The organism is Roseinatronobacter thiooxidans (assembly GCF_001870675.1).
Lineage (GTDB): Bacteria > Pseudomonadota > Alphaproteobacteria > Rhodobacterales > Rhodobacteraceae > Roseinatronobacter > Roseinatronobacter thiooxidans.
The window spans coordinates 1-113,974 of the sequence record NZ_MEHT01000012.1 but is presented as its reverse complement, the minus strand read 5'-3'; the positions used below and the strand labels follow the sequence as shown (position 1 = coordinate 113,974).

The 113,974-nt window shown below is 60.4% G+C and carries 109 protein-coding genes and 1 tRNA gene (1 of these 110 cut by a window edge); 66 read left to right on the top strand and 44 right to left on the bottom strand.

Features of this window, described 5'->3' with window-relative positions; translation table 11 throughout:
• Positions 1-217 carry the 3' end of a beta-ketoacyl-[acyl-carrier-protein] synthase family protein gene (locus BG455_RS07815; protein WP_071469426.1) on the top strand. Its footprint begins 995 nt before the window's first position, so only the last 217 of its 1,212 coding nucleotides appear in the window; the start codon falls outside the window, past its left edge; the stop codon is at positions 215-217.
• 54 nt (positions 218-271) lie between these two features.
• Here the strand turns inward: BG455_RS07815 and hpaR are convergent, their stop codons facing one another.
• Complete coding sequence (hpaR, locus tag BG455_RS07810) at positions 272-793, bottom strand: homoprotocatechuate degradation operon regulator HpaR (protein WP_084386194.1); 522 nt, start codon at positions 791-793, stop codon at positions 272-274.
• A 193-nt stretch (positions 794-986) separates the two neighbouring features.
• Here hpaR and BG455_RS07805 point away from each other — a divergent pair, with 193 nt between their 5' ends.
• On the top strand, positions 987-1,244 hold the full coding sequence (locus BG455_RS07805) for a DUF2312 domain-containing protein (protein ID WP_071469440.1): 258 nt from the start codon (positions 987-989) through the stop codon (positions 1,242-1,244).
• Between the two features lie 8 nt (positions 1,245-1,252).
• On the opposite strand, the gene BG455_RS07800 is transcribed toward BG455_RS07805, so the two are convergent.
• The 4 genes from BG455_RS07800 to BG455_RS07785 form a co-directional block, all read right to left on the bottom strand.
• The gene (locus tag BG455_RS07800) at positions 1,253-2,128 is read right to left on the bottom strand and encodes a hypothetical protein (protein ID WP_071469424.1); all 876 of its coding nucleotides are present in this window, start codon (positions 2,126-2,128) and stop codon (positions 1,253-1,255) included.
• A 144-nt stretch (positions 2,129-2,272) separates the two neighbouring features.
• Positions 2,273-3,211: an adenosylcobinamide-phosphate synthase CbiB gene (cbiB, locus tag BG455_RS07795; RefSeq protein ID WP_071469423.1), complete on the bottom strand. Its 939-nt coding sequence runs from the start codon at positions 3,209-3,211 to the stop codon at positions 2,273-2,275.
• Entirely contained in the window at positions 3,208-4,008 is an 801-nt protein-coding gene (locus BG455_RS07790) for a hypothetical protein (RefSeq protein ID WP_071469422.1), read from the bottom strand. The genes cbiB and BG455_RS07790 overlap by 4 nt, the downstream gene beginning before the upstream one ends.
• Positions 4,005-4,586 (bottom strand): histidine phosphatase family protein, encoded by a 582-nt coding sequence (locus BG455_RS07785; protein ID WP_071469421.1) that lies wholly within the window; start codon positions 4,584-4,586, stop codon positions 4,005-4,007. Before BG455_RS07785 ends, BG455_RS07790 begins: the two co-directional genes overlap by 4 nt.
• A gap of 68 nt (positions 4,587-4,654) precedes the next feature.
• On the opposite strand from BG455_RS07785, the gene cobU reads away from it, so the two are divergent.
• From cobU to BG455_RS07770, 3 genes are read left to right on the top strand one after another with little or no spacing between them, the layout of a single operon-like run.
• Positions 4,655-5,161 (top strand): bifunctional adenosylcobinamide kinase/adenosylcobinamide-phosphate guanylyltransferase, encoded by a 507-nt coding sequence (cobU, locus tag BG455_RS07780; protein ID WP_071469420.1) that lies wholly within the window; start codon positions 4,655-4,657, stop codon positions 5,159-5,161.
• Complete coding sequence (gene cobT, locus BG455_RS07775; RefSeq protein WP_071469419.1) at positions 5,158-6,165, top strand: nicotinate-nucleotide--dimethylbenzimidazole phosphoribosyltransferase; 1,008 nt, start codon at positions 5,158-5,160, stop codon at positions 6,163-6,165. The genes cobU and cobT overlap by 4 nt, the downstream gene beginning before the upstream one ends.
• Positions 6,162-6,932, top strand: a complete 771-nt coding sequence (locus BG455_RS07770) for an adenosylcobinamide-GDP ribazoletransferase (protein WP_071469418.1) — start codon at positions 6,162-6,164, stop codon at positions 6,930-6,932. The genes cobT and BG455_RS07770 overlap by 4 nt, the downstream gene beginning before the upstream one ends.
• 107 nt (positions 6,933-7,039) lie before the next feature.
• Here BG455_RS07770 and BG455_RS07765 read toward each other — a convergent pair.
• Positions 7,040-7,126 (bottom strand) — tRNA-Leu (locus BG455_RS07765).
• A gap of 154 nt (positions 7,127-7,280) precedes the next feature.
• Here BG455_RS07765 and BG455_RS07760 point away from each other — a divergent pair.
• Complete coding sequence (locus BG455_RS07760; protein ID WP_071469417.1) at positions 7,281-8,267, top strand: complex I NDUFA9 subunit family protein; 987 nt, start codon at positions 7,281-7,283, stop codon at positions 8,265-8,267.
• Between the two features lie 16 nt (positions 8,268-8,283).
• Here the strand turns inward: BG455_RS07760 and BG455_RS07755 are convergent, their stop codons facing one another.
• The 4 genes from BG455_RS07755 to BG455_RS07740 are packed head-to-tail and all read right to left on the bottom strand — an operon-like array spanning position 8,284 to position 10,633.
• On the bottom strand, positions 8,284-8,733 hold the full coding sequence (locus BG455_RS07755; protein WP_071469416.1) for a MarR family winged helix-turn-helix transcriptional regulator: 450 nt from the start codon (positions 8,731-8,733) through the stop codon (positions 8,284-8,286).
• Entirely contained in the window at positions 8,730-9,575 is an 846-nt protein-coding gene (locus tag BG455_RS07750) for a carbon-nitrogen hydrolase family protein (RefSeq protein ID WP_111361305.1), read from the bottom strand. The genes BG455_RS07755 and BG455_RS07750 overlap by 4 nt, the downstream gene beginning before the upstream one ends.
• 10 nt (positions 9,576-9,585) lie before the next feature.
• Positions 9,586-9,843, bottom strand: a complete 258-nt coding sequence (gene grxC, locus BG455_RS07745; protein WP_071469414.1) for a glutaredoxin 3 — start codon at positions 9,841-9,843, stop codon at positions 9,586-9,588.
• A gap of 40 nt (positions 9,844-9,883) precedes the next feature.
• Positions 9,884-10,633, bottom strand: a complete 750-nt coding sequence (locus BG455_RS07740; RefSeq protein WP_071469413.1) for a double zinc ribbon domain-containing protein — start codon at positions 10,631-10,633, stop codon at positions 9,884-9,886.
• 33 nt (positions 10,634-10,666) lie between these two features.
• On the opposite strand from BG455_RS07740, the gene BG455_RS07735 reads away from it, so the two are divergent.
• The gene (locus tag BG455_RS07735) at positions 10,667-11,509 is read left to right on the top strand and encodes a methyltransferase domain-containing protein (protein ID WP_071469412.1); all 843 of its coding nucleotides are present in this window, start codon (positions 10,667-10,669) and stop codon (positions 11,507-11,509) included.
• A 74-nt stretch (positions 11,510-11,583) separates the two neighbouring features.
• Positions 11,584-12,687: a ferrochelatase gene (hemH, locus tag BG455_RS07730; protein WP_084386195.1), complete on the top strand. Its 1,104-nt coding sequence runs from the start codon at positions 11,584-11,586 to the stop codon at positions 12,685-12,687.
• Positions 12,688-12,810: 123 nt separating this feature from the next.
• Here hemH and BG455_RS07725 read toward each other — a convergent pair whose 3' ends face one another.
• Complete coding sequence (locus BG455_RS07725) at positions 12,811-13,011, bottom strand: hypothetical protein (protein WP_071469411.1); 201 nt, start codon at positions 13,009-13,011, stop codon at positions 12,811-12,813.
• Between the two features lie 26 nt (positions 13,012-13,037).
• Here BG455_RS07725 and BG455_RS17080 point away from each other — a divergent pair, with 26 nt between their 5' ends.
• On the top strand, positions 13,038-13,265 hold the full coding sequence (locus BG455_RS17080; protein ID WP_143079893.1) for a hypothetical protein: 228 nt from the start codon (positions 13,038-13,040) through the stop codon (positions 13,263-13,265).
• Between the two features lie 81 nt (positions 13,266-13,346).
• The gene (dalA, locus tag BG455_RS07720; protein WP_071469410.1) at positions 13,347-13,895 is read left to right on the top strand and encodes a divisome-associated lipoprotein DalA; all 549 of its coding nucleotides are present in this window, start codon (positions 13,347-13,349) and stop codon (positions 13,893-13,895) included.
• Positions 13,896-13,971: 76 nt separating this feature from the next.
• On the opposite strand, the gene trpA is transcribed toward dalA, so the two are convergent.
• Positions 13,972-14,763: a tryptophan synthase subunit alpha gene (gene trpA / locus BG455_RS07715; protein WP_071469409.1), complete on the bottom strand. Its 792-nt coding sequence runs from the start codon at positions 14,761-14,763 to the stop codon at positions 13,972-13,974.
• Positions 14,764-14,936: 173 nt separating this feature from the next.
• Between trpA and ychF the strand changes: the two genes are divergently transcribed.
• The 6 genes from ychF (at position 14,937) to BG455_RS16845 (ending at position 23,059) form a co-directional block, all read left to right on the top strand.
• The gene (gene ychF, locus BG455_RS07710; protein ID WP_071469408.1) at positions 14,937-16,034 is read left to right on the top strand and encodes a redox-regulated ATPase YchF; all 1,098 of its coding nucleotides are present in this window, start codon (positions 14,937-14,939) and stop codon (positions 16,032-16,034) included.
• 136 nt (positions 16,035-16,170) lie between these two features.
• Complete coding sequence (locus tag BG455_RS07705) at positions 16,171-18,015, top strand: sensor histidine kinase (protein WP_211307060.1); 1,845 nt, start codon at positions 16,171-16,173, stop codon at positions 18,013-18,015.
• Positions 18,012-19,382, top strand: a complete 1,371-nt coding sequence (locus BG455_RS07700) for a sigma-54-dependent transcriptional regulator (RefSeq protein WP_071469407.1) — start codon at positions 18,012-18,014, stop codon at positions 19,380-19,382. The genes BG455_RS07705 and BG455_RS07700 overlap by 4 nt, the downstream gene beginning before the upstream one ends.
• 200 nt (positions 19,383-19,582) lie before the next feature.
• On the top strand, positions 19,583-20,557 hold the full coding sequence (locus BG455_RS07695; RefSeq protein ID WP_071469406.1) for a TAXI family TRAP transporter solute-binding subunit: 975 nt from the start codon (positions 19,583-19,585) through the stop codon (positions 20,555-20,557).
• 101 nt (positions 20,558-20,658) lie between these two features.
• Positions 20,659-21,153, top strand: coding sequence for a hypothetical protein (locus BG455_RS17435; RefSeq protein WP_071469405.1), 495 nt, complete (start codon positions 20,659-20,661; stop codon positions 21,151-21,153).
• On the top strand, positions 21,053-23,059 hold the full coding sequence (locus BG455_RS16845) for a TRAP transporter permease (protein WP_245735496.1): 2,007 nt from the start codon (positions 21,053-21,055) through the stop codon (positions 23,057-23,059). Before BG455_RS17435 ends, BG455_RS16845 begins: the two co-directional genes overlap by 101 nt.
• 139 nt (positions 23,060-23,198) lie before the next feature.
• On the opposite strand, the gene BG455_RS07680 is transcribed toward BG455_RS16845, so the two are convergent.
• Complete coding sequence (locus BG455_RS07680; protein ID WP_071469437.1) at positions 23,199-24,749, bottom strand: trimethylamine methyltransferase family protein; 1,551 nt, start codon at positions 24,747-24,749, stop codon at positions 23,199-23,201.
• Positions 24,750-25,080: 331 nt separating this feature from the next.
• On the opposite strand from BG455_RS07680, the gene nadA reads away from it, so the two are divergent.
• The 7 genes from nadA (at position 25,081) to BG455_RS07645 (ending at position 32,522) form a co-directional block, all read left to right on the top strand.
• Positions 25,081-26,130, top strand: a complete 1,050-nt coding sequence (gene nadA, locus BG455_RS07675; protein ID WP_071469404.1) for a quinolinate synthase NadA — start codon at positions 25,081-25,083, stop codon at positions 26,128-26,130.
• A gap of 3 nt (positions 26,131-26,133) precedes the next feature.
• Complete coding sequence (locus BG455_RS07670; protein WP_071469403.1) at positions 26,134-27,702, top strand: L-aspartate oxidase; 1,569 nt, start codon at positions 26,134-26,136, stop codon at positions 27,700-27,702.
• Positions 27,699-28,547 (top strand): carboxylating nicotinate-nucleotide diphosphorylase, encoded by an 849-nt coding sequence (nadC, locus tag BG455_RS07665; RefSeq protein ID WP_071469402.1) that lies wholly within the window; start codon positions 27,699-27,701, stop codon positions 28,545-28,547. Before BG455_RS07670 ends, nadC begins: the two co-directional genes overlap by 4 nt.
• A 144-nt stretch (positions 28,548-28,691) precedes the next feature.
• Positions 28,692-29,351 carry a DUF1007 family protein gene (locus BG455_RS07660; RefSeq protein ID WP_071469401.1) on the top strand — a complete coding sequence of 220 codons (660 nt, stop codon included), beginning with the start codon at positions 28,692-28,694 and terminating at the stop codon, positions 29,349-29,351.
• A complete protein-coding gene (locus tag BG455_RS07655; RefSeq protein ID WP_071469400.1) occupies positions 29,336-30,226 on the top strand; it encodes a nickel/cobalt transporter in 891 nt (296 codons plus the stop codon). The genes BG455_RS07660 and BG455_RS07655 overlap by 16 nt, the downstream gene beginning before the upstream one ends.
• 41 nt (positions 30,227-30,267) lie before the next feature.
• Positions 30,268-31,644 carry an MATE family efflux transporter gene (locus BG455_RS07650; RefSeq protein ID WP_071469399.1) on the top strand — a complete coding sequence of 459 codons (1,377 nt, stop codon included), beginning with the start codon at positions 30,268-30,270 and terminating at the stop codon, positions 31,642-31,644.
• 11 nt (positions 31,645-31,655) lie between these two features.
• Entirely contained in the window at positions 31,656-32,522 is an 867-nt protein-coding gene (locus tag BG455_RS07645; RefSeq protein ID WP_071469398.1) for a DMT family transporter, read from the top strand.
• Between the two features lie 41 nt (positions 32,523-32,563).
• Here the strand turns inward: BG455_RS07645 and BG455_RS07640 are convergent, their stop codons facing one another.
• From BG455_RS07640 to BG455_RS07605, 8 genes are all read right to left on the bottom strand, one after another.
• A complete protein-coding gene (locus BG455_RS07640) occupies positions 32,564-33,253 on the bottom strand; it encodes an ABC transporter ATP-binding protein (RefSeq protein WP_071469397.1) in 690 nt (229 codons plus the stop codon).
• Positions 33,250-34,002 carry an ABC transporter ATP-binding protein gene (locus BG455_RS07635; protein ID WP_071469396.1) on the bottom strand — a complete coding sequence of 251 codons (753 nt, stop codon included), beginning with the start codon at positions 34,000-34,002 and terminating at the stop codon, positions 33,250-33,252. Before BG455_RS07635 ends, BG455_RS07640 begins: the two co-directional genes overlap by 4 nt.
• Positions 33,995-34,963 carry a branched-chain amino acid ABC transporter permease gene (locus BG455_RS07630; RefSeq protein ID WP_071469436.1) on the bottom strand — a complete coding sequence of 323 codons (969 nt, stop codon included), beginning with the start codon at positions 34,961-34,963 and terminating at the stop codon, positions 33,995-33,997. The genes BG455_RS07635 and BG455_RS07630 overlap by 8 nt, the downstream gene beginning before the upstream one ends.
• 1 nt (position 34,964) lies before the next feature.
• Positions 34,965-35,882: a branched-chain amino acid ABC transporter permease gene (locus tag BG455_RS07625; RefSeq protein WP_071469395.1), complete on the bottom strand. Its 918-nt coding sequence runs from the start codon at positions 35,880-35,882 to the stop codon at positions 34,965-34,967.
• 65 nt (positions 35,883-35,947) lie between these two features.
• On the bottom strand, positions 35,948-37,090 hold the full coding sequence (locus BG455_RS07620; protein WP_071469394.1) for an ABC transporter substrate-binding protein: 1,143 nt from the start codon (positions 37,088-37,090) through the stop codon (positions 35,948-35,950).
• Positions 37,091-37,197: 107 nt separating this feature from the next.
• Entirely contained in the window at positions 37,198-38,025 is an 828-nt protein-coding gene (locus tag BG455_RS07615) for an alpha/beta hydrolase (protein WP_071469393.1), read from the bottom strand.
• A gap of 13 nt (positions 38,026-38,038) precedes the next feature.
• Positions 38,039-38,497, bottom strand: coding sequence for a GAF domain-containing protein (locus BG455_RS07610; protein ID WP_071469392.1), 459 nt, complete (start codon positions 38,495-38,497; stop codon positions 38,039-38,041).
• Between the two features lie 95 nt (positions 38,498-38,592).
• The gene (locus BG455_RS07605) at positions 38,593-39,771 is read right to left on the bottom strand and encodes a thiolase family protein (RefSeq protein ID WP_071469391.1); all 1,179 of its coding nucleotides are present in this window, start codon (positions 39,769-39,771) and stop codon (positions 38,593-38,595) included.
• A 90-nt stretch (positions 39,772-39,861) separates the two neighbouring features.
• Here BG455_RS07605 and BG455_RS07600 point away from each other — a divergent pair, with 90 nt between their 5' ends.
• Together BG455_RS07600 and BG455_RS07595 are read left to right on the top strand one after the other, a co-directional pair.
• Positions 39,862-40,218 carry an STAS domain-containing protein gene (locus BG455_RS07600; protein ID WP_071469390.1) on the top strand — a complete coding sequence of 119 codons (357 nt, stop codon included), beginning with the start codon at positions 39,862-39,864 and terminating at the stop codon, positions 40,216-40,218.
• An 81-nt stretch (positions 40,219-40,299) separates the two neighbouring features.
• Positions 40,300-40,743, top strand: a complete 444-nt coding sequence (locus BG455_RS07595; protein WP_071469389.1) for an ATP-binding protein — start codon at positions 40,300-40,302, stop codon at positions 40,741-40,743.
• A 255-nt stretch (positions 40,744-40,998) separates the two neighbouring features.
• On the opposite strand, the gene acuI is transcribed toward BG455_RS07595, so the two are convergent.
• Positions 40,999-41,991 carry an acryloyl-CoA reductase gene (gene acuI / locus BG455_RS07590; RefSeq protein ID WP_071469435.1) on the bottom strand — a complete coding sequence of 331 codons (993 nt, stop codon included), beginning with the start codon at positions 41,989-41,991 and terminating at the stop codon, positions 40,999-41,001.
• 67 nt (positions 41,992-42,058) lie between these two features.
• Here acuI and BG455_RS17430 point away from each other — a divergent pair, with 67 nt between their 5' ends.
• Positions 42,059-42,313 carry a hypothetical protein gene (locus BG455_RS17430; protein WP_143079892.1) on the top strand — a complete coding sequence of 85 codons (255 nt, stop codon included), beginning with the start codon at positions 42,059-42,061 and terminating at the stop codon, positions 42,311-42,313.
• Positions 42,314-42,368: 55 nt separating this feature from the next.
• On the top strand, positions 42,369-44,375 hold the full coding sequence (locus BG455_RS07580; RefSeq protein WP_071469387.1) for a M3 family metallopeptidase: 2,007 nt from the start codon (positions 42,369-42,371) through the stop codon (positions 44,373-44,375).
• A gap of 88 nt (positions 44,376-44,463) precedes the next feature.
• Here BG455_RS07580 and BG455_RS07575 read toward each other — a convergent pair whose 3' ends face one another.
• Positions 44,464-45,585: a baeRF11 domain-containing protein gene (locus BG455_RS07575; RefSeq protein WP_071469434.1), complete on the bottom strand. Its 1,122-nt coding sequence runs from the start codon at positions 45,583-45,585 to the stop codon at positions 44,464-44,466.
• 264 nt (positions 45,586-45,849) lie between these two features.
• Between BG455_RS07575 and dnaK the strand changes: the two genes are divergently transcribed.
• Entirely contained in the window at positions 45,850-47,763 is a 1,914-nt protein-coding gene (gene dnaK, locus BG455_RS07570) for a molecular chaperone DnaK (RefSeq protein WP_071469386.1), read from the top strand.
• Positions 47,764-47,834: 71 nt separating this feature from the next.
• Entirely contained in the window at positions 47,835-48,995 is a 1,161-nt protein-coding gene (dnaJ, locus tag BG455_RS07565) for a molecular chaperone DnaJ (protein ID WP_071469385.1), read from the top strand.
• Here the strand turns inward: dnaJ and BG455_RS17075 are convergent, their stop codons facing one another.
• Both BG455_RS17075 and BG455_RS07555 read right to left on the bottom strand, forming a co-directional pair.
• Positions 48,996-49,337 carry a hypothetical protein gene (locus BG455_RS17075; protein WP_143079891.1) on the bottom strand — a complete coding sequence of 114 codons (342 nt, stop codon included), beginning with the start codon at positions 49,335-49,337 and terminating at the stop codon, positions 48,996-48,998.
• Positions 49,338-49,570: 233 nt separating this feature from the next.
• Positions 49,571-49,867 (bottom strand): hypothetical protein, encoded by a 297-nt coding sequence (locus BG455_RS07555; RefSeq protein WP_071469383.1) that lies wholly within the window; start codon positions 49,865-49,867, stop codon positions 49,571-49,573.
• Positions 49,868-50,069: 202 nt separating this feature from the next.
• Here BG455_RS07555 and radC point away from each other — a divergent pair, with 202 nt between their 5' ends.
• Complete coding sequence (gene radC, locus BG455_RS07550) at positions 50,070-50,843, top strand: RadC family protein (protein ID WP_071469382.1); 774 nt, start codon at positions 50,070-50,072, stop codon at positions 50,841-50,843.
• 4 nt (positions 50,844-50,847) lie between these two features.
• Here radC and BG455_RS07545 read toward each other — a convergent pair whose 3' ends face one another.
• Together BG455_RS07545 and secA are read right to left on the bottom strand one after the other, a co-directional pair.
• On the bottom strand, positions 50,848-51,687 hold the full coding sequence (locus BG455_RS07545; protein WP_143079890.1) for a hypothetical protein: 840 nt from the start codon (positions 51,685-51,687) through the stop codon (positions 50,848-50,850).
• A 319-nt stretch (positions 51,688-52,006) separates the two neighbouring features.
• Positions 52,007-54,697 (bottom strand): preprotein translocase subunit SecA, encoded by a 2,691-nt coding sequence (gene secA / locus BG455_RS07540; protein WP_071469380.1) that lies wholly within the window; start codon positions 54,695-54,697, stop codon positions 52,007-52,009.
• A gap of 225 nt (positions 54,698-54,922) precedes the next feature.
• Here secA and BG455_RS07535 point away from each other — a divergent pair, with 225 nt between their 5' ends.
• From BG455_RS07535 to mutT, 3 genes are all read left to right on the top strand, one after another.
• Entirely contained in the window at positions 54,923-55,780 is an 858-nt protein-coding gene (locus BG455_RS07535; RefSeq protein ID WP_071469433.1) for a peptidylprolyl isomerase, read from the top strand.
• A 69-nt stretch (positions 55,781-55,849) separates the two neighbouring features.
• Positions 55,850-57,166 (top strand): bifunctional glutamate N-acetyltransferase/amino-acid acetyltransferase ArgJ, encoded by a 1,317-nt coding sequence (gene argJ / locus BG455_RS07530; protein WP_084386192.1) that lies wholly within the window; start codon positions 55,850-55,852, stop codon positions 57,164-57,166.
• A complete protein-coding gene (gene mutT / locus BG455_RS07525; protein ID WP_071469379.1) occupies positions 57,163-57,561 on the top strand; it encodes an 8-oxo-dGTP diphosphatase MutT in 399 nt (132 codons plus the stop codon). Before argJ ends, mutT begins: the two co-directional genes overlap by 4 nt.
• 413 nt (positions 57,562-57,974) lie before the next feature.
• Here the strand turns inward: mutT and BG455_RS07520 are convergent, their stop codons facing one another.
• The 5 genes from BG455_RS07520 to BG455_RS07500 form a co-directional block, all read right to left on the bottom strand.
• Positions 57,975-58,169 carry a Trm112 family protein gene (locus tag BG455_RS07520; RefSeq protein ID WP_071469378.1) on the bottom strand — a complete coding sequence of 65 codons (195 nt, stop codon included), beginning with the start codon at positions 58,167-58,169 and terminating at the stop codon, positions 57,975-57,977.
• Complete coding sequence (locus BG455_RS07515; RefSeq protein ID WP_071469377.1) at positions 58,166-58,807, bottom strand: LON peptidase substrate-binding domain-containing protein; 642 nt, start codon at positions 58,805-58,807, stop codon at positions 58,166-58,168. The genes BG455_RS07520 and BG455_RS07515 overlap by 4 nt, the downstream gene beginning before the upstream one ends.
• 27 nt (positions 58,808-58,834) lie before the next feature.
• Positions 58,835-59,743: a thioredoxin gene (trxA, locus tag BG455_RS07510; protein WP_071469376.1), complete on the bottom strand. Its 909-nt coding sequence runs from the start codon at positions 59,741-59,743 to the stop codon at positions 58,835-58,837.
• A gap of 64 nt (positions 59,744-59,807) precedes the next feature.
• Entirely contained in the window at positions 59,808-60,596 is a 789-nt protein-coding gene (locus BG455_RS07505) for an exodeoxyribonuclease III (RefSeq protein WP_071469375.1), read from the bottom strand.
• Positions 60,597-60,817: 221 nt separating this feature from the next.
• Positions 60,818-61,504 (bottom strand): response regulator transcription factor, encoded by a 687-nt coding sequence (locus tag BG455_RS07500; protein ID WP_071469374.1) that lies wholly within the window; start codon positions 61,502-61,504, stop codon positions 60,818-60,820.
• 169 nt (positions 61,505-61,673) lie between these two features.
• Here BG455_RS07500 and ribA point away from each other — a divergent pair, with 169 nt between their 5' ends.
• Complete coding sequence (gene ribA / locus BG455_RS07495; protein ID WP_071469431.1) at positions 61,674-62,762, top strand: GTP cyclohydrolase II; 1,089 nt, start codon at positions 61,674-61,676, stop codon at positions 62,760-62,762.
• On the top strand, positions 62,759-63,268 hold the full coding sequence (locus BG455_RS07490; protein ID WP_071469373.1) for a L,D-transpeptidase family protein: 510 nt from the start codon (positions 62,759-62,761) through the stop codon (positions 63,266-63,268). The genes ribA and BG455_RS07490 overlap by 4 nt, the downstream gene beginning before the upstream one ends.
• Here BG455_RS07490 and BG455_RS07485 read toward each other — a convergent pair.
• The 4 genes from BG455_RS07485 to BG455_RS07475 all read right to left on the bottom strand — a co-directional run bounded on the left by BG455_RS07485 (position 63,265) and on the right by BG455_RS07475 (position 65,467).
• Positions 63,265-63,912 (bottom strand): YggS family pyridoxal phosphate-dependent enzyme, encoded by a 648-nt coding sequence (locus tag BG455_RS07485; RefSeq protein ID WP_071469372.1) that lies wholly within the window; start codon positions 63,910-63,912, stop codon positions 63,265-63,267. The genes BG455_RS07490 and BG455_RS07485 overlap by 4 nt on opposite strands.
• Before the next feature lie 6 nt (positions 63,913-63,918).
• Positions 63,919-64,197, bottom strand: coding sequence for a porin (locus tag BG455_RS07480; RefSeq protein WP_071469371.1), 279 nt, complete (start codon positions 64,195-64,197; stop codon positions 63,919-63,921).
• Between the two features lie 67 nt (positions 64,198-64,264).
• Complete coding sequence (locus BG455_RS17295) at positions 64,265-64,411, bottom strand: hypothetical protein (RefSeq protein WP_170124752.1); 147 nt, start codon at positions 64,409-64,411, stop codon at positions 64,265-64,267.
• A 132-nt stretch (positions 64,412-64,543) separates the two neighbouring features.
• Positions 64,544-65,467, bottom strand: a complete 924-nt coding sequence (locus tag BG455_RS07475; RefSeq protein WP_071469370.1) for a porin — start codon at positions 65,465-65,467, stop codon at positions 64,544-64,546.
• A 293-nt stretch (positions 65,468-65,760) separates the two neighbouring features.
• On the opposite strand from BG455_RS07475, the gene BG455_RS07470 reads away from it, so the two are divergent.
• The 5 genes from BG455_RS07470 (at position 65,761) to BG455_RS07450 (ending at position 71,036) form a co-directional block, all read left to right on the top strand.
• Complete coding sequence (locus tag BG455_RS07470; protein WP_071469430.1) at positions 65,761-66,270, top strand: DUF3576 domain-containing protein; 510 nt, start codon at positions 65,761-65,763, stop codon at positions 66,268-66,270.
• An 83-nt stretch (positions 66,271-66,353) separates the two neighbouring features.
• Entirely contained in the window at positions 66,354-68,933 is a 2,580-nt protein-coding gene (gene leuS, locus BG455_RS07465) for a leucine--tRNA ligase (RefSeq protein ID WP_071469369.1), read from the top strand.
• Entirely contained in the window at positions 68,920-69,408 is a 489-nt protein-coding gene (gene lptE, locus BG455_RS07460) for an LPS assembly lipoprotein LptE (RefSeq protein ID WP_071469368.1), read from the top strand. The genes leuS and lptE overlap by 14 nt, the downstream gene beginning before the upstream one ends.
• On the top strand, positions 69,405-70,427 hold the full coding sequence (gene holA / locus BG455_RS07455; protein ID WP_071469367.1) for a DNA polymerase III subunit delta: 1,023 nt from the start codon (positions 69,405-69,407) through the stop codon (positions 70,425-70,427). The genes lptE and holA overlap by 4 nt, the downstream gene beginning before the upstream one ends.
• Before the next feature lie 15 nt (positions 70,428-70,442).
• The gene (locus BG455_RS07450; protein WP_071469366.1) at positions 70,443-71,036 is read left to right on the top strand and encodes a glutathione S-transferase family protein; all 594 of its coding nucleotides are present in this window, start codon (positions 70,443-70,445) and stop codon (positions 71,034-71,036) included.
• A 111-nt stretch (positions 71,037-71,147) separates the two neighbouring features.
• Here the strand turns inward: BG455_RS07450 and BG455_RS07445 are convergent, their stop codons facing one another.
• Positions 71,148-71,981, bottom strand: coding sequence for a prephenate dehydratase (locus BG455_RS07445; RefSeq protein WP_071469365.1), 834 nt, complete (start codon positions 71,979-71,981; stop codon positions 71,148-71,150).
• A 122-nt stretch (positions 71,982-72,103) separates the two neighbouring features.
• Here BG455_RS07445 and BG455_RS07440 point away from each other — a divergent pair, with 122 nt between their 5' ends.
• From BG455_RS07440 to BG455_RS07415, 6 genes are all read left to right on the top strand, one after another.
• Positions 72,104-72,610 carry a c-type cytochrome gene (locus BG455_RS07440; RefSeq protein ID WP_071469364.1) on the top strand — a complete coding sequence of 169 codons (507 nt, stop codon included), beginning with the start codon at positions 72,104-72,106 and terminating at the stop codon, positions 72,608-72,610.
• A 184-nt stretch (positions 72,611-72,794) separates the two neighbouring features.
• Positions 72,795-74,732, top strand: coding sequence for an extracellular solute-binding protein (locus BG455_RS07435; RefSeq protein ID WP_071469363.1), 1,938 nt, complete (start codon positions 72,795-72,797; stop codon positions 74,730-74,732).
• A 2-nt stretch (positions 74,733-74,734) separates the two neighbouring features.
• The gene (locus BG455_RS07430; RefSeq protein WP_071469362.1) at positions 74,735-75,823 is read left to right on the top strand and encodes a microcin C ABC transporter permease YejB; all 1,089 of its coding nucleotides are present in this window, start codon (positions 74,735-74,737) and stop codon (positions 75,821-75,823) included.
• A 99-nt stretch (positions 75,824-75,922) separates the two neighbouring features.
• Positions 75,923-77,029, top strand: a complete 1,107-nt coding sequence (locus BG455_RS07425) for an ABC transporter permease subunit (RefSeq protein WP_071469429.1) — start codon at positions 75,923-75,925, stop codon at positions 77,027-77,029.
• Complete coding sequence (locus BG455_RS07420) at positions 77,026-78,630, top strand: ABC transporter ATP-binding protein (RefSeq protein WP_071469361.1); 1,605 nt, start codon at positions 77,026-77,028, stop codon at positions 78,628-78,630. The genes BG455_RS07425 and BG455_RS07420 overlap by 4 nt, the downstream gene beginning before the upstream one ends.
• An 18-nt stretch (positions 78,631-78,648) precedes the next feature.
• On the top strand, positions 78,649-79,878 hold the full coding sequence (locus BG455_RS07415) for a glycosyltransferase (RefSeq protein WP_071469360.1): 1,230 nt from the start codon (positions 78,649-78,651) through the stop codon (positions 79,876-79,878).
• Here BG455_RS07415 and hemN read toward each other — a convergent pair.
• Positions 79,875-81,230: an oxygen-independent coproporphyrinogen III oxidase gene (gene hemN, locus BG455_RS07410; protein WP_071469359.1), complete on the bottom strand. Its 1,356-nt coding sequence runs from the start codon at positions 81,228-81,230 to the stop codon at positions 79,875-79,877. The two genes, BG455_RS07415 and hemN, sit on opposite strands and share 4 nt — an antisense overlap.
• Before the next feature lie 54 nt (positions 81,231-81,284).
• On the opposite strand from hemN, the gene fnrL reads away from it, so the two are divergent.
• A complete protein-coding gene (gene fnrL / locus BG455_RS07405) occupies positions 81,285-82,037 on the top strand; it encodes a transcriptional regulator FnrL (RefSeq protein ID WP_071469358.1) in 753 nt (250 codons plus the stop codon).
• Positions 82,038-82,322: 285 nt separating this feature from the next.
• Here fnrL and BG455_RS07400 read toward each other — a convergent pair whose 3' ends face one another.
• Positions 82,323-83,162 carry a universal stress protein gene (locus BG455_RS07400; protein WP_071469357.1) on the bottom strand — a complete coding sequence of 280 codons (840 nt, stop codon included), beginning with the start codon at positions 83,160-83,162 and terminating at the stop codon, positions 82,323-82,325.
• Between the two features lie 200 nt (positions 83,163-83,362).
• Between BG455_RS07400 and ccoN the strand changes: the two genes are divergently transcribed.
• From ccoN to ccoS, 8 genes are all read left to right on the top strand, one after another.
• Positions 83,363-84,970, top strand: a complete 1,608-nt coding sequence (ccoN, locus tag BG455_RS07395; protein ID WP_071469356.1) for a cytochrome-c oxidase, cbb3-type subunit I — start codon at positions 83,363-83,365, stop codon at positions 84,968-84,970.
• Positions 84,971-84,984: 14 nt separating this feature from the next.
• Positions 84,985-85,713: a cytochrome-c oxidase, cbb3-type subunit II gene (ccoO, locus tag BG455_RS07390; protein ID WP_071469355.1), complete on the top strand. Its 729-nt coding sequence runs from the start codon at positions 84,985-84,987 to the stop codon at positions 85,711-85,713.
• Between the two features lie 12 nt (positions 85,714-85,725).
• A complete protein-coding gene (locus BG455_RS07385) occupies positions 85,726-85,944 on the top strand; it encodes a cbb3-type cytochrome c oxidase subunit 3 (RefSeq protein ID WP_071469354.1) in 219 nt (72 codons plus the stop codon).
• Positions 85,944-86,876 (top strand): cytochrome-c oxidase, cbb3-type subunit III, encoded by a 933-nt coding sequence (gene ccoP / locus BG455_RS07380; protein ID WP_084386190.1) that lies wholly within the window; start codon positions 85,944-85,946, stop codon positions 86,874-86,876. The genes BG455_RS07385 and ccoP overlap by 1 nt, the downstream gene beginning before the upstream one ends.
• A gap of 357 nt (positions 86,877-87,233) precedes the next feature.
• Positions 87,234-88,664, top strand: a complete 1,431-nt coding sequence (ccoG, locus tag BG455_RS07375) for a cytochrome c oxidase accessory protein CcoG (RefSeq protein ID WP_071469353.1) — start codon at positions 87,234-87,236, stop codon at positions 88,662-88,664.
• On the top strand, positions 88,661-89,128 hold the full coding sequence (locus BG455_RS07370; RefSeq protein ID WP_071469352.1) for a FixH family protein: 468 nt from the start codon (positions 88,661-88,663) through the stop codon (positions 89,126-89,128). The genes ccoG and BG455_RS07370 overlap by 4 nt, the downstream gene beginning before the upstream one ends.
• 9 nt (positions 89,129-89,137) lie before the next feature.
• Positions 89,138-91,321 (top strand): heavy metal translocating P-type ATPase, encoded by a 2,184-nt coding sequence (locus BG455_RS07365; RefSeq protein ID WP_071469351.1) that lies wholly within the window; start codon positions 89,138-89,140, stop codon positions 91,319-91,321.
• An 8-nt stretch (positions 91,322-91,329) separates the two neighbouring features.
• Entirely contained in the window at positions 91,330-91,506 is a 177-nt protein-coding gene (gene ccoS, locus BG455_RS07360; protein ID WP_071469350.1) for a cbb3-type cytochrome oxidase assembly protein CcoS, read from the top strand.
• A gap of 1 nt (position 91,507) precedes the next feature.
• On the opposite strand, the gene BG455_RS07355 is transcribed toward ccoS, so the two are convergent.
• The 5 genes from BG455_RS07355 to BG455_RS07335 form a co-directional block, all read right to left on the bottom strand.
• Positions 91,508-92,431 carry a lysophospholipid acyltransferase family protein gene (locus BG455_RS07355; RefSeq protein WP_071469349.1) on the bottom strand — a complete coding sequence of 308 codons (924 nt, stop codon included), beginning with the start codon at positions 92,429-92,431 and terminating at the stop codon, positions 91,508-91,510.
• 53 nt (positions 92,432-92,484) lie between these two features.
• Positions 92,485-93,855, bottom strand: coding sequence for a glutamate--cysteine ligase (locus tag BG455_RS07350; RefSeq protein ID WP_071469348.1), 1,371 nt, complete (start codon positions 93,853-93,855; stop codon positions 92,485-92,487).
• Between the two features lie 67 nt (positions 93,856-93,922).
• A complete protein-coding gene (locus BG455_RS07345; protein WP_071469347.1) occupies positions 93,923-94,447 on the bottom strand; it encodes a hypothetical protein in 525 nt (174 codons plus the stop codon).
• Positions 94,438-95,400 (bottom strand): phosphotransferase, encoded by a 963-nt coding sequence (locus BG455_RS07340; RefSeq protein ID WP_170124750.1) that lies wholly within the window; start codon positions 95,398-95,400, stop codon positions 94,438-94,440. The genes BG455_RS07345 and BG455_RS07340 overlap by 10 nt, the downstream gene beginning before the upstream one ends.
• A complete protein-coding gene (locus BG455_RS07335) occupies positions 95,397-96,131 on the bottom strand; it encodes a 16S rRNA (uracil(1498)-N(3))-methyltransferase (RefSeq protein WP_071469345.1) in 735 nt (244 codons plus the stop codon). The genes BG455_RS07340 and BG455_RS07335 overlap by 4 nt, the downstream gene beginning before the upstream one ends.
• Before the next feature lie 12 nt (positions 96,132-96,143).
• Between BG455_RS07335 and ubiA the strand changes: the two genes are divergently transcribed.
• From ubiA to fusA, 11 genes are all read left to right on the top strand, one after another.
• Positions 96,144-97,124: a 4-hydroxybenzoate octaprenyltransferase gene (ubiA, locus tag BG455_RS07330; RefSeq protein WP_071469344.1), complete on the top strand. Its 981-nt coding sequence runs from the start codon at positions 96,144-96,146 to the stop codon at positions 97,122-97,124.
• 35 nt (positions 97,125-97,159) lie between these two features.
• On the top strand, positions 97,160-99,187 hold the full coding sequence (locus tag BG455_RS07325) for an OmpA family protein (protein WP_084386187.1): 2,028 nt from the start codon (positions 97,160-97,162) through the stop codon (positions 99,185-99,187).
• Between the two features lie 69 nt (positions 99,188-99,256).
• Positions 99,257-99,580 (top strand): hypothetical protein, encoded by a 324-nt coding sequence (locus BG455_RS07320; protein WP_071469342.1) that lies wholly within the window; start codon positions 99,257-99,259, stop codon positions 99,578-99,580.
• 309 nt (positions 99,581-99,889) lie between these two features.
• Entirely contained in the window at positions 99,890-100,405 is a 516-nt protein-coding gene (gene rplJ / locus BG455_RS07315) for a 50S ribosomal protein L10 (RefSeq protein WP_071469341.1), read from the top strand.
• Between the two features lie 72 nt (positions 100,406-100,477).
• Positions 100,478-100,855 (top strand): 50S ribosomal protein L7/L12, encoded by a 378-nt coding sequence (gene rplL / locus BG455_RS07310; protein WP_071469340.1) that lies wholly within the window; start codon positions 100,478-100,480, stop codon positions 100,853-100,855.
• Between the two features lie 258 nt (positions 100,856-101,113).
• On the top strand, positions 101,114-105,250 hold the full coding sequence (rpoB, locus tag BG455_RS07305; protein WP_071469339.1) for a DNA-directed RNA polymerase subunit beta: 4,137 nt from the start codon (positions 101,114-101,116) through the stop codon (positions 105,248-105,250).
• A gap of 99 nt (positions 105,251-105,349) precedes the next feature.
• A complete protein-coding gene (rpoC, locus tag BG455_RS07300) occupies positions 105,350-109,579 on the top strand; it encodes a DNA-directed RNA polymerase subunit beta' (RefSeq protein WP_071469338.1) in 4,230 nt (1,409 codons plus the stop codon).
• 127 nt (positions 109,580-109,706) lie between these two features.
• Complete coding sequence (locus BG455_RS07295; RefSeq protein WP_170124749.1) at positions 109,707-110,513, top strand: glycosyltransferase; 807 nt, start codon at positions 109,707-109,709, stop codon at positions 110,511-110,513.
• 350 nt (positions 110,514-110,863) lie between these two features.
• The gene (rpsL, locus tag BG455_RS07290) at positions 110,864-111,235 is read left to right on the top strand and encodes a 30S ribosomal protein S12 (protein WP_071469336.1); all 372 of its coding nucleotides are present in this window, start codon (positions 110,864-110,866) and stop codon (positions 111,233-111,235) included.
• 12 nt (positions 111,236-111,247) lie between these two features.
• Complete coding sequence (gene rpsG / locus BG455_RS07285) at positions 111,248-111,718, top strand: 30S ribosomal protein S7 (RefSeq protein ID WP_071469335.1); 471 nt, start codon at positions 111,248-111,250, stop codon at positions 111,716-111,718.
• Between the two features lie 33 nt (positions 111,719-111,751).
• Positions 111,752-113,869: an elongation factor G gene (gene fusA, locus BG455_RS07280; protein WP_071469334.1), complete on the top strand. Its 2,118-nt coding sequence runs from the start codon at positions 111,752-111,754 to the stop codon at positions 113,867-113,869.
• Positions 113,870-113,974: the final 105 nt, after the last annotated feature.

Below are 113,974 nucleotides of genomic sequence, written 5' to 3'. Positions count from 1 at the left end.
GATTGGCGGCACCAGCGCGGTTGAATTGCTGGCCTGCCTGATGGCGCTGCGCGACGGGGTGATCGCGCCGACAGTCAATTTCAGCGAACCCGACCCCGAGATTGGATTGGATGTGGTGCCCAATTGTGCGCGTCAGGCGCGCGTGGATGTGGTGATGTCGAACGCCTTTGCCTTTGGCGGGTTGAATGCCGTTCTGGTGCTGAAGCGCGCGCCGTAAACGGCACAGCGGGCAAGTGAAAACTTGGGCCTTTGGGCGGCAGCGTGCCGCCGCTTAACGCGCGCCTGCCGCCTTGCGCAGAGGGGGCGACTGTTCTTCGGCGGGCGTGTCCATTGTCTGGACCGTGTCGCGCAACTCGTTCAGCAGGTCCAGCAAACTGTCCAGACGTTCCGGGCCAAAGGCATCTGCCAGCCTGATATAGCTTGGCTCGGATTCCTGTACCACATCCTCGAACAGGGTGCGCCCTGCATCGGTCAGCCGCACCATATGGCGCCGCGCGTCATTACACTCCACCTGTGCAATCAGGCCGCGCTGTGTCAGGCAGCGGAAAATCCGCGTGAGAGAGGGCGGCAGGATCACGCAGCGTTCCGCCAGTGTCTTGGCGTCCAGCGCATCTGCTTCTGCCAGCGCACGCAACACACGCCATTGCGGCATTGTCAGGTCGTGGCTTTCAATAAAGGGTTTGAACAAACGTGTCGTGGCCTCTCTCGCACGCAATAGGGCGATGGGCAGCGATTTTTCGAATTTGCGCAGTTCTTTGTTCCGGTTGTTGGGCATCCGCTCCCCTTTTCGCATTTTTCCGATAATACCAAGATTGGCCGTATTTTCAAATGAAAATTATTTCGCGCCTGCGGCATTCTGGCGCGCTCCGTGTTGGCCGGGGGACGGGTGTGCAATGCGGACCAACCCGCCCAGCGAAGGCTTGCATGCGCCCAAAGGATTGGGCAAGAGCAACGCCACAGTCATGGAATCGAGCAGGGGCGAGAAGATGAGCGATATTACAAACGATGCCTATAACGTAACGGCAGAAGAGTTGCGGCAATTCATTGAGCGGTTTGAACATCTGGAAGCCGAGAAAAAAGACATTGCAGACCAGCAAAAAGAAGTCATGGCCGAAGCCAAGGGGCGGGGCTATGACACCAAGGTTCTGCGCAAGATCATCGCGTTGCGCAAGCGCACCCCCGACGATATTGCCGAGGAAGAGGCCGTTCTGGACCTGTACAAGGCTGCCTTGGGCATGGAATAACCGGCCCGTCAGGGCAGGATCAGGCGCACCCCGTCCATTGTGCGGATATGGTCGATGTCATCTTCGTAAAGTTGCGAAATCACATCGACCTGCGTTTCATCCCACCCTGTCAGGCTAAAATCTATGTCCAGCTTGTCGGTGTCGCAGAATTTCTCCAGAAATGCAGAGATGACCTGCTGGCGGTGCCCGTCATCCACGGGCGGCATTGCGTTCAGATATGCGGCCAGTTTGTCTGGGCCGCCATCGACCATGACAGTCTCGAACCAAGCGAAGCTGTCTTCAAACTCGGTTTCCGGTTCATACCCCGAAATCAGCCGCAGCAGGCGGTGCCAGATAAAGGGCGTGTCTTCATCACACCATATCGTGATCGGGGCTTCGGGCCATGTTTCGCGGATTTCTGCAATCAGGTGCGACCAGCGCAATTCAGCCCCGACAAGCGTTTGCAGCAACTCTGCGCGTTCGGTGGCATGCATCTCTTGCAACAGGGCGGGCACGAAAGACGCCGGATTGCGCAGCGCCATGAATATTTCGACCTCATGCCCGCCAAGCAAGTGCCGGAACGCCGAAACCCGCGCGCGCGCTGACGGGTAAAACAGGCTTCCTTCCAGCGCTTGGTGCTGTTTTGCCAGCAGCCCGGGTGCCGAGAAGACAATACGCTGAGTCGCCTCTGTCACCTCGACCGAGGAGAAGAGTTTGCTGTCGAATTCGGGCACCTCTTCGCCTGTGACGATCTGGTTGGCCGCCCCGCGCATGAGGTTAAGGTAACTGCGTGCCCGAGGGACAAGAATGCCTGCCGCCTCTAGCGGGCGCTTGTTCGCGCGCAGACAGGTTCTGACCTTCGTGTCATCAGTCAGATGAACGCCCAGATGCAATGCTATTTTCATGGTGTTCTTGCCTTTTGACTTTGGCGGTTAATGACATGGTAATATGACCTGAATCAGACGTAATTCCGGCCAGAATTAGGCGATTGTTTATTTTACTTATAGTAATGCTGTTTTTGAACGGATCGCGCCTGCAAAAGATGGTGCTTACAGCGTCCAAAGGGCAACACCGCCCAACGCCAGCGCCAGCAGCCCCATACTGCGGGCATATAGCCGCAAGCCAAGGTGCAGGTCGGTTTGGTGCGGGTCTGGCGCGCCTGAATTGACCCACGGCTCTGGCGTCACCTCTGCCCCATAGGCGCGCGGGCCTGACAAGCGAACGGCCAGCGCGCCTGCCATCGCCGCTTCGGGCCAGCCCGCATTGGGCGAGCGGTGATGGCGCGCGTCGCGCCACATGCAATGCAAGCTGGCGCGTGCCCGCCCAGAGACCAGCGCAAAAACCAGCCCTGTCAGCCGCGCAGGAATCAGGTTGGCAACGTCGTCAATGCGCGCCGAAGCCCAGCCGAATTCCAGATAACGCGCGGTTTTATGGCCGATCATCGAATCCAGCGTATTGATGGCCTTATAGGCCGCAATTCCCGGCAACCCCAAAATTGCCCCCCAGAACAGGGGCGCAACAATGCCGTCAGATGTGTTTTCGGCCAGACTCTCCAATGCGGCGCGTGTCACGCCCGCTGTGTCCAGCTTCGACGGGTCGCGGCCCACGATCATCGACACGGCATGGCGCGCGGCAGGCAGATCGCCGCTTTGCAGCGGGTGCAGCACTGCCGCAACATGGTCATGCATAGACCGCATCGCAACCAGCGGCCATGCCAGCACCCCGCCCAAGGCAATGCCCCACCCGTTTGCAGGCAGCGCCAGTTGCAGCGCCAGCCCGATGAATGCCGCCACCCCGATGACCAGCGCCGCCGCCCCCGTGCCGCGTGCGCGGCGTAAGGGGCGGTTGGTGTTCCAGCGCCGCTCCAACAAAGTGATCAGCGCGCCCAGCCATGTCACCGGATGGCCGATTCTGTCATAAATCGCCTTGGGCCAGCCAAGGGCCAGATCCAGCGCAAGGGCCACCAGCATCATTGCGGCAAAGCTCATTCTGTGCCTCCCTTGAACTGGACAATCCCGCGCAATCCGGCGGCGCGCAGCGTGGCGCGTGCCTGTGCGGGCACTTGGCCCGGCGCAAAGATCAGCCCGCGCATGGCACCCGTATGCGCCATGACCCAGCCCAATGCGCCCATGTCTTGCGCCAGTGCCTCGGTCGGGTCACCCGACGGGCCGCGCAGGCGGATGCAGCGGCGCGCGCTTTCACGGCCAAGGGCGGCAAAACTGGCCAAGCTGTCGGCTTGTGCCCAATCTGCCACCAGATCGCTGATATCGGGAAACGCATCGTCGCGCGCATCGGTGCGTTGTGGCGCACCCCAATGCCCGCCAATCACCTCATGGCGGGGCAGGGCGGGCATGGTCCGCAGGGCCCGCCCTTGGCGAGAGGCCCAGAGCAAGCGTTCGGGCGCGGCAAACATCAGCGGGTCTGACGCGCCTTCAACCGCGATACAGGCCCGCGCCAGCACTTCTGGCGGGCCATCCCAGCCCGAGAGGCGCGCCAAGGCCACCAGCCGCGCGGTGGACACCCCCGTTCCCAAGCCCGCAGCCATGCGCGCGCGCAGCCGGACATGCCCTGTCAACCTGCCCCGCAGCGATGCGATGAACCGCTGCACCTGTGGCACCGACAGCCCTGCCCCTGCCAGCTTCAAGCCGTGGCGCGCGGGGTGGTGAGTGCCGATAACCCCTGTAAGCGGGCAGGGCAGCGTGACCAGCACAACCGGCCCATCTGGCCCAAGCCTGCCTTGCAGATATTCGCCGAAATGCCCGTCAACCCGAACTGCCTGTATCATCCGGCCCCCCGATTAACCCCTGCGACTGACCAGCCATGCCCCGGAATATTAACGATTTCAGTGACCGACAGTGGCGCAACCTCAAAGCGCAAGGCAGGGGCCTGTGCCTCTAGGGCCAAGGCAAGCCCCGCGCGAATGACGCCCGCATGGGCAATGACAGCCACGCAACCCGCCCCCGTTGCAAGCGCGTGCAAGGCCGGTGTGACACGCGCGCACAGGTCCGAGAAACTCTCGCCCTCGGGCGGGCGGTGCTGTGCCAGTTGTTCCGAACTCAGCGCCCCCAGATCGGGCAGCTCTGCAAAAGGCACCCCCTCCCATGCGCCGAAATCCTGTTCCCACAGCCGCGCATCTTGCGGAAAGTCGCCCCGTTCGGGCCAAAGGGCGCGCGCCGTCTGCACACAGCGCAGCGCAGGGCTGACAACCACTTGCGTCACGCCGCGCGCGTCCAGCCCTGCGCGCAAGGCCGCGATCTGGCCTGTCTGCGACACATCCGCCGCCACATCGCGCCGCCCCGCCATCGCGCCGCCATGCAGCGCGGGCGCGTGGCGGATCATCAACAGCCTTGTGCCCAATTGCATGTGCGCATTTCTCCTTGCCGATCTGTTGCCTTATCTGCTTTACGCAGGCCAAAGGGGCAAGGGGCAGCATGAGCAAGAGCATTCTGTTTACGGGTGGCGCACGGTCGGGCAAAAGCCGTCTGGCCGAAGCACGCACGCTGCAATTCGGCCAGCCTGCGACCTATATCGCCACCGCCGAAGCCTGGGATGACGAGATGAAAGCCCGCATCGCCGCCCATCAGGCACAGCGCGCGGGCCATGCGTGGCGCACCCATGCCGAACCCCGCGATCTGGTGGGGGCTTTGCACGCCACCGATGGCACCCCGCGCCTTGTCGATTGCCTGACACTCTGGTTGACCAACATCATGCTGGCAGAACAGGACTGGCAGGCCGAGGGGCGCGCGCTGATCGACGCACTGGCCGCGCAGACCGCGCCTGTGGTGCTGGTCAGCAACGAAGTGGGCATGGGTATTGTGCCTGATAATCGCCTTGCGCGCGATTTCCGCGATGCGGCAGGGATTTTGAACCAATGGGTGGCCACAGCGGCGGATGAAGTGCATTTCGTCGCAGCCGGCCTGTCAATGAGGATGAAATGATCACATTTACACAGCTTTCCGAAATTCCCGCGCTGGCCGAGACATTGCCAGTTGCCGATCAGGCCGCGCGCGATGCAGCGCTTGCGCGCCAGAACAGCCTGACAAAACCCCCCGGCGCATTGGGGCGGCTGGAAGAGCTGGCAATTTTCATGGCAGGCTGGCAGGCAACCGACCGCCCCCGCATCGGGCAGGCGCAGGCGCTGATCTTTGCAGGCAATCACGGTATTTGCGCGCAGGGCGTCAACCCGTTCCCGCAAGAAGTGACCGCGCAGATGGTGGGCAATTTTCAGGCAGGTGGGGCCGCGATTAACCAGCTGTGCCAGATCAATGGCGCCGCACTTCAGGTTATTGCACTGGATCTTGACACCCCCACACAAGATTTCACCACCGCCCCTGCCATGAGTGAGGGCGAGACGCTGGACGCCATGACCCGTGGTGCCGCGGCGGTTGATCCGGATGCCGATATTCTGGTGCTGGGCGAGATGGGCATCGGCAATTCGACAGTGGCCGCAGCCCTTGCCGCCGCCCTGTTCGGGGGCGGTGCCGCAGAATGGGTCGGCCCCGGCACTGGGTCGGACCCCGCAGGGATCGGGCGCAAGATTGCCGCCATCGAGACAGGCTTGCGCCGCCATGGCGGGCTGGGTGCCATGGCCACGCTGGCCGCATTGGGCGGGCGCGAACAGGCGGCGATTTGCGGCGCGGTGCTGGCGGCCCGCGCGGCGCGCATTCCGGTAATTCTGGACGGGTTCATCTGCACTGCAGCAGCGGCGTGCCTGTACGCGGCCGACCCGCGCCTGCTGGCGCATTGTCTTGTCGGTCATGCCTCTGCCGAACCCGGCCACCGGCGGTTGCTGGCAGCGCTGGGGCAAAAGCCCGTGCTGGAATTCGACATGCGGCTGGGCGAGGGGTCTGGTGCGGCGCTTGCGCTGGGTATTTTGCGCAGCGCGCTGGCCTGTCATAACGGCATGGCCACCTTTGGCGAGGCCGGAGTGTCCGAGGCATGATCCGCACCGCGCTGGCACAGATACAGCTGGCGTTTATGGTGCTGACGCGGCTGCCCGCAGGGCAGTTGCCAGACCCCGCCCCGCGTATCGGTGCCGCGGCCTGGGCCTTTCCGCTGGCAGGGCTGGCTGTGGGGTTGGGCACGGCGCTGGTGTTCTGGGGGACAGTTGCGCTGGGGCTGCCTTTGGGGCTGGCCGCGCTGCTGGCGCTGGGCGCGCAAATCGCGCTATGCGGGGGGCTGCACGAAGACGGGCTGGCCGATCTGGCCGATGGGCTATGGGGCGGGCACACCCCAGCGCGGCGGCTGGAGATTATGCGCGATTCGCGTATTGGCAGCTACGGCGTTCTGGCGCTGATCCTCTCGCTGGCCTTGCGCTGGCAGGCGCTGGTGTATCTTGGCGCGCTGGACCTTACCTTGGCCCTGCTGGCGCTGGTAGGACTGGCGATGCTCAGCCGCGTGGCACCTGTTGCCATGCTGGCATATCTTCCGCCCGCGCGCGCCGATGGGCTGGGCCATTCGGCGCAATCGGTGGGCTGGCGCAGCGTCGCTGTTGCCGCGCTGGTCGCGCTTGTGCCGCTTGTGCTGGCGCAAATCGTCCCGCTTTGGGCAGTGGCGTTGGTCATCGCGGCGCAGGGTTTGGTGGTGCTGGCGCTTGCGCGCACAGCGCGTCGCAAAATAGGCGGCCAAACCGGCGATGTGCTGGGCGCGGGCCAGCAATTGGCCGAGATTGCGGGCTATCTGGCCCTATGTGCCTATCTGGGGGCGTGACGCGCTGCACAGCAGCCCAAAACGCGCAAGCCAGATGCATGTGAAAGTGGGAAACCCGCAACCTGCCCGATGTAATCGCCATATTTGCCAAAGTGTGGCAAGAAATATGGTGCCCAGGAGAGGACTCGAACCTCCACGCCCTTACGAGCACTAGCACCTGAAGCTAGCGCGTCTACCAGTTCCGCCACCTGGGCAGGTTGCGTGCAGGCTCTCTACGGCGCAGGCGCGATAGTGTCAACGGGGCTTATGCGGGAAAATTCCAATCGGATTGAAAAAGCCGTTCTACCTTGTGGAAACAGGCGCGCGCAGGTATTCAGGCAATGTTCACGAAGGCGGCGGAGTGCGCTTATGTCAAAGCTAGTTACCATCTTTGGTGGTTCAGGATTTGTCGGACGATATATCGCGCGACGAATGGCGCAGGCCGGTTGGCGTGTGCGTGTTGCGGTGCGCCGTCCGAATGAAGCGCTGCATGTCAAACCATATGGCGCTGTCGGGCAGGTTGAGCCCGTTTTTTGCAACATCCGCGATGATGCTTCGGTGCGCGCTGTCATGCAGGGCGCGGATGCGGTGGTCAATTGCGTGGGTATTCTGGTCGAATCAGGCCCGAACAAATTTGCCGATATTCAGGCCGAAGGTGCAGGCCGCGTTGCACGCATCGCCGCCGAGATGGGTGTTGCGAAGCTGGTGCAACTGTCGGCGATTGGCGCGGATGCGAAATCGGCCAGCCTGTATCAGCAAACCAAAGCCAAGGGCGAGGCTTTGGTCCAGCAGCATTTCCCCGATGCGGTGATTCTGCGGCCCTCGGTGATCTTTGGGCAGGAAGACCAGTTTTTTAACCGTTTCGCCGGCATGGCGCGGTTTTCGTTGTTCTTGCCAGTGGTTGGTCCGAAAACCCTGTTTCAGCCAGTCTATGTGGAAGATGTTGCCGCGGCGGCCTCTCATGCGCTGACCGATGCGGTTGCGCCGGGTATTTATGAACTGGGCGGGCCGGATGTGGCCAGCTTCAAGGCATTGATGGAGATGATGTTGGCCGAAATCCGGCGCAAGCGTGTTGTGCTGCCTGTGCCGTTTGCGGTGGCCAATATCATGGGCGGCACGCTGGATGTGGTGCAGGCGGTGACGCTGGGCCTGTTCACAAACTCGATCCTGACGCGCGATCAGGTGCGCAATCTGCGCCGCGACAATATTGTGTCCGAAGGCGCGCGCGGGCTGGAAGATTTGGGCGTTGTGCCAACCCCTATGAATACGGTGCTGCCATCTTATCTGTGGGTGCATCGCCCCGGCGGGCAATACAAGGCCATTCACGAATCAGCCGCGCGCCTGCGCAAGGACTAAGCGCGCCGCAGGCGCGTTACACCCCGTCATCTTCGCCCAGGCGCTGGCGCAGGCTGCGCAGAACGGGAATCGTCTGGCGCACCCGCTCTTCCCCCAAGGTCGAGACGGCATCATCTATCAGTGGTGCAATGGCCGCCAGCGCGGTATCGCGCGCTGTGCGCCCTGCGGGGCTGATGGACACCATCTTGCGCCGTGCATCATCCCAATCGGGGCGGATATGCACATATCCCGCCCAATTCAGCTTGTTCAGGGTGTTGGTCATGGCCCCGCGCGTGACATGAAAGGCGCGGGCCAGTTCGGCCGGGCTAAGTTCGGCCTGATGGCGCGTCAGCAGATTCAGCACCCCGAAATGTGACAGCTCCATGCCCTTGGGCAGCACTTTGGACAAGCGGTTGCGCGCAAGCTGGTCGGCCATCAGCAATTCGCTGAACAGCGCGTTGGCCATATCCTTGCGCGGGTTTTTCATAGGGGCGCATCCGGCATGGTATACGCGCGGTCATGGAATAGCGACGGCACGCGGTCGCGCGCGGCGACCACGCTGGCCAGATCCAGATTGACCAGCCCCACGCCGGGGTCGGTGCCCATATCCAGCAACACCTCGCCCCATGGTGCGACCACAAGCGAATGCCCGTAAGTGCTGCGTGCGCGCTGCCCGTCCGATACGGGGTGCCGCCCCGTCTGGGCAGGGGCCAGCACGAAACAGCCCGTCTCGATGGCGCGGGCGCGCAGCAGGGTTTCCCAATGCGCGGCCCCTGTAATGGGGCTGAAGGCTGCGGGCACTGTCAGCACGTCTGCACCGGCCTTGGCAAGGGTGCGGTAGAGATGCGCGAATCGCAGATCGTAACAGATGCTCATCCCGATTGTGGCGAAGGGGGTCTGTGCCACATGCGCTGACGTTCCGGGCCGGAACCCCGCAGATTCGCGGTATGTTTCAGAGGGGGAGACCTGAACATCGAACATATGGATCTTGTCATAGCGCGCACGAATCGTGCCTGCAGGGTCGATCAGGAAAGAGCGGTTGGCAAAGCGTCCGTCTGCATCTGTCGTTTTCAGCGCAAGCGAGCCTATCAGCACCCATAGCCCCAGCGCGCGGGCCTCTTCGCGCAGACCGGCAAGTGTTGCGTCGTCGCTTTCGGTTTGCAGCACGCGGTTCTGATGCGCGCTGCTGGTCGAGATGCAATTCGTCACCTCGGGTGTCAATGCAAGGGTTGCGCCTTGTGCTGCCGCCTGTCGCAGATACATGCGCGCCATTTCCAGATTCGACGCCGGATCATCGCTGGAGGTCATCTGGATCAGGGCCGCTGTCAGGGACATGTGCCTAGCCTTTTAGCAACGCATCAAGCTGGCCTGCGCGGTCCATGGCGTGTAATTCGTCACAGCCGCCAACATGCGTGTCACCAATGAAGATTTGCGGCACTGTCCGTGCCCCGCCAGAGCGTGACAGCATCTCGGCCCGCCGGTCTGGCTGGCGCGACAGGTCAATTTCGGTAAAACTCGCGTTTTTCGCGCTGAGCAGGCGTTTCGCGGCATGGCAAAAGCCACAGAGCGGAGACGTATATATTTCAACTGGTTGCATCGCATGCTCCTGCTTTGGATATGCGGCGCACTATAGTGTATCAATCCGATCTTGCAACGCGCGCAAGCGCTACCACCCGCACAGATGCGGCACCATGGGCAAGACAGCCCTCTGTTGCGGCAGAAAGCGTCGCGCCCACGGTCATCACGTCATCGACCAGCAGGATATGTCGCCCTTTCAGCCGGTGGCCCTGTCGCCTATGGGGCGCAAAGGCCCCTTCGACATTGCCAAACCGCCCCGCCCGCCCGCGCCCGTCTTGTGTGCCAGTATGGCGCGTGCGGATCAGCAGGTCGGGGCAATGTTCCAGCCTCAGGTGCTGCGCCAGCGACTGGCTGAGGATGGCGGATTGGTTATAGCGCCGTTTCAGCAGGCGCAGCCAATGCAGTGGAACGGGCGCAACCAGCGTGTCAGGCTGTAGCATGGGGGCTGCCGCCCGCGCCATCCAGCGCGCGGCGGGGCGGGCATAGTCCAGCCTGTCATGGTATTTCAGGCCCAGCAGAATCTGGCGCGCTTTGTCGCCATAAAGCATGGCCGCGCGCCCCTGATCCCACGGGCGCGCAAGCGTCAGGCATTCGTCGCAATGCACAGGCTCTGCCCCCGCCTCGCCGGGCAAAGGGCTGCCGCAACTGTCGCAGCACACCCCGAATATAAAGGGGGTCTGCGGCCAGCAGGTGCCGCATAGCGCGCCGTCTTCTTCAACCAATGTGTCGCAGGTCAGGCATTGCGGTGGATAGATCGCGCGCAAAAGGCTATGCGCTAGGCCAGTTGCATGACATCTGAGGTTTTGCATTCCACCCGCCCCCTGACTACATAGTTCGACATAATGACCCAATCGCCACCAGACCTGACGGACCGCACGGCCCTTGTCCGCAACCGCACCCGCGCGGGGGCGGAGAATTTCCTGCACACGCTTGCGCGCGATGAACTGGAATTAAGACTGGCCGAGGTTAACAGAACCTTTACGCAGCCTGCGATTGTGACAGGGCACCCCGAAATATGGGCCGATATGCTGCCCGCTGCGCATATTGTGGCCGATGACCCCGTGTTGGCGCTAAACGAAGGCGCGCATGATCTGGTGATTCACGCCATGGCGCTGCATTGGGCCGCAGATCCTGTGGGCCAGCTGGTGCAGGCGCGCCGCGCGCTGCGCCCGGATGGCCTGTTTCTTGCCGTGCTGCCCGGGGGCCAGACCCTTGCCGAATTGCGCGCCTGCCTTGCGCAGGCCGAAGCCGATATATGCGGCGGGCTAAGCCCGCGTGTGCTGCCCATGGCCGAAATCCGTGACCTTGGCGCGCTGTTGCAACGCGCAGGCTTTGCCATGCCTGTGGCGGATATGGTCACCCAGACTGTTGCCTATCGCCGCATCGACACCCTTTATGCAGACCTGCGCGCGATGGGCGAGCGTAATGCCCTTGCGGCAAGATGTCGCAGCTTTACCCCGCGCGGGGTTTTCGCGCGCGCGGCAAAGCTGTATGCCGCCCATTACGCCGACAAGGAGGGCAGATTGCGTGCAAGCTTTGATCTCATGTTCCTGACAGGCTGGGCACCCGACAGCAGCCAGCCCCGCCCGCTGCGCCCCGGTTCCGCGACAGCGCGTCTGGCCGATGCGCTGGGGGCGCAGGAAAACCCCTTGCCAGACCAGATCAAAATTCCCAGTAAAGATTGAATCCCAGTCAAAACCCGTTACATCACCCAAATCCAAAGATGCGCCGGGAGAGATATGGTATGAAGGACACAGCCATGCTTGATGCAAAGCCAGACACAGAGATTGCACGCTGCCCGATGCATATGGACCAACCCGGCGAAGGGCGTCTGGAATTTGCCGCGCCAGACCACCCCCCCGTGCCACGGGCGAAGATTGGCGTGTTGATCGCCAATCTGGGCACACCGGACAATTATGATTACTGGTCCATGCGGCGGTATCTGAATGAGTTTTTGTCAGACAAGCGCGTGGTCGATTATCCGGCCTATCTGTGGCAGCCCTTGTTGCAGCTGATCATTCTGACCAAGCGGCCCTTCACCTCGGGGGCGAATTACAAGTCGATCTGGAACCACGACAAAGGCGAAAGCCCCCTTCTGACCATCACCAAAGACCAGACCGCGCGTCTGGCCGAACAGATCGCAGAACGGATTGATGGCGACATCATGGTGGATTTCTGCATGCGCTATGGCAACCCCTCGACCAAGTCCAAGGTTGAAGAAATGGTCAAGGCGGGCTGCGACAGGATTTTGTTTTTCCCGCTGTATCCGCATTATGCGGGGGCGACATCGGCCACCGCTTGCGACCAGTTTTTCCGCGCGCTGATGGAACAGAAATGGCAACCCTCTGCGCGCACGGTGGCACCCTATTTTGACCATCCCGCCTATATCAAGGCGTTGGCCGATTCGGTGCGCACCACCTATGACGCGATGGAAGAGAAGCCAGAGGTTCTGGTGACATCCTATCACGGCATGCCAAAGCGCTATTTGCTGGAAGGTGACCCCTATCATTGCATGTGCCAGAAAACCACGCGCCTGCTGCGCGAGGAATTGGGGTGGGAGGAATCACAGGCTCAGACCACATTCCAGTCGGTTTTTGGCCGCGAAGAATGGCTGCGCCCCTATACGGTCGATCATGTCGCCGATCTGGCGCGTCAGGGTGTAAAGCGTCTGGCGGTGATTGCGCCCGCCTTTTCTGCCGATTGCATCGAGACATTGGAAGAAATCAACGAAGAGATTCGGGAGAGCTTCGAGGAAGCGGGTGGCGAGCATTTCACCTATATCCCGTGCCTGAATGACGATGCCGCGCATATTTCGGCCCTGACCGATGTGATCGAGGCCAATTTGCAGGGCTGGACTTCCTGACAAACGGGCTTGCTGATGCGGATTTGCCGCATCAGCCCCGCCAAGCTTTTGAAATCAGGCACAAAAAAAGGCGGCGAGATTTCTCTCACCACCTTCAAATCTGCTTGGCCGTGGCCGTGCTGATTAGCGTGCTGCAACAGCCGCAGCAACGATCAGAAGCAGCATGACGGGAACGATGATACCGCCCGAAGATGCTTTTGTCTCTTCGACAACAACAGCTGGCTCGATGACCGGCTCGGAATACTTGCCCATTTTGCTGTGGCCGCCAGCGAAAGCGGATGTTGCAGCGACGGACAGGGCAGCGGCGAGTGCGATTTTCTTCATGATAACCTCCAGAACATGTTAACGCCATGCGTTATGACGCCAACTCCCAAGACGATGAGTTGTCCTTCTTCTCAACCATGTTACGATGTCAAGTTCAATGCTATCTGGGCTGGTGGAAACGTGCTTTCTGCGGACGTCGTCAAATTCGCAACACTTTTGATGCCGACTCAGTCTATATGACCTGTGTTCAACGTGTTGACATTGTTTCACGCGCGCAAGCCGGTTGTGCCGAAAAGCAACGCCACCGGCAGTGATCCGCGTAATCACAGTCAGTTGTATTTGAAAAGCGGATGCTTAACAGATAAACGCGTGCCAACACATGAGGAATTAAAGAAATGTTTCGTTTGTTTGCACTGCTGATCGTCAGCACAATGGCATTGGCAGCCTGTGATGTCCCTGAACCAACACCAATGCGCATGGGCGCGGATGGCCGCCCCTTGTCTGTCGTCTACCGGATTTCTCCGACCGAGGCACCGCGGGTGCGCCAGCGCATGCAAGATGGGCTGAACACAATGCGTGCGCAAAACGGCCTGCCGCCGCTTCAGCCCAATGCCGAACTGGCAAGCGCGGCGGCCACGCACGCGCAGGACATGTCATTCCAAAGCCGCCCTTGGCATTGGGGGTCCGACGGGTCCAGCCCCATGTCCCGCGTCCAGCGCGCGGGCTATCGCGGCAATGTGGTGGGCGAGTTGATTTCCGAGACATTCGAGACAGAATTCGAGACTGTGAATGCCTGGATGGTCGAGCCGGAAACCCGTCAGGTTATTCTGGACCGCCGCGCCACCGAACTGGGCGTCGGCTGGCATCAGGATGACAATGGCAAATTGTGGTGGACAGTCGTTCTGGGCGACGGATCGGGCGGTCTGCTGATGGCGGCGCGTTAAGGCAGCCATCCATAGGCCGGGATCAGCGATAACCTTACACAGGCCGCGCCCGCAAGGGCGCGGCTGTTGCGTTGTTTCACCCGCGATGCGCGCCTTCGGCCAATGCGCGCACATAGGCCAGAACATCGGCAACGGGTTTGCCTGCGCTGATTTCCTTGACAATGGCAGACCCGACCACACAGCCATCGGCGACACTGGCGATCTGTTGCGCGGTGTCGGGGGTTGAAATGCCAAACCCCACGATCACCGGCAGATCTGTTGCAGCCTTGATACGCGCAACTTCTGGGGCAACTTCGCTGGCCTGTGCCGCAGCGGCCCCTGTGATTCCGGTGATCGAGACGTAATACACAAACCCGGATGTGTTTTGCAGCACTTTGGGCAAACGGTTGTCATCGGTTGTCGGTGTCGCAAGCCGGATGAAATTCAGCCCTGCTGCCTGCGCGGGAATGCACAATTCGCGGTCTTCCTCGGGGGGCAGGTCAACCACGATCAACCCGTCCACACCTGCGGTTTTCGCATCCGACAGGAACTGGTCCACACCCCTATTATAGATCGGGTTGTAATAGCCCATCAGCACGATCGGGGTTGTATCATCCCCTTCGCGGAACCGGCGCACCATATCCAGCGTCTTGGAAAGTGTTTGCCCGCCTTCCAGCGCGCGCTGGCCTGCAAGCTGGATTGTCGGGCCATCGGCCATAGGATCGGTGAAGGGAACGCCCAGCTCGATAATGTCGACGCCTGCACCGGGCAGGCCCTTCATCACGGCAAGTGACGTTTCCAGATCGGGGTCACCCCCCATGATGTACGAGACGAAGGCCTTGCGCCCCTCGGATTTCAGCTTGGCGAATGTGGTGTCGATTCTGGTCATCTTGCTCTGTCCCTTGGGCCGATAAGGGGGTGTGTGCGAAAATTGGCGCGGAATCAACCTTGCGCGTGCAGATGCGTGCGTTTCCCTATGCGCCCATCGCTTGGCTGCTCTTGTCTTGTGGGCGGTCTGACCCTACAAGCGCGGCGCTGGCACAATGCAAAGGGAATAGGGTCATGGGCTTTAAGATGGGGATTGTGGGTCTGCCGAATGTGGGCAAATCCACGCTGTTCAACGCACTGACCCGCACGGCTGCCGCGCAGGCCGCGAATTTTCCCTTTTGCACGATTGAACCCAATGTGGGCGATGTGGCCGTGCCCGATGCGCGGCTGCACACCTTGGCCGAGATCGGCAAATCGCGTGAGGTGATTCCAACCCGCATGACCTTTGTCGATATCGCGGGGCTGGTGCGCGGTGCCTCCAAGGGCGAGGGGTTGGGCAACCAGTTTCTGGCCAATATCCGCGAAGTGGACGCGATTGCCCATGTGCTGCGCTGCTTTGAAGATGATGATGTCACCCATGTCGAAGGCAAGATCGACCCTGTCGCCGATGCCGAGACGATCGAGACAGAGTTGATGATCGCGGATATGGATTCGATCGAGAAGCGCTTGACCAATCTGTCGCGCAAAATCCGTGGCGGCGAGAAAGACGCAGTCGAGCAGGACAGGCTGCTGCGCCGCGCGCTGGAAGCGCTGGAAGCAGGCAAACCCGCCCGCACTGTCGATGTCGCCGAAGACGAGATGAAACAGTGGCGCATGTTGCAGCTGCTGACCTCGAAGCCTGTGCTGTATGTCTGCAATGTCGAGGAAAGTGCCTCTGCCAAAGGCAATGCGCTATCCGCGCGCGTGGCAGAGATGGCCGCGTCCCAAGGGGCGGCGCATGTGGTGATTTCCGCGCAGATCGAGGAAGAGATCAGCCAGCTGGACGCGGAAGAGGCCGAGATGTTCCTGTCCGAGATGGGACTGGAAGAAGCGGGCCTGGACAGGCTGATTCGCGCAGGCTACGCGCTGCTGGGCTTGCAGACCTATTTCACCGTCGGCCCGAAAGAGGCCCGCGCCTGGACGATTCCCAAGGGCACTTTGGCCCCACAGGCGGCAGGCGTCATCCATGGCGATTTCGAGCGCGGCTTCATCCGCGCCGAAACGGTTGCCTATGCCGATTATGTCGCCTGTAATGGCGAGACGGGCGCGAAAGAGGCTGGCAAGTTCCGCGTCGAGGGCAAAACCTACGAGGTGAAGGACGGGGATGTGTTGCATTTCCTGTTCAATGCCTGACCCCACCCTCTGACACCTGTTCGTGTGTCTGGCCGAGAGGTCCCTGATCAAGTCAGGGACCGGCGTTGCGCTGGCCGCGCCGTTATACAATGATGGGGCAGCCGAGTCGGGACGGAAGGTGACACAGGTATAACGGATGCAGCGGCTTTCGACCATGAAGCTTGCGGCGGTTTTGCTGCTGTGCCTTGCTGTTCTGGCAGGGCTGAGCTGGCTTGGCCATACCCAGACCCGCGCAAAAGCGTTTCAGGATCTGCACGAGCGCGGACAGAACACCCTGAGTCTGGCCGAATCGAGTCTGCGCGGGCAGTTGGCGCGGTTTGAACGCCTGCCGGAACTTCTGGCCGACGAGCGTGTGATCCGCTCGCTTTTGCTGTCGCCCACCAATTCCGATCTGGTCATGGCCGCCAACCTGTATCTGCGCGATACGGCAAATTTGCTGGGCGCGTCGGATGTGTATGTCATGTACCGCGACGGGGTTACGCTGGCGGCCTCGAATTTCGACCAGCCGCATAGTTTTGTGGGCGGCAATTTCGCCTTTCGCCCCTATTTCTTCGATGCCATGCAGAAGGGAGAGGGGCGCTTTTTCGCCCTTGGCACTACCTCGAACAAGCGCGGGTATTACTTTGGTGCCCCGATAGACGTCGCAGGCCAGCGGCGCGGTGTGATGGTCATCAAGATCGATGTCGATGAGATCGAGCAGGCATGGGCCTCGGATGATTTGCGCATATTGGTGACGGACCCTGAAAACATTATCTTCCTGTCAAACCGCCCTGATTGGCTGTTCCATGCCTTTGGCGAGTTGACGCCGGAACGTCTGGCCCGCACTGAAGAAACCCGCCGCTATGCCAATGCCCCGCTTGGCGAGATTGCCTATCGTGCCCACACGGATTCGCACGGTTTCCGCCTGTTAACAGGGCCGGGCAGCGATGTGGATGCATCGGAATATCTGGTCGTCGCGCGCGAGATGCCGCAGGCGAATTGGGTGGTGCAGGTTTTGTTGCCAACCCGCGCGGCGCGGGCGCAGGCCGCGGCCAGTGTGGCCATCGGCTTGTCCCTTGCGGGGATCGTGGCCCTGTTGGGGCTGATCGTCTGGCAAAGGCGGCGTCAACTGGCCCTGCGGCTGGCGATGGAGCAGGCGGCAAAAGATGATCTGGAGCGCCGCGTTGTGCAGCGCACCTCTGAGTTGCGCGACGCCAATATCGCCCTGGAGGATGAGGTGGCCGAGCGGCGCGCAGCAGAAGCGCGGCTGCGCAAGACCCAGTCCGAACTGGTGCAGGCAGGCAAGCTGGCGGCCCTTGGGCAAATGTCGGCAGCGCTTAGCCATGAATTCAACCAGCCCTTGGGGGCCGCGCGCAACTATGCCGAGAATGCGCAACTGTTGCTGGACCGTGGACGCGGCGACGAGGCGCGCGCGAATATCGACCGCATCGTGGGCATGATCGACCGTATGACCCGCATCAGCCGCCATCTGCGCAACTTCGCGCGCAAGCCCAACCAGCAATTGCGCCCTGTGGCGCTGGCCGAGTCGGTTCTGGCAGCACAGGAATTGCTGGGCTGGCGTCTGGCGAAAACGGGTGTGACGCTAGAGGTGGATTTGGGCGATGTGCCGCTAACCGTAACCGGCGGCCCTGTGCGCTTGCAGCAGGTGCTGGTCAATTTGCTGAGCAATGCGATTGATGCAGTGGAAGGCGGTGCAGACAAGCGGTTGCATCTGCGGGCGCGGCGCACGGGACGTGGCGTGCAGATCACCCTGCGCGACCACGGACCGGGGGTGGCCGAGGGGGTGCAGGCGCGCATTTTCGATCCGTTCTTTTCAACCAAGGAAGTGGGCAAGGGTTTGGGGCTGGGCCTGTCGATTTCCTATAATATCGTGCGCGATTTCGGGGGGCAGTTGTTCATGCGCAACCACCCCGAGGGGGGGGCAGAATTCACGCTGAACCTGCAAGCCGCCGCTGCCGCAAGTATCGAGGCCGCACAATGAGCGCGCCGCATGTCCTGCTGGTGGATGATGACGCCGATCTGCGCGCCTCGACCGAACAGGCGCTGGATCTGGCAGGGCTGGTTGTGGAAGGCCTGCCAGAGGCAGAACCTGCGTTGGAACGGATCACCGCAGGGTTTGCGGGCATTGTGATCACTGATATTCGCATGCCGGATATGGACGGCCTGACGCTGATGACGCGCATCCACGAAATTGACGGCGACATTCCCGTTATCCTGATCACGGGCCACGGGGATGTGCCGCTTGCTGTGCGGGCCATGCGCGAAGGCGCGCATGATTTCATTGAAAAACCGTTTTCGGGGGCGCAGCTGGCCTCGATCGCTGCGCGCGCGCTCAGCTACCGGCAACTTGTGCTGGACAATCGCCGCCTGCGCGCTGTGGCAGGGCAGGCCGATGATCTGGAGGCCCGCTTGGTCGGGCGCTCGAATGCGATGGTTGCCTTGCGCCGTCAGGTGCGCACGGTTGGCCCGTCAGATGCCGATGTGCTGCTGATTGGTGACACGGGCACCGGCAAGGAAGTGGTCGCACGCGCGCTGCATGACCTGTCGGCCCGTGCGGCGCGCCCCTTTGTGGCGATCACCTGTTCCGCACTGCCCGATACGCTGATCGAATCGGAACTGTTCGGGCATGAGGCAGGCGCCTTTCCCGGTGCGATCCGCGCGCGGATGGGCAAGTTCGACCATGCGCGCGGCGGTACGATTTTGCTGGATGATATCGCGGCCATGCCGCTGGCGCTTCAGGGCAAGATGCTGCGCGTCTTGCAAGACAGGGTGATCACGCCCTTGGGGTCCAATGTGCAGCATGATCTGGATGTGCGCTTTATCGCCACCAGCCGCGTGGCCTTGGAACCCGAGGTTGCAGCGGGGCGCTTTCGGGCTGATCTGTTGTATCGGCTGAATGCGGTCAGCCTGCGCCTGCCCCCCTTGTCCGAGCGGGTAGAGGATATTCCGGCGCTGTTTGCCCGCCTGCTGGCCGAAGCCTGCGCGCGCCACAGATTGCCCGCGCGCAGTGTCTTGCCGGAATTTCTGGCCGAACTGGCGCGCGCAGAATGGCCCGGAAATGTCCGCGAGTTGCGCAATGTGGCGGAACGGCACGCATTGGGCCTAGAGCGCGCGCCGCAAGCAGATACCCCCCTCGATGATGCGCGCCCTTTGGCAGAACAGGTCGCCGCATATGAGCGCAAATTGCTGGTGGATGCGCTGATCCGCTACAAGGGTGCACTCAAGCCAGTGTATGAATCCATGGGCCTGTCGCGCAAGGCGCTGTATGACAAGCTGCTCAAGCACGGGATCGACAAGGCCCATTTCCACGGCCAGACGTTGGACATGCCGCCCGAAACTGGCGCATGATGTGTGTGTTTCCACACATTGGGCAGGGGTAATGTGTAGATTTCTACCCGCTTTGCGCCGCGATGGCGCTAACATCGCGCATTTGTTCCAGACTGCGCTTGCATTTATGCCCCCTGACACCTTTGCTGAATGCGTGTCGGCAGGCCCTTGGAGGGGGTCTTTCCGAACAATCACATACGCAAACCCAAGGGGAGGTTCCCATGCGTTATACCAATTTTGCGGCTTTGGCTGCTGCTGCCGTCATGTCCATGTCGATGGCGCAAGCTCAGGACCGGGACGGCTGGCCGTCTGACCTGACTGTTGGCACTGCCAGCCAGGGCGGTGTTTATTTTGTCTATGGCAATGGTCTGGCATCGTTCATTTCGGAAGAGCTGGGCATCAGCGCCAGTGGCGAAGTCACCGGCGGCCCTGTGCAGAACGTGACCCTGCTGCAAATGCAGGAACATGATATCGGCCTTGTCACCATGGGCCCGATGTTTGAAGCATGGAATGGCGAAAGCGATCTGGCCCCGGGGCTGGAGCACCGCGATGTGCGCGCCCTGTTCCCGATGTATGAAACGCCGTTTCAGGGGATCGCACTGGCCAGCCAGAATATCAGCTCGGTCGGCGATCTGGCAGGTAAGCGCGTCAGCGTTGGCCCCGCAGGTGGCACACCCGGCACCTATTGGCCACGTTTCCTTGAAGCGCTGGATGTCGAAGCAAATGTTTCCTTCGCAGGTGCCGCCGATGCGGCAAGCCAGCTTCAGGATGGTCTGATCGACGCATTCGTGTTTGCCGCAGGCGTTCCCATCTCGGCCTTCTCGCAGCTGGCTGCCGAAGCCAATGTGCGCACCTTCACCTTCTCGGATGAAGAGCATGCAGCCCTGCTCGAAGCTTTCCCCGAAGTATCGCCCTTCACCATTCCGGGCGGGTCTTACACCGTGCAGGACGAAGACCAGCAATCGGTTGCCATGTGGAACTTCGCAGTCGTGCATTCGGACATGCCCGAGAGCTTGGCCTATGAAATCACCAAGCTGGTGATGGAAAACAACGACCGGATGATGCAGATCCACGCCGCCGCCGTGGCGACACTGCCAGAGAACTACATCAATAACGGCTTCCTGCCTTATCATCCCGGTGCTGTGCGCTGGTTTGAAGAAAACGGCTTTGAAATCCCCGAAGAGCTGAAGGACTAAGCCTTTTGGCGATTGGATAAGATATGCAAAAGGCCGCTTATTGCGGCCTTTTGTGCAGGCAGTTGCACGCGCACCACCGCAACAGGGACGGAGCCAGGACCATGACACAGCCGCAGGACCAGATCGATCTATCCGACAGGCCCCCCGAAAAAATCGGTGAAGGGGTGGATCGTGAAATCATCATGTCAAACCAGCGCGTCCCGCCGGGCATGCTGGGCTGGGTGCTGGCTGTGGGCTGTATTCTGTACACGGCCTTCCATATCGGCGCGATGAATGTCTACCCGCTGGAAACATGGGTCTACCGCCTGAGCCATGTGACGGGCGGGCTGATTCTGGGCTTTCTGCTGTATTCGGCAACCGTCTTTCCCGAAACCTCGGATGACAGCGACGGGCGTTCGCTGCCCGAACTGGCGCTTGTCGGGCTGGCGCTGTTGGGTGTGGGCGTTGGCCTTTGTCCAGATCATCTGGGCGGTGGCAACAGGCAATCTGGTGGCTATGGGCGCGCCGCCCGATCAGATGAAATACACTTTTGGCTGGCCGCTTATGGTGGGAACCTCGCTTGCGCTGGTGGCGGGCTGGCTGTTTCCGGGCCGTGACCGCACGCGCATTGCGTTTGCAGATATTGTGCTTGCTTTTGCCGCGCTGACAGTTGGCATCTATATCATTGCCCATGCCGGTTTTCTGCGCAACCGCGCGGGCGTGTTTCCGCATGTCAACGATATGTATGCCGCGATTGCGGGCATCGTGCTGATTCTGGAACTGACGCGCCGTTTGGCGGGCCTTGCGCTGGTGGTGATTGTGGGCGTGTTCATCGCCTATGGTTTTCTGGGGCCGTGGTTGCCGGGCTTTCTGAACCATCGCGGCTACAGTCCCGAACGCTTTTTCGCGCGGATTTATACCGATATCGGGGTTTTGGGGCCGACAACGGCGGTGTCCTCGACCTATATCATTCTGTTCATCACCTTCGCGGCCTTTCTTCAGGCCAGCCGCGTGGGAGAATATTTCATCAACTTCGCCTTTGCCGCTGCCGGTGGCGCGCGGGGCGGGCCTGCGAAAGTGGCGATTTTCGGCTCTGGCCTGATGGGCATGATCAACGGCACTTCGGCGGGCAATGTGGTCTCGACCGGCTCTCTGACCATCCCGCTGATGAAAAAGGTGGGCTACAAGCCCCAGACTGCCGCCTCGGTCGAAGCGGCGGCCTCGTCGGGCGGGCAGATTTTGCCCCCCATCATGGGGGCAGGCGCCTTTATCATGGCCGAGATTACGGGCATCCAGTACCGCGAGATCGTGATTGCCGCGATCATTCCGGCAGTGCTGTATTTCCTGTCGGTCTATTTCATGGTCGATAAGGAAGCGTTGAAAAAAGGCATGCAGGGCCTGCCGCGCTCGCAATTGCCGAAATTCCGCGCAATGGCGAAACAGGCCTATCTGTTCATACCTATTCTGATGCTGATCGGCGCGCTCTATGTGGGTTATTCGGTCATTCGTGCAGGCACCTATTCGATGGTCGCCGCCTTCGCGGTCAGCTATATCCGCGTGCTGGTTGACGGGCGCGAGGATGGCATCTGGAACCATCTGATGGGGCTGATGCTGTGTATTCTGGCGCTGATGCCACTTGTCGTTGGCGGCCAGATCCTGTTGGATGGCTGGGGCGAGGGGGCAGTGCTGCAACTGGTCGTCTCGATCCTGATCAGCCTTGTGTCGGTGTTCGGCATTGTGATGACGCTGCGGCTGAATTCGCCGAAATCGGCGGGCATTGCCAAGGCGGTCGAGCATTTCCGCATGATCCCCTATGCGCTGGAAATCGCGGCCAAGATGTCGCTGCAACTGGTGGCAGTTTGTGCGGCAGCGGGGGTGATCGTGGGCATTATCGCAATCACCGGCATTGGCGTGCGCCTGTCGGGCGTGCTGATGGCGATTGCCGGGCAAAGCCAGTTGCTGGCGCTGTTCTTTGCGATGTGTGTGGCGATCATTCTTGGCATGGGCATGCCCACCACAGCAGCCTATGCGGTGGCGGCAAGTGTTATCGCGCCGGGGCTGATCCGCATGGGGATTGAGCCGCTGACGGCGCATTTCTTCATCTTCTACTATGCGGTCATGTCGGCCATCACGCCACCTGTGGCGCTGGCGGCCTATGCAGGTGCTGCGATTGCGCAATCTGACCCTATGAAAACATCCGTCGAGGCGTTCAAGATCGGCCTTGCGGCTTTTGTCGTGCCATTCATGTTCTTCTACAGCTCGTCCTTGCTGATGCAGGGTGAGGCGCTGGAGATTGCGCATGTCTTTGTCACCGCGTCCTTTGGCATCTATCTGCTGGCTTCTGCGGTGCAGGGGTGGTTGTTTGGTGTGATCAACTGGCCCTTGCGGGTGATCGTGGGTGCGGCCGCGCTGGCGATGATCGCAGGCGGCTGGACCTCCGATCTGATCGGGCTGGTCGTGGCAGGTGCGGTGTTCCTGTATCAGCGCATGATCGCGGCGAAGGCGAATATGACGGGGGCATGAGGTGCGACATAGCCCCGGACTTGATCCGGGGCCTCTGCCCGCCGCCCGCTTTCACCCCTCAAGGCGTATAAACCGAGAGGCCCCGGATCAAGTCCGGGGCCGCGTCGCAACGGTGGTCGCTGTGCCGCACAAGCGGGGGTCAGCCAAAAGCATCCGGCTCTGACGCCTTGCGCTGGTCGATATAGGTTTGCAGCGCCTCGGAAATGCCGGGGTCCAGCATGGGTTGCTGATAATCGCCCAGCATTTTGGCCACGCGCACACTGGCCAGCGCCTGTGTGTCGCGCGCGCCGTCTTCGTCCCATGTCTCGAAGGGTTTGTAATCCAGCAGGTCAGAGCGCCAGAAGGCATCTTTGAAATTGGCCTGTGTATGCGCACAGCCCAAAAAATGCCCCCCCGGCCCGACTTCGCGCAACGCGTCCATCGCCTGCCCGTTTTCCGACATGTCCACGCCCCGCGCCATATGGTGCAATGCGCCCAGCTGGTCGGCATCCATCACGAATTTCTCGTAGGAGGACACAAGCCCCCCTTCCAGCCAACCGCAGGCATGCAGCATGAAATTCACGCCCGAGAGTAGCGCCATATTCAGGCTGTTGGCGGTTTCATAGGCGGCCTGCGCGTCGGGCAGTTTGGACCCGCAGAACGCCCCGCCCGACCGATAAGGCAACGACAAGCGCCGCGCCAGTTGCCCCGCGCCATAGGTGATCAGCGCAGCTTCGGGCGTGCCAAAGGTGGGTGCGCCGCTGTTCATGTCGATCGAGGTCACAAAAGCCCCAAAGATGACCGGCGCACCGGGGCGCACCAACTGGCTATAGGCGACGCCTGCCAGCACTTCGGCCAGCACTTGCGTCAATGTGCCCGCAACTGTCGTGGGGGCCATAGCCCCCCCCACGATAAAGGGCGAGATGATGCAGGCTTGACCCGCTTTCGCGTAAATCTCCAGCGCGCCCATCATCACCGAATCGAAGGTCAGCGGCGAGTTGATGTTGATGAGAGAGGTCATGACGGTGTTCTGGTCAACAAAGTCAGCCCCGAACAGAATCTTAGCCATCTCGACCGAATCAGCCGCGCGCACGGGTTCGGTGACCGACCCCATGAAGGGCTTGTCAGAATACAGCATATGCGCCTGAATCATGTCCAGATGGCGCTTGTTCACGGCCACATCTGTCGGCTCGCACACTGTGCCGCCCGAATGGTGCAGCCATTTCGACATATAGCCCAGCTTCACGAAATTGCGGAAATCTTCCATCGTGGCATAGCGCCGCCCGCCGGATGCATCGCGCACAAAGGGTGGGCCATAAACAGGGGCCAGCACCAGACTGCGCCCGCCAATTTCGACATTGCGGGCGGGGTTGCGGGCATGCTGGGTGAAATTGGCGGGCGCTGTGGCGCACAGCTGGCGCGCAAGGCCGCGCGGAATGCGCACACGCTCGCCCGTCACCTCGGCGCCTGCATCACGCCAGCGGGCCAGCGCGTCGGGGTTGTCCACGAAACTCACGCCAATTTCGGCCAGCACGGTTTCGGCATTGGCCTCGATAATCGCCAGCGCCTCTTCGTTCAGTACATCCAGATTGGGGATGTTGCGCTCGATATACCGCGCGGTTTCAATGCTGACGGCTGTGCGCGCCGCGCGCCGCGCGGCACCCCCCCCCGATGCGCGCCCCCGACGCGCCCCGCTTGCCGCCTGCGTCATCTCGATTGCTGGTTCCGTCATGATCCGACACTCCTGCTTGCCCTGCGCGCTGGCAGGTTCGATGCTGCTTGTTACAACCGCAATTTGCCCCCGACTGGCCAGTTTGCGGCGCTCTGGGGTGCAAAGCGACATCTCGCGCGTCCTTGTGTTGCTGGACATAGGGTCTTGAAGGGGGTATCTGGCCGCAGATGTCAGTGTGTAAGTGAACGCGCGGTATGTGGGTCTTGCCTATCTTTGGCCTGCGCGCGGGTTTTCCTTGATCTGCTGTCAGTGACGCCCATATGCAGCTCTCGCCCTCATAAAGGGCGCTGAAAGTGATCGGAGCCTTGCCATGCTGGACATGCCCGCCATCCGCGAAGACCTGAAAACGGTCTATGATCTTGCGCCAAACCCCGATTTGGCCGCGCGCATGAGTGCCGAATATTCCCGTATGTCGCGCGTCGTCTCGCCTGCGGATTGGGCCATTCATGCGCCCTATGTCGCCGCGATCAACGCGCTGAAGCGTGAACGCAATGCAGCCATTCTGGCGCATAATTACATGACGCCGCAAATTTTCCACGGCATTGCCGATGTGGTGGGCGACAGCCTGCAACTGGCGGTCGAGGCGACGCGCACCAAGGCGGATGTGATCGTGCAATGCGGTGTGCATTTCATGGCCGAGACGTCGAAAATCCTGAACCCGTCCAAAATCGTGCTGATGCCGGATATGGAAGCGGGCTGTTCGCTGGCCGACAGCATTACCGCAGAAGGGGTGGCGCAGATGCGCGCGCAATATCCCGGCGCGCCTGTGGTGTCTTATGTCAACACCACCGCCGAGGTGAAGGCCGCGTCTGACATCTGCTGCACCTCTGCCAATGCGGTGCAGATCATCCGTGCGCTGGAGGCGGACACGATCATCATGACGCCAGACAAGTATCTGGCGCAGAATGTGGCCGCCCTTGTGCCTGAAAAACGCATTGTGTGGTGGGACGGGGCATGCATTGTGCATGAACAATACACCGCGCAGGATATCCGCGAGTTCCGCGAGTGGAACCCCGGCACCCGCATCATCGCGCATCCCGAATGCCCCCCCGAAGTGGTGGCCGAGGCTGATTTCTCCGGCTCGACCAAAGGTATTCTGGATTATGTCAGCGCTGAACGCCCCGCGCGTGCGATGCTGGTGACCGAATGCTCGATGGCGTCCAACATCTCTGACGCGCATCCCGATGTCGAATTTATCGGCCCGTGCAACATGTGCCCGTTCATGAAAAAGATCACGCTGGAAAAGGTGCTGTGGTCGCTGCACACAATGACAACCCAGATCGAGGTTGCACCCGAGGTGGCCGATAAGGCGCGACTGGCGGTTCAGCGCATGATCGACCTTTCGGCAGCAAAGGGCTGATCTGTGGTCACGACTGACCGCGTCGTAATTGTGGGGGCGGGTCTGGGTGGCTTATATGCCGCGCTGGCACTGGCCCCGCTGCCTGTGCTGATCATCTCGCCCGAGACATTGGGCGAAGGGGCCTCTTCCGCTTGGGCGCAGGGGGGTATTGCGGCGGCGATGGCGCAGGGCGACACGCCCGAAGCCCATGCGCGCGATACGGTGCTTGCAGGCGCGGGCACGGTGGACGCGGGAATCGCAGCGCTGGTCACTGCGGCGGCGCGTGACCATATTCTTGACCTGACGGATGCTGGCACCCCTTTTGACCGCGATGGCGCAGGCAATTACATCCTGAACCACGAGGCCGCGCATTCCACCGCCCGCGTGGTGCGGGTCAAGGGCGATCAGGCAGGCCGCAAGATTATGGAAACCCTGATAGCCACTGTCCGCGCCACCCCGTCGGTGCAGGTGATGGAACGGGTTGTGGCCCAAGGGCTGGTTGTGGATGCAGGCCGCGTCACCGGCGTGATGCTGGCCCGGCTAGAGGGAGAGGGCGTCTCGAAACCTGTGACGCTGCATGCGCCTGCGGTGTTGCTGGCGGGCGGTGGCTCTGGCGGGTTATACGCGCTGACAACCAACCCGCCGCGCATTCGCGGGCAGGTGATGGGGCTGGCCGCGCGGGCGGGTGCGGAAATGGCGGATATGGAATTCGTGCAGTTCCACCCCACCGCAATGGATCTGGGGCTGGACCCAGCCCCGCTGGCAACCGAAGCCTTGCGCGGCGAAGGCGCGCTGCTGGTCAATTCGGATGGCGATTATTTCATGGCGGCTGTGCACGATCTGGCCGAACTTGCGCCGCGTGATATCGTGGCCCGTGCGGTTTTCGCGCAGACACAGGCGGGCAAACGGCCCGCTTTGGATACGCGCGCAGCGATTGGCGCGGAAATATACGCGCGCTTTCCCGCAGTGACGGACGCCTGCCGCAAGGCGGGGCTGGACCCGGCACACGCCGTAATCCCTGTGGCCGCAGCGGCGCATTATCATATGGGCGGAGTTGCGACCGATGCGCGGGGGCGATCCTCGCTGCCCGGATTATGGGTCTGTGGCGAAGCGGCCTCGACCGGGTTGCACGGGGCGAACCGCCTTGCCTCTAACGGGGTGTTGGAGGCGCTGGTCTTTGCCCGACGCGCCGCGCAAGATATCCGTCAGGATTGGTCGGCACCTGCCGCCGACCCCGTGCCGCTTGAGCTGCCCTTCCTGTCTGGCGGTGTGCTGCCTGCACCAGATGCAGTGACAGCGCTACGCCATCTGATGACCGATCTGGTGGGCGTGCGCCGCACTGGCGCGGGGTTGCAACAGGCGCTGGCGCAGATCGCAGCGCTTGAACAAGCACAGCCCGACTCGCCCGATTTTCAGAATATGTGCGCGACGGCCACGCTGATTGCGGCCTGTGCTTTGGCCCGTTGCGAAAGCCGGGGCGCGCATTGGCGCGACGATTACCCCGACACGAACCCGGACAAGGCGCAGCGCTCTCGGCTGACATTGAATGACGCCTTGCGCCTGCGCCAAGCCGCCTGCACGGAGATGACATGACACATTCCCCCTTGCCCGACCTGCTGGTTGAACCTTTGGTGCGCGCGGCCCTGATCGAGGATCTGGGGCCTTCGGGCGATGTAACCTCGGCTGCGGTGATCCCGCAGGGCCTGCGCTACAGTGCAAGGCTGAATGCGCGGCAGGATGGTGTGATCTCGGGCATGCAACTGGCGCAAATCGCGCTCCGGCTTGTCGACCCGTCGCTAGTGGTGACTGTCCACCGCGCGGATGGCAGCGCAGTCGTAGCAGGCGAGACAGTCATGACGATTGAAGGGGCGGCCACATCCATTCTGGCGGGCGAGCGTGTGGCGCTGAATTTCGCAGGCCGCCTGTCAGGCATTGCCACGCTAACGGCGGCTTTCGTGGCGCGCACTGCAGGGACATCGGCGCGCATCACCTGCACCCGCAAGACGACGCCGGGTTTGCGGTTGGTGGAAAAGCAGGCGGTTCTGCATGGGGGCGGTGCGGCGCATCGCTTCGGGCTGTCGGATGCGCTGTTGATCAAGGACAACCACATCGCGGCGGCGGGCGGCATTGTGCCCGCGCTGCGCGCCGCGCGCACAAGCGCCAGCCACATGCGCCGCATCGAGATCGAGGTTGATACACTGGCCCAACTGGAAGATGTGCTGGCAACCGGCGGCGCGGATGTGGTGTTGCTGGACAATATGACGACAGCCGACCTGACAGCAGCGGTGCAGCGTGTGGCCGGGCAGGTGGTGACCGAGGCATCGGGCACCATGCGGCTGGAGCGGATCGCCGAAGTGGCGGCAACGGGGGTTGATTTCATTTCCGTAGGCGCGCTGACCCATTCGGCCCCTGTTCTGGATCTGGGGCTGGATTTCTGAACCAGAGGCGATCTGCACCGCGCCGCTGCAACGCGCCCCACCCACCCACCCTTGCGCGCCGCAGCGCCGCGGTGCAGATCGCCCAAGCGTGACTTGTGGGAGAAGCGCGCGGGTTGTAGGTTTTGCGCCAAACCGGAGGGGCAGATGAGACTTTTGCAGATTTTCGTCGCTGCGTGCTGCGCCTTTGGGCTGGGCAGCCCTGCCTTGGCGCATCCGCATATTTTTGTGGATGTGGAGTTGGAAATCGTCTTTGACAGCGATGGCGCCCCCGAGGGGGTTTGGATATCATGGGCCTATGATCCGATGTTTTCCATGCTGCTTGTGTCTGACTTGGGGTTGGACCCCGATTTTACCGGCGAGATTTCAGAGGAGGAGCGCGCCGCGCTGGACGGCTTCGACATGAACTGGATCGAGGATTACCACGGCGACACCCATGCCACGCAAAATGGCGCGCCGCTTGCGTTAAGCGGGCCGGTTGAATGGGCCTCGGATTACCGCGACGGGCAGCTGACCTCGCGGCATCTGCGCCTGCTGGAAGACCAGCCAGACCCCGCGCAGGAATGGGTACTGGCCGTCTATGACCCCACCTATTATACCAGTTACGGCATTGTCGGCACCCCAAAGGTGCGGGGGCGCAGCGATTGCACGGTCCGTGTGTTTGAACCCGACTGGAGCGTGGCAGGCGCACAGATGGAAGCGGCACTGGAAGAGGTGCTGGGCGCGGGCGGCGATATCGAGGCCGACTTTCCCGCTGTAGGCGCGCTGTTTGCAGAAGAGGTGCGGATTTCATGCACCGCACCCTGATCGTGATCGCACTGGCGGGGGGGCTTGCCGCGCTGGCCTATCTGGCGGGCGGCATGGACCAGATCGCGCATTGGGCGCAGGCCGCGCAGCGCGGGTTTCAGGACCAGATGGCGCTGGGCCTGCGCGCCCTGCGCAGGGGCGAGCCGGGCGCGCTTGCGGCCTTTTGGGGCCTGTGTTTCGCCTATGGGTTTGTCCATGCAGTCGGGCCGGGGCATGGCAAGTTTCTGCTGGGCGCATATGGCGCGGGCAGTCAGGTGCCGCTGGGGCGCATGGTGGGGATCGGGTTGATCTCGTCCTTGGCGCAAGGGGCGAGTGCCATTGCGCTGGTCTATGCGGGGGTGCTGATCTTTGACGCCTCGCGCGAGGCGATGCAGATGGCAGGCGATATCTGGCTGGAACGTGCCAGCCTGATCGCAATCGCGCTGATCGGCTTGTGGCTTTTGAGCCGCGCGGCGCGCAAGGTCATCCGCCAGACGATGGCCGCCCCTGTCATGGTGACAGAGCACGGCCATTGCGACAGCTGCGGCCATCGGCATGGCCCCGACATGCATGAGGTGGCGCAAGCAAAGGGGTGGCGCGATATGGCGCTGCTGGTCGGCGCAATTGCCATTCGGCCCTGTACCGGCGCGCTGTTTGTGCTGATTCTGACATGGCGTATGGGGTTGGTCTGGCAGGGCATCGTCGCGGTGATGGTGATGGCGCTGGGCACGGCTGCGGTGACCATCGCAGTTGCATCAACCGCAGTTCTGGCCCGCGACGGGGTGTTGGGCTGGGCGCAGACTCCGGGGCGCGCGCGCCTGTTTGGTGCGGCGCTGGAAGGGCTGGCGGGGCTGTTCATTCTGTTTGTGGCGCTGAACATGTTAAAAACTTTCTAAGCCGACTTGCCGCGCCTTGCGCTTGGCGCTAACCCTGCCACATGAACGCAAGCTTGCCCGTTTTCAGCACAAATCTGCGCCGTGTTCTGGCGCTGGGACTGCCCCTTGCGGGCAGTCATCTGGCGCAGTTCATGCTAGCTGTCACTGACACGATCATGCTGGGCTGGTATGGCGTGGTTGATCTGGCGGCGGGTGTGCTGGGGGCGGCGCTGTTTTTTGCGGTTTTCACCTTTGGCACAGGCTTTGCCAATGCGGTCATGCCAATGGTGGCCACGGCGGCATCCTCGGGGCAGGAAACCGAAGTGCGGCGCGCCACGCGCATGGGGCTGTGGCTGTCGATTGCCTTTGGACTGGGTGCACTGCCTGTGTTCTGGTTTTCGGGCGCGCTGCTGACTCTGCTGGGCCAGCCGGAAGATGTGATCCCGCTGGCCGAAGCCTATATGCGGCTTCTGGGCTTTTCGCTGGTGCCTGCGCTGATTGTCATGGTGCTGAAAAACTACCTTGCAGCACTGGGGCATACGCAGGTGGCGCTGTGGATCACGGTTGCGGCGGTGGTGCTGAACATCGGGCTGAACTGGGTCTTGATTTTCGGCAATTTGGGCATGCCCGAAATGGGCGTGCGCGGTGCGGCGATTGCCACAATTGCGGTCAATCTTGTGACAGCGGGCGCGCTGGCGCTGTATTGCGCGCTGCAACCCGCGCTGAAGCGCTACACGCTGTTCCAGCGGTTCTGGCGTGCCGACTGGCAGGCGATGGGGCAGGTCTGGCGGCTGGGCTGGCCGATTGGCGTGGCGCTGGTGGCTGAAACGGCGCTGTTTTCGGCGGCAACTGTGATGGTGGGCTGGATTGGCACGCATGAACTGGCCGCGCATGGCATTGCGCTGGAAATCTCGGCGATGCTGTTCATGGTGCATCTGGGCTTCTCCAATGCGGCCACTGTGCTGGTGGGCCGTGCGCGCGGAAAGCGCGATCAGGCGGGGTTGCGCGCGGGTGCGACTGTGGCAGTGGCGGTTTCGATGGCGTTTGCGACTGCGACGATGATCTTGTATTTCGCGGCAGGTCCGTTTCTGGTGGGGCTATTCCTGTCCCCGGATGAACCCGCGCGCGCAACGATCATCGTGATCGGCGCGTCCTTTCTGATAGTGGCGGCCGTGTTCCAGCTGGCAGATGGTGCGCAGGTTATGGCGATGGGCTTGCTGCGCGGGGTGCAGGATACGCGCGTGCCGATGCTGATTGCGGCCTTCAGCTATTGGGGCGTGGGCCTGCCGGCCAGCTATCTGTTCGGCATTGTGCTGGGCTGGGGGGGCGAAGGGGTCTGGGCCGGGCTGGTCGTGGGGCTGTCTGTTGCGGCTGTGTTGTTGATGCTGCGCTTCTGGCGCGGACCGGGGCGGGCAGATGCCCAACCTTGGGCAAAGTAAGGGGCAAGTCCATGGATATACGCGCAATTGCGATGGGGCTGGCCTTTGCGCTGATGTGGTCTTCGGCCTTTACCTCGGCACGGATGATCGTGGCGGATGCACCGCCGCTTTATGCCCTCAGCCTGCGGTTTCTGATTTCCGGCCTGATCGGCTTGGCGATTGCGCGCGCACTGGGGCAAAGCTGGCGGCTGACGCCTGCGCAATGGCGCGCAACCATCGTGTTCGGCATCTCGCAAAATGCGCTGTATCTGGGGCTGAATTTCGTGGCGATGCAGACAGTCGAGGCGTCGGTCGCGGCGATTATCGCGTCGACCATGCCGCTGCTGGTTGCCTTGTCGGGGTGGCTGATCTTGCGCGAATACCTGCGCCCCTTGGCGATTGCGGGGCTGTTTGCAGGGTTCGCAGGGGTGGCGCTGATCATGGGCGCGCGGATCACAGGCGGGCTGGACCTGTTTGGTGTGGCGCTTTGCGTGCTGGGGGTTGTGTCGCTGACAGTCGCAACCATGAGCATGCGCGGGGCATCGGGCACAGGCGGCAACCTGCTGACAATCGTGGGCATGCAAATGCTGGTGGGCGCGGCAATCCTGATTGTGCCCGCAACGCTGCTGGAGGTGCCAGAGGTCAACTGGACATGGCAGTTATTGGGGGCGTTCAGCTATACCGTGCTGGTGCCGGGGCTGGCGGCGACATGGGTGTGGTTCCTGCTGGTCGCGCGTATTGGCGCAGTGCAGGCGGCGACCTTTCATTTCCTCAACCCGTTTTTCGGAGTGGCGGTGGCGGCGGTCTTGCTGGGCGAGCGGTTGGGTGTGTTCGACGTGATCGGCGTGCTGGTGATCATGGGTGGCATTCTGGCCGTGCAGCGCGCGCGTATCCCCTGAGGGGGCACGCCCGCCTTGAGTATTTTTCGCAAGAAAATGGATCAGACGCCCAGATAAGTGGTGGCAATGTCGGCAGACAGGGCTTCGGGCTGGCCCTGCCACGCGACGGCGCCGCGTTCCAGTATCACGCAATGATCTGCGAAAGGCAGGATTTCCGACAGCGTCTTGTCCACCAGAAGAATGGACAGGCCATCAGCTTTCAGCTTGGTTATCGCGGCCCAGATTTCCTGACGGATGACAGGGGCCAGCCCCTCTGTCGCTTCATCCAGCACCAGAAGGCGCGGATTGGTCATAAGCGCGCGGCCAATGGCCAGCATTTGCTGCTCGCCCCCTGACAGGGTGGCGGCAAGCTGATGCGTGCGTTCGGCCAGCCGTGGAAAGAAACCCTGCACGCGCGCCAGATCCCAAGGGCCGGGGCGCGCGCTGGCGATCAGGTTTTCGGTGACGGTCAGGTTGGGAAAGCAGCGCCGCCCCTCGGGCACCAGCCCGATGCCAAGGCGCGCGGCGCGAAACGATGGCGCGGCGCTGATATCGCGCCCCGCAAAGCGCACTGCGCCTGTGCGCAAGGGCAGCATGCGGCAGGCGGTGGCGATGGTGGTGCTTTTGCCCATGCCATTGCGGCCCATCAGGGCCACGGCCTGCCCTTCGCGGACCTGCAAACTGACGCCGAACAGCGCTTGCGAGGCACCGTAGAATACATGCAGGTTTTCGAGGTCGAGAAGGGGGGTCATGCTGTTTCCTCGCCCAGATAGACGGCGCGGACCTGCGGGTTGGCGCGGATCTCTGCCGCGCTGCCGGTGGCGATGATGCGGCCATAGACCAGCACCGAGATACGGTCGGCCAGTTGAAAGACCGCGTCCATGTCATGCTCGATCAGCAGGATCGGGGCTTCTTGCTTCAAGGCGCGCAGGAAGGTGACAAGGCGGGCAGTTCCTTCCGCGCCCAGACCGGCCATAGGTTCGTCCAGCAAAAAGCATTTGGGGGCCAGCGCCAGTGCGACAGCAATTTCCAGCAGCCGCCTTTCGCCATGGCTGAGCATCGCCGCCTCGACCGAGGCGCGGGGGGCAAGACCCACACGCGCCAGCAGGGCGCGCGCGCCATCGCGCAGGGGTGCGTCATGATTGACAGGGCGCAGGAAGCGGTAGCTGTGCCCCTGGCGCGCCTGAAGTGCCAGCATGACATTGCGCAGCGCCGAGTAGTCGGGGATGAGCGAGGAGACCTGAAAGCTGCGCCCCAGCCCCGCGCGTGCGCGGCGCGCGACAGAGAGCGTGGTGATATCGGCACCATTCAGCATGACCTGCCCTGCATCCGGCGCGGTCTTGCCCGAGATCAGACCCATCAAGGTGGATTTGCCCGCACCATTGGGACCGATCAGCGCGTGGATTTCCCCTTTGTACAGTGTGAGGGACACATCATCTGTGGCCTTCAGCGCGCCGAAGCTTTTGGACAGGCCGCGCAGGTCCAGAACGGGGTCAGCCATTTTGCGCCCTTCCTGCGATCAGTCCGATCAGCCCGCCGCGCGCGAACAGCACAACTGCCAGCAGCACAAGGCCCAGCCAGAGTTTCCAATGTTCGGTCAGCCCGCCGAAGAACACCTCGAACCCCACAAGAATGGCCGCGCCCGCAACTGGCCCGAACAGGCGACCCACCCCGCCCAGAATGATGATGACGATCAATTCGCCCGACATGGTCCATGCCATCATTGCGGGGCTGACAAAGCGGGTGAGGTCGGCCATCATCGCGCCTGCCAGCCCTGTGATCATGCCTGACAGGACAAAGGCCACCAGTTTGATGCCAAAGGGCGAAATGCCGATAGCGGCGGCGCGGTCGGGGTTCTGGCGAATGGCCATCAGGGCCGCGCCAAAGCGGGCGGCGCGCAGCATCGCAAATAGGGCGAGGGTGACCAGCAGCACGCCATAAGCGACCAGAAACAATTCCCATGGCCGCGCCGTGTTCAGGCCGGGAAACTGGTTGCGCATAAAGATTGGCAAACCGTCTTCGCCGCCATAAGCGGGCCATGACAGGGTAAAGAAAAACCCCATCTGCGCAAAGGCCAGTGTAATCATGATGAAGAAAATGCCTGAAGTCCGCAGCGACAGCGCGCCCACGATGCCAGCGACCAGCCCGGACACCACCATCGCCACGCCCCAGATGGGCAGCATCTGGTTGGTGCCAGGCAGGCCCATGACCGTGGTGCCGTTGAAAGCGTGATAGGCGGCAATCCCTGCTACATAGCCGCCAACACCCAAATACAGCGCATGGCCAAAGCTGACCATACCCCCCAGCCCCAGCGCGATATTCAGGCCCACAGCGGCAATGGCCAGAATGGCGATACGGGTCGCGAGTGTGATGATGAACGGCTCATTCGCCATCCATGCCCAGAGGGGGACAGCAAAAAGCGCACCCGCCAGCAGGGCATTGAGCAGCCATTCCTTGCGCAGATTATCCATGGGCGGGGAACAGTCCTTTGGGGCGGAAGATCAGCACAAGCGCCATCAGCAGGTAGATCAACATGGAGGCAAGCGCCGCCCCCACCCCCATGGCCTGCGATGTGTCCATGAAGGTGGCGAAAATGCGGGGCAGCAGAAACCGGCCCATCGTGTCAATCACGCCCACCAGCAGCGCGCCCACCATCGCCCCCTTGATCGAGCCGATCCCGCCAATGACAATGACGACAAAGGCCACAATAAGCACAGGCTCGCCCATGCCCACCTGCACCGACTGGATAGCGCCCACCAGCGCGCCCGCAAGCCCTGCAAGCGCTGCGCCAAGGGCAAAGACGATTGTGTAGAGCGCGCGGATATTGACGCCAAGGGCTGCGATCATCTCGCGGTCGGTCGAGCCTGCGCGGATCTGGATGCCAAGGCGGGTTTTGGCAATCAGCGCCCACAGCCCCACGGCCACGGCCAGCCCGAAGCCGATCAGCGCCAGCCGGTAGAGCGAATAGTCCACCACCCCAAGGCTGACCGTGCCGCGCAAGCTGTCTGGCACGTTCAGGTAAAGCGGGAAGGGGCCAAAGACCATGCGCACACCTTCCGACAGGATGAGGATCAGCGCGAAAGTGGCCAGCACCTGATCCAGATGGTCGCGCGCATAAAGCCGGCGGATGACGATCATCTCGATCAATGCGCCTGCGGCAGCGGCGGCGGCAATGCCCGCCATCAGCCCCAGCCAGAAATTACCCGTCGCCCCCGCGACCGCCGCGCATAGAAACGCGCCGATCATATAAAGCGAGCCATGCGCCAGATTGATCAGCCCCATCACGCCAAAGACCAGCGTCAGGCCAGCTGACATCAGAAACAGCATCAGCCCGAATTGCACGCCGTTGAGAAGCTGCTCTAGCACCAGTGCAAGAGACATGGGACATTACCTTTGGGGGGACAAGGGGAGAGGCCCCGGCCTGCGCCGGGGCTAGGGCGCGCGGCTTACATGGTGCAATTTTCACCATGCACGTCGCGGTGTTCCTCAAAGGCGGTGCCGATGATGCGATTTGTCAAAACGCCCTCAACCTCGACCACTTCGCGGACATAGACAGTTTGCACCGGATGATGGTTGGGCGCAAAGCTGAAATCCCCCCGGACGGATGCGAAATCGGCGGCACGCAGGGCGTCGCGGAACCCGTCTTTATCCGCGACATCGGCGCTGGACAGGGCAGAGAGGATCAGGTTCGCGGTGTCAAAGCCCTGACTGGCGTAAAGCGAGGGCAGACGGCCATAGGCGTCCTGAAAGGCGGCGACAAAGGCTTCATTGGCCGCATTCTCCAGATCAGGCGACCATTGCGAGGTGTTGATCACACCCAGTGCCGCAGACCCCATGGCAGGCAACACATCCTGATCGAAGCTGAACCCGGCCGACACGATGGGCAGGTCAACGCCAGATTGTTCAAACTGGCGCATGAAGGAAATGCCCATGCCGCCGGGCAGGAAGATAAAGATCGAATCCGCCCCAGAAGCGCGGATTTGCGCGATTTCGGCGGCGTAATCGGTCTGGCCCACTTGGGTGAACAACTCGCCCGCCAGCTCCCCCTCGAAATAGCGTTTGAACCCTGTCAGCGCATCTGTGCCCGCGGGGTAGTTCGGGGCCATGATGAAGGTGTTTTCATAGCCCAGCACATTGGCATGCTGGCCTGCGGCTTCGTGCAGCATGTCATTTTGCCATGCCGCGTTGAAATAATTGGGGTGACAATTTGCCCCCGCCAGCGCGGATGGGCCAGCATTGGGCGAGATGTAGAAAATATCCTGCGCCACGGTTGAGGGCACAACCGCCATTGCAAGGTTCGACCAGATGATGCCGGTCAGAATATCCGCGCGCTCCGACTGTATCATGCGCTCTGCGATCTGCACCGCCAGTTCGGGGCGCTGGGCGTCATCCTCGACAACCAGATTGATGTCATGCGCATCCGCCATCTCCAGCGCCAGCAAAAAGCCGTCGCGCACATCGACACCCAAGCCCGCGCCACCGCCCGACAGGGTGGTGATCATGCCCACGGTAACTGTATCTGCCTGTGCCTGTCCCAGCATCGCACCAGCGGTCAGGGCCGCCAATGCGGTCGTCCTGAGGGTTTTCATATGTCACTCTCCCTGTTTGGTTTATTGGTTTGGGCCAGTGTTGCCCCGATCTGGTGAAAAAGTAAATGTCTTTGGGGTGCAGGCGTGCACCTGGCCTGTGTTGCGCGTTATTCGGGTGCGCCAAGGCCGGATAACAGTGCCTGCGTCAGCGCGCTATCGGCCTGTGCCAACCCGTCGATGACGTTGAAATGGTGCAGCCCTTCCGCGACATACAGGCGCGTGGCGCAGCCCTTTCGCGCCCATTCCTCGCGCAACAGGGCGGACTGGCGCAGGAATTCTGGCCGCTCATGCCCGCCCACCCATGCTGTAACCGGAATGCCCGGATGCGGGCGGTGCAGGGCAGGGCTTTCGCGACGCGCCACCGCGTCAGTCAGCCCAAGTTCCGCATTCATCTGTGTTTGCACCAAGGGCCGCAGGTCATGTAGGCCCGAGATGGACAGGACATGCGCGATCCGGTCAAGGATTTCGCGCGGCAGCGGTGTATCGGCGCAGATCATGCGGGTGGCCAGATGCCCGCCCGCAGAATGGCCGGTCAGGCAGATCGGGCCTGCAACCTCACCTGCCGCATGCTCAACGGCGCGCGCGATCTGGGCCGTGATCTGCGGTATCGTCGCCTCGGGTGCCAGCGTGTAGCTTGGCAGTGCCACGGCCCAGCCTTGCCCCACTGGCCCCTGTGCCAGATGCGACCAGATGGATTTGTCGAATTTCAGCCAGTAGCCGCCATGCACGAACACCACCAAACCGCGCGGGGGCGTGTCGGGCAGGAACAGGTCATACCGCTCTCTCGGGTGGGGGCCATATGCGATGTCAGGACGTAGGCGCGCATTTGCGCGAAAACCCTTGGCCGCCCCTTCCCAGCGCGGCGGAAATTCCGCCGCCCCGTCGATATACGCGCCATTGGCAAAGGCATCGTCCCAATCAATCTCAAAGCGCATGACTGCTATGCCCTTAAGATAGCGGTCTGGCAAAGACCTGCGACAGGATCGCGCCCAAAGCCCCGGCATCGGTCTGGCTGAAGGCGTCGGGCTGGTCGCTGTCAATGTCAAACACCGCAATCAACTGCCCCGCGCCGTCGCGCACCGGCAAGACCAGTTCCGATCGTGTGGAACTGGCGCAGGCGATATGCCCCTCGAACGCCTCGACATCGGGCACCAACTGCACTTCGCCGGTGCGCGCACAGGCCCCGCAAACCCCGCGCGAAAACGGGATGACAAGGCAGCCATGCCCGCCCTGATAGGGGCCGATTTTCAGCATATCAGGGGCGGTGACGCGGTAAAACCCTGTCCAGTCGAACCGGTCATCTGAATGATGCACCTCGCAGGCCAGCGTGGCCATCAGCGCAACTGCGTCTGTCTCGCCCTCGGTCAGGGCATATATGCGTGCTGCAAGCGATTCGTAGTCCAGCATCCGGTTCCCTTTCTGCGGTGATGGAGCAAGGGGCGCAGCCCTCTTGCGACGCGGCCGCGCCCCCTCGATGTGGGCAAGGGCGCATCTGGTTGGCCTTAGGGCCGTTCGATTGCAATGGCCGTGCCTTCGCCGCCGCCGATGCAAATGGCGGCAATGCCGCGCCTCAGCCCGCGCGCCTCCAATGCATTCAGAAGCGTGACCATGATCCGCGCACCAGATGCGCCGATCGGGTGGCCAAGCGCGCACGCCCCGCCATGCACATTGACCACATCGCGCGGCAAACCCATTTCACGCATGAACGCCATGGGCACCACGGCAAAGGCCTCGTTCACTTCCCACAGGTCCACATCCGACACGGCCCAGCCCAGCCTGTCCAGCAGCTTGCGCGCCGCAGGCACGGGTGCGGTGGTAAACCAGCCGGGCGCTTGCGCATGGCTGGCATGGCCGCGGAGAAAGGCGCGCGGCGCGATGCCATGCGCCTCGGCCATGCTGCACGCGCCCAGCACCAGCGCCGCCGCCCCGTCCGAGATGGAAGAGCTGTTGGCCGCTGTCACTGTGCCGCCCGTGCGAAAGGCGGGTTTCAGATGCGGTATCTTTTCGGGCCGCGCGGATTTCGGTTGCTCGTCTTCCGCCACCACAATGTCGCCGCTGCGGGTGCTTCGGCTGACAGGCGCGATTTCGCGCGCGAAATCGCCCTTGGCCTGCGCCTCCAGCGCGTTGGACAGCGATTGCAACGCGTAGTCATCCTGTGCCGCGCGCGTGAACTGGTAATGTTCGGCGCAATCCTCGGCGAATGTGCCCATCAGGCGGCCCTTGTCATAGGCATCTTCCAGACCATCCAGAAACATATGGTCAATCACCTGCCCATGGCCCAGCCGCGCGCCGCTGCGCATTTTTGGCAGCAGATAGGGCGCGTCGGACATGCTTTCCATGCCGCCCGCCACGATCACACCGGACTGCCCCAGCGCGATCTGGTCATGGGCGATCATCGCGGCTTTCATGCCGGACCCGCACATCTTGTTCAGCGTGGTGGCTGGCACCGACTCGCCCAGCCCTGCGGCGAAACCGGCCTGACGCGCAGGGGCCTGCCCTTGTCCGGCAGGCAGGACGCAGCCCATCAGCAGCTCTTCAACCTGCGCGCCATCAAGCCCCGCATCGCGCAATGCGCCTGCAATCGCGGCCCCGCCCAGTTGTGGCGCGCCCAGACCGGCAAACACGCCCTGCAAACCGCCCATGGCCGTGCGGGCGGCACCCAGAATGGCTACGTCTTGCATGTTATCCGCTCCTCGAAGGTCTGTATGGCAATCTCTTGGTAACAGTTTGGGTATAATCTCACCATATCGAAGCTTGGGAAAGGGGTGAATATGCAAGTAACGCAGTGTCAGATGGGGGATGCGCTGGTCATCACAGTTCTGGAATCGCGGCTTGATGCGGCGGTCGCCATCGTCTTCAAGGACATTATGCGCGAGGTGCATGTGGAAGACGGCATGCGCGTCATTCTGAACCTGAAACAGGTGCAGTTTCTGGACAGCAGCGGATTGGGCGCGATTGTGGGGGTGATGAAACTGCTTGGCCCCACGCGCCCCATGGAAATTGCAGCGCTGACACCGGCTGTGCGCAAACTCTTCCGGCTGACGCGGATGGATACTGTTTTTCGCATCCACGACCACGCCCCTGTCATGGCGGATGCAGGCACACCCCAAATCAGCGCTGCGGGGTGACAGTAAATTAACCAAAGCATGCTGGAATGGACATGACGCTTGGTCAAGGCAGAAGGCGATACAGCTTGCGGGGACATAGGAATGGCCGAACTTACTGAGACAAAATCTGATTTGCGCATCTGTTGCGCGGGCGAACTCGTCCCGGTGCGCCAGACATTGCAACATGTCCGCCATTTTCTATCGGCGCAAGATATCCCTTACGAGGTGTCTGCCGATATTGATCTGGTGCTGTCAGAGATCATGACCAATATTGTCGAGCATGGCTATAAAGATGCGGCGGGCGTGATCGAGTGTGATCTGGTTCTGAACACCGCATCGGTAGAATGTCGCATGTCTGACACCGGCCGCGCGTTCGACCCGTCAGGGGCGGGGCATACCGCGCCCGATCCGGCCACGTTTGCAGAAGGGGGGTATGGGTGGTTTCTGGTTCGCAGCCTGACAAGCCAGCTCAGCTACGCGAGAGAGGGGGATCGCAACATCCTGTATTTTTCCATGCAGCGGCAGGCAGCAGATGAACCCTGCTGAATGCGGCTTTTGCCTTTTATGCAGGTGTGCGCCTGCAAGGGCGGTGTCATCAGAACCACCCCAACCTGCCCAAGCGTTGCGCATTCGGTCGCTGACCGCCTGTGTGAAACTGTGATTGTCAAAGGCAAATGCAGCCTTGCGCAGGGTAAAAGCCGGAACGGCTGGTCGAATGCCTGCGCAATGGCCCTGCGTTTCGCTGCGGCCAGTCGGGCCTGCGCGCTGCTTTGCGCCATGGTCCGACTGGCGGTATATGGGTCAGCCGTTCACATCGACCACCACACGGCCTTTGACCTGACCTTTCAGAATATCCGCGCCAAGCGCTGGCAGGTCCGCCAGCGTTGCGGGCTGGATCATCTCCTCAAGCTTGTCCATCGGCAGATCCTGCGCAATCCTGTTCCATGCCAGCACACGGTTCTCATAGGGTTGCAGGACAGAATCGATTCCCAGCAGATTGACCCCGCGCAACAGAAAGGGAATGACGGTTGCAGGCAGGTTCGCCCCGCCAGCCAGCCCGACTGCGGCGACAGAACAGCGGTATTTCATCTGCCCCAGCACCCGCGCCAGCATCGCCCCGCCCACGGCATCGACACACCCCGCCCAGATTTCGGATTCCAGCGGGCGCTTGACCGTCTCGTTAATCATGTCACGCGGCACAATCTGGCTGGCCCCCAGCTCGCGCAGATACGGCTCTGTCTCGGGCCTGCCGGTCACTGCGGCCACGTCATGGCCCAAAGCCGCCAGCAGCGCCACCGCGACAGAGCCGACACCCCCCGCCGCGCCTGTCACCAGCACAGGCCCGTCGCCCGGTTTCAGCCCGTGGTTCTCCAGCGCCATAACGGCCAGCATGGCTGTAAATCCTGCCGTTCCCACCGCCATGGCCTGCCGTGTGGAGAGGGCATCGGGCAGGGGAACCAGCCAATCGGCCTTGACGCGCGCTTTCTGGGCATAGCCGCCCCAATGCGCCTCGCCCACGCGCCAGCCGGTCAACACCACCTTGTCGCCGGGCGCGTAGCGCGGATCATCCGAGGCCTCGACCGTGCCGGCAAAGTCAATTCCGGGCACATGGGGGTAGTTCCGCACCAACCCGCCACCGGGCCCGATGCACAAACCATCCTTGTAATTCACGGTCGAATATTCCACCGCGACAGTCACATCGCCTGCGGGCAACTGGTCTTGGGTGATGCGCTGCACACTGGCGTGGGTTTTGCCATCGTCGGTTTTCTCGACAATTAAAGCGTTGAAATTCATCAGTTTCTCCATTCTGGTGTGCGTGGATGGGGGCCTTCGGGTGCAGGGCACGGCCATTTGCCCTTTTGTGCGCAGGGCCCACCCCGTGGGGGCGCGCGGCGCGGTTGGTGTGGCGCGGTATTATGGTGTGGCCTGCATGAACACCTGCCGTGCGGGTTGGTGGAACGCCTGCGTTCCTGTGCCTGTGTCATATCAAGCGGCATGGGGTCTGGCAAAGGGTATCGACCCACAGCTTTGGGCCGCTGCAGATGAGGACCAGCTTATTTGCCGCCCCCCCCCCGTCCGGCTGGCCGCTTTGGCCCCAAGCAACGCGCCGGATTGAACCTGTCGCGGAACGGGCCTAGGGTATGGGCAAATCTTCATACAAGGCGTGCATCATGACCAATCCGCTTCTGGCCCCGTGGCAGGCCGAGTTCAACCTTCCGCCCTTTGAACAGATCAGGGATGCAGATTTTGCGCCCGCCTTTGATGCCGCGCTAGCGGCAGGCCGCGCTGCCTATGGTGCGATTGCCAATAACCCAGAGGCCCCCAGCTTCGCCAACACGATCGAGGCGATGGAACAGGCCGATGACCTGCTGGACCGTGTGGCGGGGGTGTTTTTCAACCTGTCAGGCAGCGATTCCAACCCCGAGCGTGAGGCACTCCAGCGCGAGTTGTCGCCAAAGCTTTCGGCCTATTCCTCCGAGATCGTCAACAATCGCGCGCTGTTTGACCGGATCGAGGCGCTTTGGGCCGCGCGCGACACGTTGGATCTGACAGACGAGCAGGCGCGCGTCTTGATGCTGTACCGGCGTATGTTCATGCGGGCGGGCGCTGCATTGGAGGGCGCAGAGGCCGCGCGCCTGACCGAGGTGAAATCGCGGCTGGCCAGTCTGGGCACGCAATTCACGCAAAACCTGCTGGCAGATGAACGCGACTGGATGATGCCGCTGGAAGATCTGGCGGGCTTGCCGGATTTCGTGATTGCCAGCGCCCGCGCCGCCGCCGAAGACCGGGGGCGCGAAGGCCATGTCGTGACGCTGAACCGCTCGCTCATCGTGCCGTTCTTGCAGTTTTCAACGCGGCGCGATCTGCGCGAAAAAGCTTACGCGGCATGGACCGCGCGTGGCGCGAATGGCGGCGCGACCGATAACCGCGCGATTGCCGCCGAAGTGCTGGCCCTGCGCGCGGAACGTGCCAGCCTGCTGGGCTATGACAGTTTTGCCAGCTACAAGCTGGAAACGGAAATGGCAGGCACGCCGCAGGCGGTGCGCGATCTGCTGATGCAGGTGTGGGAACCTGCGCGCGCCAAGGCCATGGCTGATGCGGCGCGGCTGGAAGCACTGTTGCACGCAGACGGCCATACCGGCCCGCTGGAGCCGTGGGACTGGCGTTTCTACGCGGACAAGCTGCGCCAAGCGGAACATGATCTCGACGAGGCCGCGCTGAAACCCTATCTGTCGCTGGACGGGATGATCGCTGCCGCCTTTGACTGTGCGCAACGCCTGTTCGGGCTGGAATTCCGTGCGCTGGACGTGCCGCTGTACCACCCCGATGCCCGCGCATGGGAGGTGACGCGCGAGGGCCGCCATATGGCGGTGTTCATCGGCGATTATTTCGCGCGGCCCGCGAAACGCTCTGGGGCGTGGTGCTCGACCATGCGCAGCCAGCGCAAGCTGGGCGGAGAGGTGCGGCCTATTGTGGTGAATATCTGCAATTTCGCCAAGGGGAACCCTGCGCTGCTGTCTTATGATGATGCGCGCACGCTGTTTCACGAATTCGGCCATGCGCTGCACCAGATGCTGTCGGATGTCAGCTATGGGTTTATCTCGGGCACCTCGGTCGCGCGGGATTTCGTGGAATTGCCCAGCCAGTTATATGAACACTGGCTGGAAGTGCCCGAAGTGCTGGCGCAACATGCCCGTCATGTTGAAACCGGCGCGGCAATGCCGCAAGAGATGCTGGAGCGGCTTTTGGCTGCGCAAAACTTCGATCAGGGGTTTGCGACGGTTGAATATGTGGCCTCGGCGCTGGTGGATCTGGAATTCCATGATGGCCCGCCGCCCGGTGACCCGATGCAGAAACAGGCCGAAGTGCTGGATGCTTTGGGCCTGCCACGCGCCATTCGGATGCGCCACGCAACACCCCATTTCGCGCATGTCTTTGCGGGCGATGGGTATTCTAGCGGCTATTACAGTTATATGTGGTCCGAGGTGATGGATGCCGATGCGTTCGAGGCCTTCCGTGAGGCGGGCGATGCGTTCGACCCGCAGATCGCAGGCAAACTGGAAAGGTTTATTCTGTCCGCAGGCGGCAGCGACGAGGCAGAGCGGTTGTATACCGCATTTCGCGGGCGGATGCCGGGGGTCGAGGCGCTGCTGAAAGGGCGCGGTCTGGCCGCCTGACGCGCGGCAGTCCCGGGCTTGACCCGAGACCTCTGGTGGTGAGGGCGCAGGCCCCGGTTCAAGACCGGGGCTTACGTCGCACACAGCATCAGATTGCGTAGCGCAACACTGCGGCGAGTTCCGCCTCTTGCGGGATATCCGCGCGACGCACAGCGATGACCTTGCCGCCATTGGCGATCACACGACCCGCGATCTCGTCAATCACGCCGTAGCTGACCGCGCTTTCGGCTGTGGCCATCGTAATTTCGCCGGTCTCTTCATCGACCAGACCGGGAACCACGCTGTCCATATCGACCAGAAGCGTGTCGACCGCGCCAAAAGTAGCCGCCCGTGCGATGCGGGCGATTTGCGTGGTTGCGCGGTCTTCATTCTCGCGTGCCGAATACAACTCGCCAAACCCTGCAACCGAGGCTGCGTTGATCCCATCCATGATCTTGCGGGCCTGTGCGCCCAAGTCATGTGCGGGAACCCGCACGGGGCTGGTGGTGATGGCCGCTTGTGCCAGATGCGGGTAGCTGTTGATCGAGCGGTACATCGACAGCAGCGGATCGGTCGCGGCAATGATCAGCGGCTCTTCGCGGCCTGCCAGCAGACCGCGCAGGGCGGAATCGATTTTGCGGCAATACTGGCGCAGGTGGTGCTTCTGCCCCTCGCCGCCCCCCTGACGGCCCGAATAACTGCGCGAATTGACATTGGCTGTGCCCGCCACAGATGCCGCATCCTTGGGCAGATTGGGCACGCGCAATTCCTGTGCGGGCTGGTCGCCCAGCACTTCGATCACGCGCAATTCGTTTTCTGCCAGCGCCAGCACAAAGGCGTGTTGTGGCATGGAGACTGCGCGCAATAGCGGCTTGAGGTGAAAGCGGTCGGCGACCTGCACTGTCTCGCTCAGGTGGTTGGGCAGGCGAAAGCTGCGCAGGCTGTCGGGGGTCACGAAAATGGCCAGCGAATTGGCCTGCACGCGCCAGAAATCATCGTCATCCATCAGGTCATGCAGCTGTTCTTCAATTGGCCAGATGGTGCGTTTGGCCATGCCCACTTCTTCCAGCTGGGCCACAGCGTCATTCGTCAATTGTTTCAACCGTGTGCGCGCGGCGTCAATATGCTGCGTCTCTGGTGTTGTCTGGAGGTAAAGGCTGATCAACGCCTCGCCGCGGGTTGCGACAAGCGTTCCAATTTCGGCCTGCGTGGGGATGTCTACATATAGCATGGTCACATTACTCCTGATAAAAACCTGTCTGCCGACATGCCATGTTCCGTCCCAAGTCGCAAGTTTGGCCACCCAAGGCCCCGTCTTGGAAGAAATTTCGCCCTTCATCGAAATTTCACGGCTCTGTGACGGTTGCAGCCTCTAAACGGCCTTCCTATATACCGGCCAAGATACCCCGGTTGGGGTTTGTTTCAGATTCAGATGGGCCGGGGCCTGACAGGACCAGCCCGCTGCCACATCGCTTGAGAGAGAGGATGCTCGAAAATGGGTAAAGTCATTGGTATCGACCTTGGGACCACAAACTCCTGTGTTGCCATTATGGATGGCAGCCAACCGCGTGTGATTGAAAACGCCGAAGGCGCGCGTACAACGCCGTCTATCGTGGCGTTCACCGAGAATGAGCGCTTGGTCGGCCAGCCCGCCAAGCGGCAGGCCGTCACCAACCCGACCAATACAGTATTTGCCGTCAAGCGCCTGATTGGCCGCCGCCTGACCGATGCAGAAGTCGAAAAGGACAAAAACCTTGTCCCCTACACCATTATCGATGGTGGCAACGGCGACGCATGGGTTGAATCGCGGGGCGAGAAATACAGCCCCAGCCAGATTTCTGCCGTCATCTTGCAAAAGATGAAAGAAACCGCCGAAAGCTATCTGGGCGAAAAGGTCACGCAGGCCGTGATTACTGTGCCTGCCTATTTCAACGATGCCCAGCGTCAGGCGACGAAAGATGCAGGCAAGATTGCCGGTCTGGAAGTGCTGCGCATTATTAACGAGCCGACAGCCGCGGCGCTGGCCTATGGTCTGGACAAGAAAGAAAGCCGCACGATTGCGGTTTACGACCTTGGGGGCGGCACATTCGACATTACCATTCTGGAAATCGATGATGGCCTGTTCGAGGTGAAATCCACCAACGGCGACACGTTCCTTGGCGGCGAAGATTTCGACATGCGGATCGTCAACTATCTGGCGAACGAGTTTAAGAAAGAGAATGGCGTAGACCTGACCAGCGACAAGATGGCGCTTCAGCGCCTGAAAGAAGCTGCCGAGAAAGCCAAGATCGAGCTGTCTTCTTCCAGCCAGACCGAAATTAACCAGCCGTTCATCAGCATGGACAAGAATACAGGCCAGCCCCTGCACCTTGTCATGAAGCTGACACGCGCCAAGCTGGAATCGCTGGTGGGTGATCTGATCAAGAACTCGCTGAAGCCTTGCGCGGCCGCGTTGAAGGATGCGGGCCTGTCCAAGGGCGACATTGACGAAGTGATCCTCGTTGGCGGTATGACCCGCATGCCCAAGGTGATCGAGGAAGTGACCAGCTTCTTTGGCAAGGAACCCCATAAGGGCGTGAACCCTGACGAAGTGGTTGCCATGGGGGCCGCTATTCAGGCCGGTGTGTTGCAAGGCGATGTCAAGGATGTGGTCCTGCTGGATGTCACGCCACTGTCGCTGGGCATTGAGACATTGGGCGGTGTCTTCACCCGCCTGATCGACCGCAACACGACCATTCCAACGAAGAAAAGCCAGGTGTTCAGCACCGCCGAAGACCATCAGAACGCTGTCACCATCCGTGTGTTTCAGGGCGAGCGTGAAATGGCGGCCGATAACAAGATGCTGGGCCAGTTCAACCTTGAAGATATCCCCCCCGCCCCGCGCGGCATGCCGCAGATCGAGGTGACCTTCGACATTGATGCCAACGGCATTGTCAACGTGTCGGCACGCGACAAGGGCACCAACAAGGAACAGAAGATCACCATTCAGGCCTCTGGCGGGTTGTCGGATGAGGATATCGAGAAAATGGTTCAGGACGCCGAGGCAAATGCCGAAGCGGACAAGGCCCGCCGCGAACTGGTCGAGGCCCGCAATCAGGCGGAAAGCCTGATCCATTCGACCGAGAAAGCGGTGGAAGAGCATAAGGACAAGGTTGATCCGACCACAGTCGAGGCGATCGAGCTGGCCGTAGCCGCGCTGAAAGATACGCTGGAAGGCGAGGATGCAGGCAAGATCAAATCCGGCATCCAGAACGTCACAGAGGCGTCGATGAAGCTGGGTGAGGCGATCTATAAGGCACAGGCCGAAGCTGCCGATAGCGGCGATGTTGGCGAGGATGAACCGCGCGGTGTCGATGATGACATTGTCGATGCCGATTTCGAGGATATTGGCGAAGACAAGCGCAAATAAGCCTGCGATGCTGCAATGGCCATCCGGCCTGACTTGGTCAGGCCGGATGGCCTCTTTTGGGAAAGAACATCATGGCCAAACGCGACTTCTACGACGTGCTCGGGGTCAGCCGCTCCGCCTCTGCCGAAGAGTTGAAAAAAGCTTATCGCAAAAAGGCGAAAGAGCTGCACCCGGACCGTAACTCCGACAACCCCGATGCCGAAGCACAGTTCAAGGAAGTAAACGAAGCATATGATGCGCTGAAAGACCCTGACCGCAAGGCCGCCTATGACAGGTTCGGCCATGCCGCTTTCGATGGGGGTATGGGGGCCGCAGGCGCGCGCGGTGCGCGTCAGGGCGGCGGCTTTGGCGGCAATGCCGATTTTGCCAGCGCATTTTCCGATGTGTTTGAAGACCTGTTCGGCGATTTCGTCGGCGGTGGGCGCGGTGGGCCGCGCTCGCGTGCCAGCCGCGGGTCGGATTTGCGCTATAATATGCGCATCAATCTGGAAGAAGCCTATGCCGGTGCGAAGAAAACCATTCGCGTGCCACGCCTGTCTGCTTGCGATGCCTGCAAGGGTACGGGGGCCGAAGGGGGCGCAGAGCCGGTAACCTGCCCGACCTGTTCGGGCATGGGCAAAGTGCGCGCGCAGCAAGGGTTTTTCACTGTTGAACGCAGCTGTCCCACCTGCGGCGGCTCTGGCCAGATCGTCAAGAATCCGTGCAAGGTCTGTGCGGGTGCGGGGCGGGTCGAGAAGGAAGCCAGCCTATCTGTCAATATTCCGGCAGGTGTTGAAACAGGAACGCGCATTCGCTTGTCGGGCGAGGGCGAGGCGGGGTTGCGGGGCGGCACACCGGGCGATCTGTATATATTCGTGAATGTGGCCGAGCATCAGATTTTCAAGCGCGATGATGTGACCTTGTATTGCCGCGTGCCCGTCAGCATGGCCCGTGCGGCCTTGGGCGGAGAGGTAGAAGTGCCCACCATCGATGGCGGACGCTCGCGCGTGAAAGTGCCAATGGGCAGTCAGTCCGGCCGCCAGATGCGGTTGCGGGGCAAGGGCATGCCCGCGTTGCGTGGTGGCGGGCATGGCGATATGCTGATCGAACTGGCGGTTGAAACCCCTGTCAACCTGACCTCACGTCAGAAAGAACTGCTGGAAGAGTTTGAAAAGCTTAGTGCCGAAAACAACCCTGAAAGCAGTGGGTTCTTTGACAAGGTCAAAGGGTTCTGGGACGGAATGAAAAGCTGATCAAATCTGGCAGGCCCGCGCTGCGCGGGCCTCGATCACGCTGCGTTCCCCCATCAACCTGTTCAGCCGCGCCGAATCGCCCGCACGAACATTGGGCATAACCGCAGAACACGCGATCTGATCACCCGAAACGGTGGTGCAATGGTAGGTGTTATACCCGCGCGACGCCAGCGAAGCCGTGAAACTGGATGATCCCGGCATTCGGGCAGCCTCGATCTTCGAATCGTGTACCCGCAGCGCATGGCTTGCTTGCTGACAATCCTGACTGCCACCACCACGCTGGAAGAATTCAGCGCATCCCAAAAGCACCGTTGTCGAAGAAATTAGTAAAAATACCCGCATGGCCCACTCCGTTCCTTTTGTTCAAGGATGTGCGCGTTTCTGTGTTCGGGCGCTGTTTTCGGAAACCACTGATTCGCCCTGTCTGTCTTGGCCTGTCATACGCGAACGGTAAGTTTCGACGCGCAGAGTGCGCGTCGAAATCTTTTTCACTGTTCCGGCACTTTCAGCAAAGCAGCAAAAGCCCAAGTTACCCGCTTGGCCCCTGCGTCCCTGACTGAAAGTCACCAGTCCGTTCAGTTGCCCTTGCGGCAGGGTGCCGGGCGCATCACATAGTGCCCGGGGCGTACAAGGTGCTTCTTCTCTTCGTAGATTGCAGGGTAATGCATGCGATACACCTGCTCGACACCTTTGCCATTGCGGTATTCAAGCGTTGTCTTTGCCGCTTTGACCATGTGCTTTGTGGTCCGGTATTCCGGTGCCACATAGACCTTGTCAAAACATTCGACAACGTGTCCTTTCCAAGCCGCCGCCGGTGTCGCTATGAACGGCGCCAATGCCAAAGCAAGTGCCGGGAGTGCGATTTTCTTCATTTTAGTCCTCCAAGTGAAAAGTTATCTAGTTCGTTTATCACTGCTCAAATACCTCGACCAAGTGCGCGGAAACTTGCTTGTTCACAAGATGATGCCACACTTGTGAAAATGCTAGCACCAGATTTTTGTTCTTGCAACAAGCCTGTTGGTAAAATGTTGATAGTTAATCTAATGTTAGGGAAATCTCGGGCATTCTGGCAACATGACCAGACCTTGCACCCCCGTTCCAGACACGAGTTTGCCCTTGTTTTCGGGGGCAAACCCTGCGCCTGCGCCCGCAAAACCCCAAGATGCGGCCAAGCTGCCATCTTATATAAAGGACCATCGCCAACGCCTGCGCGCGCGGTTTGACGCGGGCGGGGCCGCCGCCATGCCGGATTACGAGGTGTTGGAAATGGTGCTGTTCCGGGCCTTGCACCGGCAGGATGTCAAGCCGCTGGCGCGCAGACTTATCGACACATTCGGTGATCTGAGTGCGGTTCTGGCCGCCTCTCCGGCGCGGTTGCGCGCGGTTGAAGGGGTTGGCGCGGCGGTGGTGACCGAATTCAAGCTGATCGAGCTGTGCGCACAGCGCATGGCGCGTGCGAAAGTGATGCATCGTCCTGTGCTGTCAAGCTGGGCGGCCTTGCTGGATTATTGCCATACGGCAATGTCCCACCGCGAAACCGAGCAATTTCGCGTTCTGTACCTTGACCGGAAGAATGTTCTGATTGCGGATGAAGCGCAAGCCGAAGGCACGGTTGACCATGTGCCGGTCTACCCGCGCGAGGTTATGCGCCGCGCGCTGGAATTAAACGCCTCTGCGCTGATCCTTGTGCACAATCACCCCTCGGGCGATCCAACCCCGTCACAGGCAGACATTGTGATGACAGCCTCTATCCGCGCCGCGGCCGAGGCGCTGTCGATTATTCTGCATGATCATATCGTAATCGGTAAATCCTGCGAGTTAAGCTTTCGCAGCGAGGGGCTGTTATGACAGCTTACTCTTGCATGGCACCCAGCATTTCGGACAGGATTTGCAGCCGGAACGCGTGTCTGGACGCAAAATCGAGGGGCATGACAACCATGCCAGCTTCTGCCGGACACTCAGGGGCCGCGATGCTTATCTCTTTCATATGGATGTTTTGAACTTGGCTGTTATCTGACAGGAATGCCGAAAAATCCTGCCCGCAATGGTGTTCGGTGTAATGCAACTCTACCTCGACGCGGCTCTGGCCAGCGCGGGCTGTCGGCACAGAATAGATTTCGGCGATCATCGGTTCTGGTCCGCGCAATTCGCCAAGCGAGATGAGGAAGGAATCATCCAGGTTTGGGTCAAACGGTTTTTGCGCGTGGATATGGCCATTCTCGCCATATGCGGCACCGTTATGGTAGGCATGCAGCGCAAATCGTGCTGTACCATCCCATTGCAATGCCACGCGCTGGTGGTCTTCCGCGTCGGGTATTTCGACCGAAGATTGTAAAAAGATGTCATCGGATAAAAACACGTCTATCTTTGCATCGGCCGATAAGGCCGGGATGAAGGCGGTATAGCCGCCATCGGAATCTGTGAATGCGCTGAAGGCAAGGTCGTTATGGCTGACCACAAGGCGCGTGTCGGGGTGGCATGGGGCATCCAGCACCAATTCGATCAGGGCATCCACCATCGCGGCGGCATGTAACACCGGCGCGCATGTGTCGCCCTGTTGCGCTGCATCTTCAACCTCTGGCGCTGTTGCCGATGCGCTGTGCAAGGCCGCGTCAAGTGCTAGCGATGCAAGCTCGGGGCCAGTCGTCTTGTCCAGGGTGGCGGGTGCCGCCGCTTGGGTATGGTCGGCCATGTCCGGCGCATTTGCCGTGTTCGTGAATTGAAGCTTGGCCCCACTACCCACAAGGCTTGCGCCCAAGACTTGCGAAGGGGGCATTTGCTGCGCAAGCTCACCGCCCGCAAGCGAGGTGGCGCCCCCGGAAAGCTGCTGCACTGCGATAATTGACGTCGATATCCCGGCACAAAGGACCGCGACACCCCGAATAATCATCTTCTTTTCCATCACGCCACCTGTTTCAGTTTCCATAGTTTTAGACGCTGATTCGGGCAGTAATAGGGCGCAATTTTGGCGATGTTGTTCGGGGTGAAACAGTCTTTCTGCTTTGGGCGTATTACAGCACGCTGCCGTGACAGTGCTTGAATTTCTTGCCAGACCCGCAGGGGCAGGGGTCGTTGCGGCCAGGGTTGCCCCAAGTGCTTGGGTCTGTTTCATCAAACCCGTCAATCAGCGGTGCCGGTGGCTGCCCGTCGTTTTCTTGCGCCACGTTCAGCCCTTGTTGCTGCAAGGCAAGCTGCTGCATCATCGCTTTTTGTTCTTCTTCACTTAGCGGGCGGATGCGTGACAGATAGCGCGCGACATCTTCGCGCAGCGAGTTCAGCATCTTCTCGAACAGCAGGAACCCTTCGGCCTTGTATTCGTTCAGCGGGTCTTTTTGCGCATAACCACGGAAGCGCACGGCAGAACGCAGGTGGTCCAGCGTCAGCAGATGTTCGCGCCATTTACGGTCGATCGTTTCCAGCAAAACCTGTTTTTCCAAGTTGCGCAGGGTGTCTTCGCCGAACTGGCGTTGCTTTTCAACCATCAGCGCGTCAGACGCCTCTATCAGCCGTTCGCGCACGACATCCTGATCAACGCCATCCTCTTCGCCCCAGTCCTGCGCGGGCACGTCCAGCCCCAGCTTTTCGCGCACATCATTGCGCAACCCGTCCATATCCCATTGTTCGGCATAGGATTTTGCGGGCATGTAATCGTCGATCACATCATCGATCACCTGATGGCGCATGTCATCCACGATCTCGGACAGATCATCGGCTTCCATAATCTCCAGGCGCTGCTCGAAGATAACGCGGCGCTGGTCGTTCATGACGTTGTCGTATTTCAGCAATTCCTTGCGAATGTCGAAATTGCGCGCCTCGACCTTGCCTTGCGCCTTTTCCAGCGACTTGTTCACCCAGGGGTGCACAATCGCCTCGCCCTCTTTCATGCCAAGGGTGGAAAGCACTTTTTCCAGCCGCTCAGAGCCGAAAATGCGCATCAGGTCATCTTCAAGGCTAAGGAAGAACACCGAACGCCCCGGGTCGCCCTGACGGCCAGAGCGGCCGCGCAGCTGGTTGTCGATCCGGCGGCTTTCGTGGCGTTCTGTGGCCAGCACGAACAACCCGCCTGCGGCCAGAACCTTTTGCTTTTCGTCGGCAACTTCTTCGTCAATGCGGGTGCGTACGTCTGTCGGGTCGGCGTTGGGGTCGGCGGCCAGGGCTTGCAGCACGCGCATTTCCACATTGCCACCCAGCTGAATATCGGTGCCGCGACCGGCCATGTTGGTGGCAATGGTTACCGCGCCCAGACGGCCTGCATCGGCCACAATCTGCGCTTCCTGTTCATGCTGGCGGGCGTTCAGCACGTTATGCGGAATCCCTGCCTTTTTCAGCATCGCCGCCAGTTCCTCGGATTTCTCGATCGAGGTGGTGCCAACAAGAATCGGCTGGCCCTTGGCATGCGCTTCGCGGATTTCTTCCAGCACACCGTCAAGTTTTTCCTTGGCGGTGCGGTAGACCTGATCATGTTCGTCAAGGCGCGAAATCGGCAGGTTGGTGGGGATTTCAACCACCCCCAGATTATAGATTTCGCGGAATTCATCCGCCTCGGTCGAGGCGGTGCCGGTCATGCCGCCTAGTTTTTTATACAGGCGGAAGTAGTTTTGGAAGGTGACAGAGGCATAGGTCACGTTTTCCGGCTGGATGGGCGCGCCCTCTTTCGCCTCGATCGCCTGATGCAGCCCCTCGGACAGGCGACGCCCCACCATCATGCGGCCTGTGAATTCGTCAATCAGCACCACTTGCCCGTCGCGGACAATATAGTTCTGGTCCTTGTGGAACAGTTTATGCGCCCGCAGCCCCTGATTGACATGATGCACCAGCGAGGTGGATTCAGGGTCATAGAGCGATTGTTCTTCGGGCAGAAAGCCTGCCTCGTGCAATTTCGCCTCGATGAATTCATTGCCTTCATCGGTCAGGGTGGCGTTGCGGATTTTTTCGTCAATCGTGTAATGTTCGGGCTGAAGCAACGGGATCAGGCCGTTGACCTTCACATACAGGTCAGACTTGTCTTCGGCAGGGCCAGAGATGATCAGCGGTGTGCGCGCCTCGTCAATCAGGATCGAGTCGACTTCGTCCACGATGGCAAAGAAATGCCCGCGCTGGTTCATCTCCTCGCGGCGCATGCGCATATTGTCGCGCAGGTAGTCAAAGCCCAATTCGTTATTGGTGGCATAGGTCACATCGGCGGCATAGGCGTCTTTCTTCTCGGCGTCGGGTTGCTGCGAATAGACAACACCGCAGCGCATGCCCAGACGCGCAAAGACCTTGCCCATCCATTCCGAGTCGCGCTTGGCCAGATAGTCGTTAACTGTGACGACATGCACGCCTTCGCCTGTCAGGGCATTCAGATAGGCGGGCAGGGTGGCCACAAGGGTTTTGCCTTCGCCTGTTTTCATCTCGGCAATATTGCCCCGGTGCAGAAAGATCCCGCCGATCAACTGCACATCAAAGGCGCGCAGGCCAAGCGCACGGCGCGCCCCCTCGCGGCAATTGGCAAAGGCTTCGGGCAGCACAGCGTCAAGGCTTTCGCCGTTTGCCACGCGTTTTTTCAGCTCGTCGGTTTTTTCGACCAACTGCGCATCCGACATGGCTTGAAATTCCGGCTCCAGCGCGTTGATCTGTGCAACCAGCGGGCGCACAGTCTTGACCTTGCGGTCATTCGACGTGCCAAAAACCTTCTTCGTGATCGATCCAAGACCCAGCATGCGCCCTCTGCCCTCTAATACCTAAAAGCGGACAGATATCCTGCCGCTAACCATTTCGTCATGGTCTGTCGCAGGTGCCGGGGTTGTCGGCACGCGCAGGCTTCCATAGAAGGGCAGGTGAACCGCACGGCCCCCAATACGCAGTCAGACCTCTCTGCGATGTAATGGGCGGCCCCAAAAGTGTCAACGATGCGCGCCCGCCGCGCCCTGCAAGGAGATGGAAATATGGCTGGAATTTCGCGATTCAGCGTGGCTGTGGCCGCAGTGATGGCCTTTGGCGCGCCCGTGTTGGCACAATCGGACCCCACGCGCGACACGATCCTTGCCACGGTTAATGGCACCGAGATTACTTTGGGGCATCTGTTGGCGGCCCGCGACACCTTGCCAGAGCAGTTTCGCCAGATGCCCGGCGAAGCGCTGTTCGGGCCGCTGGTCGAACAGCTGATTGAACAGACCGCCATCATGCAGCAGGCCGAAGGCACCCTGACCGCGCGCGAACAGATCGCCTTCGAGAATGAGCAGCGCGCCTTTATCGCCAATGCTGCCCTGACCCGCGCCGCAGAAGCGGCGCTGAGCGAAGAGAATATCAACGAAGCCTACACAGCCTTTGTCACCGAATTTGACGGGCGAGAGCCGACACCGGAATTCAACGCCTCGCATATCATTGTCGAAACCGAGGCAGAGGCCGCAGCGCTGCGCGCCCAGCTGGATGACGGGGCCGATTTTGCTGACCTTGCGCGCGAACATTCCATGGATGGGGCCGCAGCCGGTGGCGGGTCTTTGGGCTGGTTCGGTCTGGGCGCCATGATCCCGGAATTTGAACAAGCTGTGCAATCGCTGGAAATCGGCGCGTATCTTGGCCCGTTGGAAACCCAGTTCGGCTGGCATCTGGTGCTGTTGAACGACACGCGCATGTCGTCCGCGCCCGCACTGGAAGAGGTGCGCGAGGCATTGGCTGAAAACCTGCAACGCGAAGCGGCACAAGCGGCGCTGGCCAGCGCCACGGAAGCGGCCAGCATCGAGCGCAACTATGAGGGCCTTGACGCATCGATCCTGTCGCGCAGTGACCTTCTGGACGACTGATCCGCTGCGGTGTAGGACTGGCAAATACCGGCCTGACCCTTGGGCCGGCCTTTGTCATGGAGCATCGGGATGGGCGCGAAAAAGAAGCTCAAACGCAAGATCAAATCGCTGAAGGCCGCAGAGCAGGCGCAACCGGCCCCTGCGGCGAAAACGCCGCTTGTGTCGCCCTTGGCGCCTGCGTCTTTTCCTGACCTGCCCGTGATCAAGGGCGCACGTTTCGCTACGGTGGCGGCGGGCGTGCGCTACAAGGGGCGCACCGATGTGTTGCTGGCCCAGCTGGATGCAGGCACGGTTATGGCGGGCACCTTCACCCGCTCTGCCACACGCGCAGCGTCGGTGCTGGATGCGCAGGCCAAGATTGCGGGCGACAGTGCAGAGGGGGCGTGCATTCTGGTCAATTCCGGCAATGCCAATGCTTTCACAGGGGCAAAGGGGCAGGAATCGGTCACTGAAATTTGCCGCGCTGTTGCGGAAAAATCTGGCTTGCCGCAAGCGCGCGTGTTCACCTCCTCCACTGGGGTGATTGGCGAGGCACTGCCACATGAGCGGATCATCACTGCGCTGGATGAACTGGTGAACGGTCTGGATGAAAACGGCCTGCCCGCGGCCGCCCGCGCCATCATGACGACCGACACATTCCCCAAAGGTGCGGCGGCAACAGTCGAGATTGACGGCCAGTTGGTGCAGATTGCGGGCATTGCCAAAGGCTCTGGCATGATTGCGCCGGATATGGCCACAATGCTGGTTTATATCTTTACCGATGCCAAGATCGCGCGTCCGGTGTTGCAGGCGATGGTGTCAAAACTGACCGATCGCAGCTTCAACTGCATTACAGTCGATAGCGACACATCAACCTCTGACATGCTGCTGGTTGCGGCCACAGGGCAGGCCAGCGGGCCCGCGATTGTGGACGCGGGCAGCGATGCGGCCAAAGCCTTTGGCGCGGCGTTGGGGGATGTCATGCGTGATCTGGCTCATCAGGTGGTGCGCGATGGCGAAGGGGCGACCAAGTTTATCGAAGTGGCGGTTACAGGCGCGCGGTCTGAGGATGATGCGCGCAAAGTGGCCTTTGCGATTGCCAATTCGCCGCTGGTCAAAACCGCCGTCGCGGGCGAAGATCCGAATTGGGGGCGCATTGTCATGGCTGTGGGCAAATCAGGGGCCGAGGCGGACCGCGACCGCCTGTCCATCCGCTTTGGCCCGCATCTGGTGGCCGCGCATGGGCAGGTTGCACCAAGCTATGCCGAAGAAATTGGCGCAAGCTACATGAAAGGGCAAGAGCTGGTGATCGGGGTAGATATGCGTTTGGGCAGTGGCGCTGCCACGGTCTGGACCTGCGATCTGACCAACCGATATATCGAGATCAACGCGGATTACAGGTCGTGAAAACTGTATTGGTTGCCGCCGTTGCGCTGGTAGATGCCGATGGGCGTGTCCTGCTGGCGCAACGCCCCGAAGGCAAGGCGATGGCCGGGCTTTGGGAATTTCCCGGTGGCAAGATCGAGGCGGGCGAAACCCCCGAACTGGCGCTGATACGCGAATTGCAGGAAGAACTGGGCATAGACACATGGGCCAGCTGTCTGGCCCCGCTGACTTTTGCCAGCCATTCCTATGATGATTTTCATCTGCTGATGCCGCTGTTCATCTGCCGGAAATGGGACGGGCAAGTATCCAGCCGAGAGGGGCAGGCGCTGAAATGGGTGCGGCCAGTTGATCTGCGCAATTACCCCATGCCTGCGGCGGATATTCCGCTGATTCCCATCTTGCGCGACTGGCTGTAACCGCGCACGCCACGTTATTTGCCTGCTTTGGAAACAATAGCGATCTCTAATGTTAATTGTTCTGATGCTTTGCCTGGAAAATAGCGGCAAAGATAAAAACATGGTTAAAATAAGATGAAATTCGTCAAATTTCTTGGCTGCCTTGCAGTTTCACGCCATATTCAACTTACACAAAGCAGGGCAACAGAATGATCTGCACAATTCATATCGCTAAGTACATTACTGCACAGGGTGTGTTTGTTCGCAAACTTGCAAACGGGCACATCGTTATTCGGGCAGGTCAGAATTTGCTGACAGGACGCCCGATCTCCAAGCGCGCCGCCTGAACACCGGCGTGTGGGTTTCTACTCGGAACGCCCTGACCATTGGTCAGGGCGTTTTACTTTTTCATGGGGTCTAGTCCAGACGAGCGATTAGTCGATCTCGCGCGCCTCATCCACCAGCATGATGGGAATGCCATTGCGAATGGGGAATGCCAGATGCGCCGCCTTTGAAACAAGCTCTTGGCGCTGCGAATCGTAATTCAGCCGCCCGTTTGTCACAGGACAGACCAACGCCTCCAGCATGTGACGGTTGATAAGCCGGTCATCGGGCGGGGTGTCGGTCATTGTACCATCTCGTCATCGCCGCCATGCAGGCCAAATTCCATCAGCATGACCAAAGTCTCGCGGCGCGTTTCCAGTGACGGGGCTTCCAGCAGCGCTTGTTTGTCATCCGGCTCGAACGGGCAGAGCATGGAGAGGGAGTTGATCAGCAACTCATCCTCTGCATCGGTCAGACTGCCCCAATCGGTGGACAGTTGGTGCATTGAGAAAAAGCGCTTCAACAGGTCGAAAAATCTGGTGCGGTCCAGCCCCGGATCGGTTTCTTCCTGGCCTTGGTCGCGCGTAAAATCTGCCCAATCCACCTCTGTCCGGCGATAGGGGGCAAAACCAGCAACTTCCTTGCGGACTCTGAAGCGTGAAATCCCTGTCAGGGTAATCAGATAGCGCCCGTCTTCTGTTTCGGAAAACGCTGTCAGACGGCCTGCGCAGCCGATGCTGTGCAGGGTCTTCTCATCGCTGCCGGGCAGGTCGCGCGACTGGATCATGCCAATCAGACGCTGCGGTGTTTTCATGCAATCTTCGATCATTGCGAGATAACGCGGCTCGAATATATGCAGCGGCACGCGGGCGCGCGGCAAGAGCAGCGCGCCCGGAAGCGGAAAGATCGGGATTACATCGGGCAGGTCTTTTATACGCGTCATGGCAAGGTACCTAATCCGTTCGTGTGATCAGGCAAATATCATCGAGCTTAAACGACGGCGGCTTTTGGCGACCAGAGGATCAGTGGGTTTGAGCGCGTCAAAAATCGTGAAAAGCTGCGTTTTGGCGGCACTGTCGTTCCAGTCGCGGTCGCGGCGGAACAGTTCCAGCAAATGCTCTATCGCGTCTTCGACCTGACCTGCCGCATAGAGGGCCTGCGCCAGTTCAAAGCGGGCCTGATGGTTGTCGCCATCCGCTTCAACCGTTGCGCGCAATTCATCCACCGGGCCTGCCTTTTCTGCCTGCCGTGCCAGCGCAAGTTTTGCGCGCGCGGCATCAACTTCGGGGCTGTTGGCCATATCGGGGTGGCCATTGGCCAGCAGCGCTTCGGCCTGATCCAGACTGCCGCCTGCGATTTGTGCGCGCACCAAGCCGCCAAAGGCGCGGGCATTGGTTTCTTCCTGCCCCAGCACCGCTGCAAATATCTGCGCGGCATCTGTGACCGCGCCTTGTTCCAGCATTTCTTCGGCTTCGTCCAGTGCGGCCCCCAAGCCGCCATCATCGCCCGACAGCGCGGCCAGTTTGGTGACAAATTCTTTCAGGGCCGATGGCGGTTGCGCCCCCTGAAAGGCATCGACCGGCTGGCCCTGAAAAAACGCATAGACCGTGGGGATCGACTGCACCCGCAATTGGCCGGCGATGTTCTGGTTCTCATCGACATTGATCTTGACCATGCGCACCTTGCCTTTGGCTGCGCGCACTTCGGCTTCCAATGCGGGGCCAAGGGTCTTGCACGGGCCGCACCACGGTGCCCAGAAATCGACGATCACCGGCACGGTCTGGCTGGCCTCGATCACTTGTGCCATGAAGTCGCGCTCTGACCCGTCGGTGATCAGGTTTGCATCTTCGTTTGCAGGTCCAGTCCCAAATTCCAGCATGTCTACCCTCATCGGTTAATCATTTGCAGCCTATATGGGCTGTGAAAGCATAAAGGGAAAGGGGTCACACCTCAAAGCTGGCAAAGACGGGCGCGTGGTCTGAGGGTTGCGTCCAGCCGCGCGCGTCGCGCAGGATGCGCGAGCCATGCGCGCCCGCTGCAATGTCACCGCTGGCCCAGATATGGTCCAGCCTGCGGCCCTTGTCGGCGGTGTCCCAGTCGCGCGCGCGATAGGACCACCAAGAATATAACAGCCCCTCTGGAATGTCCTGCCGTGTAATATCCACCCAGTTGCCTGCATCCTGCACATCACCCAGATGCGCCACTTCGACTGGCGTATGCGAGACGATTTTCAAAAGTTGCTTATGCGACCAGACATCATCTTCGCGCGGCGCGATGTTCAGATCCCCCACAAGGATGGACTTGGCAGGGCGCGAGTCGCGGAAATGGTCGCGCATCTCGGTCAGTGTGTCCAGCTTGTGGCCGAATTTCTCGTTCACCTCGCGGTCGGGCACATCGCCACCGGCAGGGATATAACAGTTGTGAATGGTCACGCCATTTTCCAGCCTGCCTGCCACATGGCGCGCATCCCCACGCCCGCACCAGTCGATATGGCCCGCATCTTCAAGCGGTAAGCGCGACAGGATCGCCACGCCATTATACCCTTTTTGCCCGCGCGCCACCCAATGACCGTAACCTGCCTGCGCAAACAGATCGAAGGGAATGTTCTCGACCGGGCTTTTGCATTCTTGCAGACACAGAATGTCGGGCGATTCCTCTTGCAAGAGTTTCAGCACAAGATCGGCCCGCAGACGGACCGAGTTGATGTTCCATGTCGCAAGGGTAAATTTCATTGAAAGGCTCCGTTGGCTGCGCCCCACTAGATGCACGGACACAGCGCGCGCGACAACCCGAAAGCCGACAGAAAAAGACCGGGCACAAGGCCCGGCCAGTCAAGAGGGAGGAGGAGCTGCGCCACATCCCGGCGCAAAAGGGAGAGGAGTTAAGAAGAAAATCGCTTCATGCAGCAACTATCGCAATCCGGTTTGGCCCCGATATGGCGTACAAAAGGCAATTATGAGGCAAGTCTATAGCCGCCCGACTCGGTCACCAGCAGGGTTACATTTGTGGGGTCCGGCTCGATCTTCTGGCGCAGGCGGTAGATATGCGTTTCCAGTGTGTGGGTGGTGACGCCTGCATTATAGCCCCAGACTTCGTGCAGCAGCACATCGCGCGGGACCACGCCATCGGGGGCGCGATACAGGAATTTCAGAATATTGGTTTCCTTCTCGGTCAGCCTGATCTTGCGCTCGTTTTCGTCAATCAACATTTTCTGCGCAGGTTTGAACAGATAGGGGCCAAGCTGGAAAACGGCATTTTCCGACTGTTCATGCTGGCGCAACTGGGCGCGCAGCCGTGCCAGCAGAACCGGCAGTTTGAAGGGTTTGGTAATGTAGTCATTCGCGCCCGAATCCAGCCCCAGAATGGTGTCGGCATCTGAATCATGCCCTGTCAGCATAATGACGGGCGATTTGAAGCCTGCCTTGCGCATGCGCTTGCACAATTCGCGCCCGTCCGTGTCGGGCAGGCCCACATCCAGAATGGCCATGTCGAACTGGCCTGCGCGCACCTGTTCCATGGCTTCCGCGCCATTGGCGGCCTCGAACACGTCGAATTCATCTGTCATGACCAACTGCTCTGACAATGCTTCGCGCAGGTCGTCGTCATCATCTACCAGCAGGATTTTATTCAGCTTTGCCATTGTGTCACCTTTGTTTGTTCTGTTGTGAACAGATGCGGGGCAGGGGCGCGGTAAACAAGATTTGCAACAAAACTCTCACGCGGTCGTGTCAAAATGCGGCTGATTGTTTCAATTCTGACAAAGGCGGGCTACATCATGAACGGTCACAGTTCCGAAAATGGTGGATCACATGGCGCTTGGCCTGACCCTTGTTGAAAAAATCAACCGCGCGCGCGCCGATATGCGGCTTGGGGTGCCGGTTGTGCTGCATGGCCCTGATGGTTACGCACTGGCTCTTGCCGCCGAGGTGGTGACGCCTGCGCGGCTGGCCGATTTGCGGGGCCTGGGCAAGGGGCTGGTGCTGGCGCTGACACGCCACCGCGCCGAGACATTGAAGGCCCGCGCCTATGACGGCGATCTGGCGCGCGTGATGGTGCCTGCCGATATGGGCTGCGACTGGCTGCGCGCGCTGGCCGATCCGGCCGATGATCTGCGCCACCCGATGAAAGGCCCGCTGATGACCCTGCGCGACGGGCAGGCCGATCTGCACCGCGCGGCGCTGGCGCTGGTGAAATCGGCGCAACTTTTGCCCGCTGTACTGGTTCTGCCGCTGGACAACACGGCTGGTGTGGATGTTTTCGGCCTGACCATGTTGGACGCAGAACAGTTGCGCGCGGAACTCAGGCGCGAAACCGTGCTGTCTCCGGTGATCAATGCGCGCCTGCCGATGGTGGCGGCGCAGGCGGGGCGGGTGCATATTTTCCGCCCGCGCGATGGGGGCGAGGAACATTACGCCATCGAAATCGGCCAGCCCGACCGCACGCAGCCCGTCTTGGCGCGGCTGCATTCGGCCTGTTTCACGGGCGATGTTTTGGGCAGCCTGAAATGCGATTGCGGCCCGCAACTGCAAGCCGCCCTTGCGCAGATGGGGCGCGAGGGGGCGGGGGTCTTGCTGTACCTTAATCAGGAAGGGCGCGGCATTGGCCTTGCCAACAAGATGCGCGCCTATTCGCTGCAAGATCAGGGCTTTGACACGGTCGAGGCCAACCACCGGCTGGGGTTCGAGGATGACGAGCGGGATTTTCGCATTGGCGCGGGCCTGCTGCGCACCATGGGGTTTGAGCAGGTGCGCCTGCTGACCAACAACCCCCGCAAGGTGGATATGCTGAATGCCCATGGCCTGCGCGTGGTGGAACGTGTGGCGCTGCGGGTGGGCGAAACTGATGAGAACCGCGCCTATCTGGCCACAAAAGCCGCGAAATCGGGGCATTTCCTGTGACGCCGGCGGATATGGTGCTGACGCGGCAGGGGCTGCGGTTTCTGGGGCGGGTGTTGCCGTGTACCATCGGGCGGGGCGGTGTGACGCGCGACAAGCGCGAAGGCGACGGGGCGACGCCTGTGGGGGTGCACCGCATCGTTGGCATGCTCTACCGGCCCGACCGCATGGTGCGGCCTGCCGATTGGGCGCTGCCCCTTGGCCCGCGCGACCTGTGGTCGGATGACCCGCGGCACGAGGATTACAACCTGATGGTGCGCGCCCCCTATCCCCATAGCCACGAGCGGCTGTCGCGCGCGGACCCGATGTATGATCTGATCATTCTGACAGGCTGGAACTGGCCGCGCGCGGAACGCGGGCGCGGATCGGCCATTTTCATTCACCAATGGCGCAGACCGGGCGCGCCCACAGCGGGCTGTATCGGGCTGTCACGGCAGGATTTGCGCAGCATTGCGCCGCTGATCCGCTACACCACGCGGCTGATCGTGCCGGACGCTTTGGCCGATTAACGCCGCGCGCCGAATATGGCAGAGCCGACGCGCACATGCGTGGCCCCATGCGCTATCGCCACTTCGAAATCGTCGCTCATGCCCATTGACAGCGCGTCCAGCCCGTTGCGCGCGCCAATGCGGGCCAGATGCGCGAAATGGGGGGCGGGGTCTTCGTCCACAGGGGGGATGCACATCACCCCGATGATGGGCAGGTCCAGCGCGCGGGCATCTTTGATAAATCCATCGGCATCTTCGGGCAGGATACCTGCCTTTTGCGGCTCTGCCCCTGTGTTGACCTGCACAAACATCTGCGGGCATTGGCCCATCTCCTGCGCCAGTCGGGCGAAGGTCTGGGCCAGTTTGGGGCGGTCCAGCGAATGGATGGTCTGGAACAACTCCATCGCCTGACGGGCCTTGTTGCTTTGCAGCGGCCCCAGCAGATGCAACTCTACCTCGGCAAATGTTTCGCGCCAGCGCGGCCATTTTCCGGCGGCTTCCTGCACGCGGTTTTCGCCGAACAGGCGGTGGCCTGCCTCCAGTACGGGCAAAACGCGGTCTTCGGGCTGTTCCTTGGACACAGCGATCAACTGCACAACCCCGCTTGGGCGCTGTGCCGCAGCTTCAGCCGCCGCGATTCGGGCGCCGATCTCATTCAGGGGCATGCGGGCTTATTCTCCGATAAAGACACTGGGCGACTTGGGGCGCTGTGTGTCGGGGTCAAGCCTGAACGCGGCCCCGAAGCGCACACCGCCATCGGTTTCGCCGGTGAATTCAAATTTCAGCCGTGCGCGGGCGGTCATGCGCAGCCCGTTTTCGCGCTGCTGTGCCCAATCGGGGGCGCGGTCATAGACCAGCCCCATCCGCGCATCGCCCGAAATCTTTGGCCCAAGCCCATCGGCATGGGCGGGCAGGGCAAGAAACATCAGGGCAAACAGGGCGCGGTACATGGGGGGCCTTTTCGAATCGCGTATATGGGCAAGTCTGACGTGCAAAGAGCCTGCATGCAAGACTGGCCTAGCGGGGGCCAAGCCTGCGCACGTCTTGCCCTGCGCCGACAAACACGCCGCCAACCCCGTCCAGCGCGGCAGATGTGGTTTCGCACCCTGTCAGCAAAAAGGCGCCAAGGATCATGCCAAATACAGAAGATTTACACAGTGTCATGCGGCCTGCCTTCGATATTTTGAGTTGGCACAAGATACCCGCATTTGCAGGGGCGTGTGAAGAGTTCCACGCATAAAAAGAAAAGAGCGGGCAAATGCCCGCTCTTTCCGTAAACACTCTGATCCGGTTGGATTAGAATGTGAATGCCAGACCCATGTCTGCGCGAGTTCTGCTTTTGACGTCAGCATCGAAGTTTGTGTTGACGATGCCGCCCTTCAGAGATGCGCCGCCGCCAAGGTCATAGCTTGCGCCAATGCCGATGTGACGGTCTTTGTTGAAGTCTTGACGACCGAATGCAGAAACGGTCACAGCGTCGAATGTGCCGCTTGCGCTCAGACCATACTGGTTAGCATTGTCTGCACCGCTTTGTGTCAGACGGCCATACATTGCTTTGACCGAAATGCCGTCAATTGCGTATGCTGCGCTGATAACACCGTGTGTACGGGTTGCAGCTGGACCACCTGTCTCACGCTCGGCACCCAGACCGACTGTGAAGCCTTCGAAGGTGTAACCTGCACCAATCGCTGCAACTTTCAGGTCATTTGAAGGGTTGGTGTGCGAGATTGCAACAGTGAAACCTTCGATGGTGTAATCGTAGCGTGCTGTTGGACGCAGACTGCCAGTATTGCCCAGATATGTGAATTCGTTCCGGTCACCCAGACCTGTCAAACCAACGCCATGCAGGTCGCCAGTAACTTGCTCTGTCGCGCCATTTGTGTCGCCCATTGTCAGGCGGCCGAATTCACCCGAGATGAACACAGAACCAGCGCTACCGAAAGCAGCACCTGGAGTCACAGCGTCTTCAAACTCGTCTTCTGTAAAGTCAACGCCGATCAGCGAGTTGTCAGCGCGGAAGCTGGCACCGAATGCCATGCCGCTGTCTGTTTCGCCGGACAGTGTGAAGGTTACGCGAGCGCGGCTTGTGAAGCCTGCTTTGTTGTCTGCTGTGTTGTCGTATGTAACGCCCATGCGTGCGTCACCGGACAGTGTTACGTCAGCAGCAGCTACACCAGCGGACAGCGTCAGAACTGTGGTGGCAAGAAGAAGCTTTTTCATCTTTTTTCCCTCGTTATCTAAGGAGTTTCCTCGCCTCACCAGTCGCGGCGAGGTCTGAGCCTGTTTCATCTTTTCGGGGGGGTTTTTCAAGACAAAGCGAATTGCCCTGTTCGGAAGGGCGCGGACATGGTGCAGAATTGTCACGCCCTGTTGCCCAAGCTGTGGCTTGTGCCCCGTCGCGCGGCTCATATACACGGCCCCAGCGCCGCCCGCAGCAGCTTTGCATGCTACACTCTTGTTCCAAAGCGGTGAACAAGTTAGAGATTACGATACGTCTATAAGGGATGGTTGCAATGAATTATAAAAGCGCAGCGCGCGTGACCACTGTATTGGGCCTGACATTTGTTCTGGCAGGCTGCGGCGGCGGGTTTGGCGGTTTCTTGCAGGGCGGCGAACGCTCTCGGGCAGAGGCGGCGGAAATCCACGCGCGCGAACGCGGCGGGGCGGGGCCAAACCGCCAGTCCACCGTGTGGGATCTGTTCTCGAACGCGCAGCCCCCCGGCCAGACGGTCGAGGTGAACCGCTATTTGTGGAATGCTTCGTTGGAGATTCTGGACTTTTTGCCGATCCAGTCGGTTGACCCGTTCTCTGGTGTGATTGTCACAGGCTTTGGCACGCCGCCGGGTGGCGGGCGCGCATACCGTGCCGCGATTCTGGTCAATGACCCCGCGCTTGATGCGCGTTCGCTGAATGTGGCGCTGATGACATCCAGCGGCCCTGCCAGCCGCGAGACGATTCGCGCGGTGGAGGATGCGATCCTGACCCGCGCACGCCAGTTGCGGATACGCGACCGCGGTCTGTGATCTGGACCTTGGTGTAGCACAGCGTTAAAGATGCCGGGCCGGTCGCGCCCGGCCTTTTTCATTGCCCAGCCACAGGAAACACCATGTCCAGCCAGAATGACGCGCGCTACACACCGCAAGCCATTGAAATAAAATGGCAACAGGCGTGGGAGGCAGCACATGCCTTTACCGCGCAGCGCGACCCCGCGCGCGAAAAGTATTATGTGCTGGAAATGTTTCCCTACCCTTCGGGGCGGATTCACATGGGCCATGTGCGCAACTATACGATGGGCGATGTGGTGGCGCGCTATAAATCTGCTGTGGGGTTTTCGGTGCTGCACCCTATGGGCTGGGACGCTTTCGGCATGCCCGCCGAGAATGCCGCGATGGAACAGGGCGGCCACCCCAAGGACTGGACCTATGGCAACATCGCCGTGATGCGCGACCAGATGAAGCCCCTTGGCCTGTCCATTGACTGGACCCGCGAATTCGCCACCTGCGACCCCGAATATTACGGCCAGCAACAGGCCATGTTCATTGATATGCTGGAAGCGGGTTTGGTCTACCGCAAGAATGCCGTGGTGAACTGGGACCCGGTGGATATGACTGTGCTGGCCAATGAACAGGTGATCGATGGCAAGGGCTGGCGTTCGGGCGCGGAAGTGGAGCGGCGCGAGCTGACGCAATGGTTCTTCAAGATTTCCGACTATTCCGAGGAATTGCTGGATGCGCTGGACGGGCTGAAAGACTGGCCCGAAAAAGTGCGCCTGATGCAGCGCAACTGGATCGGCCAGTCGCGGGGGTTGCAATTCGCGTTCGGGGCGGTGAATGCGCCCGAGGGGTTTGACCGGATCGAGGTGTATACCACGCGCCCTGACACGCTGCTGGGGGCGTCTTTCGTGGGCATTTCGCCCGACCACCCGCTTGCGCGGCATCTGGAACGCCATGACAGCGCGGTGGCCGAATTTGTGGCCGAGTGCCGCAAGATCGGCACCACCGAGGAAGCGCTGGAAAAGGCCGAAAAGCGCGGGTTCGACACCGGCATTCGCGTGCGCCATCCGTTTGATAATGATTGGGAATTGCCGGTTTACATCGCCAATTTCATCCTGATGGATTACGGCACAGGTGCCATTTTCGGCTGCCCCGCCCATGACCAGCGCGACCTTGATTTCGCGCGCAAATACGGCTTGCCGCATCCGGATGTGTTTGTCGCACTCGAAGATGATGCGCCGGTGGACACCGTCGCTTTTGTGCCGCCCAAGACAGAGCCTGTGCGCTATATCCGTGGCTTTGCGGGCGACGCGGTGCAGACCGGCGCAGATGCCGTGGATGCTGCAATCGCCTTGTGCGAATCGCGCGGCGTGGGGCATGGGGTGACGAATTACCGCCTGCGCGACTGGGGCCTGTCGCGCCAGCGCTACTGGGGCTGCCCGATTCCGGTGGTGCATTGTGCCACCTGTGGCGTGGTGCCAGAGAAGAAAGAAAATCTGCCTGTCGCATTGCCCTATGACGAAGATGGCACGCCGATTGATTTCAGCGTCCCCGGCAACCCGCTGGACCGCCACCCAAGTTGGCGTGACTGCGCCTGCCCCAAATGCGGCGCGCCCGCGCGGCGCGAAACCGACACGATGGACACATTTGTGGATTCGTCATGGTATTACGCGCGCTTCACCTCGCCGCATTCTGACACGCCCACCAATGCCGAAGATGCCGCCTATTGGATGAATGTGGACCAGTATATCGGCGGGATCGAGCATGCGATTCTGCACCTGCTGTATTCGCGCTTCTTTGCCCGCGCGATGGTGAAAACCGGCCATCTGCCCGAATCCGCGTCCGAGCCGTTCAATGCCCTGTTCACCCAAGGCATGGTCACGCATGAGATTTACCAGACGCAAGACGCCAAGGGCCGCGCGGTCTATCACCTGCCCGAAGATGTCGAAGATGGAAAATTGAAAGCCACGGGCGAGGCTGTGCGCATCATCCCTTCGGCCAAAATGTCGAAATCCAAGAAAAACGTGGTCGATCCGGTTAATATCATTCAGGCCTTCGGGGCCGACACGGCGCGGTGGTTCGTCTTGTCCGACAGCCCGCCCGAACGCGATGTGGAATGGACCAGCGCGGGGGCAGAGGCGGCGTTCAAGCACCTCTCGCGCGTCTGGCAGTTGTCGGACCGAATCGCTGCCATGCCCGATGACACCACCACCGATGCCGACACAGACCTGTTGCGCGCCATGCACCGCGCGATTGCAGATGTGACAAAGGCCATCGAGAATTTCGCCTTCAACAAGGCGATTGCCGAACTCTATGCCTTCACCAACACGCTGTCGAAAGCGCAGGCCAGCGGCGCGGCACAGCAAACCGCCATGCGCACGCTGGCGCAGCTTATGGCCCCGATGGTGCCGCATCTGGCCGAAGATATCTGGGCGCGCCAAGGGGGGGCGGGTCTGGTGGCGCAAGCCCCCTGGCCACAGGCCGACCCCGCCATGCTGGTGCGTGACACAGTGGTTCTGCCCATCCAGATCAATGGCAAGCGCCGCTCCGAGATCGAGGTGCCTGCCGATTTGCCCAAGGAAGAGGTTGAAAAACTGGCGCTGGCAGATGATGCTGTCATCAAGGCTTTGGCGGGTGGCGTGCCCAAAAAGCTGATCGTCGTGCCGGGGCGCATTGTGAATGTTGTTGTCTGATCGCAGAACCCTGTTGCTGTCTCTCGCGGCCCTGCCGCTGGCTGCGGCATGCGGCTTCAGCCCGGCCTATGCGCCGGGCGGGGCAGGGCAGGCATTGCGCGGGCAGGTCCGCGCCGCAGATCCGGTGCAGTCGCGCGATTTCGACTTTGTCGCAGCTTTGGAAGACCGGCTTGGCCGGCCCACGGCCCCGCGCTTCGATCTGAGCTACACCCTCACCACGTCCGAGCGCGGTGCCGCGCGCGTCGCCGGTCTGGGCGAGACGCGCATCACCCTGTTCGGCACCTTGGCCTATCAGTTGACCGATAGCGCGACAGATGCGCTGGTCACCGAAGGGCGTCTGCGCAACTTCACCAATTATTCCACCACCGACACCCAGCTTGCCACCCTGCGCGCCAGAGAAGACGCCGAGGCGCGGTTGATGCGCATCCTCGCAGATCAGGTCGTGGCGCGGCTGATTGCGGCGCTGTCTGAATGAAGCTGAACGCCCGCGATCTGGCCCGGCTGATTGCCAAGCCCGACCCCCAGCTTGCCGGTATCCTGATTTTCGGGCAGGACGCCATGCGCGTGGCGCTGAAACGGCAGGAACTGGTTGCCGCCATCATCGGCCCGCAGGGCGAGGGCGAAATGCGGCTGGACCGTATGCCCGCCAGCGAGGTGCGAAAGGCAGGTGCGCAGCTTCTGGACGCGGTCAAGGCGCAGGGCTTCTTTCCCGGCCCCCGCGCCGTGCTGGTTGAGGAGGCCACTGATCTGGCACATGACGCCATTGCCAGCGCGCTCAAGGACTGGCGCGCAGGCGATGCGCAGCTTGTGGTGACGGGTGGCGCGCTGAAAGCCACCTCGAAGCTGCGCAAACTGTTCGAGGGGGCAAGGAATGCGGGCGCGGTCGCGCTGTATGACGAGCCGCCCTCGCGCGAGGAAATCGAGGCAGCGTTGCGCAAGGCAGGGCTGGCGCAGACCGGCGCGGAGGCCATGCGCGATCTGGTGGCGCTGTCGCGCGCCCTTGATCCCGGCGATTTCCGCCAGACGCTGGAGAAGATCGCGCTGTATAAGCACGGCGACCAAAGCCCGCTGACACCGGACGATATTGCCGCCGTGGCCCCCTCCAGCACCGAAGCGGTTGTCGATGACCTGCTGCATGCTGTGGCCGACGGGCAGTCTGCCCAAATCGGCCCGCTTCTGGTGCGGTTGCAAGCGCAAGGCGTGCAAGCGGTCACTCTGGCCATTATGGCCATGCGCCATTTCCGCAGCCTGCATGCCATGAGTTGCGACCCCGGCGGCCCTGCGGCAGGCATACAGCGTATGCGCCCGCCCATTTTCGGCCCGCGGCGCGACCGGCTGTTGGCGCAGGCGCAGGCATGGGGGCTGCCCCGGCTGGAACGCGCATTGGGCGAGTTGATCGAGGCCGATCTGACCTTGCGCTCGGCTTCAAACGCGCCCAGCATGGCTGTGATCGAACGCGCGCTGATCCGGCTGGCCATGCTGGCGCGGCGCTAGAGTATCGGAGGGGGCATGTATACTGTCATCGGCCGCGCCAATTCCCGTGCCACGCGTGTGCTCTGGATGCTCGAAGAACTGGGGCAACGCTACGAACATGTCCCCGCTGCCCCGCAATCCGAAGGGGTGGTCAGCTTCAATCCGGCAGGCAAGGTGCCTGTCCTGATCGAGGATGGCACGCCGATCACCGATTCGACGGCCATCATCCAGTATCTGGCCGACAAACATGGCGCCCTGACCTTTCCTGCCGGTACGCTGGACCGCGCCAGACAGGATAGTCTGACCCAATTCCTGCTTGATGAATTCGATGCCGCACTCTGGATGGCGGCGCGCCACAGCTTTCTTCTGCCGCAAGAGCTGCGCCAATCCGCGATCAAGGATTCGCTGATCTGGGAATTCACCAACAGCCAGAAAACCTTGGTCCACCGCATGGGCGAGGGGCCGTATCTGATGGGCCAGCACATGACAGTGCCCGACATCATCCTGACACATTGCGGGATCTGGGCGCGGGTGGCAAAATTCCCCATCCACGAACCCCGCCTGTCGGATTACCTTGCCCGTATGACGGCGCGCCCCCCTCTGGCCAAGGTTCTGGCCATGATGGGTTAACGCGTTTCATTTTCTTGCGAAAAATACTCGCGGGGTTTCTCAAGGGGGGCGCGCCCCCCTTGAGGCAGGTGGTTTGGAGGGCGGCAGCCCTCCAAGTCTGGTCAACTTCCCTTATTTGCGCGCAGGGTCCGCAGGGTATGTGCCCAGAATATTCAGGTAAGATGTGAAATAGCGCAGCTCGTCCAGCGCGCGCGCGACATTTTCATCCTCGGGGTGGCCCTCGATCTCGGCAAAGAATTGCGTCGCGGTAAACGACCCGTCCACCATGTAGCTTTCCAGCTTCACCATGTTTACGCCATTGGTGGCAAAACCGCCCATCGCTTTATACAGGGCTGCGGGAATGTTGCGCACGCGAAACAGAAAGCTGGTCATCATGCCATGATCACCGCGCCGGTGCTGGTCGGGTTCGCGGCCCATCACCAGAAAACGGGTGGTGTTGGTGCCTTCATCCTCGATATGGCGGGCCAGCACATTCAGGCCGTAAATCTCGCCCGCCAGTTCCGACGCAAGTGCTGCCAGTGGCCGCTCTCCACGCTGTGCCACTTCGCGGGCCGAACCTGCGGTATCTGCCCCTGTCACACGGTGGATGCCGTGCTGTTTCAGAAATGCACGGCACTGGCCCAGCAGCATGGTGTGGCTCATGGCGTGGGTAATGTCTGACAGCGCGACACCGGGCAGGGCCAGCAGGTTGATATGCACCCGCACAAACGCCTCATCCAGAATATGCAACCCGCTATCTGGCAGCAGATGGTGAATATCGGCCACCCGCCCGAAGGTGGAATTCTCGATTGGCAGCATTGCCAGATCGGCCTGTTTGCTGCGCACCTGATCGAAGACATCTTCAAATGTGCGGCAGGGCACCGCTTCCATATCCGGATGCTTCAGGCGGCAGGCTTCGTGGGAATATGCGCCCGGTTCGCCCTGAAATGCAATTTTGCCAGTCATGTTTCCGCTCACAAAGTCCAGATTTCGCCCGATTGGGCGTTTCGTCGCGCTAACTACCGCTTGAAACCTGCAAGGGGAAGCGGATAGATACATCTAAATTCGCTGATATACGGGATTGCGATATGTTTGACACGATGGTCCTGACCAAGGCGGTTGCCGCATTCTGTGGTGCCCTTCTGGTTTTTCTTCTCGGCAACTGGGCGGCCTCTGGTTTGTATGTGCCGCGCAATGCGGGCGCGCAGCAAGCGTTCATCATTGACACAGGCGCAGATGATGTTGCGGCAGAACCTGTGGCAGAGCTGACCTTTGAAGAAGCGTTCGAGGTGGCCGATGCCGCTGCGGGGTCGCGTCTGTGGTCGCAATGCCGCGCGTGCCATGCCTTGGAAGAAGGGCGCAATGGTGTTGGCCCGTATCTGCATGGTGTGGTCAACCGCTCGATCGGGGCTGTTGACGGGTTCAACTATTCGGGTGCTCTCAATCAGGCGGGCGATGCCTGGACGCCAGCAGTTCTTTCTGAATTCCTGCTGAACCCCAGCGCGCTGACCCCCGGCACCTCGATGAGCTATCGCGGCATGGCCAGCACACAGGACCGCGCCAATCTGATTGCGTATATCGAAAGCGAAAGCTGACCCCAGCCGACAGGTTTTTTTACAGGCCGCCCGCTTTGCGGGCGGCCTGTTTGCTTTTCATCAAGCGCAATCAAATTACCTTGTCCAATGTGCGAAAGGGTTGCGCATGTATCGACAGCACCGCACAAAGACGGAATAAAGACAAAAGCCTGCGCATGTCAGGCCATAACAGGAGGAGTTGCCCATGCCCCGCGAGTCCACGACAAGACCCGTGACTTTCCCTGTCCGTGATCTGCGAATGCCCGTTGCTGCCGCAGGTCTGCTTCTCGCGGCGCTGTTTGCCAGCCCTGTCTTTGCCGAAGGCGATGATGGGCTTATTCGCGCCCATGGCTATTCCTTCTATGGCGATCTGACCTATCCCGAGGGGTTCGAGCATTTCTCTTATGTAAACCCCGACGCCCCCAAGGGCGGGTCGATCTCGATCTCGGCGCAGGGCACGTTTGATTCCATGAACCCGTTTACGCGGCGCGGGCGGGCGGGGCTGCTGTCTTCCGCGATTTATGAAAGCCTGCTGGAAAGCTCCGAGCCGATGGGCGGCGGGCTGGTTCCGGCTAATGTCTATGGCGAGGCGTATGGCCTGTTGGCGCATACAGTCGAGTATCCAGAGACAAAAGAATGGGTCATCTTCCATATGCGCCCAGAGGCGCGGTTTTCCGATGGCACGCCAGTGACCGCGCATGATGTGGTGTTTTCGCATAATCTGTTTCTGGAACAGGGTTTGCCTTCTTACGCGCAGGCCGTCAGCGCCCGCGTGACCGACGCCGAGGCGTTGGATGATCACACAGTCAAATTCACCTTTGCCGAAGGGATTTCGCGCCGCTCTCTGATTGATCAGGTTGGTGGCACGCCGGTATTTTCGCAAGCGTGGTATGAAGAAACCGGCGCACGGCTGGACGAATCGCGCATGGAAATCTCGCCCGGTTCCGGCCCCTATATGCTGGACAGTTTCGAGGTGAACCGCCGCATCACCTATCGTCGCAACCCCGAGTATTGGGCGAATGACCTGCCGCAAAACCGTGGGCGACATAATTTCGATGAAATCCGGATTGAGTATTTCGCCGATGGCGCGGCCGCGTTCGAGGCGTTCAAAACCGGCGAATACACTTTCCGCGCCGAGAATAATTCGCGCCAATGGGCCACCGGCTATGACTTTCCCGCCTTGAACCGCGGCCATGTGGTGCGCGGTGAGTTGCCAACCGGCTTTCCGCCCACGCCAACGGGTTTCGTGTTCAACTTGGGCCGCGAGTTCCTGCAAGACAAGCGCGTACGCGAGGCCATCTCGCTGGCCTTCAACTTTGAATGGACGAATGACACGCTGCAATATGGCCTGTTCCAGCAACGCGCCTCCTTCTCGCAAGGCACACGCTTTCAGGCCGATGGCCCACCCGAGGGGCTGGAGCTGGAATTGTTGCAATCGCTTGGCGATCTGGTCCCCGACGAGGTGCTGAGCGAACCGGCCCGCATGCCGCATGCGTCCGACCCCGCACGCCTGACCGACCGGCGCAATATCCGCCGCGCCAGTGCCTTGTTGTCCGAAGCGGGGTGGGACGTTGACAGTGCAGGCCAGCTGCGCAACGCCGATGGCGCGCGGATGACCATTGAAATTCCCGTCTCTTCTGCCGGATCTGCCACAATGGATTCGATTATCGAAACCTTTACCCAGAACCTGCAAGGTTTGGGCATTGATGCCCGTTTCCAGCGGATCGACCCCGCACAGCACACCGACCGCCGCCGCAACCGCGACTATGACATGATCTTTGACCAATACACCGCTTTCATGGATACAGGCACCGGCCTGCACCAGCGGTTCGGGTCCGAAGCGGCGGATGATGTGTTTAACCCTGCCGGTCTGCGCAGCGAATTGGTGGACAAGGTGATTGACCTGTCACTGGACGCGCCCGACCCCGAGACGCGCGATGCCGCCCTGATGGCTTTGGACCGCGTGTTGCGCTATGAACATTTCATGATCCCCGGATGGTTCAACGATACAGTCTGGATCGCGCATTGGGACATCTACCAGCGGCCCGAAGAGACCCCGCCATTTTCCACCGGCGAAATGGATTTCTGGTGGTTTGATGCAGACCGCGCGGCAGAACTGCGCGCTGCTGGCGCATTGAGGTAATCATGGGCGCTTATATCGCGCGACGCCTTGCCCTGATCATCCCCACACTGTTGGGGGTGATGGTGATCAATTTCTTTCTGGTGCAATTCGTGCCCGGTGGCCCGATTGAACAGGTGATCGCCCAGATGGAAGGGCAGGGCAATGTGTTCGGTGCGTTTGACGGGGGTGCTGCCGATGTGAATGTCGGCGCGGTCGAGAACGAGCGCTATCAGGGCGCGCGCGGCCTGCCGCCGGAATTCATTGCCCAGTTGGAACGCGAATTCGGTTTCGACAAACCACCGTTAGAGCGGTTCTTGCATATGATGTGGAATTATATGCGCTTCGACTTTGGCGACAGCTATTTCCGCTCGATCTCTGTCATCGATCTGGTGATCGAGAAATTGCCCGTATCGATCACGCTTGGCCTGTGGTCGACGCTGATCGCCTATGCCGTCTCGATCCCTTTGGGTATTCGCAAAGCGGTGCGCGATGGTTCGCGGTTTGACACATTCACCTCTGGCCTGATTATCGTGGCCTATGCCATTCCGGGCTTTCTGTTCGCCATCCTGCTGCTGGTGCTGTTTGCGGGTGGGTCGTATTGGCAGATTTTCCCTGCGCGCGGTCTGACCTCGCCGCAAGAGGTGTGGGACCAGCTAAGCCCCATCGGCAAGGTGCTGGATTACCTGTGGCATATCACGCTGCCGGTGATTGCCTCGACCATATCTGCCTTTGCAACCCTGACGCTGCTGACCAAAAACAGCTTTCTGGATGAGATTCGCAAACAATATGTCATCACCGCCCGCGCCAAGGGTCTGGCCGAGAAGAAAGTGCTGTATGGCCATGTCTTTCGCAACGCGATGCTGATTGTGATCGCGGGGTTTCCGGCGGTATTTGTGGGCGTGTTCTTTGGCGGGTCACTTATTATCGAGACGATCTTCTCGCTTGATGGTCTGGGCCGCTTGGCGTTCGAGGCGACAGTCGCGCGCGATTACCCTGTTATGTTCGGCACATTATTCGTGTTCGGCATGATCGGGCTGGTTGTCGGGCTGATTTCGGACCTGATGTATGTCTGGATCGACCCGCGCATCGATTTCGAATCGCGGGAGACCTGAGCCATGGATCAGCGCACCACCGCTTTCATCTCTGCCCCCGACCCGTTGCCGCCGGAAGATGCCGATGCAAAAATGCCGCCCCCCAAGCGGCGCTTTGGCATAACCATTTCCGCGCTGAACCGGCGGCGCTGGCGCAATTTCAAGGCCAACCGGCGCGCCCTGTGGTCGCTGATGATCCTTGGGGTTCTCTATGGCCTGTCCCTGTTTGCCGAATACATCGCCAATGACCGGCCTGTGGTGATCAATTTCCGGGGCGAGTTGTATTTCCCAATTCACAACTTCTACGCCGAAACCACTTTCGGCGGCGATTTCAGGACCGAGGCTGTTTACCGCGACCCCGAAGTGCAATGCCTGATCCGCACAGGCGGGGCCGAACTGTGCCTTGATGACCCGACGGAGGCGATGATTCAGGCCGAAACCGGCATTGTCGACGGACAAGAGATCGAGGCAGGCTGGATGGTCTGGCCGCTGATCCCTTATAGTTACAACACCATCAACGATATTGGCCGCGCCGCCCCCTCGCCCCCTGACGAGCGGCACCTGCTGGGCACCGATGACACCGCGCGCGATGTGCTGGCGCGGATCATCTACGGTTTTCGCCTGTCGATCACATTCGCGCTGATCGTCACAGCGCTGACCTCGATCATCGGGATTGCGGCAGGCGCGGTGCAGGGGTTCTTTGGTGGCGTGCTGGACCTGCTGTTCCAGCGCGTGATCGAGCTGTGGAACTCGGTGCCGTCACTCTATGTCATCATCATTCTGTCGTCGATGTTTGTCATGAATTTCTGGTTGCTGGTCTTCCTGATGACGCTGTTCGGCTGGACAGGCCTTGTGGGGGTGGTGCGCGCCGAATTCCTGCGTGCGCGCAATTTTGAATATGTGCGCGCCGCGCGGGCGCTGGGCGTGTCAAATGCCAAGATCATGTTCCGCCATGTGCTGCCAAATGCGATGGTCGCCACGCTGACATTCCTGCCTTTCATCATAACTGGCGTCATCGGCTCGCTTGCGGCGCTGGATTTCTTGGGCTTTGGCCTGCCTTCCTCTGCCCCCTCGCTGGGGGAAATGACGCTGCAGGCCAAGAACAACCTGCAAGCGCCGTGGCTGGGCTTTTCGGCGTTTTTCACCTTTGCGATCATGTTGTCGCTGCTGGTGTTCATCTTCGAGGGGGTGCGCGATGCGTTTGACCCCAGAAAGACCTTCTCATGAGCCGCGTTCTGGATGTGAACAACCTGTCCGTCACCTTTCTGCAAGAAGGGCGCGAAGTGCGTGCCGTGCGCGGTGTGTCCTTCCATGTGGACAAGGGCGAGACAGTGGCGCTGGTGGGCGAATCCGGCTCTGGCAAATCGGTCAGTGCGCTGTCGACTGTGGGGCTGTTGCCGGATTCGGCGCAAGTGGGTGGTTCGGTCACGTTCAAAGGGCAGGAATTGATTGCCGCATCTGACAAGACCCTGCGCGAAGTGCGCGGCAATGACATCAGCTTTATCTTTCAAGAGCCGATGACCTCGCTTAACCCGCTGCACACGATCGAGCAGCAGATCACCGAAAGCCTTGCGCTGCATCAGGGGCTTGGTGGGGCGCGTGCGCGCACGCGCGTGTTGGAGCTGTTGGAGAAGGTGGGCATCCGCGACGCCGAAAGCCGGATGAGCGCATACCCCCACCAACTGTCGGGCGGGCAAAGGCAACGCGTCATGATCGCCATGGCGCTGGCCAACGGGCCGGAATTGTTGGTGGCAGATGAACCGACCACGGCGCTGGATGTGACCATTCAGGCGCAGATTCTGGAATTGTTGGTCAAACTGAAACAGGATGAGGGGATGAGCCTTTTGTTCATCACCCATGACCTGAACATCGTGCGCCGCTTTGCCGACCGTGTCTGCGTTATGCAGGGCGGCGAGATTGTCGAGCAGGGACCAACGGCCAAGATTTTCGACACTCCTCAACACCCCTACACGCAAAAGCTGCTTGCGGCAGAATCGACCGGCCAGCCAGACCCCGTGCCAGCGGATGCGCAGGAAATTTTGCGCACGGATGCGTTGCGGATCTGGTTTCCCATCCAGCGCGGGTTTTTGCGCCGGACTGTGGGCCATGTGAAGGCAGTTAATGAAGCCAGTCTGACCCTGCGCGCAGGCGAGACATTGGGGATTGTGGGCGAATCCGGGTCTGGCAAGACAACACTGGCGCTGGCCATTCTGCGCCTGATTTCCAGCGAAGGGCCGATCTGGTTTGACGGGGCGGATATTCAGGGCCGCAAATCGCGCGACCTGCGCAGCTTGCGGCGGCATTTGCAGATTGTGTTTCAAGACCCGTTCGGCAGCCTGTCGCCGCGCATGACGGTTGAACAGATCATCGCCGAGGGGCTTGGCGTGCATGGCCTGCCTGTGGGCAAAACCCAGCGCGAACTGGTGGCCGAGATTATGGCCGAGGTGGGGCTGGACCCCACAACGATGGAACGCTACCCGCACGAATTTTCCGGCGGGCAGCGCCAGCGCATTGCCATTGCGCGCGCCATGATCCTGCGGCCCAAACTGGTTGTGCTGGATGAACCCACATCGGCGCTGGATATGACAGTGCAGGTGCAGATCGTGGATTTGCTGCGCAGCCTTCAGCGCCGCCACGGGCTGGCCTATCTGTTCATCAGCCATGATCTGCGCGTGGTGCGCGCGCTGTCGCATAAGGTGATCGTCATGAAACAGGGCGATGTGGTCGAGGCGGGCGATAGCGATCAGGTGTTTCAGGCCCCCAAAAGCGACTATACGCGCCAGCTTTTGGCAGCGGCATTTGATATTACGGCGATCGGGGCTGCCTGACGAAGAAGAGGGCCGGATTTGAACATTTTATTCATTCATCAGAATTTCCCCGGCCAATTCAAGCATCTTGCCCCTGCATTGCAAGCGCGCGGCCACAAGGTGGCCGCGCTGACTGCCGAGAAGAACCAGCAGAAAACGCCCATTCCCACATATCGCTATACGATGCCGTTTACAGAGCCAGACCCAAGGCAGGCGCGGCTTGGAACGACATTCATAGTGATGACAGATCGTGCGCATCGGGTGGCCTTGGCGGCCGTGCATATGCGCGACAAGCTGGGCTTTGTGCCCGATGTGATTTTGGGCCATTGTGGCTGGGGCGAGACGCTGTTTCTGCGCGAAGTCTGGCCACAGGCGCGCATTCTGGTTTATGCGGAATTTTTCTATGCCACCGAAGGGCTGGATGTGGGCTTTGACCCCGAGTTCAGCAAACTGACCCTGCCGGTGCGTATGTCCGTCACCTCGCGTCAGGCGCATCTGGCACTGGCGATGGTGCAGGCCGATGCGGCGCTGGCACCCACCGAATGGCAGGCCGACAGCTTCCCGCCCGAATTCCGCGCTAAGATTACGATCACCCATGACGGGGTGGATACTGATACGCTGCGCCCCGATCCGCAGGCACAATACACATTGCCCGACGGGCGTGTGTTGCGCGCGGGCGATGAGGTGCTGACCTATGTTGCGCGCAATATCGAACCCTATCGCGGGTCGCATATTTTCCTGCGCGCCCTGCCCGAGGTTCTGGCCGCACGACCGGAGGCGCAGGTGGTGATTATCGGCAATGATGGTGTCAGCTATTCCAGCGCCCCCAAGCAAGGCAGCTGGCGCGATGTATTCATGGATGAGGTGCGCGACCGGCTGGACCTGTCGCGCGTGCATTTTCTGGGTAGCGTGCCCTATCGGGACTATGTGACCCTGCTGCAAATCGGGCGGGTGCATGCCTATCTGACAGTGCCTTTTGTGCTGTCATGGTCCATGCTGGAAGCCATGAGCCTTGGGGCGCTGGTGGTCGGCTCGCGCACAGGGCCGGTGGAAGAGGTGATCACCGACGGGGTGAATGGCTGTCTGGTAGATTTCTTCGATGTCGAGGGGTGGTCAGACGCGCTAATCGCGGCGCTGTCCGCGCCCGCGCGTTTTCAGCCCATGCGCGAAATGGCGCGGCGCACGATTGTCGATAATCACGACCTCCGGCGGATATGCTTGCCCCGCCTGATCCGTTTTGTGGAGCAGGCGGGGCAAGAGGCAGTTTAGACCGCAGAGCTGTGCCCGGCCTTGTCCATCGCATATTCATCGAACAAGGTTGCAATCATGCGGGTCAGGGGCCGACCCTCAAGGGTGATTTCCAACGCATCCGCGTTGCGTTTCACAAATTGCCCGAAACGCTGGGCGGCCTGATCCATCAGCGCATCCAAAGTGGCAGGGTCTGCGCCGAAGTCGGTGATCAACTCTGCGCGTGACAGGCGGAAATCGCACATCAGCGCTTCAATCGCGCGCCCGCGCCAGATGTCGTCATGGGTAAAGGCATGGCCGCGCGTGGTTGCGAATTCATCGGCCTCAACAAATTTTTTCCATGCGGCTGTCGCAGGGGCGTTTTGTGCAAACCCTTGCGGAAAGCGCGAGATGGAAGAGGCCCCAAGCCCGACCAGAACCGGCGATGTATCGTCGGTATAGCCCTGGAAATTGCGGCGCAATTTCCCTTCGCTTGCCGCTTTTGACAATCCGTCATGGGGGCGGGCGAAATGGTCGATGCCGATTTCATCATACCCGTCCCACAGCAACAGGCGGCGCGCTGTGTCGAACAGGTCTAGCCGTTCTTCGGGGCGGGGCAGGGTGTCAGAGGGAATCATCTGCTGGCGCCGCGCCATCCAGGGCACATGGGCATAGCCATATAGCGCAATGCGGTCGGGGTTCAGCGACATCAGCTTTTGCACCGAATCCGCCATGCGCCGTTGCGTCTGGTTGGGCAGGCCGTACAGAATATCGGCATTCAGGCTTTTGATGCCCCGCGCGCGGATCGCATCGGCGGTGGATTTTGTAATCTCGAAACTCTGGTCGCGCCCGATGATGCCCTGAATTTCAGGGTCAAAATCCTGCACCCCGATGGATGCGCGGGTCAATCCTGCCTCGGCCAGGGCGTCAAGGCGGGCTTCATCAATCTCGTTCGGGTCAATCTCGACCGAGAATTCGCCCCCTTCGGCCAGCGGCGCGATGTCAAACACCTGCGCTGCCAATGCGCGCATCGAATCGGGTGGCAACATTGTGGGCGTGCCGCCCCCCCAGTGCAACCGCGACAGGCGCACGCCTTCGGGCAGGATTCGGCGGAACATTTCCAGTTCGGCCTTGAGTGATTCGGCATAGGCAAGTACAGGTGCATCTGTGCTTGTCCCCTGTGTCCGACAGGCGCAGAACCAACATAATCTGCGGCAGAAGGGCACATGCAGGTATAGCGAGATTGTACTTCCCGGTTGGATCTGTTGAACCCAACGTGTGAAGTCTTCCCCTGTCAGTGCAGAGGAAAACTGAGGAGCGGTTGGATAGCTCGTGTACCGAGGCACACGGGCGTCAAACAAACCTAGCTCTGAAAGTTGCTTTAGATGCGACATGGGGTTACGTTTAAATCCTGATAACTAGAAACACCTTGATGCAGATCAAACCTGATGACCCGAGTGAGCCAGAAAATTCAACCCTTCTCCCAAGAATGTAACGACTGTCCGATCCGACATAGGGCGGTCTGTGCCCGGTGCGAGGCAGATGAACTCACTTTGTTGGAGCAGATCAAGTATTATCGCAGCTTTGAAGCCGGTCAGACAGTTGTCTGGGCAGGCGACAAGATGGATTTCGTTGCATCGGTGGTAACGGGCATTGCGACGCTTAGTCAGACAATGGAAGACGGACGCCGCCAGATGGTTGGTCTGTTGCTGCCATCTGATTTCGCGGGCCGTCCGGGGCGTGAAACCTCGGCCTATGATGTGACTGCGGCGACTGATCTTGTCATGTGCTGTTTTCGCAAGAAACCGTTTGAAGAGCTGATGATCCGCACACCCCATATCGGCCAGCGCCTGCTGGAAATGACGCTGGACGAACTGGATGCCGCGCGCGAATGGATGCTGCTTTTGGGCCGCAAAACCGCACGCGAAAAGATTGCCAGCCTGATCTGCATCATCGCGCGGCGGGATGCGTCCTTGCAGCTGAATGCATCTGACGGCGAGTTGCGCTTTGATCTGCCCCTTACCCGAGAGGCGATGTCGGAATATCTGGGCCTGACGCTGGAGACTGTCAGCCGTCAGGTATCGGCCCTGCGCAAAGAAGGGCTGATCGTGACCGAAGGCAAGCGCCAGATCGTCATTCCGGATTTCGACCTGTTGCTGGAAGAAACCGGCGACGATTCTGACGGTGGATTCTTGATCTAAGCCTTGCGCGCGCCGTGTTCCATGGCGCTGCAAGGGCATGAATGCCGCAAACTGGTTCTCTGGCCCGCCACTTGGTGCCGCTGTCATTGTGACCGCTTGTCCTAGCGCGCGCCCGTTATGCCCGCTCACCCAGATGAGGCTGGCAGGGACACCCAAACCCTTGCCCCCAATACAGCCCTATGCGGCGGTTGAAGGCACCCCGGCGCGGCCCTTTGCAATGGGAACCGCCCCCGACCCGCGCCAGCGCTGACACATCGAGCAAGCTATGCTGTAAGGTGGCGCGCCTTAGCGCGCCATGAACACGGGCAGGTTGGTTTCTTCCAGCAAGTTTCGCGTGGTCCCGCCCAGAATGGCTTGGCGCAGCCGTGAATGGCTATAGGCCCCGATTACCAGCAAGTCCGCCGCCTGATCTGTGGCATGGCGGCGCAGCATATCGCTGATGCGCGGCAAAGTTTTGGCGATGACCGAAACATCGACCTGAACGCCATGGCGCGCCAGCATTTGCGTCAGCAGCCCGCCGGGGTCAGACCGCTCGACCCCATGTGCGGGTGGGTCGACAATGACGATATTCACCAAGTCTGCGTTTTGCATCAAGGGCAGCGCTGCGCGGGCCGCATGCAGGGCCTCGTCGCTTTGGTTCCATGCCAGAACGATCTTGTTGAACTTTGGCAGCTCCGTCCCCAGTTCGGGCAAGATCAACACAGGGGAATCGCCATCGAACAAGGCGGCTTCGGCGGTGATCTCGTCTTGTGGGCCGCGGTGCTCGCCATAAGGGCGGGGCAGGATTACCAGATCGGAAAACCGCGCTTTCAGCCCGACAAAGGAATTGATCCCGCCAAGGGTCAGCACTGCTGTATCTACCCCCCAGCGAATATTCGCGCCGCGCAAATGGTCTTTCGCCGTCTGCGCCAGAGCATTCGCACTGGCTTGCGCTGTATCAAGGGCATCTTGATAGATGATGGCAGGGGCGCCCGCGTAAAACCCCACGCTTTGCGTCGTATCAATGCCAAGGCAGCACACTTCCAGATGCGCATCAAAGCGCGCAGCAAGGCTTGCTGCCGAATCAAGCTGCGCCACTGCATCTGTGTCAGAGGCAAGAAATGTGCAGATAGATTTGTAAGCCATGCGTCATTCTCCTGTTTTGGTGGTATAGCCATCTATGCCTTGAGAAAACTTGCGCTGCGATGATCTGGCGCAAGGGATCACTGCGCAGTCATTGATATGAATCAAAGTCCTGTTTTCCGACCCGTGACAAAAGGCATCATGCAAAACTGTGTCTGTGACGGCTATACGGGTCGCAGCGCGATAAATAAGGGACGCAGACTATGTGGGATTACATTAAGCTTGCTGTGCTGGGGTTGGTTGTGGTGGTTGCCGCAATCGCTGCCAGTCTGGCACGCGATTTGCCATATTTGGTCCATATGCTGGTGATCATGCTGGCTTCAGCAATCACCTTCTTCTGGATCATCCGCCGTGTGGGAGAGCCTGCTTTGGTGGAGAATCCGAATGAATATATGGACGGGCCAATTCGTTTTGGCGTTATTGCAACAGCTTTTTGGGGCGTTGTCGGGTTTCTGGTGGGCGTTGTTATCGCCTTTCAGCTGGCATGGCCGGAACTAAATTTTCAATGGGCCGAAGGGTATCTGAACTTTGGCCGCCTGCGTCCTTTGCACACCTCGGCGGTGATTTTTGCCTTTGGGGGTAATGCGCTGATCGCGTCTGCGTTCTATGTGGTGCAGCGCACCTCGGCGGCGCGGCTCTGGGGGGGCGGGCTGTCATGGTTCGTGTTCTGGGGTTATCAGGTTTTCATCGTCATGGCGGCAACCGGCTATGTGCTTGGGTCCACCCAGGGCAATGAATATGCCGAACCCGAATGGCTGACCGATCTGTGGCTGACCATTGTCTGGGTTGCGTTCCTGCTGGTCTTCATGGGCACGATCATCAAGCGCCGAGAGCCGCATATCTATGTGGCCAACTGGTTCTACATGGCCTTCATCGTGACTGTGGCCATGCTGCATATCGTGAACAATCTGGCAATTCCGGTGTCGGCTTTCGGGTCGCGGTCAGTGCCGGTCTGGTCTGGCGTGCAATCGGCCATGATCCAGTGGTGGTACGGGCATAACGCGGTGGGCTTCTTCCTGACCGCCGGTTTCCTTGGGATGATGTATTACTTCATCCCCAAGCAGGCTGAGCGCCCTGTCTACAGCTATAAACTGTCGATCATGCATTTCTGGGCGCTGATCTTCCTGTATATCTGGGCGGGTCCGCACCATTTGCACTACACCGCGTTGCCTGACTGGGCGCAGACACTTGGCATGACCTTCTCGATCATGTTGTGGATGCCAAGCTGGGGCGGCATGATCAACGGTCTGATGACGCTTTCGGGCGCATGGGACAAGCTGCGCACCGATCCGATCATCCGCATGATGGTGGTGGCTGTGGGCTTTTACGGTATGGCCACGTTCGAAGGGCCGATGATGTCGATCAAGGCCGTGAACAGCCTGTCGCATTACACTGACTGGACCATCGGCCATGTGCATTCCGGTGCGCTGGGCTGGAACGGCATGATCACCTTCGGGATGCTGTATTATCTGGTGCCAAGACTGTGGCAGCGTGAACGGCTGTATAGTCTGCGACTGGTCAGCTGGCATTTCTGGTTGGCCACAATCGGGATCGTGCTTTACGCCGCCTCGATGTGGGTGACAGGGATCATGGAAGGTCTGATGTGGCGCGAAGTCGATGCGCAGGGCTTCCTTGTCAACTCTTTCGCTGACACGGTTGCTGCGAAATTCCCGATGTATGTGGTGCGGGGCTTGGGCGGAACACTGTTCCTGCTGGGCGCGATCATCATGTGCTACAACCTGTGGAAAACTGTGACCAGCACGGCAGAGCGTTCGCCTGCCCGCGCTGCTGGCGCAGTGCCTGCTGAATAACGGAAGGCGCGATAATGGGACTTCTTGATCATCACAAGAAAATCGAAACACATGCCACGCTGTTGCTGGTGCTGTCGTTTCTGGTTGTGACCATCGGGGGCATAGTGCAGATCGTGCCGCTGTTCTACCTCGACAACACCATCGAGAAAGTAGAGGGCATGCGCCCCTACGCACCGTTGGAGTTGGCGGGCCGCGAGATCTATGTGCGCGAAGGGTGCTATACCTGCCACAGCCAGATGATCCGCCCCATGCGCGACGAGGTGGAACGCTACGGCCATTACAGCCTTGCCGCCGAGTCGATGTATGACCACCCGTTCCAATGGGGGTCCAAGCGGACAGGGCCGGATCTGGCCCGTCTGGGCGGGCGGTATTCGGACGATTGGCATGTTCAGCACATGATGGACCCGCGCGCGGTGGTGCCCGAATCCATCATGCCCTCTTACGGGTTCATGATGAACCGCGTTCTGACCCGCGAAGACGCCGAGCATGTGCGCGATATCATGTCTGTCTACCGTCTTCTGGGCCATCCTTATACCGATGAGATGATGGAAAACGCTGTCAGCGATTTCTTCGCGCAGGTGGATGAATTCGGCGACCCAGTTGCCGACCGCTACCCCGGCGCGCAGCAGCGCAACTTCGACGGCCAGCCGGAACTGACCGAGATGGATGCGATCATCGCCTATATGCAGATGTTGGGAACATTGGTCGATTTCGACACATTCGTACCCGATCCAAGCCGTTAAGGGGGGGCAGATATGGAAACCTATACCTGGCTTCGCGCATTTGCCGACAGTTGGCACCTGCTGTTCATGTTCTGCTTTTTTATCGGGGTTTTCATCTACATCCTGCGCCCCGGCGCAAGCAAGGTGCATGATGAAACCGCGAACATGATTTTCCGCAATGATGACAAGCCCGAGGGTGACGATACCGGCACCCGCAAAGGGCGTCACTCAGAACCCAAAGAGGCCCGCTGATGGTCGAGTCCAAAGATAAAACGCCAGAGAACAAGGTCACGCCTGCCGCGCGGCAATACCCTGACCCTGCCTCGAAACTTCGGCAAGACCCGCCAACGACCGGCCATAGCTGGGACGGGATCGAGGAATATGACAACCCGATGCCGCGCTGGTGGGTGTGGATTTTCATCATCACCATCATCTGGGCTGTGGGCTACTGGATTGCGATGCCCGCATGGCCGGGCATTCAGTCGGCCACATCCGGGATGCTGGGCTATTCGTCGCGCGCCAATGTCGCCACCGAGATTTCGGAGTTCGAGGCTCGCAACGAGCAGTTCTTTGTCCAGTTGCTGGAAACCGATCTGGATGCGATCCGCGACAATGACGAATTGCACCGCTTTGCGGTGAATGCCGGCGGGTCGGTGTTTCGTGCGCAATGCTCGCAATGTCATGGCACTGGCGGCGCAGGGGTGCAGGCCAACGGCTTTCCCAACCTGCTGGATGATGACTGGCTGTGGGGTGGGACGATGGACGATATCGTAACCACGATTTCCTATGGTATCCGCAACGAAGACTATCCCGATGCGCGCTATTCGGCCATGCCCGCTTTCGGGCAGGATGGTCTGCTGGACAATGACGAGATTGATCAGGTTGTGAACCATGTCCTTTCCTTGTCGGGGGCTGATCATGATGCCGCGCTGGCAGCGGCAGGGGCGGAAGTGTTCGATCTGAACTGCGCCTCGTGCCACGGTGTCGAGGGTGAGGGGGATTACTTCATCGGCGCCCCCGCGCTGAACAACCAGATCTGGCTGTATGGCGGTTCGCCCGATGCCATCCGCGAATCGGTCTATTATTCGCGCTTCGGTGTGATGCCCGGCTTCGAGCGGCGTCTGCGCGATGCGGAAATCCGCGCGGTTGCAGCCTATGTCCACCAGTTGGGTGGCGGCCAGTAATCTTGGCGGCACCCTTTGAAACACCCGTCAGGCCCCCGTTTGGGGGCCTGTGCTTTTGGCGCTGTCAGCCTTGCGACATACTGTCATCTGTAAACAGATGTGCAAAGAGACTTGATCTGTATCAATGAAACACATCCCGACACATTGCACATCAGCATTGCGCCCTGCGTGTCAGGGCAGCACCGGTCTCTGTATCCTGTTCGCGCGTGTTGTCAGAGACCGGTGCACCACGCGCCCCTCTCCTTGCTGCGGCATCTTGTCCAAAGATGTATTTTCAAGACCTCTTTTGATGCAGGTCAAGGCTTTGGCCTTCGTGCTGTGGGATCAACCGATTAATCAGATTGCAGGAGTTGTCAGGTGAGTGCTCAAGACCAAACCCCGCCCCCCCTTTATGCCAAGCGAGAGCCGATTTTTCCACGCCGCATCAAGGGCAGTTTCCGCACCATGAAATGGTGGTTGCTGGCGGTCATGCTGGGCATTTACTACATCGTGCCCTGGATTCGCTGGGACCGTGGCCCCGAGATGCCCAATCAGGCGGTTTTGCTGGATTTGGGCAACCGGCGCTTCTTTTTCTTCATGATCGAAATCTGGCCGCATGAGTTTTACTTCGTGGCGGGCCTGCTGATCATGGCGGGGATCGGGCTGTTCCTGTTCACATCGGCGTTGGGGCGGGTGTGGTGCGGCTACGCCTGCCCGCAAACTGTCTGGACGGACCTGTTCATTCAGGTTGAACGCTGGGTCGAGGGGGACCGGAACGCGCGGCTGCGCCTGCACCGCCAGAACTGGAACGCCGAGAAGATTCGCAAATACGGGATCAAATGGACCGCTTGGTTCCTGATCGGCATGGCCACAGGCGGGGCGTGGGTGTTCTATTTCGCCGATGCGCCCACGCTGTTTGTCGATCTGTTCACCGGACAGGCGCACCCCATTGCCTATATGACCGTGCTGATCCTGACGATGACAACCTTCCTGTTTGGCGGGTTCTTCCGCGAACAGGTGTGTATCTATGCCTGCCCATGGCCGCGCATTCAGGCCGCGATGATGGATGAGGATACGATCACCATCGACTACCGCGACTGGCGCGGTGAACCGCGCGGCAAGCTGAAAAAGGGCCAGATGGACCCCAATCAGGGCGATTGCATCGATTGCATGGCCTGCGTCAATGTCTGCCCCATGGGGATCGATATTCGGGACGGGCAGCAGATGGAATGCATCACCTGCGGGCTGTGCATCGATGCCTGCGACGAGGTGATGGACCGGATCGGCAAGCCGCGCGGGCTGGTGGCCTATATGGCCCTGTCAGACGAGATTGCAGAACGCGAGGGCAAAGCCCCGAAATCGGTCTGGAAGCATGTCTTCCGTCCGCGCACGATTCTCTACACCACGATCTGGAGTGTGATCGGCATTGGCCTGATCGTTTTGCTGTTTATCCGCAGCGATCTGGACATGAGTGTGGCCCCTGTGCGCAACCCCACGCATATTGTTTTGTCGGATGGGACCGTGCGGAATATCTATGACATCCGCCTGCGCAACATGCATAATGAACCCCGCGACTTTGTGCTTTCGATCACGGAAAACCCCGATCTGTCATTGTCGATCGAAGGGGAACCCGCAACGCTGGTCACGGTTGGGCCAGATGAACAGGCGCTGTTGCGCGTCTATCTGACCGCCCCGCCCGACACGCCATCCAACCGCGCCGATAGCAGCCCGGTGCGGATATGGGCCACAATCTCGGGCAGCAACGATCGGGTCTATTCCGACACAGTCTTCAATGGGAGGAACCAATGACACAAAATTCGGGCCGCAAATTCCAGATGACAGGGCGCAAGGTTCTGATCATCGCGGTGTCATCCTTCGGCGTCATTCTGGCCGCCAATCTGACCTTGGCCTATAATGCGGTCAGTACCTTTCCGGGGCTGGAAGTGGACAACTCTTTCGTGGCCAGTCAGAATTTCAATCAGGAACTGGCCGAACAGCTTGCTTTGGGCTGGGAGGTGAAGGCCACCCATGAAGATGGCATGCTGAAACTTGCGATCACCGATGCAGACGGGCCAGTGCGTGTGGCGCATCTGGATGCGGTTCTGGGGGCGGCCACCCATGTGCGTGCCGATCAGGTGCCAGAGTTCCGCTTTGTCGATGGGGCGTATCGCGCGCCGGTCGATATTGGCGAGGGGAACTGGAATATCCGCCTGCATGCCGTGGCCGCTGACGGCACAGAATTTCGCCAGCGTGTGGTTTTGCACATCCGCTAAGGGGGCTTGATGCATAGCGTGACGATCCGCCCCTCGGCCTGTCCGGCCTGCGATGCCGCCCCTGCCGCCGAAGCGCTGGCGGGCAAGGCGGCCTTGCCCGATGCGCGGATTCTGCTGTCGGTGCCAGATGTGCATTGCGCGGCCTGTATTGGCACGATCGAACGCGGCATGGCGCAGATGGAGGGGGTGCGCTCTGTCCGGCTGAACCTGACGCTGAAACGCCTAAGCGTGGATGCGAAAGCGGGGGTTGAAGCCAGTGATGTCATTTCGCGGCTGGACAGGCTGGGCTATGAAGCACACGAGCTGGACCCCGGCACCCTGTCGATGACAGAAACCGAAAAGCAGGGCCGCGAATTGCTGATGCGGTTGGGCGTTTCAGGCTTTGCGATGATGAATATCATGCTGCTGTCAGTGGCGGTCTGGGCGGGGGCCGAAGGGGCCACGCGCGACATGTTCCACCTGATATCGGCGCTGATTGCTGTGCCAACAGTGGCTTTCGCGGGCCAGCCCTTCTTTCGCAACGCATGGAAAGCGCTACGCGCGGGCCGCATGGATATGGACGCGCCGATATCTGTGGCGCTTGTTCTGACGCTGTTCATTTCCATATACGAGACGTTGCAATCGGGCGAACACGCCTATTTTGAAGCGGTTGTCATGCTGATCTTCTTTTTGCTGGCAGGCCGCTATCTGGATTTTCGCGCACGCGCCGTAGCCCGTTCCGCCGCGCAGGAATTGTCCGCCTTGGAAGTGCCGCGCGCTGTGCGGTTGGTGGATGGGGTGGAAAGCACGGTGCAGGTGGCTGATCTGGCTGTGGGCGATGTGGTGGTGGTGCGCCCCGGCGGGCGCATGCCGGTGGATGGCGTCATCATTTCTGGCAAATCCGAGATTGACCGCGCGCTTCTGACGGGCGAGACATTGCCGGTTTTCGCCGCACAAGGTGTGATTGTCAGCGCGGGAGAGGTTAATCTGACCGGCCCCTTGCAGGTACGCGTCACAGCGGCGGGCAAGGACAGCTCGCTTCACCGCATGGCCGATCTTGTGGCCACCGCCGAATCCGCGCGCACCCGCTACACCACTGCTGCCGAACGCGCGGCCAGTGCTTACGCGCCCACCATCCCGATTCTGTCTTTCGGGGCGTTTGTGGTCTGGATGTATCTGTCGGGCGGCGATCTGCGCCTGTCGCTGAATATTGCCGTGGCCAGCCTGATCATCACATGCCCTTGCGCGCTGGGGCTGGCGGTGCCTGCGGTGGTGACATCGGCCAGCGGCAAGATGTTTCGCAAGGGTCTGCTGATAAAGGATGGCACCGCGTTGGAGCGGCTGGCCGAGGTGGACACTGTCGTGTTCGACAAGACCGGCACTTTGACAATGGGCACGCCTGTGCCCACCAATCTGGACCAGCACGCGCCTGACAGTTGCGCTGTGGCGCTGGCATTGGCCGAAGGGTCCAGCCACCCGCTGGCGCAAGCCCTTGCGCGCGCCTTGCATGAACGCGGGGTGCACCCTGCGGCGTTGGACAGTGTGACCGAACAGCCGGGCTATGGCATGGAAGGCCAGTGGCAGGGCCAGCGCGTGCGGCTGGGCCGCGCCGATTGGGTAGGGGCCGATGCGCGCACAACTACGGCTGCCTATCTTGCGATGGGTGGCGCGACGCATGCTTTCACCTTTGCCGACCATTTGCGCCCCGGTGCGGCCGATGTGGTCGCAGGCTTGCAGGCGCAGGGCAAGGCGGTGTGGCTGATCTCGGGCGATGTGCCGGGCGCGGTGCAGGAACTGGCGCAGCGCCTGAATATCGCCGATTGGCAGGCCGGTGCCTTGCCGCAGGACAAGGCCGACAAGATCAACGCGCTGCAAGCGGCAGGCCATAAGGTGCTGATGGTGGGGGACGGGTTGAATGACACAGTCGCCCTGTCGGCGGCGCATGTGTCCATCTCGCCCGCCTCGGCGCTGGATGCGGCGCGCGCGGCGTCCGACATGGTGCTGCTGGGCCGCGACATCACCCCTGTGGCCGATGCGGTGCGCATGTCGAAAACCGCCATGCGGCGCATCCGCGAGAATTTCTGGCAATCTGGCATTTATAATGTCATCTTCGTGCCCGTCGCCCTGTTTGGCTATGCGACACCACTTTGGGCGGCGGCGATCATGTCGATCTCGTCCATATCCGTGACGCTGAATGCGCTGCGGTTGAAATAAGGGGCATTATGGAAGTTCTGGCGATTCTGATACCAGTATCCCTGTTTCTGGGCCTTTTGGGTCTGGGTGCGTTTGTCTGGACGCTGCGCAAGGGCATGTATGACGACCCCGATGGCGACAGCCAGCGCATTCTGGACACGCGCTATGATGACAAGCCCAAACCCATGCCCAAGGATGATGACTGACTTAGGGCGCTTTGCGGGGCGTGTTCTTCTTCCAGCGCCTGTGCGACCACATCCACTGGTCCATGTTGTCGCGCACCAGTGCTTCGACTGACGCATTCAGCGCGCGGGTCATTGTGGCTGCGTCTGTGTGGGGAATGGGCTGCTCGACCCGCACGCGAAAGCTGGTGCCATCGGGCTGGCGGATGCCGTAAACCGGCACCAGCAATGCGCCATGTTTCAAGGCAATCTCGGCCGATGAAAGCGCCGTGCGCGCAGGCTGGCCCATGAAATCCATCAACTCGCCATGGTCCATGTAATGATCGGCGACCAGCCCGATCATGCCGCCCTTGCGCAGGAATTTCAGCAGCCCAGCCAGCCCTGTGCGGTTGCGCGCGAATACAGGGCTGCCGATGCGTGACATGGCCGCCACATAGCGCGCGTTGAATGCAGCGTTGCGCATGGGCATGTAGATGCCCGCAATCTTGCAGCCGCGGTCTTGCAACACCACGCGCGCGGCCTCGTAATTGCCCAGATGCGCGGTCACCAGCACCACAGGCTGGCCCGCATCGCGCGCCGTCTCCAGCGCGGGCAGGCCGCCCCCTTCGACAGGGCTGTTGCGGACATGGTTAATGAAATCCTGCCCGGCGAATGTCTCGGCCAGGGCGCGGGCCATGTTGCCGGGCACGCGGCGGCAGATACGCCGGATTTCACGCTCTGGCAGGTCAGGGGCGATCAGGGCCAGATTGGCGCGTATCCGGGGCCGCATGCCTGCAACAGGGCCGATGATATTGGCACCGATCCAACCCAGTGTTGCAATCCGGCGCTTATAGGGCAGCAGACGGGTGGCCCCCAGAAGCACCGCACTCAGGCGGTCTTCAAAGCGGTGTTTCCAGCTTGGCGCGGGTTTGCCCGCTTTGGCCGGAGGGGGGGGCGCAGGATACGACATGTGGATTGATTGCACCCTGCCTGCCATCTCGTCAAGCAGGGTGGCAATTGGCCCTAATAGCTGTAATCGGCATAGATGCGGGTCAGATCGCCCTGCCAGTCGCCATGATAGCGCGCCAGCAGTTCATCTGCGGGAATCTGGCCTGTCTCGATGCTTTCTTTCAGCGCATTCAGGAAATGCGTCTCATCGGGCAGCATGCCGCCTGCGCCGGGGCAGGCGCGGGCCTTCAGGCCCGCTTCGGCAATATCCACCACCTCGCGCGCCAGATCATGCAGTTTGAACCGGCCTGCCGACCCGTGCAACCCATCGACAGATGCGGCAATGCGCAGGGCGTCGCGGGTTTCTGCGTCCAGTTTCTTGGCCAGATCCCATGCGGCATCCAGCGCGGTTTGGTCATAGGTCAGCCCGACCCAGAAGGCAGGCAGCGCGCAGAGCCTGCGCCACGGCCCACCATCGGCCCCGCGCATCTCGATGAATTTTTTGACGCGCGCTTCGGGGAAGATCGTCGTCAGGTGGTCCGCGAAATCCGACAATGTGGGAATTTCACCGGGCAGGGCAGGCAGTTTGCCTTGCAGGAAGTCGCGGAAGCTTTGGCCCAGAGCGTTGATGTATTTGCCATCCCGATAGACAAAATACATCGGCACATCCAGGGCGTAATCGACCCATGCCTCGAACCCGAAACCGTCTTCGAACACGAAAGGCAACATGCCGGTGCGCGCGGCATCCAGATCGCGCCAGACGCGCGCGCGCCAGCTTTTGTGGCCGTTGGGTTTGCCATCCAGAAAGGGTGAATTGGCGAAAAGCGCTGTTGCCACAGGCTGCAAGGCCAGTGCGACGCGCAGTTTCTGCACCATATCCGCCTCGGACGAGAAGTCGAGATTCACCTGAACCGTGCAGGTGCGATACATCATCGTTTTGCCCATGGTGCCGACACGGTCCATGTAATCGGTCATCAGCGCATAGCGGCCCTTGGGCATGACCGGCATCTGCTCGTGGCTCCAGATCGGGGCGGCACCAAGGCCGATAAAGCCCACGCCAATGTCATCGGCCACGCTGCGCACTTCGCGCAGGTGCTGGTTCACCTCGTCACAGGTCTGGTGGATGGTTTCCAGCGGTGCGCCTGACAGTTCCAACTGCCCGCCCGGTTCAAGCGACACATTCGCGCCGTCCTTTTCCAGCCCGATAATCTTGTCGCCTTCCAGCACAGGCGCCCAGCCGAAACGGTCGCGCAACCCTTCCAGCATCGCCTTGATCGAGCGTGGGCCGTCATAGGGCAGGGGGTTCAGCGTCTCGTGGCAATAGCCGAATTTCTCGTGCTCGGTGCCGATGCGCCAATCTTCCTTGGGCTTGCAGCCCTCGGCCAGATATTCGGCCAGTTGGGAAATGTCTTCAATCGGCCCGCCGCCGGTCTGGGGAATGGACATAAGCGCTCCGATTTGCTGGTCCTGATGTTGAGGCAGACTTGGAGTTTGCGCGCGGGCAAGTCAAGCCTCAGCGCAACTGCAAATGGCGGTTGCGCCGCGACGGGTGCAGCCAGATCGCGCGCGCATGGGGCGGGGCGGGGTCATTCAGCGCATCCAGCAAGGCTTGCATGCGCAGGTCTGGCAAGGTGGCAAAGGCGTCAAAAAGCGCGTCGCTGCCCGAAGCCGCAACCGGAATTTCCAACCGTGTGTCGTCTTGCGCGACCATCAGCCAAGTCTGTGCGGCATCAATCAGATGCAGTTCCACCAGATCATTCAGGGCGATGAATCCCCCCTCGTCCGGCCCGAAATAGGAAATCTGCCCTTCAACCACCTGCACAATGCCCGGCCCGGTGCCCACGCGCTGAAACCGCAGCCTGCGCCAGCCGATGAAGGCAATGCCAAGCCCTGCCAGAATGACAAGCACAGCGAGCAGCTGGAAAAAACTGTCCCGCGCCTGCAAGGCCCACAAGCCGAACAGTGCCACACCCAGCCCTGTCAGAACTTCGGACCAGCGCGACAGCACCGCACGCAATTCGGGGCGGATCAGGGGCATGGCACAGTCTCCAGCCAGTTTTGGATGGTCGCACGGGCAGGCGGGCCAAACCGCAAGCCATGATGCGCGATGAGAACCTTGGCCAGTCGCACGCCGGTCAGAAAGTCGAAAATCCCCGCATTCGGCCCCTCATGCGCCAGCGCCCCGACCGACAAAAGCGCCGCGCGCAGGTCAGGACACAGCCCTTTGTGCAGCGGCATGTCAGGGGTCGCGCATAGCAGATGATGCGTCAGCCCCGACAAAAGCCGCGCCATGTCCAGCGCAATGGGCAAGTCGGTGCGCTTGTCGATGTCGATCACACTCAGCCGCGCGCGATCTGCGTCCCACAAGATATTATGCGGTGCGAAATCCTGATGGATTGGCCCTTTCGGCACGGGCAGGCCGCGCAAAGGGGGGGCGCGTTCCCCAAGCCGCTGTATCACTGCCTGCACCAAGGCGCTGTCATTGGGGCCAAGTGGGGCTGCCGCCAGTTCGGCCTGTACCATTTTGACCCAGAAACCGGGGCTGAACTGGCCCGCTGTCGCCTCTCTGCCAAGGCTATGGGCCAGCCATTGCCCCGCCAACTGCACCAGTTCGGCCCGCATGGGCGCGGGCACGTCAGGGATCACATGGTCAAGGCGTGTTCCCGTGGCGAAAGGCAGGATCACCAGCGCAGCTTCGGGGGCGGTTGCAAGGCAGGTGGCGGCATGCAGCTTGCCCACAGGAAACAGCGCGCGCAGGCGGTCATGTTCGGCGTGAAGTGCTTGCATGGCGGGCACCGGATCGGCCACATGATGTTGCTTTACGATCACCTCTCGCCCCTGCCATGTGGCACGCGCGACGCAGGATCGGGCATCTTGCTTGATCACCTGCGCAATGCGCGGCGGGTCTGTCGGAAAGGCTGCATTTGCAACCTGCTGCAACGCTGCATGCCCTTGGCGGCGCTGCACCAGCGCACGCAAGGGCGCGATCACGCCCAATCCCCTTTTTGCGCCTGCCACAGCGTCAGGGCGGCCACGGCTGCCGTATCCGCACGCAAAATGCGCGGCCCAAGCGAGATGGATTGCACGCCGGACATGGCACGCAGGCGCGCGCGCTCGGTCGGGGAAAAGCCCCCCTCTGGCCCGATCAGGATTGCGACAGGGGCAGGGGGCAGGCTGGGGGTTTGGGCCGTATTGGCAAGGTCTTCATCCGCCCAGATCAGCGCGCGCCCTTCTGGCCAATGCGCCAGCAGGCGCGAGAGCGGTTGCAACTCGGCCACCTCTGGCACAAAGGTGCCGCCGCATTGCTCGGCGGCCTCGATCGCGTGGGCTTGCAGGCGGTCTTGGCGGATGCGTTCGGAATTGGTGAATTCGGTCTGCACAGGCAGAATCCGCGCCGCGCCCAGTTCCGCGGCCTTCTCGACAATGAAATCGGTGCGCGCTTTCTTGATGGGCGCAAACACAAGCCACAGGTCTGGGGGCATGCGCTGGGGGGCGGATTGGCCCAGACACAGGGCCAGCGCCCCGCGCCGCCCGATTTCGGTAATTTCGGCCAGCCATTCGCCATCGCGGCTGTTAAACAACGCCACTTGCGTGCCCGTTTGCTTGCGCAAAACGGTGTTAAGGTAATGCGCCTGCGCCTGTGACAGGGCAATGCCTTGCCCCTGACCCAAAGGCTGCTCTACAAAGAGGCGAATTTTCGCGCGGATGATGCTGCTGTCCATGAGGCCAAGACTATGACCGGAAACGACCAAAGGCCAGAGGGTGCGGGCCAAGAAGACAGCGTGGCGGATGCCTATGATGCAAATTGGGTGGATCGCTACGCACCGCCCGATCTGAAACCCTATCTGCGCCTGTCGCGCGCCGACCGCCCCATTGGCACATGGCTGTTGGTGCTGCCCTGCTGGTGGGGGGTGTTTCTGGGGGCCGCAGCTTTCCCCGAAACGGCGGGCTGGCTGACCTTGTGGATTTTCGTGGGCTGCGGGATTGGCGCGTTCCTGATGCGCGGGGCGGGCTGCACCTGGAATGACATTACCGACCGCGACATTGACGACAAGGTGGCGCGCACCCGTTCGCGCCCGATTCCGTCAGGTCAGGTCACGGCCAAGGAAGCGGCAATCTGGATGGCCGTGCAGGCAGGGGTTGCCGCGCTGATTCTGTTCACCTTCAACTGGACAGCGGTGGGGCTGGGGGTGTTGTCGCTGGGGTTGGTGGCGATCTACCCGTTTGCCAAGCGCTTTACATGGTGGCCGCAGGTGTTTCTGGGGCTGGCCTTTAACTGGGGTGCGCTGCTGGCATGGACCGCGCAGACCGGATCGCTGGGCCTGCCTGCGGTGTTTCTGTATCTGGCGGGCATCAGCTGGACGCTGTTTTATGACACGATTTATGCCCATATGGACCGCGAAGATGATGAACTGATCGGCGTCAAATCCACCGCGCGCCTGTTTGCCGAGAATACCGAAACATGGCTGCGGGGGTTTTTGATTGTCACAGTCGTGCTGATGTCGCTGTCTGTGATCTATGCTTTGGCCCCGCTGGCGGACCCGCTGAAAATGTCGCTGGGGCTTGCGGGCGCTTGGGCGATGGGCTGGCATATGAACTGGCAACTGGGCAAGCTTGACATAGATGACACGCAAATGTGCTTGCGTCTGTTCCGTTCAAACCGGGACGCTGGCTTGTTTGCTGCGCTGTTTCTTGCCATCACCATGTTCGTGTGATTGCGCCTGCCGCACCAAGGCGCTAGGGGACCGGCATGAAAGATCGACTGTTACAGGTCACGCAGAAAATGCGTGCGCTACAGCTGGCCGATGTCAGGTCATATAAGGGCTATGTCCTGATGGCCTCCATCTTTGGGCTGGCGGTTGTGCTGGCCTTCGGCGCTGCCACGCTTGCGGTGCGGGGCATTGAGCATGTGGTCGCGCGTGACACGCGCGCTGTGCTGGCCCAGAATGGCCTTGATTGGGCCGAAGTGCAAACCGATGGCCTGTTGCTGACCCTGCGCGGCGAAGCTGATAGCGAAGCGTCGCGCTTTCGTGCCCTCAGCGTTGTTTCGACCGTGGTTGCGGCAGAACGGGTGATTGACGATATGCAGGTCGCCCCCTCGATGGAGATTGCCGCGCCGCGTTTCCTGATGGAGATTTTGCGCAACGGGCTGGATGTGTCGGTGATCGGGCTTATCCCGACAGATTTCGACACTGCCAGCATTGTCAGCCGGATTGAACAGATCGACCCGGAAATATCGGTCATCGACATGCTGGAAACAGCCAGCCACCCTGTACCATTCGGCTGGGACCGTGCCGTGGCTTTCGGGCTGGAAGCCCTGACGCTGATTCCAGCCAGCAAGATTTCCATTGCGGCCGATCAGGTAGAAGTCACAGGGCTGGCAGATAGCGAACGCCAGCGCAACGAGATGCGCGAAACGCTGATGCGCGACCGCCCGCGCGGCCTGATTGCCAGCATCAACATCTCTGCGCCGCGCCCTGTTATCACGCCCTTTACCTTGCGCTTTGTGATCGAGGAGTCTGGCGCGCGGTTTGACGCCTGTTCTGCCGACACAACCGAGGCCCGCATGGCCATTTTGCGCAGCGGCAGGGCCGCAGGGGCGCAAGGGGTGATTGACTGCACCATCGGGTTGGGCAGCCCCTCGCCGCGCTGGCAGGTGGCCGCGACAGAATCCATCACGGCACTGGCCGCGCTGGGCGCGGGCAGTGTGACGATTGCGGATACAGATGTCTCTCTCGTGGTGCCGAATTCCATCGCACCAGAGCGGCTGGACCGTGTCGCCGCCGATCTGGAACGCGTGTTGCCCGAGGTGTTCTCGCTGGACACTTTGCGCTTGCCGCCAAGCGCGGGCGATGAGGGCGAGCGCAGCGACCCCGCCATCGAATTTGTCGCCAGCCGCGCCGAGGATGGTATTGTCTTGTTGCGCGGGCAGTTGACAGATGCACGCTTGCGCGATGCTGTGCATGCTGTCGCAAAAACCGAATTCGGGCTGAATGCCGTGCGGATCAATGCGCGCCTTGACCCCGACCTGCCCGAAGGCTGGCCGGTACGCGCATTGCTGGCGGTGGATACCTTGGCGCAGCTGGAACATGGTCAGGTGCGCGTGCGCGCTGACCGCTTTGACATCAGCGGTGTATCGGGCGATGCCTCGGTGTCTGACAAGATATCACGCGCAGTGGCCGAACAACTGGGGCGCGGTGCGGTGTTCAACCTTGATATCCGCTATGATGAACGGTTTGATCCTGTGGCGATGCAGCCCTCGCCCGCGCGCTGCGAAAGATGGATCAAGGATGTGCTGGAAGAACAGCAGATCACATTTAATCCCGGCTCCGCCTCTATCGTGACGGATGCAGGGCGTGTGTTGGACAAGATTGCCGAAATTCTGCGCGACTGCGGGCGGCTGGAATTTGAAGTGGCGGGGCATACCGACAGTCAGGGCCGTCTGGAAACCAATATGCGCTTAAGCCAGCAACGCGCCGAGGCGGTTGTCGCGGCCCTGTCCGGGCGCGGGATTCTGGTGTCGGATTTTGTGGCCAAAGGCTATGGGCCGGAATTTCCTGTGGCGGATAACGCCACCGCAGCGGGGCGCGAGGCGAACCGCCGGATCGAGTTCCGACTGACGGGAGAGTCCGCAGCAGAAGCCGAAGCCGAGCGGGCAGGGGGCGCGCCTGTGCCAGAAGAGGCAGCACCAGAGCCACCCGACGAGGCCGATCTGGAGATTGAAGTAACCAGCGGCGCAGGCGATGTGCCGCGCCCGCCAGAGCGGCCACAAAGATGACCGTTGCGAAATGAACCGCCTATGCGCCATGGTGCCAAGCAGGATAAAACCCTGCACTGAGGGAAGCCGATGAACCGGACCGAATTTGTCATAATCACAGCGATCATTCTATTTGTTGCCTTTGCGCTTGGGTGGGCCGCGAATTGGCTGCTGCACCGTTTCACCCGCGTACGCCAGGCCGATCTGGGAGAGTTGGACCGTATGGCGCAGGCGCTGAATGAAGCAGAGCAAATCCGTGATCAGGCGATCGAATATGTCGAGACACGCGAACGTGATCTGACAACACGGCTGACGCAATGCGAGGCCGAACTCTCTGCCGCAATGAGCGGTTTGCGCGAAGCCCGTGCCGAGGCAGAGCATTACCGTGCCCAATTGCAGGGCATACGCCAGTAAATCTGGCGCCTGACGTGGCGATGAGTTGCTGACAGACGCTGCGCCTTGCGATTTAGGGCTTGGCATTGCGCGCGTCAGCGGCTACCTACCGCGCGTCCAGCTTGCGGGTGCGAATCCGTAAGCTGGATGATTCGTCCGAGACGGTGGGTGATGGCAACATCATAAATCCTGCCTGAGACGGGAGTGGAACAATTCGGTTTCCGGGGATTTCCTCGGGCGATATTGGGAAGGCCCGTTCGGACCTAATGCCAGATGCAAGTCTGGCGCAACGAGCCGGAGGGGAAACCCTCTGAATAATTGGAGAGACCTGTGGATAGAGCCCAAAAAGAGAAAGTGGTCGAGGAACTCGGCCAGATCTTCGAAAGCTCTGGCGTGGTTGTGGTAGCACAATACGTTGGCCTCACGGTTGCTGAGATGCAGGCCCTGCGCGCGCAAATGCGTGATGCGGGTGGGGCTGTACGCGTCGCCAAGAACAAGCTCGCCAAAATCGCCCTTGAAGGAAAGCCCTGTGCAAGTATCAGCGGCCTACTGACGGGTATGACCGTTCTCGCTTATTCCGAAGACCCTGTTGCAGCTGCAAAAGTGGTCGAGGATTACGCCAAAGCGAACCCCAAGCTGGTGGTTCTCGGTGGTGCAATGGGCGAGACGGCACTTGACGCGGCTGGTGTGAAAGCTGTGGCAGCTATGCCCTCACGCGAAGAGCTTATTGCTTCGATCGTGGGTTGTATCGGTGCCCCTGCCTCGAACATTGCCGGTGCGATTGGCGCCCCTGCTTCAAACATTGCCAGCATCCTCACAACGCTCGAAGAGCGGGAAGCGGCATAAGCAACTTTTGGCCCGTGTGGCGTGAATGCGCCCTCGTCGGACACTCAAACCTGAACAGAATGGAACGAAACAATGGCTGATCTTAAAGCACTTGCAGAGCAAATCGTGAACCTCACGCTGCTCGAAGCTCAGGAACTGAAAACAATCCTGAAAGACGAATATGGCATCGAGCCTGCTGCTGGCGGCGCTGTCATGATGGCAGGCCCTGCTGGCGACGCTGGCGCCGCAGTCGAAGAAAAGACCGAATTTGATGTTGTCCTGCTGGAAGCTGGCGCAAACAAAATCGCAGTCATCAAAGAAGTCCGCGCGATCACTGGTCTTGGCCTGAAAGAAGCCAAGGATCTGGTCGAAGCTGGTGGCAAAGCTGTCAAAGAAGCTGCGCCTAAAGAAGAAGCAGAAGAGATCAAGAAGAAGCTTGAAGAAGCTGGCGCTAAGGTCGAACTTAAGTAATCGGGCGAGATGCGCAGCATCTCAACCCTTTGAAAATAGAACTGGGGCCGGATTTATCCGGTCCCAGTTTCTCACTGTTTCTGGACAGGGCTTTGTGAAAGCGCGCTTTCAAAGCCTTGTCCAGGGAAAGTGATCGGCTCGGGAGCAGACCTGTGGGAGGGTTTGCAGGAATAGGGCCACACCCCATTTCGCAAGCGGCCGGCGGCTGAGGCCCAACAGCCAGCCCGCCCGCGAAGACCAGGAAAGGTGATAACGCGCATGGCTCAGTCCTATGTAGGCCAGAAACGTATCCGCAAGATGTTCGGCAAGATCCGTGAAGTTCTGGAAATGCCGAATCTGATCGAGATTCAAAGATCATCCTATGATTTGTTCCTTCGCTCTGGCGATGCGGACGCGCCGCTGGACGGCGAAGGAATCAAGGGTGTGTTCCAGTCGGTTTTCCCGATCAAGGATTTCAACGAGACAGCCACGCTGGAATTCGTGAAATACGATCTGGAAAAGCCCAAATACGATATTGACGAGTGCATGCAGCGCGACATGACCTACGCAGCGCCCCTGAAGGTGACGTTGCGTCTGATCGTGTTTGATGTCGATGAAGATACCGGCGCGAAATCTGTCAAGGACATCAAGGAACAAGACGTGTTCATGGGCGACATGCCCCTGATGACGCCCAATGGCACATTTGTTGTCAACGGGACCGAGCGTGTTGTCGTCAGCCAGATGCACCGCAGCCCCGGCGTGTTCTTTGACCACGACCAAGGCAAGACGCATTCTTCGGGCAAGCTGTTGTTCCAGTGCCGGATCATTCCCTATCGCGGGTCTTGGCTGGATTTCGAGTTTGACGCCAAAGACAATGTCTTCGCGCGCATCGACCGCCGCCGCAAACTGCCTGTGACCACGCTGCTCTATGCCTTGGGCATGGATCAGAACCAGATCATGGCCGCCTATTACGACACCGTCACCTACACGCTGAAGAAGAACAAGGGCTGGGTCACCAAGTTCTTCCCCGAGCGTGTGCGCGGAACCCGCCCCACCATGGACGTGGTCGATGCCGCAACTGGCGAAGTGATTTGCAAGGCAGGCGACAAGATGACGCCGCGCGCGGTCAAGCAATTGATCGACGAAGGCAAGGTCAAGGATCTGCTGGTCCCGTTCGAGGGCATTCTTGGCCGCTATGTCGCGCGTGACATCATCAATGAAGAAACCGGCGAGATTTATGTCGAAGCCGGTGACGAGCTGACATGGGATCTGGACAAGGATGGTGAAGTCAAGGGCGGCACGCTGAAAGTGCTGCTGGACAATGACATCACCGCGATTGACGTGCTCGATATCGATGGCGTCAATGTCGGCCCCTATATCCGCAACACCATGGCCGCCGATAAAAACTGGAGCCGTGACAACGCACTGATGGATATCTACCGCGTCATGCGTCCGGGCGAGCCGCCCACCGTTGACACGGCCTCGGCGTTGTTTGACCAGATGTTCTTCGATTCCGAACGCTATGATCTGTCTGCCGTGGGTCGCGTGAAAATGAACATGCGCCTGCAACTGGACGCGCCCGACACGCTGCGCACGCTGCGCCACGAAGATATCGTGGCCTGTATCCGTGGGCTGACGGAACTGCGCGATGGCAAGGGCGAGGTTGATGATATCGACCACCTTGGCAACCGCCGCGTCCGTTCGGTGGGCGAACTGATGGAAAACCAGTATCGCGTTGGCCTGCTGCGCATGGAACGCGCGATCCGCGAGCGGATGTCTTCGGTCGAGATTGACACGGTCATGCCGCAAGACCTGATCAACGCCAAGCCAGCCGCAGCCGCAGTGCGCGAATTCTTCGGCTCCAGCCAGCTGTCGCAGTTCATGGACCAGACCAACCCGCTGTCGGAAGTGACGCACAAGCGTCGTCTTTCGGCACTCGGGCCGGGCGGTCTGACACGCGAACGCGCGGGCTTCGAGGTGCGCGACGTTCACCCCACCCATTATGGCCGCATGTGCCCGATTGAAACGCCCGAAGGTCAGAACATTGGTCTGATCAACTCTCTGGCGACCTTCGCGCGGGTGAATAAATACGGCTTTATCGAAACACCCTATCGCAAGGTGAATGGCGGTCAGGTCACGGATGAAGTGATCTATCTGTCGGCAACCGAAGAACAGCGCCACACCATCGCGCAGGCCAATGCTGTGCTTGATGAAAACATGCGTTTCGTCAACGATCTGGTCAGCACCCGCAAGGGCGGCGACTTCATGCTGAACCCGTCCGACTCGGTCGATCTGATCGACGTGTCGCCGAAACAGCTTGTCTCGGTTGCGGCTTCGCTGATTCCGTTTTTGGAAAACGACGACGCCAACCGCGCGCTGATGGGGTCTAACATGATGCGGCAGGCAGTGCCGTTGCTTCAGGCGGATTCTCCGCTTGTGGGCACGGGCATTGAAGGCATTGTTGCGCGCGATTCCGGCGCGGCCTTCATGGCGCGGCGCGCAGGCGTTATCGACCAGGTCGATGCGCAGCGTATCGTTGTGCGCGCAACCGAGATGTTGGAACCGGGTGAACCGGGCGTCGATATCTACCGCATGCGCAAGTTCAAACGCTCGAACCAGTCAAGCTGCATCAACCAGCGCCCTCTGGTGAAAGTGGGTGACCATGTGACGCGCGGCGAAGTTATTGCCGATGGTCCCTGTACCGATATGGGCGAACTGGCCGTGGGGCGTAACATTGTCGTCGCCTTCATGCCGTGGAATGGCTACAACTACGAAGACTCCATCCTGATTTCCGAGCGTATTCTGAAGGATGACGTGTTCACCTCGATACATATCGATGAATACGAGGTCGCGGCACGCGATACCAAGCTTGGGCCAGAAGAGATTACGCGCGACATTCCCAATGTGGGCGAAGAAGCGCTGCGCAATCTGGACGAAGCGGGCATTGTCTATGTCGGTGCCGAAGTTCAGGCAGGCGATATTCTGGTGGGCAAGGTCACGCCAAAGGGCGAAAGCCCGATGACACCGGAAGAAAAGCTGCTGCGCGCGATCTTTGGCGAAAAAGCGTCCGATGTGCGCGACACATCGCTGCGCCTGCCGCCCGGTGCCTATGGCACAATCGTGGAAGTGCGTGTGTTCAACCGCCATGGTGTGGAAAAAGACGAACGTGCGCTTCAGATCGAGCGGGAAGAGATTGAACGCCTGTCGCGCGACCGCGATGACGAGCTGGAAATTCTGGAACGCAACATCTACGGGCGTCTGCGCCAGTTGATCCTTGGCAAAGTGGCTGTCAAAGGCCCCAAAGGCGTCAAGGCCAATTCCGAGATCAATGCGGAATTGCTGGAAAGCCTAAGCCGTGGCCAGTGGTGGCAGCTTGCGCTGGCAGACGAGGCCGAGGCGCAGGAAGTCGAGGCGCTGAACGCGCTGTATGACCAGCAGAAACGCCAGTTGCAGGCCCGTTTCGATGACAAGGTCGAAAAGGTCCGTCGCGGCGACGATCTGCCACCAGGCGTGATGAAAATGGTCAAGGTGTTCGTGGCGGTGAAGCGCAAGCTTCAGGCTGGTGACAAAATGGCTGGTCGTCACGGCAACAAGGGTGTCATCTCGAAGGTTGTTCCAGAAGAAGACATGCCGTTCCTTGCCGATGGCACAACGGTCGATATGGTGCTGAACCCGCTGGGTGTGCCGTCGCGCATGAATGTGGGCCAGATTCTGGAAACCCATATGGGCTGGGCGCTGCGTGGCCTTGGTGTCAAAATTGACGAGGCGTTGAAAGAATATCGCCGCTCTGGCGACATGACCCCTGTGCGCGAGGCGATGCGCATCGGGTATGGCGACGATTTCTATGCCGAAGTGTTCGACGGCATGGATGAAGAGCATCTGCTTGAATCCGCCTCGACCGTCACGCGCGGGGTGCCGATTGGCACGCCGGTCTTTGACGGCGCGAAGGAAGCTGACGTCAATGATGCCCTGACACGGGCAGGGTTTGACACATCGGGTCAGTCGGCAGTGTTCGATGGTCGCACGGGCGAGCAATTCGCGCGTAATGTCACTGTGGGCGTGAAATACATGCTCAAGCTGCACCACCTTGTCGATGACAAGCTGCATGCGCGCTCAACCGGGCCTTACAGCCTTGTAACGCAGCAGCCTTTGGGTGGTAAAGCGCAGTTCGGTGGCCAGCGTCTTGGCGAGATGGAGGTTTGGGCACTGGAAGCTTACGGTGCAGCCTACACGCTTCAGGAAATGCTGACTGTGAAATCGGACGATGTGGCAGGCCGGACCAAGGTCTATGAATCGATCGTCAAGGGCGAGGATAACTACGAGGCGGGCATCCCTGAATCCTTCAATGTGTTGGTGAAGGAAGTCCGCGGCCTTGGCCTGAATATGGAACTCCTGGATTCGGAGGAGGAGGGCTAACGCTGCGCGTTGCCAACGCACCCTGCCCCTAGCCGGTAGGGTGCGTGGCCCTCACGCATCCCACGCCGCCCCCATTCCGAGCCTTTCAAGGAAAAGATCATGAACCAGGAACTGACCACAAACCCGTTCAACCCCTTGGCCCAAACCAAGAGCTTTGACCAGATCCGCGTCTCGCTGGCCTCGCCCGAGCGCATCTTGTCTTGGTCCTATGGCGAGATCAAGAAACCCGAAACGATCAACTACCGGACATTCAAGCCCGAACGCGACGGGCTGTTCTGCGCGCGCATCTTTGGTCCGATCAAGGATTATGAATGCCTGTGTGGCAAATATAAGCGCATGAAATATCGCGGCGTTGTCTGCGAGAAATGCGGTGTCGAAGTCACGCTGCAAAAAGTGCGCCGCGAACGGATGGGCCATATCGAACTGGCCGCCCCTGTTGCGCATATCTGGTTTCTGAAATCGCTGCCAAGCCGCATCGGTCTGATGCTGGATATGACATTGCGCGATCTGGAACGCATTCTGTATTTTGAAAACTACGTCGTGATCGAGCCGGGCCTGACCGACCTGACCTACGGCCAGTTGATGAATGAAGAAGAGTTCATGGATGCGCAGGATCAGTATGGCGCTGATGCGTTCACCGCCAATATTGGCGCTGAAGCCATCCGCGACATGCTGACCAATATCGACCTTGACGATGAAGCCTCGCGCCTGCGCGAAGAGCTGAAAGAAGCCAAGGGCGAATTGAAGCCAAAGAAGATCATCAAGCGCTTGAAAGTGGTCGAGCACTTCATCGAATCCGGCAACCGTCCGGAATGGATGGTGCTGACTGTGCTGCCGGTCATCCCGCCAGAACTGCGCCCGCTGGTGCCGCTGGATGGTGGCCGCTTTGCGACTTCGGATTTGAACGATCTGTATCGCCGCGTCATCAACCGTAACAACCGCCTGAAGCGTCTGATCGAACTGCGCGCGCCCGATATCATCGTGCGCAACGAAAAGCGCATGTTGCAGGAATCGGTCGATGCGCTGTTCGACAATGGCCGTCGTGGCCGCGTGATTACGGGCAACAACAAGCGCCCGCTGAAATCGCTGTCGGATATGCTGAAAGGCAAGCAGGGCCGCTTCCGCCAGAACTTGCTTGGCAAGCGCGTCGACTTCTCGGGCCGGTCTGTCATCGTGACGGGGCCGGAACTGAAGCTGCACCAGTGCGGCTTGCCCAAGAAAATGGCGTTGGAGCTGTTCAAGCCCTTCATCTATTCGCGGCTTGAAGCCAAGGGTCTGTCGAGCACTGTCAAACAGGCCAAGAAACTGGTTGAAAAGGAACGCCCCGAGGTTTGGGATATTCTGGACGAGGTTATCCGCGAGCATCCGGTTCTGCTGAACCGTGCGCCCACGCTGCACCGTCTGGGGATTCAGGCGTTTGAACCGATCCTGATCGAAGGCAAGGCAATCCAGCTGCACCCGCTGGTGTGTTCGGCCTTCAACGCCGACTTTGACGGCGACCAGATGGCCGTGCATGTGCCGCTTTCGCTGGAAGCCCAGCTTGAAGCGCGCGTGCTGATGATGTCGACCAACAACGTTCTGTCCCCTGCAAACGGCGCGCCGATTATCGTGCCCTCGCAGGATATGGTGTTGGGTCTGTACTACGTCTCGATGATGCGCGAAGGCATGACGGGCGAGGGGATGATCTTCTCCTCGATCGAGGAAGTCGAGCATGCGATGGCGGCGGGCGAAGTGCATCTGCACGCCAAGATCCAGTGCCGTGTCAAACAGATTGACGAAGACGGAAACGAGGTTCTGCGCCGCTTTGAAACCACACCGGGCCGTTTGCGCCTTGGTGCGCTGCTGCCCATGAACGCGAAAGCGCCGTTTGAACTGGTCAACCGTCTGTTGCGCAAGAAAGACGTGCAGAACGTCATCGACAATGTCTACCGCTATTGCGGCCAGAAAGAGTCGGTCATTTTCTGTGACCAGATCATGAGCCTTGGGTTCCGCGAAGCGTTCCGCGCCGGGATTTCCTTTGGCAAGGATGACATGCTGATCCCGGATCAGAAATGGGGCCTTGTCAATGAAACCCGCGATCAGGTCAAAGAGTTCGAGCAGCAATATCTCGACGGTCTGATCACGCAGGGCGAGAAGTACAACAAGGTCGTTGACGCGTGGTCGAAATGTTCGGACGCTGTGGCAAATGCCATGATGGGCGAGATTTCCGCTGTGCGCCGCGACGCGGAAGGCCGCGAACTGGAACCGAATTCGGTTTACATGATGTCGCATTCCGGTGCGCGTGGTTCGCCTGCGCAGATGAAGCAGTTGGGCGGGATGCGCGGTCTGATGGCCAAGCCGAATGGCGAGATCATCGAGACACCCATCATCTCGAACTTCAAGGAAGGTCTGACCGTTCTTGAATACTTCAACTCGACCCACGGTGCGCGTAAAGGTCTGGCAGATACGGCGCTGAAGACTGCAAACTCTGGCTATCTGACGCGGCGTCTGGTGGACGTGGCGCAAGATTGCATCGTGCGCTCTGACGATTGCGGCACTGACCTGTTCATCACAGCGCAAGCTGCTGTGAATGACGGCGAAGTGGTGTCGTCGCTGGCCGAGCGTGTGTTGGGCCGTGTTGCCGCAGAAGATGTGATTGATCCTTCAACAGGTGAAATCCTTGTGCCGCGCAACACCCTGATCGAAGAACGTGAGGCTGACATTATCGAAGTGTCGGGCATAGCAACGGTCAAGATCCGCTCGCCGCTGACATGCGAAGCGGAAGAAGGTGTGTGCACCAAGTGCTACGGGCGCGACCTTGCCCGCGGTACATTGGTGAACAAGGGCGAGGCTGTGGGCATCATTGCGGCACAGTCCATTGGCGAGCCGGGCACACAGCTGACAATGCGCACATTCCACATCGGCGGTATTGCGCAGGGTGGCAGCCAGTCTTTCCAGGAAGCGAATGCTGCGGGCCGGATCGACATGCGCAACAGTCAGACCATCGAGAATGCTGCGGGCGAGTTGATCGTCTCTGGCCGGTCGATGCAGATTGTCATCATCGATGAAAACAATGTCGAGCGTGCGACCTTCAAGCCCGGCTACGGCTCGAAACTGTTCGTCAAGGATGGCGCGCAGGTCGAGCGTGGCGCGAAACTGTTTGAATGGGACCCATACACCCTGCCAATCATCGCCGAGACAACGGGCCGCGTGCGGTTTGTCGATCTGATCGCGGGCCTTTCGGTTCGTGATGAAACCGATGACGCCACAGGCATGACCCAGAAGATCGTGACTGACTGGCGCTCGACCCCGAAAGGTGGTGACCTCAAGCCAGAGGTTATTCTGATGGATGCGGAAACCGGCGAGCCTGTGCGCAACGAGCAGGGCAACCCGATCACCTATCAGATGTCGGTAGATGCGGTTCTTTCGGTCGAAGATGGACAGGATGTTCTGGCCGGTGACGTGGTTGCGCGTATCCCGCGCGAGGGTGCCAAGACGAAGGACATCACCGGCGGTCTGCCGCGTGTGGCCGAATTGTTCGAAGCCCGGCGTCCGAAGGACCACGCCATCATCTGCGAAATTGATGGCTATGTCCGCTTCGAGAAGGACTACAAGAACAAGCGCCGCATCAAGATCCAGCCGGTCGATGACTCGTTGGAGCCTGCGGAATATCTGGTGCCAAAGGGCAAGCACATTCCGGTTCAGGAAGGTGACTTCGTCCAGCGCGGCGATTACATCATGGATGGCAACCCAGCCCCCCATGACATCTTGCGCATTCTGGGCATCGAGGCGCTTGCCAACTACCTGATCGACGAAGTGCAGGACGTCTACCGCTTGCAGGGCGTGAAGATCAACGACAAGCATATCGAGGTGATCGTGCGGCAGATGCTGCAGAAATGGGAGATCCTTGATAGTGGTGAAACCACGCTGCTGAAGGGCGAGCATGTCGATAAGGCAGAGTTCGACGAGATGAACGAGAAGGCGGCAGTCCATGGGCTGGCACCTGCCAAGGGCGAACCAATCCTTCTGGGGATCACCAAGGCGTCGCTGCAAACGCGCAGCTTCATTTCGGCGGCGTCGTTCCAGGAAACCACGCGCGTGCTGACCGAGGCTTCGGTTCAGGGCAAGCGCGACTTCCTTGTGGGCCTGAAAGAGAACGTCATCGTGGGCCGGTTGATTCCGGCAGGCACGGGCGGCGTTGTCACCAAGGTGCGTCAGGTTGCAGCAGACAGGGACCGCAAGGTTCTCGATGCCCGCCGCGCCGAGGCGGAAGCCGCCGCAGCACTGGCCGCGCCAGAGCCTGCCGAGATGTCAGAGGCCGACAAGGTTTTTGGAAAACGCCCAGACTAAGCACAGCCTGCCTGTGATTTGAGAAAGTCTGGCCCCCGCAGCAAATATGCTGCGGGGGCTTTTCATTTGGTACGCTGTCGGGCAATGCTGGGGGCATTCGATAAAAAAACATTGGGTGCACCCTGCCATGCGCGCACAGATTATTGTGGTTATCCGCTTTTCATATGTTGCAGATGCCGGTTTCAAGATCAGCGCCCAAGGGGTGGAGGCGATCCGCAAGACGCTTTATGCGCCCGACCGGCTGGCGCGGCGGTTCCGGTTGTTCGAGGCGCTGACCTTGCCATCCTTGCTGGCCCAGACCGATGCGGATTTCACCCTTGCCGTGTTGATTGGCGACGACTTTCCGCCGCAGGCGCGCGCGCGGTCGGCCCGGTTGATTGCGCCCTTGCGCGATGCGCATCTTGTCGCCTTGCCACCCCATAACAATTACAAAGCCACCAAGCTTGCGATAGAGGCCTGCCAGCGGCCAGAGGCCACGCATCTTGTCTCTGTCCGGCTGGATGATGACGACGCCTTGGGCCGCGACTGTATTGCCGCGCAAAAGCTTATCGCCCCGAACGTGGCCGCCCTTGGCGCGGCAGATGCGCCCGCAGTGATCTGTTTCAACAACGGGTTGTTTCTGGAACTGTCGGAACAGGGCAACCGCCTGTATGGTGTGATCGAGAAATTGCCGCTTGGCATCGGGATGGGGATGATCGCGCCAGTGGGCGCGCGGCCGACCATTTTCTCGACCGATCATCGCCGCGTCCATACCCGCTGGAACTGCTACACCGAGGCGCTGACCCCGCGCTTTATCCGCACAGTGCACCGAGACAATGATTCAGATGCGCTGTCTTCTGGCGAAAAGCCGAAATATACACAGAGCGATCTGGACCGCATTCTTGCGGCGAATTTCCCTTTTACGCGCGCCGAACTTCTGGCACTGCAACCCTGACACAGGCGCACGGCACATGCCTGCGCCCGCGCACTCCGAACGCCCCGCGCGCGGCAGTTTTGCCGCAGTCAAATGGGCCACGCGCGACAGGGCCAGCACCTGTTGACAACCCCTGCGACTCCCCCTATACGCCACGATACTTGATCAGGCAGCGTCATGCTGCGCGGGGTCAGGTATCAGAATTGTAGTGGTCATGATCCGGGCCAGAAGCCCCGATCCTCTGAAATTCCACCGCGGCGACCCATGATTGGGACGCAAGCGGTTTTATGCGTTCTGCCATTACGGCCTGAGCGCTCGATAGAGAGGCGCGCAAGCGCCGTGTAACACGGGTTGAAACGGGAAGAACCGGAATGCCAACGATCCAACAGCTGATCCGCAAGCCGCGGCAGCCGAAAGTCAAGCGCTCCAAGTCGCAGCATCTGGAGCAGTGCCCCCAGAAACGCGGCGTATGCACGCGCGTCTATACCACAACACCGAAGAAGCCGAACTCGGCCATGCGGAAAGTCGCCAAAGTGCGCCTGACCAACGGGTTTGAAGTCATCAGCTATATCCCCGGTGAAAAGCATAACCTGCAAGAGCACTCGGTCGTGCTGATCCGCGGCGGTCGTGTAAAAGACCTTCCAGGTGTGCGCTATCACATCCTGCGCGGTGTTCTGGATACCCAGGGCGTCAAGGATCGTAAGCAGCGCCGTTCGAAATACGGCGCGAAGCGGCCGAAGTAAGGAGAGCATCAGATGTCTCGTCGTCACGCCGCTGAAAAGCGCGAAATCCTGCCTGACGCCAAGTTTGGTGACATGGTTTTGTCAAAATTCATGAACAACCTGATGATCGACGGTAAAAAGTCGGTCGCAGAATCGATCGTGTACAACGCGATGGACCGGGTTGAGCAAAAGCTCAAGCGCGCGCCTATCGAAGTGTTCCACGAAGCGCTTGATAACATCAAGCCTTCGGTCGAAGTTCGGTCACGCCGTGTCGGTGGTGCCACCTATCAGGTGCCCGTCGAAGTGCGCCCTTCGCGTCGTGAAGCGCTGGCCATCCGCTGGCTGATCAAAGCTGCACGCACCCGCAACGAGAATACCATGGAAGAACGTCTGGCCAGTGAACTGGTCGATGCCGTGAACTCGCGCGGTTCCGCCGTCAAGAAGCGTGAAGATACGCACAAGATGGCCGATGCCAACAAGGCATTCAGCCACTACCGCTGGTAACTTCCGCCCACCTGCAAGCCTGAGGACATTATCATGGCACGCGAATACCCACTTGATCGCTACCGTAATTTCGGGATCATGGCGCATATCGACGCTGGTAAAACCACGACGACAGAGCGCATCCTGTTTTACACCGGCAAATCGCACAAGATCGGCGAAGTACATGATGGCGCAGCCACCATGGACTGGATGGAGCAAGAGCAAGAGCGTGGCATCACGATCACCTCGGCTGCGACCACGACGTTCTGGGAAAAGACCGTAGACGGTACAACCCCGATTGGCGAGAAGCATCGCTTCAACATCATCGACACCCCCGGCCACGTTGACTTCACAATCGAAGTTGAACGTTCGCTGGCCGTTCTCGATGGCGCAATCTGCTTGCTGGACGGCAATGCCGGCGTAGAGCCGCAGACAGAAACCGTCTGGCGTCAGGCCGACCGCTACAAGGTTCCGCGGATCGTGTTCGTCAACAAGATGGACAAGATCGGCGCGGATTTCTTCAACTGCGTCAAGATGATCAAAGACCGTACAGGGGCAACGCCTCTGGCAGTTCAGCTGCCAATCGGTTCTGAAGACCAGCTGGAAGGCATCATCGACCTGATCGAGATGGAAGAATGGACATGGAAAGGCGAAGACCTGGGCGCAAGCTGGACTCGTCAGCCCATCCGTGACGACCTGAAAGATCTGGCCGACGAATGGCGCGCAACGATGATCGAAATCGTTGTGGACCAGGATGATGACGTCATGGAAGCCTATCTGGAAGGCAACGAGCCTGACCAGGAAACGCTGCGTCGCCTTATCCGCAAGGGAACGCTGGCACTGGACTTCGTTCCTGTCTGCACCGGCTCTGCGTTCAAGAACAAAGGTGTTCAGCCGCTGTTGAACGCTGTCATCGACTTCCTGCCCGGTCCTTTGGACGTGCCCGCCTATATGGGCTTCGACCCAAGCGACGAGACAGAGACACGCAACATCGCGCGTTCGGCAAAAGATGACGATCCCTTTGCAGCGCTTGCGTTCAAGATCATGAATGACCCTTTTGTGGGCACTCTGACCTTTACGCGCGTGTATTCGGGCGTGATCGCCAAGGGCGACCAGATTCTGAACTCGACCAAAGGCAAGAAAGAACGCGTTGGTCGTATGATGATGATGCACTCGAACTCGCGCGAAGAGATCGATTGGGCGGCAGCGGGCGATATTATCGCTTTGGCAGGGCTGAAGGAAACCACAACTGGCGACACATTGTGCAACCCGCAATCGCCTGTGGTTCTTGAAACAATGACCTTCCCCGATCCTGTGATCGAGATCGCGGTAGAGCCGAAGACCAAGAACGACCAGGAAAAGATGAGCCAGGGTCTGGCCCGTCTTGCCGCAGAAGACCCCTCTTTCCGGGTGGAGACGGATATGGAATCCGGTCAGACCATCATGAAGGGCATGGGCGAACTGCACCTCGACATTCTGGTTGACCGCCTGAGACGCGAATTCAAGGTCGAAGCAAATATCGGCGCGCCGCAAGTGGCCTATCGTGAAACGATCAGCCACAAGATCGAGCACACCTATACGCATAAGAAGCAGTCGGGCGGCTCTGGCCAGTTCGCAGAGGTGAAGCTGGAAATCAGCCCCACCGAACCGGGCGAAGGCTACAGCTTTGAAAGCAAGATCGTTGGCGGTACAGTTCCAAAAGAATATGTGCCGGGTGTCGAAAAAGGCATCAAATCGGTTATGGATAGCGGCCCCTTGGCTGGCTTCCCTGTGATCGATTTCAAGGTCGCACTGCTGGATGGTAAGTATCACGATGTTGACTCGTCTGTGCTTGCTTTTGAAATCGCAGCGCGGATGGCCATGCGTGAAGGTCTGAAAAAGGCCGGCGCGAAACTGCTGGAACCGATGATGAAAGTCGAAGTCGTGTCGCCGGAAGAATATACCGGCTCCGTGATCGGCGATCTGACCTCTCGTCGGGGGCAGGTCACCGGGCAGGAACAGCGCGGCAACGCGATTGCGATTGCAGCATTTGTTCCGCTTGCGAACATGTTCGGCTATATCAACACGCTGCGTTCTATGTCTTCGGGCCGTGCGAACTTCACCATGCAGTTCGACCATTACGAGCCGGTGCCGCAGAACGTGTCCGACGACATCCAGAAAAAATACGCCTGATCGGTGCGGCGGGGGCAAGCCCCGCCCTACCACAACCTGTAGGGTGGCCCATGCCACCGCACCCAACAAGACTGAGGAGTAGCCACCATGGCAAAGCAAAAGTTT

Excerpts from the sequence above, each read along its gene's own strand:
- hpaR (WP_084386194.1), bottom strand. The coding sequence starts at position 793 with ATGCGAAAAGGGGAGCGGATGCCCAACAACCGGAACAAAGAACTGCGC.
- BG455_RS07805 (WP_071469440.1), top strand. The coding sequence starts at position 987 with ATGAGCGATATTACAAACGATGCCTATAACGTAACGGCAGAAGAGTTG.
- BG455_RS07800 (WP_071469424.1), bottom strand. The coding sequence starts at position 2,128 with ATGAAAATAGCATTGCATCTGGGCGTTCATCTGACTGATGACACGAAG.
- cbiB (WP_071469423.1), bottom strand. The coding sequence starts at position 3,211 with ATGAGCTTTGCCGCAATGATGCTGGTGGCCCTTGCGCTGGATCTGGCC.
- BG455_RS07790 (WP_071469422.1), bottom strand. The coding sequence starts at position 4,008 with ATGATACAGGCAGTTCGGGTTGACGGGCATTTCGGCGAATATCTGCAA.
- BG455_RS07785 (WP_071469421.1), bottom strand. The coding sequence starts at position 4,586 with ATGCAATTGGGCACAAGGCTGTTGATGATCCGCCACGCGCCCGCGCTG.
- cobU (WP_071469420.1), top strand. The coding sequence starts at position 4,655 with ATGAGCAAGAGCATTCTGTTTACGGGTGGCGCACGGTCGGGCAAAAGC.
- cobT (WP_071469419.1), top strand. The coding sequence starts at position 5,158 with ATGATCACATTTACACAGCTTTCCGAAATTCCCGCGCTGGCCGAGACA.
- BG455_RS07770 (WP_071469418.1), top strand. The coding sequence starts at position 6,162 with ATGATCCGCACCGCGCTGGCACAGATACAGCTGGCGTTTATGGTGCTG.
- BG455_RS07760 (WP_071469417.1), top strand. The coding sequence starts at position 7,281 with ATGTCAAAGCTAGTTACCATCTTTGGTGGTTCAGGATTTGTCGGACGA.
- BG455_RS07755 (WP_071469416.1), bottom strand. The coding sequence starts at position 8,733 with ATGAAAAACCCGCGCAAGGATATGGCCAACGCGCTGTTCAGCGAATTG.
- grxC (WP_071469414.1), bottom strand. The coding sequence starts at position 9,843 with ATGCAACCAGTTGAAATATATACGTCTCCGCTCTGTGGCTTTTGCCAT.
- BG455_RS07740 (WP_071469413.1), bottom strand. The coding sequence starts at position 10,633 with ATGCAAAACCTCAGATGTCATGCAACTGGCCTAGCGCATAGCCTTTTG.
- BG455_RS07735 (WP_071469412.1), top strand. The coding sequence starts at position 10,667 with ATGACCCAATCGCCACCAGACCTGACGGACCGCACGGCCCTTGTCCGC.
- hemH (WP_084386195.1), top strand. The coding sequence starts at position 11,584 with ATGCTTGATGCAAAGCCAGACACAGAGATTGCACGCTGCCCGATGCAT.
- BG455_RS07725 (WP_071469411.1), bottom strand. The coding sequence starts at position 13,011 with ATGAAGAAAATCGCACTCGCCGCTGCCCTGTCCGTCGCTGCAACATCC.
- BG455_RS17080 (WP_143079893.1), top strand. The coding sequence starts at position 13,038 with ATGCGTTATGACGCCAACTCCCAAGACGATGAGTTGTCCTTCTTCTCA.
- dalA (WP_071469410.1), top strand. The coding sequence starts at position 13,347 with ATGTTTCGTTTGTTTGCACTGCTGATCGTCAGCACAATGGCATTGGCA.
- trpA (WP_071469409.1), bottom strand. The coding sequence starts at position 14,763 with ATGACCAGAATCGACACCACATTCGCCAAGCTGAAATCCGAGGGGCGC.
- ychF (WP_071469408.1), top strand. The coding sequence starts at position 14,937 with ATGGGCTTTAAGATGGGGATTGTGGGTCTGCCGAATGTGGGCAAATCC.
- BG455_RS07705 (WP_211307060.1), top strand. The coding sequence starts at position 16,171 with ATGCAGCGGCTTTCGACCATGAAGCTTGCGGCGGTTTTGCTGCTGTGC.
- BG455_RS07700 (WP_071469407.1), top strand. The coding sequence starts at position 18,012 with ATGAGCGCGCCGCATGTCCTGCTGGTGGATGATGACGCCGATCTGCGC.
- BG455_RS07695 (WP_071469406.1), top strand. The coding sequence starts at position 19,583 with ATGCGTTATACCAATTTTGCGGCTTTGGCTGCTGCTGCCGTCATGTCC.
- BG455_RS17435 (WP_071469405.1), top strand. The coding sequence starts at position 20,659 with ATGACACAGCCGCAGGACCAGATCGATCTATCCGACAGGCCCCCCGAA.
- BG455_RS16845 (WP_245735496.1), top strand. The coding sequence starts at position 21,053 with ATGGGCGCGCCGCCCGATCAGATGAAATACACTTTTGGCTGGCCGCTT.
- BG455_RS07680 (WP_071469437.1), bottom strand. The coding sequence starts at position 24,749 with ATGACGCAGGCGGCAAGCGGGGCGCGTCGGGGGCGCGCATCGGGGGGG.
- nadA (WP_071469404.1), top strand. The coding sequence starts at position 25,081 with ATGCTGGACATGCCCGCCATCCGCGAAGACCTGAAAACGGTCTATGAT.
- nadC (WP_071469402.1), top strand. The coding sequence starts at position 27,699 with ATGACACATTCCCCCTTGCCCGACCTGCTGGTTGAACCTTTGGTGCGC.
- BG455_RS07660 (WP_071469401.1), top strand. The coding sequence starts at position 28,692 with ATGAGACTTTTGCAGATTTTCGTCGCTGCGTGCTGCGCCTTTGGGCTG.
- BG455_RS07655 (WP_071469400.1), top strand. The coding sequence starts at position 29,336 with ATGCACCGCACCCTGATCGTGATCGCACTGGCGGGGGGGCTTGCCGCG.
- BG455_RS07650 (WP_071469399.1), top strand. The coding sequence starts at position 30,268 with ATGAACGCAAGCTTGCCCGTTTTCAGCACAAATCTGCGCCGTGTTCTG.
- BG455_RS07645 (WP_071469398.1), top strand. The coding sequence starts at position 31,656 with ATGGATATACGCGCAATTGCGATGGGGCTGGCCTTTGCGCTGATGTGG.
- BG455_RS07640 (WP_071469397.1), bottom strand. The coding sequence starts at position 33,253 with ATGACCCCCCTTCTCGACCTCGAAAACCTGCATGTATTCTACGGTGCC.
- BG455_RS07635 (WP_071469396.1), bottom strand. The coding sequence starts at position 34,002 with ATGGCTGACCCCGTTCTGGACCTGCGCGGCCTGTCCAAAAGCTTCGGC.
- BG455_RS07625 (WP_071469395.1), bottom strand. The coding sequence starts at position 35,882 with ATGTCTCTTGCACTGGTGCTAGAGCAGCTTCTCAACGGCGTGCAATTC.
- BG455_RS07620 (WP_071469394.1), bottom strand. The coding sequence starts at position 37,090 with ATGAAAACCCTCAGGACGACCGCATTGGCGGCCCTGACCGCTGGTGCG.
- BG455_RS07615 (WP_071469393.1), bottom strand. The coding sequence starts at position 38,025 with ATGCGCTTTGAGATTGATTGGGACGATGCCTTTGCCAATGGCGCGTAT.
- BG455_RS07610 (WP_071469392.1), bottom strand. The coding sequence starts at position 38,497 with ATGCTGGACTACGAATCGCTTGCAGCACGCATATATGCCCTGACCGAG.
- BG455_RS07605 (WP_071469391.1), bottom strand. The coding sequence starts at position 39,771 with ATGCAAGACGTAGCCATTCTGGGTGCCGCCCGCACGGCCATGGGCGGT.
- BG455_RS07600 (WP_071469390.1), top strand. The coding sequence starts at position 39,862 with ATGCAAGTAACGCAGTGTCAGATGGGGGATGCGCTGGTCATCACAGTT.
- BG455_RS07595 (WP_071469389.1), top strand. The coding sequence starts at position 40,300 with ATGGCCGAACTTACTGAGACAAAATCTGATTTGCGCATCTGTTGCGCG.
- acuI (WP_071469435.1), bottom strand. The coding sequence starts at position 41,991 with ATGAATTTCAACGCTTTAATTGTCGAGAAAACCGACGATGGCAAAACC.
- BG455_RS07580 (WP_071469387.1), top strand. The coding sequence starts at position 42,369 with ATGACCAATCCGCTTCTGGCCCCGTGGCAGGCCGAGTTCAACCTTCCG.
- BG455_RS07575 (WP_071469434.1), bottom strand. The coding sequence starts at position 45,585 with ATGCTATATGTAGACATCCCCACGCAGGCCGAAATTGGAACGCTTGTC.
- dnaK (WP_071469386.1), top strand. The coding sequence starts at position 45,850 with ATGGGTAAAGTCATTGGTATCGACCTTGGGACCACAAACTCCTGTGTT.
- dnaJ (WP_071469385.1), top strand. The coding sequence starts at position 47,835 with ATGGCCAAACGCGACTTCTACGACGTGCTCGGGGTCAGCCGCTCCGCC.
- BG455_RS17075 (WP_143079891.1), bottom strand. The coding sequence starts at position 49,337 with ATGCGGGTATTTTTACTAATTTCTTCGACAACGGTGCTTTTGGGATGC.
- BG455_RS07555 (WP_071469383.1), bottom strand. The coding sequence starts at position 49,867 with ATGAAGAAAATCGCACTCCCGGCACTTGCTTTGGCATTGGCGCCGTTC.
- radC (WP_071469382.1), top strand. The coding sequence starts at position 50,070 with ATGACCAGACCTTGCACCCCCGTTCCAGACACGAGTTTGCCCTTGTTT.
- BG455_RS07545 (WP_143079890.1), bottom strand. The coding sequence starts at position 51,687 with ATGGCCGACCATACCCAAGCGGCGGCACCCGCCACCCTGGACAAGACG.
- secA (WP_071469380.1), bottom strand. The coding sequence starts at position 54,697 with ATGCTGGGTCTTGGATCGATCACGAAGAAGGTTTTTGGCACGTCGAAT.
- BG455_RS07535 (WP_071469433.1), top strand. The coding sequence starts at position 54,923 with ATGGCTGGAATTTCGCGATTCAGCGTGGCTGTGGCCGCAGTGATGGCC.
- argJ (WP_084386192.1), top strand. The coding sequence starts at position 55,850 with ATGGGCGCGAAAAAGAAGCTCAAACGCAAGATCAAATCGCTGAAGGCC.
- BG455_RS07520 (WP_071469378.1), bottom strand. The coding sequence starts at position 58,169 with ATGACCGACACCCCGCCCGATGACCGGCTTATCAACCGTCACATGCTG.
- BG455_RS07515 (WP_071469377.1), bottom strand. The coding sequence starts at position 58,807 with ATGACGCGTATAAAAGACCTGCCCGATGTAATCCCGATCTTTCCGCTT.
- trxA (WP_071469376.1), bottom strand. The coding sequence starts at position 59,743 with ATGCTGGAATTTGGGACTGGACCTGCAAACGAAGATGCAAACCTGATC.
- BG455_RS07505 (WP_071469375.1), bottom strand. The coding sequence starts at position 60,596 with ATGAAATTTACCCTTGCGACATGGAACATCAACTCGGTCCGTCTGCGG.
- BG455_RS07500 (WP_071469374.1), bottom strand. The coding sequence starts at position 61,504 with ATGGCAAAGCTGAATAAAATCCTGCTGGTAGATGATGACGACGACCTG.
- ribA (WP_071469431.1), top strand. The coding sequence starts at position 61,674 with ATGGCGCTTGGCCTGACCCTTGTTGAAAAAATCAACCGCGCGCGCGCC.
- BG455_RS07485 (WP_071469372.1), bottom strand. The coding sequence starts at position 63,912 with ATGCCCCTGAATGAGATCGGCGCCCGAATCGCGGCGGCTGAAGCTGCG.
- BG455_RS07480 (WP_071469371.1), bottom strand. The coding sequence starts at position 64,197 with ATGTACCGCGCCCTGTTTGCCCTGATGTTTCTTGCCCTGCCCGCCCAT.
- BG455_RS17295 (WP_170124752.1), bottom strand. The coding sequence starts at position 64,411 with ATGACACTGTGTAAATCTTCTGTATTTGGCATGATCCTTGGCGCCTTT.
- BG455_RS07475 (WP_071469370.1), bottom strand. The coding sequence starts at position 65,467 with ATGAAAAAGCTTCTTCTTGCCACCACAGTTCTGACGCTGTCCGCTGGT.
- BG455_RS07470 (WP_071469430.1), top strand. The coding sequence starts at position 65,761 with ATGAATTATAAAAGCGCAGCGCGCGTGACCACTGTATTGGGCCTGACA.
- leuS (WP_071469369.1), top strand. The coding sequence starts at position 66,354 with ATGTCCAGCCAGAATGACGCGCGCTACACACCGCAAGCCATTGAAATA.
- lptE (WP_071469368.1), top strand. The coding sequence starts at position 68,920 with ATGTTGTTGTCTGATCGCAGAACCCTGTTGCTGTCTCTCGCGGCCCTG.
- holA (WP_071469367.1), top strand. The coding sequence starts at position 69,405 with ATGAAGCTGAACGCCCGCGATCTGGCCCGGCTGATTGCCAAGCCCGAC.
- BG455_RS07450 (WP_071469366.1), top strand. The coding sequence starts at position 70,443 with ATGTATACTGTCATCGGCCGCGCCAATTCCCGTGCCACGCGTGTGCTC.
- BG455_RS07445 (WP_071469365.1), bottom strand. The coding sequence starts at position 71,981 with ATGACTGGCAAAATTGCATTTCAGGGCGAACCGGGCGCATATTCCCAC.
- BG455_RS07440 (WP_071469364.1), top strand. The coding sequence starts at position 72,104 with ATGTTTGACACGATGGTCCTGACCAAGGCGGTTGCCGCATTCTGTGGT.
- BG455_RS07435 (WP_071469363.1), top strand. The coding sequence starts at position 72,795 with ATGCCCCGCGAGTCCACGACAAGACCCGTGACTTTCCCTGTCCGTGAT.
- BG455_RS07430 (WP_071469362.1), top strand. The coding sequence starts at position 74,735 with ATGGGCGCTTATATCGCGCGACGCCTTGCCCTGATCATCCCCACACTG.
- BG455_RS07420 (WP_071469361.1), top strand. The coding sequence starts at position 77,026 with ATGAGCCGCGTTCTGGATGTGAACAACCTGTCCGTCACCTTTCTGCAA.
- hemN (WP_071469359.1), bottom strand. The coding sequence starts at position 81,230 with ATGTCGCATCTAAAGCAACTTTCAGAGCTAGGTTTGTTTGACGCCCGT.
- fnrL (WP_071469358.1), top strand. The coding sequence starts at position 81,285 with ATGACCCGAGTGAGCCAGAAAATTCAACCCTTCTCCCAAGAATGTAAC.
- BG455_RS07400 (WP_071469357.1), bottom strand. The coding sequence starts at position 83,162 with ATGGCTTACAAATCTATCTGCACATTTCTTGCCTCTGACACAGATGCA.
- ccoN (WP_071469356.1), top strand. The coding sequence starts at position 83,363 with ATGTGGGATTACATTAAGCTTGCTGTGCTGGGGTTGGTTGTGGTGGTT.
- ccoO (WP_071469355.1), top strand. The coding sequence starts at position 84,985 with ATGGGACTTCTTGATCATCACAAGAAAATCGAAACACATGCCACGCTG.
- BG455_RS07385 (WP_071469354.1), top strand. The coding sequence starts at position 85,726 with ATGGAAACCTATACCTGGCTTCGCGCATTTGCCGACAGTTGGCACCTG.
- ccoP (WP_084386190.1), top strand. The coding sequence starts at position 85,944 with ATGGTCGAGTCCAAAGATAAAACGCCAGAGAACAAGGTCACGCCTGCC.
- BG455_RS07370 (WP_071469352.1), top strand. The coding sequence starts at position 88,661 with ATGACACAAAATTCGGGCCGCAAATTCCAGATGACAGGGCGCAAGGTT.
- BG455_RS07365 (WP_071469351.1), top strand. The coding sequence starts at position 89,138 with ATGCATAGCGTGACGATCCGCCCCTCGGCCTGTCCGGCCTGCGATGCC.
- ccoS (WP_071469350.1), top strand. The coding sequence starts at position 91,330 with ATGGAAGTTCTGGCGATTCTGATACCAGTATCCCTGTTTCTGGGCCTT.
- BG455_RS07355 (WP_071469349.1), bottom strand. The coding sequence starts at position 92,431 with ATGTCGTATCCTGCGCCCCCCCCTCCGGCCAAAGCGGGCAAACCCGCG.
- BG455_RS07350 (WP_071469348.1), bottom strand. The coding sequence starts at position 93,855 with ATGTCCATTCCCCAGACCGGCGGCGGGCCGATTGAAGACATTTCCCAA.
- BG455_RS07345 (WP_071469347.1), bottom strand. The coding sequence starts at position 94,447 with ATGCCCCTGATCCGCCCCGAATTGCGTGCGGTGCTGTCGCGCTGGTCC.
- BG455_RS07335 (WP_071469345.1), bottom strand. The coding sequence starts at position 96,131 with ATGGACAGCAGCATCATCCGCGCGAAAATTCGCCTCTTTGTAGAGCAG.
- ubiA (WP_071469344.1), top strand. The coding sequence starts at position 96,144 with ATGACCGGAAACGACCAAAGGCCAGAGGGTGCGGGCCAAGAAGACAGC.
- BG455_RS07325 (WP_084386187.1), top strand. The coding sequence starts at position 97,160 with ATGAAAGATCGACTGTTACAGGTCACGCAGAAAATGCGTGCGCTACAG.
- BG455_RS07320 (WP_071469342.1), top strand. The coding sequence starts at position 99,257 with ATGAACCGGACCGAATTTGTCATAATCACAGCGATCATTCTATTTGTT.
- rplL (WP_071469340.1), top strand. The coding sequence starts at position 100,478 with ATGGCTGATCTTAAAGCACTTGCAGAGCAAATCGTGAACCTCACGCTG.
- rpoB (WP_071469339.1), top strand. The coding sequence starts at position 101,114 with ATGGCTCAGTCCTATGTAGGCCAGAAACGTATCCGCAAGATGTTCGGC.
- rpoC (WP_071469338.1), top strand. The coding sequence starts at position 105,350 with ATGAACCAGGAACTGACCACAAACCCGTTCAACCCCTTGGCCCAAACC.
- BG455_RS07295 (WP_170124749.1), top strand. The coding sequence starts at position 109,707 with ATGCGCGCACAGATTATTGTGGTTATCCGCTTTTCATATGTTGCAGAT.
- rpsL (WP_071469336.1), top strand. The coding sequence starts at position 110,864 with ATGCCAACGATCCAACAGCTGATCCGCAAGCCGCGGCAGCCGAAAGTC.
- rpsG (WP_071469335.1), top strand. The coding sequence starts at position 111,248 with ATGTCTCGTCGTCACGCCGCTGAAAAGCGCGAAATCCTGCCTGACGCC.
- fusA (WP_071469334.1), top strand. The coding sequence starts at position 111,752 with ATGGCACGCGAATACCCACTTGATCGCTACCGTAATTTCGGGATCATG.